The following is a 115,343-nucleotide window of genomic DNA, read 5'->3' as shown; positions in this document are numbered from 1 at the left end:
GGGGAGCATTTTGGTGCAGTTGGTATACAGCAGACCGCTGCTTACCGTTGCTTGTCTTTGGGTCATTGGAGGAGCGGCCGCCCTTCAGCTTGAGCATTTAGGCATTCCATTAATAGCCGCCTTGTTGGCGGCAGCGTTAACCGCAAGTTTGTGGCTGCTCAAAATACCGGCGCGCAGACCGCTTTCCCTGATCCTGGTGCTGTTTACTTCCTTCAGTTATATTCAGTGGTATGATGAGCGGAACCATTCTTCCTTAGGAGAAGAATGGGCAGATGCGGAAGTGAATATATCCGGCCAAATTATTTCTCCTGTGACCGTTGACGGTGACCGCGCCTCCTTCACGGTTAAGGTTCGGGAAATATCCGCTTTATCTCCGCTTAATTCGCAGGAGGCTTCGGATACGTTAAGTCCAATGCCGCACCTGCGGGAGAAAATGCAGGTATCGATTCGGCTCGTGAAGCCATCGGAGCAGGCCAAAGCCTCTCAATGGAACAGAGGGAATGAAATCAAGCTGGCCGGAAAGCTGCTTCTGCCGTCAGGAGCAAGAAATTTCGGCGGCTTTGATTACCGCAGTTATATGCGGTTTCAGCATGTTCATTGGCAGATAACGGAGAAGGGAACGGAACGGATAGTTGTAACGGAAAGCAAGCATTGGGACAGGATGACTGTTCTCCGCTGGAACGATCAGTTCCGGGCCCGTCTGGCCGGTGTATTGGACGGGCTGTTTCCGGATAACCAAGCCGGTTATATGAAAGGAATGCTGGTTGGGCTTCGCGAGGATCTGGACCCGGAACAATTCCAGCAATTTTCCCAGCTTGGGCTGACTCATATTTTGGCTATATCAGGACTGCATGTGGCTGTTTTTACGGGCGCAATACTAACGGTTCTTGGCTGGCTCGGACTGACCAGGGAGACGAAGCTGCTGATCGCGATTCTCCTGCTTCCCTTCTATATTGTTGTAACCGGTTCGGCCCCCTCCGTCGTTCGGGCAGGCATTATGGCTATGATGGCGCTATACGCTGCGAGAGCAAACAAACTTAAAGACGGACTCAGCTTGGTCAGTCTGGTCGGACTGCTGATGATCGTTTGGAACCCTTATTATTTGGTCAATGTCAGCTTTCAGCTTTCTTTTCTGGTGACGATCGGGCTTATTGTCGGCGTTCCTCGGTTAAATGCCTTTTTGCCTAACCGCTACCCTGCCTTGAGCGGAGCGCTCTCGGTGACTTTGGTGGCACAAGCGGCTTCCTTCCCGCTCTCGGTTTACTATTTTAACCAATTTTCGCTTTTATCCTGGTTGGCTAATTTTATTGTTGTTCCGGTTGTCAGCCTGGCGGTCATCCCTTTAGGCTTCGTCTCCCTCGTCATCGGTTCTTTGTGGAGCACGGTTGGCCAATGGCCGGCCTGGGTGGTGGTACGAATTAATGACCTGTGCTTTGGACTGGTCGATTGGCTGGACGGCTGGAGGTCGTTTCATCTTATTTGGCCTTCCCCATCTATTTGGTGGATGCTGGCGTATTATGGATTATGGGCTGCGATAATGATCCAGGCCAATCGGGTTCGGCAGAGGAGGAGGGAAGCGAACGGGCCGATGTTAACCGTCGAACCGGGGACCTCCGAAATATCTCATAGGCGCAGACTTTATGCGCTTAGCGCTGTTCTGCTTCTCCTCCTTTTATACGGTTATAGCCCCGATTTTTGGAAGAGGGAAGGGGTCATTCAATTTCTGGATGTTGGCCAGGGGGATTCGATCCTTATTCGTACACCGGAACACAGGCATATCCTGATCGATGGAGGGGGGACGATGCGATTTTCCAAGCCGGGAGAAGAATGGAAGCAAAGATCGCGGCCTTACGAGGTCGGGGAGAGGTTGGTTGTGCCGCTTCTTAAACAAAGAGGAGTTCATCGCCTGGATTGGCTGATCATTTCTCATGCGGATACGGATCATATCGGCGGGCTGCAGGCTGTCATTGAGCAAATCCCCGTGGACCGTCTGTTGTTTAACGGGAGCTTGAAGGATAATGAAGGCACCCGTAAATTATTCCAAACGGCATTGGATAAAAATATTCCCATGTATGCGGCGGAAGCCGGGCAGAACATTCCGCTGGACCGATATTCAGCGCTGTATCTTCTCTATCCTGACCATAAGAAGGATGAGGGGGTAAGTTATTCCGCAGAGCAAAATGAACATTCCGTCGTGTTTATGCTGGACATGTATCAAGCGAGGGTATTGTTTACCGGGGATGTTGAGAAGCTGGGGGAATATGACATTCTGCATTCGCTGAAGGAGATCCGTCTCGGCCCCCATAGCGGAATAGACGGGGCTGCCCTGGAGGAGAGATTGAGGCCTGTCGATGTGCTGAAGGTGGCGCACCACGGCAGCAAAACATCCACTACCGAGCAGTGGCTCGATTATTGGCAGCCTCGCCATGCGGTCATTTCCGCCGGGGTTAATAACCCGTATAGGCACCCTTCCCCGGTAGTGGTGGAGCGACTGGAGAGCCGCGGCGTAAATCTGTTTCGAACCGACCTGCAAGGGGAGGTGCAAATGATCATCCGCAAGCAAGGCTACCGTTTCCGGACGATGCTGCAGTAAACGAATGAGTGCAGATGGGAACGATGATACCCCATTGTTGAAAAGTCAGCAGTGGACAATGAATAAGAGGATGATTTTTAAAATAATTATAGCTTTTTCTAAACTATTATAGATATATTTAATAAAATAGTAAAAATTTCACAATAAATATGGACAAAAAACCAAATACAAGCTATAATTGGAATATAATGGTGATTATTGTTGAATGTTTTTTTATTCTACTTTTAACAATAATTAGCCAAGTAAACTATGAGGAGGAAGGAATATGTGGCTCTTCGCTATACTACATGGGAAAAACTACGTTTGAGAGGCATAATAGAGCGATTTGACATGGAGCCTCTGCGGGCATGAGTACTCGCGAAAGCCGCGAAGGGTAAGGAATTCGCGTTGCTAACCAGCTTATCATGCCCGCCTCTCCATATAAAATCGCTGTCTATTTACCCCACCCAGAGTAGCGAGGAAGCGAATATGTTAATTAAGAGAAAGTCATTGTCCGCCCTCGTTCTTAGTGTTGCACTACTCGTACCTTTGTTAAGCTACCAAGGATCAACAAGAGCAGAAAGCGCAGATCAGTTAGCAGAGTCTGAGGAATTTGAAAAAAACATTTCGTACAGAGCAATATTTGGGTTGAATCAGGAGCCGAATTATGTAAAGGAAGTAATGGAAACAAACAAGATTTCTTTAGGGCATGGCGTAGCATTAACTCCAAACGAAGAGAAGGAATTGAATGAAAGATTTCAGAGGCAACGAGAAAACAAACCCAAAATTCTAAATTATTTAAAGGAAGATAAGTCGTATGCTTGGCTTTATATTGATCAAGCAAATGGTGGAATTATCAATATTGGTTTTAAAGATTCACTATTAAACAAAGAAGAAGAGATACGTAAAGTTACTAATATCTATGGGGACTCATCTAAAATCAAATTTCACGAAGCAAAATATTCAGAAGATGAATTAAGAGATTTAGGTAGTAAAATTTTTGAACAAATGCACAATGAACTTGAGGCTAAAGGCATTCATTTGACTGTTCAAACAGATATTCCCTCACAAAAGGTAGAGGTACTAATTAATCCTTATGATCAATCAATTGTTGATGAATTAAAACAAAAATATTCCGAAGACATGTTAAGTTTTGGAAAATCGCAAGAGTTTAAACTTGATGCATCTAGAACTGACAAAATTCGTCCAATAAATGGAGGCGTCAGAATTTATAACTCTGATATGGACCAGAATTGTACAGCAGGTTTTAGTGCTACAAAAAATGGTCAGTCTTACCTTGTAACAGCTGGGCATTGTCTGAATACAAATGATTATATAACTCAGGGAGGCGAATTTATTGGCCTAGCATCCGGGACGCATCAAGGAGGAAATAATGATTCCGGGATAATTTCAATTCCTTCAAGTATCGCGAGCAAATATGTTTATAAATATCAACCTAATGATACTCTTCTAACATCTGCTCAGCCGAGCAATTCTGATAATGTTGGAGATAGGGTTTGTCTCTCTGGACAAGTTACTGGCTATAGTTGTGGAACAATTACAAACGTCGATGTATGGGATAGCATTGCTGGGAAAGTTTACCAACATGTCAGAAAAGCCAATTATGCTGTTGCGAGTGGGGACAGTGGTGGAACTATTTTTGATGGAAGCGTACTAAAGGGAATTCATTTCGCGAGCTCTGGTAGTTCTGGAAATTATTCGTCTTACTTCAGTCATGTGAGTGCTGTACTGTCTCAATGGAATTTATCATTCTGATTCTATAATGTTAGAACTTGAACTACTTTGAAATAAATTAAATAACAAGCCTATAGACAATAGTTCTAAAAAGAACATTCTATAGGCTTATTACTATTCATTTTGTTATTAGATTAATCATAACATTATCAAAATTTCTAAACAACAAAATTTTACTGAATTTATCCTATTTTAGGAATTGTATCAATGAGATTATTGAATGATTGAGCCAAATAATATATTGCTTTTTATTATTACTTTATCGTAATATCCAAAGAAGAAGTTATTGTTCTCTCTTCATTATCTGCCCTGAAGTTTGCTTTGACGCCAATCTCATAATTTCCAGGACTTAATAACTCGGGAGCTGGGAAGTTTTCCAAAAAGGCCCCGTAGTCTTTTAGCCCGCTTTTATCGTAGTTGAACGCCGAGACTAATCCGGAAGGAAAGCTCTTTTTATATTTTTGATTGGGTGTAATAGCTTCAGTAGTGTTCGAATCCAAGGTTGCCATTTCCCGGTAATTTCCAACTTCATCTTTGATATAGTAGACAATTAGAGGGTTGGCATGTTGAACTTCTATTGTTGTATTTCCCGAATAAGTAAGCTCTGCCCATATATTTATGGCTTCATTACGAGTGTATTCTTTTTTTTGAGAGGCAAGAGATAGAGAGAAAGATCCTTCCTGTTTAATCGAATTTAATTCAGAGAAGCGATTTTGATCTTCGGCATATTTTATGGATATTTGATTCAATTGCCCATCATAGCTTATTGCACCGCCCATGTTTTCTACGATGTACCGAACGGGGACATAAGCATGGCCGTTATAGTTCAATATGGTGTAATCATTACCGAGATCTTTGTCTTGGCCATTAAATTCGATCTTGACCGGAAATAAGAGCGCTTGAACATAATCAGAAGCATAAGCAACTGATGCTCCTAGAGAAACAACCCCAGCACAAGCGATTCCAATCAAAAATTTTTTCATAGAAAGTCCTCCTCGTAATAAAAGGCTCTTCGCTATACTACATGGGAAAAACTACGTTTGAGAGGCATAATAGAGCGATTTGACATGGAGCCTCTGCGGGCATGAGTACTCGCGAAAGCCGCGAAGGGTAAGGAATTCGCGTTGCTAACCAGCTTATCATGCCCGCCTCTCCATATAAAATCGCTGTCTATTTACCCCACCCAGAGTAGCGATGAAGCTAATAAAATTATTTTTTAATTATCAAAATTCTATCTAGGGCAAGCTGAACGGAAATATATTCGAAACGGGCAATATAAGCACAAAGCTTAGTAAAAGGTACTTTTTTTAGTCTCACGACCAACTTATGATATGTTCGATTGACTGAAAAATAAAGGTTCATTTAACCGCAGCGTGGCCCCTGGAATGCTAATTTTCTTCTAAAGATTACTTTAGTAAGGCGGATACATCATAACGCAATCCTTTTCCATATAGCTCTCCTCTACAGCCCGGTTCAGCAAGCCTCATTTATATAGACTCCATTAAACTTAATAATGTTTCGGTGATTTTTTTAATTATCTTTTTTTAACGTAAAAGATCTGCCTTGCTGGAACTATTTTTATAATTGAGGCATAGCTGATATTATTGCAAAGTTACAGTCTAGGGTGGAATTATGATGGCATCTTATTTGTAATAATCTTTTCTGAGAAACAAGTGTCCCTTTGAAGGAAATGTGGGCGCGAAAAATGAAGAAGAAATTTAACAGATGGCTTGATACCACAAATACATTAATATATGGTAAAAATGGCAAAAGTGAAAGGCAAATTGGAGGTAAGGAGTGAGTCAATCAAACGTAACATTCCCTTTATTCAAATCCCCTTGCCGGAATGGTTTGAGCCGGTAGTGCGGACCATTTGGGATAAAATGAAGCGCGATTCCACAGGACATGATTTTTTCCATGCGGTTCGGGTGATGGAACTGGCTGTGGACATGTCGGACGAGCTGGCTGTGGATCGTGAAATGACGATGACCGCAGGATTGCTGCATGATTATTATCGTGAGGAGGAGAAGGAAAGCGGCCTGCTATTCATGCGAAAATCCTGCACGGTTTTGGTTTTAACGGAACCAGATGACCTTAATCGCTCCAAAAGGGCCTTTCGGTCATTTTAACGGAACCAGATGACCTTATTCCCTAGAAATGCTCGCGAAAGTAGGATAATTCTATGAAATAAGCGCGTCTGGTTCCGTTAGTTTAAAAAAACGGCCTATTTTGACGAAATAGGGTCTCCCAGTTCCGTTACATTTTCGCTGTTGGACTTTTCACTAGTACAACATCCTGTTGTAATACCATTCCCACAATGAATCGACAGCCTTGGTTTTCCCGTTAGTTTTCGTTTTTCGCTCAAATAGGGCAAACTAGCTGCATGAAATCCAGTTAGCTATCCTGCTTCCTATCAGAAAGGCATCAGGCGGATGCTCCGGCAATAAAACTTCAACCGCCTAACGCATATAATCAGTTCAATCCATAGAGGACGCATCCAGGTCCTCCGAGAGCAAGGCTTGATTTTTCCGGAACTCCGTGGGGGAGGTTCCCGTCCATTTTTTGAACATCCGGTTGAAGGAAGTGACATTGCGATAGCCGATTTGCTGGCTGATTTCCGTTACGGTTAACGCCGTACTCGCCAGCAGCTCCTTGGCCTTCTGCATCCGGATGCCGTTCATATGATCAATGAAATTGATCCCGGTCTTCTCTTTAATATAAACCGATAGATAGGCGCTGGACATGTTCAGCTTGTCGGCGAGCATATCCAGGGAAATGTCTTCGCTGTACTTCGTGGACAGCCACTCCATAATATAGTCGATAATCGGATCTTGCTGCTCTTTCTTCGATTGGACAATCGAGGCTACCGCAGATATAAATTGGCGGAAATACTCCTTATATTCTTCGAGAGTATGGCAATCCCTCGGCTTGGATAAGAAATGGTCCAAATCCTCCGTCTTGTCGGAATCGAGATGATAGGTATCCAGGATCAGCAATGTCTTGGCCGCGATGCTTTCAGCCAATTGGCTGTACTGATGCACTGCCGCCTGTTTCTTGAACATCGTGTCGAGCATTCGGTTAATGATGGCCAGACAAGCGCTTTCGTTGCCTTCCTGCAGGTGATTGTACAGCTCCTGCTCCTGAGAGGGCGTCAGAACGAACGGTCGGCTCGGCGGCTTCGGTTCGTACAGCAATTGGGTTTCATCCAACAGCTCCGCTTGTCTGACCAAGGTCAGCACCTCTTGATAGGCCTCGTTGAACTGGGAGGTGCGGTCATAAGTGGAGCTGACGGCGATGAACGCGAAGCAGTAGGTTTTGTCCCTGTCGAGAATCTGCTTAAGCAGCTCCAGCATTTCCCTCAGTTCCTCGGGCTTGTGCTTCCCGCTTAACACGGTCAGGATCTGATCCTTCTCGATTTGGAACGTATGAGATCCCGGCAGGCGCTTGGACATCATTAACCGGATATGCTCCTGAATATAGTTGGCCGCTTTGTCCGGCTTCATATCGCTCTCCGCAAAAGATGCAGAACGGAAGACCAATTGATAGAGGACGATCGTAAATTCCTCTTCAGCGGCCATAAATTCCTTCCACTCATTTAAATCCGAATTAATCATTTTCAGCTTGTTGATATAGTTGTAACTCGTCAAGAAGGACTGGTTATGAACGAGTTCATTCTCGATTACTTCCTTCTCCTTGATCAAATCGTGCACCTTTTGATTAATGAATGCGAATTCCTGGATGCTGCTCTGCAGCTTGTCCGGATTCCGTTCCATAATGGACGATATGATTTGTTTGACCGGAGAATTGATCTTTTTGCTCAGGAAGAACGAGACGACCATTCCGATTGCGACCGATACAGCCAGCATCAAAGCCAGCACGAAGTTCAGCTTGCGCACCTGTGCCGCAATGTTCGAATAGGGGACGACGGACAGGAACGTCAGCTTGGTCCCCTCGTCCTGTTCTTTAAAATAATAATATTGGTCCGCCAGCTTGTAATCTGTGATGTCCGCCGCGGACGGCATTGATTCGGGCACCGTGCCGGACGAGCTGTAGATCACGTCCTCTTCTTCGTTCAATATAATGAAATGGGCGTTTTTATGCTCGCCATGGAACGCCTGAAGAAGTTTCTCTACTTCTATTAAAGCGACGATTTGATAATTGCTTCCCGGAATTAATAAAGAAAGCGGAATCATCTCACGGGTGCCGGAATCGTTCGAAGAGTGAATTCGGAATTCCGAAGCGGGATAGATTTTATAATTTTCCTGCCGGTCAAATTGCTGCAGCCAGAACGAATACGGATATCGGCTGCTGGCATAGAAGCTCGAGAAGAGCTCCTCGGCATCGCTGCTGCCTTCTTTCTCAATGGCGTACCCGTTGGAATGAAAGAAGATGATAATATTATCCAAATAATGAAGCGGATTATAGACATCGGACCGCAAGCTTTTCATAATATCGCCCGTGAGCAAATAATTGATCTCCAGTTCATTTTTGGTCAGTAGCTGGCGGTTGAAGGCAGCAAGCTTGTCATTATGATAAAGGTCAAATAAGAGCGTTTTCAAACGGGAGAAGTGAACTCCGTACCGTTCTGCCGCGTTTTGCAGAATCAACTGGTTGTATTGAATAATTTCCTTCTGGATGGTCGTTCTGAAAAAGGTGAAAGAAAGCAAGTTAAAAGAAGACAGCAGAATGATAACGATTAGAAAGCTGAAGAAGATTTTAACAAATAAAGAATTTTTTCTCTGTAACCACAACAACGGAATGGTCCCCCTTCATCGATAACCGAAACATACATTTAATCTGTTTTGCTATTCTTTCGGGTCGCGGTCAGCGCCCGTTTTTTTGTTTTTAAACTTTTTCAGTCCTTCCCGGCTCCCCGCAAGTACTATATTATCCTTTTTCGAAGCAAATCAAGAAGAGCGACGGAGATCAAAGGGTGGTTTACACGCTGCCCTGTTAATGGCCCGGTACTCGTCCAGGGTGAGCATGGAATAAGCTTCGAACGGTATGTGTCATTTGTGGGGTTATTTGCTGTTTTTTCGCGTAAAATGGCGGAGTTTAGCCGTTTTTTATAACCCTGCCTTTCCATTGGAATCTAAAAAAAATCAAGGAATCTAATAAAGTGTAAATTCAATTTTAACCCTGTTTCACTTATGATCGGGCTTATCGGCAGCTCCGCAAAACTACGAAAGCAGGTGAATCGCAATTTGGAACAAGCATCACTACGAATGAACACGACCAACCGTACCAAAAAATCATTCGCTTCACAAGTCCTAAAAAATTTAAGAAGAAACTGGAGCTTATATGTTTTATTTCTGCCCGTCGTCATTTATTTTGCCGTTTTCCAGTATTTCCCGATGTATGGTGTGCAGATTGCTTTCAAGGATTTTATTGCGACTAAAGGAATATGGGGGAGTCCTTGGGTAGGTTTCAAGCATTTTGAGCGTTTCTTTGACAGCTATTATTTCTGGCGGCTGATCAAGAACACCTTGGGAATCGGATTGTACGAGCTGGCAGTCGGTTTTCCCGTGCCGATCCTTCTGGCCTTGATGATTAATGAGGTTCGGTCGAAAACTTATCGGAGGTTCGTGCAAACGGTTACGTATGCTCCGCACTTTCTATCAACCGTCGTCATAGTCGGAATGGTTCTTATTTTCCTGTCTCCGCAAAGCGGGCTCGTTAACCAAATAATTAAAGCGTTCGGCGGAGATCCGATTTCCTTTATGACCCAGCCGGGCTGGTTTAAGACGATTTATGTGTTTTCCGGCGTGTGGCAGCATATGGGCTGGAGCTCGATTATTTATCTGGCCGCATTGTCGGGGATCGATCCGCAATTGCATGAAGCGGCCCGGGTGGACGGCGCCAGCCGGCTGCAGAGAATATGGCACATCAATATTCCGGGAATTATGCCCACCATCGTGATTTTGCTCATTCTGAACATGGGTTCCGTCCTCAGCGTCGGCTTCGAGAAGGTCTTCTTGATGCAGAACGACCTGAATATGCCGGCATCCGACGTTATATCGACGCATGTTTACCGCAGCGGTATTCTCGGAGCGCAGTACAGCTTCTCGGCAGCGGTCGGATTGTTCAATTCCGTTATCAATTTCATAATGCTGATTACAGTCAACTTCATTGCCCGGAAGGTCAATGAGACGAGTCTTTGGTAGGGAGGCAGCCAGATGGTAGAGACAACACAGGACCGGATATTTAACATCATCAATTATTCTCTTCTCATTATTATATCGATCATTGTCCTTTATCCTCTTTTCTTTGTCGTGATCGCTTCTATCAGCAGCCCGGGAGCCGTTATGCGGGGAGAAGTATGGCTATGGCCCAAGGATCTGACCTGGGTAGGCTATAAGCGCGTGTTCGCGAACAAGGAAATCCTGATGGGATATTGGAACACCATTCTCTACACCGTCATTGGAACCGCCATCAATTTGGTGATGACGGTCGCGGCGGCATATCCTTTGTCCCGCAAAGACTTTATGCTGCGCAATACGTTCACGGCCATGATCGTCTTCACGATGTTCTTCAGCGGAGGAATGATTCCTACTTACCTGCTGATCAAAAACCTGGGCATGCTCAACTCCTTCTGGGTTATGGTCATTCCCGGAGCCGTCTCGGTTTGGAACATTCTGATCATGAGAACGTTTTTCCAGAACGGGATTCCTTACGAGATGCAGGAGGCGGCCTCCATTGACGGATGCACAAACATGCAAATTCTGACGCGCATCGTTCTGCCCTTGTCTATGCCGATCATAGCGGTCATGATTCTATTCTACAGCGTCGGACACTGGAATTCGTATTTCACGGCTTTGATCTACTTGACCGATCGCGCCAAATATCCGCTGCAGCTCTTCCTCCGGGAGATTCTGGTACAGGGGCAGATGCAGGAAATGCTCGATATCAGTGCGGATTCGTTATCCAACAGCCTGATGGATGCGGAGGCGATCAAATACGCGATTGTTATTGTGGCCAATCTTCCGATTCTGCTGCTGTATCCTTTCTTGCAGAAGTATTTTGTCAAAGGAGTTATGATTGGGGCCATTAAAGGCTGACCCGGATTGGGCTTTCCGTAAAGTGCCGTATAAATCTTATTCGAAGCCAAGCCAAGAGGAGCGACCGCGCTTAGAGGAAAGCTGGACGCCGACCTTATCAGGATGCAGACGGATGCTCTTCGAAGGCCATACGTCACTTTGCGGGATTATTCATAGATCACTGGCGCTAGGGCTAGCAAGGATGCGAGGCTTTAATGCCGGGGATACAACCCAAGATTCAAACATAAAAAGGGAGGAAACTAACATGAACAAATGGAGTAAATGGACTTCAGTAGCGCTGACCGCGTCTCTCGGCGCCGGCTTATTGTCAGGCTGTGGAGGCAATGATAACGGCGGGAACGCCGGAAATAAAGGTGCAGAGGGAGGCGCGGAAGTCGCCAATCTGAACAAAACGGGCTTTCCCATTGTCAATGAGCCCATTGAGCTGACGTTCTTTACCGGTAAATCGGCCACTAACGGCAATAAGTTTGAAGAGACGCTCGTATGGAGCGAATATGAGAAAATGTCCAATATGAAAATCAAATTCGACCTGATCCCGTTTGACAGCCTGACGGAAAAGAGAAATCTGATCCTGGCCGGCGGAGATTATCCCGATGCTTTCTATTCCGCCCGGTTAGGCTCGGCCGATTTGATGAGGTACGGTCAGCAAGGGGTTTTCATTAAATTGAATGACCTGATCGACGAATATGCTCCGAATTTCAAGAAGCTGCTGGACACCTATCCGGATCTGAGGAAAGGACTGACGATGCCGGACGGCAACATTTATTCCTTCCCGTCCTTCTACGACCCGGATTTTCTGCCGATGCTGATTGGAACTCCGCTGTGGATCAAGCAGGAGTGGCTGGAAAAATTAAATATGTCCGAGCCGCAAACGACCGAGGAGTTCTATCAATACTTGAAGGCCGTTAAGGAAACGGATTTAAACGGTAACGGACAAGCGGATGAAATTCCATTCAGCGGTGCGGGTATCGGGCCTTTGCTCGATCATCTCAAAGGGGCCTGGGGCCTGGGGAATCGCGGTTTAGGCCATAAATTTGTGGATGTCGATCCGGAAACGAATGAGCTCCGGTTCATCAAGACGGATCCGAAGTACAAGGAATTGCTGGAATATGTGAATAAGCTTTATCAGGAAGGGCTGATTGACAGTGAAATTTTCACTATCAAGTCAAGCAATCTGTATGCCAAAGGGGGAGAAGGGACATTCGGCTCCACCATTATGCCCAATCCGAAAACATTAATGAACCAGGACGGTTATGTCGGACTGGGTGCTCTTAAAGGGCCGCATGGAGACCAGATGTACACTCATATTAAAGTCCCTATGGTTCATATCGGAGCTTTTGCCATTACCGATAAGAACAAGCATCCGGAAGCAACGGTCCGCTGGATGGATCATTTCTTCGGCGAAGAAGGAGCCCGATTCTACTTCATGGGACAGAAGGATGTCACTTATAAAGAGACGGCCGATGGCAAGCTGGAGTACGTTGACGAGATTACAAACAATCCGAATGGCCTGACCTATGACCAGGCGCTGGCGAAATATTTTACCTGGCTGGGCGGCAGCTATCCCGGATATGTCAAGGAGCAATATTTCAAAGGTTCGGAAACCCTTCCCGAATCCATAGCCACTGGCGAGAAAGCCGAGCCTCACAGAGTGCCGGAGATTTGGAACAACTTCAACTATACGGAGGAAGAAACCGAATTCATGTCTTCGATCGGTAAGGATATCACTTCCTACGTCAATGAAGCGGAAGCGAAATTCATCAACGGTTCCATGCCATTCAGTGAATGGGATAACTATGTCAAGACCGTTGAGAAGATGGGGCTGGAAGAATACATGCGAGTGTACAAACAAGCCTACGAAAGATACAATAAATAAACAGACATCCGTTGAAAGACAGCAATCGGGGAGGCCGAGATGGTATGACAAAACAAAGATATGCGGCGGGGCTGGCCATAACAGTTCTGCTGTCCGGAGTCCTTCTCTCGTGCGATAATGATTCGAAGCCGCGGGATAAGGCGGGTGACCGGTCGGGCATGACTGGAGCGGATCTGGTTAACCTTACAGGCATGCCTATTGTTAAAGAGCCGATTACTTTGCATATTTTTGCAGGTAAATCTCCTACCTCTCACCCCGATTGGAATCAGGTAAGAATCTGGCAAGAATATGAGAGAATGACGCAAATTCATACGCAATTTCAGATGGTTCCGTTCGACCAGTTATCTTCGAGGAGAAATCTGGTATTGGCGGACGGGGACTATCCGGATGCGTTCATGACGTCCCGTCTGAGCTCGGCCGATCTGCTCCGGTATGGTCAGCAAGGGGTTTTCATCCGCCTGAATGATCTGATTGACGAATATGCCCCCAATTTCAAGCGGCTGCTGGAGAAATATCCGGAAATTCGCAAAGGGCTGACGATGGCGGATGGAAATATATATTCGTTTCCTTCCTTCTATGATCCCGATTTTATGTCCATGCTGATCGGTTATCCATTGTGGGTCAAGGCGGATTGGCTGGACAAGCTGGGCATGGAACCGCCGGAAACGACGGAGGAGTTTTATCAGTATTTGAAGGCGGTTAAAGAGACGGACCTGAACGGCAATGGCAAGGCGGATGAAATTCCTTACGGATCTGTCGGCACGAGTGCTCTCCTCAATCACCTTAAGGGAGCCTGGGGGCTGGGAAACCGGGGGATGGGCCATTCCAGGGTGGATATGGATCCGGAAACGAACGAGCTTCGCTTTATCCCTGCCGATCCGCGTTATAAAGAATTGCTGCAGTATGTTCACAAGCTCTATGCGGAAGGGCTGTTGGAGAAAGATATTTTCACCGTCAAAAGCAGCGCGTTATATGCTAACGGTACAAGAGGGGTCTACGGTTCGCTGCTGGTTCCCTCTCCCTTCACCTTAATGAACCAGACCGGATACGTAGGGCTTCCCGTGCTGGAGGGCCCTCATGGCGACCGCCTGTACTCCCACGTCAAGACTCCTTTGATCCATGTGGGCGCGTTCGTCATCACAGATCGCAATCCCTATCCGGAAGCAACGGTTCGTTGGATCGATTATTTCTTCGGCGATGAGGGCAGCAAAATGTTCTTCATGGGCATAGAAGGAGAGTCCTACGTTGAAACTCCGGACGGTGAAGTGGTTTACACCGACTCGATTCTTAACAACAAGAGCGGCAGGACATTCGAGCAGGAGCTCAGCAAATATGTCGTTTGGCTGGGAGGCAGCTATCCGGGCTTTGTTACCAAAAAGTACTTTAAAGGCTCGGAAAGCCTGCCCGAGTCGATAGAGGCGGCAGAAAGAGTGAGGCCATACGTAGTCAAGGAAATATGGCCGCCATTCACCTATACCCAGGAGGAAACGGAGAGAATGTCGATTCTGAGTGCGGACATTCATCCCTATGTGGATGAAATGGTAGCCAGATTCATTAACGGCTCGGTTTCCTTCAACGAATGGGATAGTTATGTCAGCACTTTGAAGCAGATGGGGCTGGACGAATATATGAGGATCTACCGCTCGGGATACGAAAGGTATATGCAGGGCTCCAAGTGAACTTGTTTAAACGAAATCATAAAGTCCTATTCGGACAAAATCAGGCGAATCGGCTGTTCTTAACCGACAAAGCATCAAATGGATTCTAAAAAAGAGCGAGGCTAGCGGACAAATTTCCACTAACACTCGCTCTTACTCTTTCATCGTTACCCGCTTCGGTAATTGGCTTACGCTCGGTACAATTTGGAGAAGCTCTCCATTTTGCCTAAAATGACCGAAAACCGATGAGAATCAGTGCTTTTCGGCGACCATACGGTTGGTCAATTGACCCAGTTTCTCGATTTGAATAGTGACTGTATCGCCATCCTGCAGATAAACCTGCTTGTCTTCCGGATAACCGAGCACGACACCTTCCGGAGTTCCGGTCAGAATAATGTCTCCGGGCTCCAGCGTCATATATTGGGAGATATAGCTGACGATCTCGTCACAATGGAAAATCATATCTGCCGTATTGGAGCTTTGACGCACTTCTCCGTTAACATAGCATTCAATTTTCAAATCATTCGGATTTCCGACTTCATCGGAAGTGACCAGGTAAGGGCCGAGCGGACTGAAGTCGTCGCATGTTTTGCCCAGGAGCCACTGGGGGGTACGGAGCTGCAGATCGCGAGCCGACAAATCGTTGACATTGCAGTAGCCGAATACATGGGACAAAGCCTGCTCCTTGGAAACATCCTTCGTCTTCTTGCCGATGACGATGACAAGCTCGGCTTCGTAATCCACCTTCGTGCTTACCTTAGGCAGTGTGACATCATGACCATGTCCGGTCAGCGTATTATTAAACTTATTAAATAAGATAGGATATTTCGGGATAGGCGCATTCGTCTCTTCCGCATGCTTGCGGTAGTTCAAGCCTACACAAATAATTTTGTTAGGGTGAGTGACACAGGGACCAAATTCCAGCTTGCTCTCGTCCAGCAGGTAGGGCTGGTCTTCACCCTTGGAAGCGACGGTCTCGATTAGCTTCGATATAGCGCTGACCGCATCCTCGCCCCATGTAATCGCATCCATAATTGTGGCGGGAAGCTTGTTATCATTATAACCGCTATGAGCGGCTGCCGCCTGCACGTCGATGACCCCTGCCTCTGTCTTTACTCCTAAACGATACTCCCCATCAAGCCTGAAAGTTAACAGTTTCATTAAGTTGAACCTCCCACAGTTTGAGTAATGTTCAATGGGCTAAAACTATTTTCCCAAAATGGAACAACTTTACTAATCGTAACATGGCCGCCTATAGGGGTCAATCTTCCTTTCTTCCAAAATATCACTGCCAGATGGCCGAAGACTATAGGATGTCTCCCTTAAATCTGGTATTCTATATAGGTCCATAATGAATAAACTAGCATGCCGGATAATTAGTTTTCGTAGAATGCAACATTTTGCGGCGGCACGCCGTCTATATGTATGCAAGGGAGGGGGATCCCAGACTTGGTATCGCCAGAATTGATCCAAGCTGCTCAAGCGGGCGATCGCGACGCTCTGATAACTCTTTTGCGCGAAATAGAAACTCATGTTTACCGAACGGCCTACTATATTTTAGGCAACCAGGAGGACGCCTTGGATGCTTCGCAGGAAGCTCTAATTAGAATTTATACGAAAATTCACACATATGAGGAAAAGGCGCTTTTCAAAACATGGGTCCAGCGGATTGTAACCAATCTTTGCATGGATAAGTTCCGAAAAGCCAGGCCCGCGGTATCCATTGACGAGCACGAATTGGACTTCCATGCAGCGGATAACGTTGAAGATGAGGTTGTATCCCAATATGTAGCGAAGGATATCCAAGAAGCGATCAACAAGCTGCCGGAACATCATCGCACAGTCGTTGTGCTGCGTTATTTACAGCATTTTTCTTATAACGAAATAGCCGAATCCCTTGATTTGCCCATTAATACGGTTAAATCTTATTTGTTCAGGGCCAGAAAGCAGCTTCAAATTTACCTCCAAGAATATCAGAAAGGGGGTGTTCGAGGATGAAATGCCATGAGGTGGAAGAACTGCTGCAGAGACATCTGGATTCGGATTTGTCGCCGGAAGAAGAGATCAAGCTGTTTACCCATACCGAACAGTGTGAAAGCTGCGCGGCGCAATTGCAGATGCTCGAGAAATTGTCCGCCGGGCTGGAGTCTCTTCCGGAGGTTACGCCCCCGATTGGTATTGTCGATTCCATCCTGCCCAAGCTTATGGAGTTGGAGCCGGCAGCGAATCCCCAACAGGCGGAACCCGGGCTGCACGGCCGCCCCGAGATTTCAGCGAAGCCCCGTACAACAGGGAAGAGACCTCGAAGGCTGCTGTGGACCGCGGTCAGCGGAGTTGCCGCGGCGGGAATTGCCCTGGGAATTTATATCTTTGACCTGCCCGAGACCGGTACTCAGCGCGCCGATTTACCGCTTAGGGAGGAAGCGAGCCGCACGTATCATCTTCCTGCCCAATCTGAATCTGATGCCGGTACGAGTTCCTCATCACAACAACAAGAGAGCGAAGGTCACCAATCACCGGTTATGGGCGATCTATCGAAGGAGATCGGGCCTGCTCCGGCAGAGACGCCTTCTCCCGATACGGATACCAGTCAACAGAATAAGTTGGAGGAAGAACCCGAGATAGGGCTGCAGGAGCGGAGCATTACCGGGATGCGGAATCAGCAGCAGGAGAAGAATGATCCGGCTGCCAAGCTGCCGCGGGATAACCCGCCTGCGGAGCCTGAACCGAAGATGGATCAACAGGAAGGACCGGACTTTGCGGCCAGCCAACAAGTTCCGGATAACCTGACAAGTCAAGACGGAGTTCAGGAGATGAAGGAAAAGTCATCTTACGGTCAGGATACGCCTCCGGCGGAAGCGGAGCGGGATGAGCTGTCCGATTCTACGGAGCAGGCTCCCATCGTCGAGAAGTCATTAGCGGGTGAAGCGAGCGAAGCGGATGCCGGCCAATACGGCTTTGGCAGCATGTCTATGGGAGCGGAGGAGCTTCCTTCCCCCGATGGAAGCTCTGTTGCGGTGATTGAGGACCGGAGAGTAACAGTGAAGGATACGGAGGGCAATCTGCTGTTCAAATCGGTCCGTGAGTGGAAGCCGGAAGATCAATTGCGTCTGGTGAAATGGCTGGACGATCGCCAGTTGATTTACGAAGTCGAATCAGAGTCGGGAACGACCAGCTATACTGTAGATATCCTCGAACAAACCGAAGCAAAAAATTAGCCCATTTTGCGCACAAGGAGCGACCGGTGGACATATAGTATAGTAAAACGGTATCCGGAATGGACCTGATGCGGTTAGGCCGCCCGGGGGAAGGTTTCTAGAGCCTTCACCCAGGTGTTTATATACACAGCAGTCCATTGGGACAAAGGGAAGACGCAAAATCCATGGATTTTGACGTCTTCCCTTTGTTGCTGTTATGATGAACTTTGAGGTGGGAGCATGGATTACAGATCGATAGTCAAGGAGATTGAACAGGGCAAGCTGATGCCCGTTTATGTTTGCTACGGCCCCGAAGTGTTCCGTCGCCGCGAATTCATCCGGTTCATGCTGGGGAAGCTGGTGGAGCCCGAGCATGAAGAGTTTGCGGTGACCCGCTATGATCTTAACGAAACTCCGCTTGATGTAGTTCTCGACGATTCGGAGACGGTCCCTTTTCTCGTACCCAAGAAAGTGATCATCGCGGAGAATGCCCAATTTCTGACCGGGGCGAAAGAGAACTCCAAGGTGGAGCACCGATTGGAGCGGCTGATTGAATATTTGAAAAATCCTGTCGATTATACCGTCCTCATCCTGGTTGTCGACGCCGAGAAGCTGGACGAGAGGAAGAAGCTCGTCAAAGCTCTCAAGGAACGCAAATGCCTGCTGGCGTTCCAGACCTTGACGGCCGAGGAGCTGGCTGATTGGGCAGCACGCAGGGCCAATCGTCTCGGAATGACCTTCGGTTCCGGCGCCTTGGAGAAGTTCTTGCTGTACGGCGGCACGGATTTGCAGAGTCTCGCCATGGAGCTGGACAAGCTGTCGCTGTACGTGGGCAGCGGGGGAGAAGTGACGGCAGACCTGGTGGAACAGATGGTGGCCCGGACGACGGAGCAGAACGTCTTCATTCTGATTGACGAATTGGTCAAGATGAATACGGGGAAAGCTCTGGAGATTCTGCAGGATTTATATAAGCAGAAAGAAGAGCCGATCAAGATTGTCGCTTTAATGGCGCGGCAGTACAGATTGATCGCCCAGGTGAAGGAGCTGGTTCAGACCGGTTATTCTCATCAGCAGATTGCCGGAGCTGTCGGGGCTCATCCTTATGCGGTTAAACTGGCGGCGGAGCAAGCGAGGAAATATGATGTCAACCGGCTTAACCGGATCCTGTCCAGGCTTGCGGATCTGGATTATCAGATGAAGAGCGGTCAAATCGATAAGAGCTTCGGATTGGAGCTTCTGCTGCTGAATATGGCCGTCTAGCGGTCAACAAGGATATGGGCAGGGTGGGAGGATTGCTCAACGCGTGCCCCTGCAACGATCAGGGGCCTGCCGGCCGCCGGCTCATCTATTAAAAAAGTCCAAAGGGCTTCGATTAAGAAGTCTTTGGACTTTGCTCGTTTTATTAAGGGTAAGCTGCTTCTTGCGAAGCGGTTACGCATTAAGCTTGTGCACTGATTTCGTTAAACTTTTTCGCCAGGCGAGATTTCTTGCGGTTGGCTGCATTTTTATGAATCAGGCCTTTGGTTACTGCCTTGTCTAATTTTTTAATGGCAACCTTCAGGGTTTGTTGAGCGTTCTCCACGTTGTTGCTGTTAGCTGCTTGCTCAAAAGCTTTCACTGCCGTACGGAGTGCGGACTTTTGGGAAGCGTTCTGCAAACGACGCTTTTCGTTCGTTTTAACCCGTTTAATAGCGGATTTAATATTTGGCATTGCATTCACCTCCTAGTTCCAGAAAACCAGTTCGATCAAGTGGTTCACCCAAGTTTCTTGACAACTTTCAATATTTTATCACGGTGCCGGGCAAAAATCAATAGCGAACGTGCCGCTGCATAATAGAATCAAGTTTAAGACACAATAGGAAAAATTGGACAGCCAACAGATGCTTTGAAGGGAGATTCGAGAGAATGGATTTAAGCGCCTATTCGGTTAGAACCGATCTAGCGTTGGAAGCAAAGGAAATGGCCGCCAATGAGCTTGGCGATAATATTCCGGGCCTGGAGTCGGAAACGGATGAGCACGAAGGTATCCGCATTACTAAAATCAAGGTAGCATCTCCCGAAGCCGGCCAGGCCATCGGCAAGCTTCCCGGTCAATATATAACAATTGAAGTGCCTAAGCTGAGGGAGAAGGATAGTGACCTGCAAAACCGCGTTACAACGAAGCTTGCTCAGGAGTTTGCGGCTTTTCTCCAAGAAATCGGCGTGACAAAGGAGCATAAGGTGCTCATTATCGGGCTGGGCAACTGGAACGTAACGCCGGACTCTCTAGGGCCGCTTGTGGTTGAGAATTGTTTGGTGACGCGCCACTATTTCGAGCTGATTCCGGATCAAGTGAGTCCGGGTTACCGTCAGGTAAGCGCGGTGGCTCCGGGAGTGCTCGGGATAACCGGCATTGAGAGCAGCGAAATTGTTAAAGGGATTGTAGAGATGACTAAGCCGGACCTCGTAATCGCGATCGATGCGCTGGCTTCAAGGTCATTGGAGCGTGTAAATACGACCATCCAAATTGCCGACACCGGAATACATCCGGGATCGGGGATTGGAAACAAGCGGAAGGGTTTGACGGAGGAGATCCTCGGGGTTCCCGTTATCGCCATAGGCGTTCCGACTGTAGTGTATGCTTCAACGATAGTCAATAACAGCATTGATCTTATGGCCAGCCATTTCCACCGGTTGACGGATCAGACCGGGCAAATTCTCGGTATGCTTGACCAACTGCAGGAACAGGAGCGGCTGCAGCTGGTGAAGGAGGTTCTCGCTCCGCTCGGGCATGATCTGTTAGTCACTCCCAAGGAAATCGATCAATTTATCGAAGATATCGCCCATATCATCGCCAGCGGCCTCAATGCCGCCTTGCATGAGGCTGTCGATATGGAGAATGTTTCGGCCTATACCCATTGATGAATACGGAAGCTTAAGCAGAAACAGATGTAGAAGCGGAGCGGATTGAAGCTCTGCTTCTTTTTTTATCACATTAGAACTGCCGGATCTGAGGTTGGATTGGTCGGTTGATATCAATGAAACGGAACGCTATGCATACTACTGATATGGAAAATTTCTCATAAAAAATTTACACAAGCTTAACTTAATATGTCATTGAATGTGTCAGTGACATATAGTAAGTTCATGTTAGATCGAGCCGGATCATTAAAGATCATGCGCCGGTCTGCCAGTATGACAAAAAAGAGGAATGTCTCGAGATGAAACCCATTTCTTCGTCCAAAAGTACAAAACAACAATTGTATTTACAAGTAGCAGACAAGGTGCTGGCCATCATTGAAAGCCGCAAGCTTCAACCGCATGATCCCGTCCCTTCGGAAGGAGAGCTTGCGAAGCTGTTTGGTGTCAGCCGAATGACGAGCAAGCTGGCATTGGAACGGTTGGCGGAGCAAGGTCTGGTCTACCGACTGCCAAGAAGAGGTACGTTCCTTGCCGGAAATCGGGAAGGAGGAGTCAGCGTTGGCGAAGGCTCTAAGCAGCAGTCGCCGGCTAGCGCCGAGCGGAAATCAAGCAAACAGATCGCGCTCATCTTACCCCACATGTCCGACTACACTTCCAGAATTATTACGGCTGTCGAAAATGAGGTGCTGAAGCATGACTGCGACCTTATTCTGAAATTCAGCAAGGATAAGGACGACGAAGACCGTTATTTGCAGAGACTCGTCGACAGGGGTGTCGATGGCATGATTTTGTTCCCCCAGGGCCGCAAAACTTGCAGCGACCAGGTGCTCAAAATGAAGCTGGAGCGGATTCCGATCGTCATCATCGACCGCATCTTTCGCGAGGTGCAGATCGATTGCGTCTATCACGACCATTTTCGGGGCTCGTACGAGATGGCACAGTATCTGATCGCTAAAGGTCATCGGGAAATCGGGTATACCTCCAACGCGATAGAGAACATAACAAGCCGGGAGGAACGCTATCAGGGGTATATTCAGGCGCTGCTCGATCACGGGATACCGGTCAAAAACCAATATATCCATTTCCGCAGCGTGCCCTGCGACCCAAGCCGCGTCAACGAAATGGATCCGGAACAGGCACAGTTCATCGGCAGCAATCCGCTGATGACAGCGGTCATGTGCGGGGACGATCATGTGGCGATTTCCACTTTGTTTACAGCGCTTCACATGAGCGTCCCGGTGCCGGAGCGGCTATCGATCGTCGGATTTTCCGACATCAAGCTGTCGGCGTTGACGCCGGTTCCGTTGACTACGGTTCGGCAAGATACGGGACGGTTGGCCCGTTCGGCCGTTGAGCTGCTGATGAAGCGTGTGAACCGTTCGAAAGAGAAGCAGCTTACTATCAAAATCCAGACCGAAATTATAGAAAGAAAATCAGTGTCAGACAAAGGAGTTACTGTATGAAAGTTCATTTTCTCGGAAAGACGCCTCTCGGAGCCATCGTCTCCGGTACACTGGCCAAGAAGGAAGAGCAGTATAAAGTGAAGGCCGGCATCGTCAGTCCGGACATCGGCGTTCCGATGATCGTTGAACAGATCGCCATTGTGAACGGCACGAAGAAGCAGGCGACGGCAGAACGGTTCGTCGAGTGGATGGGCTCCGCCGAAGTGCAGGGCGAATTTGCCGCACAATTCGACGCAATGCCTGCGAATACGAAGGCAGTCGAGCGTGCCAACGAATCCGTTAAAGAGCTGTACGCCAATTTAAAGGCGCAGCCTCTCGATTGGGGCTTCATAGCGGACAATGTCGAGCTATGGGTCGAGAAAATTGAATTGCAGATCATGAAATAGACTAAGAAGCAGGGATAAAGATGATTACATTTCGAGATATACAAATTCATTTTGGGTCGTTCCATGCTGTGAAAAACCTCAATTTGAGCATTAACGAAGGCGAGTTCTTTACATTCCTCGGCCCGTCGGGCTGCGGCAAGACGACGATTCTCCGCAGCCTGGTCGGATTCATCGCGCCTTCCGGCGGAAGCATCCTGTTGAACGGCCGGGACATTACCCATGTTCCGATCGAGAAAAGGGGCATTGGCATGGTGTTTCAGAGCTACGCCCTGTTTCCGACCATGAATGTATACGAGAATATCGCTTTCGGCATGCGTGTCAAGAAAGCATCGAAAGACGAAATGGACAGGGATGTGCGGGAAATAGCCCGCAAGGTCGATCTTACGGACGATCAGTTGTTCAAGAAGGTATCCGAACTGTCCGGCGGTCAGCAGCAGCGCGTAGCGATCGCCAGAGCGCTTGTACTGAAGCCGGCCATCCTCGCGCTGGACGAACCGTTGTCTAACCTGGACGCCAAGCTGAGGGTGCAGTTGCGGAATGAACTGAAGCTGCTTCAGAAACAGTTCGGCATTACGACGATTTATGTCACGCACGATCAGGAAGAAGCACTGACCTTGTCCGACCGCATTGCGGTGTTCAACAACGGCAATGTCGAGCAGGTCGGAACTCCGCAAGAAGTATACGATCGTTCGCAGACGGAGTTCGTGTGCAATTTTATCGGTGACATCAACCGAATCGCGCCGGAACTTATTCTCGGCAGCAGCTTGCGGGAGAGGATCGCCCCGGGCAAAACGGCCTATATCCGGAATGAGAAGGTAAGCCTGCTCCCTCTGTCCGGCCCGGACGTCATCCATCTGCAGGGGACAGTGGCCGACCGCGAATTCTATGGACTATATAGCAAATATGTTTTGCAAGTGGCCGGAGGGGGCCTGCTCAAAACGATCGAGAAGGAAAGCGGGCTGGATCAGCGTAAGGTCGGCGACGCCGTTGATATTTTTATCCGATCAGGCGATATTTTGCAGTATTGAGGGACTGGGGGTAGGACTTTGAACGCGCAAACATGGAGGAACAGACTCGGGTCCATTCATCCGGCCGCGCTCATCATGTACGGTCTGATTGCTTGGTTCGTCGTGGCATTTCTGATTTACCCGAATTTGAACATTTATTATGAAATTTTTTTCAAGGGCGGCACCTTTTCGTTCGAGCCGGTGGAGAAGCTGCTGTCGTCCAAGCGGGCGATGACAAGTTTGTATAACAGCTTTCTGCTGGCTGTGTCGCTGGTCATTACGGTTAACATTGTCGGCATCACACTGGTGCTCATTTCAGAGTACTTCGCTATCAAAGGTGCGAAAATATTGCGGCTCGGCTACTTTACGACCTTGATCTACGGCGGCGTCGTGCTGGTATCGGGATATAAGTTCGTCTATGGAGAAAACGGTTTCATGACGAAGCTGCTGTCGAGCGTGTTTCCTTCCTTCGATACGACCTGGTTCCACGGTTACTGGGCGGTGCTCTTCGTCATGACGTTCGCCTGCACGTCAAACCATGTGTTGTTTTTGGGCAATGCAATTCGGAAAATTGATTATCAAACGATTGAAGCGGCAAGAAATATGGGGGCTTCCACATTCTATATTTTGTGGCGGGTCGTTCTCCCTGTACTAAAACCGACCTTGTTCGCGCTCACGATTTTGGTTTTCCTAACAGGTCTGGCCGCGACGTCCGCTCCTTTAATTCTGGGCGGTACCGAGTTCCAAACGATTACGCCGATGATTTTGACATTCTCCAAGAGCATGACCTCCAGAGATTTGGCCGCCTTGCTGGCGCTCATTCTCGGCTTGGCTACGCTCATTTTGCTGACGATTATGATTCGTCTCGAACGTAGGGGCAACTTTATGTCGGTTTCCAAAGTCAAGTCGGAGCTGGTCAAACAGAAAATCGAAAACAAGTTTGCCAATATCGCTGCTCATGCGCTTGCGTACTTTCTGTTTATTCTATACATCATACCTGTCGTGCTGATCGTTATTTTCTCGTTTAGCGATGCGCACAGCATCGCGACGGCTACACTGAGCCTGAGCAGCTTCTCCTTGGATAACTATGTGCTGGTGTTCTCGAATATGGCTGCGTTCAAGCCTTACCTGGTAAGCATCGCGTATGCCGCATCCGCGTCCATCGCCGTTGTCGTACTTACTTTGGCCGCTTCGCGTATTTTGCACAAGTATAAAAACAAGTGGGCAACAGCTTTGGAATATGCGCTGCTGATTCCGTGGATGCTGCCGTCTACGTTGATCGCCATCGGCCTGATCGTCACCTTCAATGAGCCGCGGCTTGTCATCGGGAATTCGGTGCTGGTAGGAACCGTCTGGATGCTGTTTCTCGGCTATGTGATCGTACACATCCCGTTCACGCTGCGGATGGTCAAAGCGTCTTTCTTCAGCCTGGACAGCAACCTGGAGGATGCGGCAAGAAATTTGGGGGCGAAGACGTTCTACACCTTCCGCAGAGTGCTGCTGCCGATTATCCTGCCGTCGACGCTCGCCGTTCTGGCGCTAAACTTCAACAACACGTTGGCCGATTACGATTTGACCGTATTCCTGTACCATCCGTTGTACCAGCCGCTCGGCATCGTCATCAAAAACAGCACGGACGCGCAGGCGCTGGCCGATACGAAGGCATTGACGCTCGTCTATTCCGTCATCTTGATGATTATGTCCGCCATAACGCTCTATTTTGTGTACGGAAGAAGGAAAAGTTCGTAAGAAGGGACAAAGAAGCAGAATAGTCTGCTTTTGATTTGGCCAAGTCAACCGTTTGAGGAGGACTGGAAGGTTGCGGGTTTTGCAATATTCATGGCTTAGGTTTCCAAGCACTCTACGGGTGGCTTGCGGCGGGTTTGCATAACTGTGCAGACACCGCCTTTTTTATTGTCTCCTGCCTCTGTATGGATTTCCCCGGTTTCCGGGTGCCGTCTCACTTTTCTCCGTTTGATCCTCCGAGTACTGTATAAACCACTATCGAAGCGAAGCAAGAAGATCGACCTCGTTTAGAGGAAGGTTTAGACGTCGACTCCAAGTAGAGTGCGGACGGAAGGAATACGCTTCTAAGGCCACACGTCTCTGTAGGGGGACTCAATCTGTGGCTTCGGATGACCGCAAAACAGGGCGGGACAAAATAATGGATTTTACATTGGAAGAGGAAATATTTTAGAATATGGTATATTCTAATCTTTTAGCCGGCCATTCAGATAGCAGATTAAGGAGATAGAATCATGACCAAGCAAACATTATTATTCGATCTGGACGATACATTGATCCATTGCAATAAATACTTTCAAGGGGTTATCGATCATTTTGCCGAGCAGCTGGCCCTGTGGTTTGCAGAATACCGGCTCGGCATAGACGAAATCAAGCAGAAGCAGCTGGATATCGACATTTCCGGAGTCACCCGGTTTGGGTTTACTCTGGAGCATTTTCCGCAATCGCTGGTGGACACTTATTTGCACTTCGCCGCGGTTTATGGGCGGCCGGTCTCGGAACGGGAAACCGCTTGGCTGAAGGAACTGGGATGGTCGGTTTACGATCAGGATGCCGAGCCTTATCCGTACATGGCGGAAACTCTGGAGGAGCTGCGGACCGACGGGCATCAGCTATGCTTGTATACCGGCGGGGTTCCGGCCGTCCAGCAGAAGAAGGTGAAGAAGGCGGGGCTGGAAGCTTTCTTCGAAAACCGCATGTTCGTCCGCCGGCACAAAAATACAGAGGCGCTAGACGAAATATTGAAATCCGGCCCCTTTGACCGCAAGCGGACCTGGATGATAGGCAACTCTATAAGAACCGATGTGCTTCCCGCCCTGGAAAACGGGATTCATTCCATCTATTTGCCTTCTCCCAACGATTGGGAGTTTAATCTGGTAGAGGTAAATGCCGAGCCGCAGGGAGCTTTCCTTACTCTATCCTCGTTAAAAGAAATCCGGTATGCCATCAGAGAGTATACAAGCTCCGGATAGGGGTATTCCCGAAAGCAGCCATTTGGTTAAACGCCGCTTTTTCTGCTGGTGCCGTGCAAGCGGAATGGCGCGTCTAACTGTATTTTGTACAGGTAGATTCAAGCGAATGGGCGAAAATGATCAAACTAACTGGATAAACTACAGTTAAAATGGGCAACTTTGGGCGAAACGGCTGTTTTGGCGCAAACTAGCTGTAGGTTTTCCAGTTAGTTTCCATATTTCTTCCGAATATAGAAATCTAACTGTATGGAATCCATTTAGTTTTCAAATTTCACACTATTGAAGCAATTCAACTCTATTCTACCTGGAAAATCCATCCATTTTCATCATCTGATGGTGTCGCGGTCAGCGGCATGGGGGTCTAGATGGAAAAAATGTACTTAGAATCGAGTTTTTTTACTGATATCGTCCTTTTAGCACAAACTAGCTGGAGGTTTTCCCGTTAGTTTTCTTTTTTTACCTGAAAGGAGCAAAACTAACTGGATGAAATCCAGTTAGCCCCCCCCAGGCCTCTTTATCTACTTAAACAGTGGATTTGGAGGTTTTTTTTGGCCTGTTAAGCTCGATTCCTGAAGTCTCATAATCTCTCAATAATTTGTCCGGGCCGGTTCTATCTTCCGTTTTCGTTTCATAGATTGCTTAGTAGACAAACAGCTGCAGCATTCTACGAGACTAACTAACGGGATCGGAGGAAGTAATATGAAATGGACAGCGTTCACGATGGATTTAAGCAAAATACGCAAAACCGCGCAAAATGTCCGGGTAATGAGCAAAAATCTGATGATTCTATCTCTCAGTACGCTGTTATTTTTTCTATTTCTGGGATTGGCGGGCTATGCTCAAACCTATTTGAAGAACTCTCCGCTCTCCTCTATGAAAGGATTGGCGGCGCAGGTTTCCAACGATTTCTTTATCGACATGATCGGACTGGAGATTCCGCAGCTTAACCGGGAGAGGGAATCTACCTTTTCGGGGGAGAATGTGTTCGGGTTTCTGTTTCGTTTGGTTACCGATATTAACCCGAAGGATCCCAAAACCTTGCTGGCGAGAGAAGTTCCCGGCTTAGGGAATGCGAGCGCAACACCCATCCGGGGAACCGGTACAGGAGCTCCGCCCCAGGATTATGGCCCGCCTCCGGCTGACGACAAACCGGGTTCGCAAGGTGAGAATCCCGCCGTTCAGCCCCCGGAAGAGTCGCCGAGCCCTGCTCCATCGCCGCAGCCTTCATCCCAGCCTCCGCAGGAGAAGCCGACGACCGGGGATAAGAAAGTGGTGCTCATCTATCACACTCATTATGAAGAGTCTTGGGTGCCGGAGTTAGGGATCGAAGAAGCGGATAAGGCTTACGACGAGAAGCTCAACATTACGCTAGTAGGCAAGAGATTGGCCGAGAAGCTCGAGGAGAAGGGGGTAGGGGCAGTCGATTACAGCCCCGAATACAAGAAAACACAGGCGGACTACAGCTGGTATAAATCCTACAAATATTCCCGAAATACCGTGAAGGAAGCTTTTGCCGCCCATCCGGAAATTAATTTCGTGTTCGATATTCACAGAGATTCCCTTCCCCGCGAGAAAACGACAGCCCGAATTGACGGCGTAGATTATGCCCAGGTCTATTTCATCATCGGACAGAAAAATCCGGATTGGGAAAAGAACGAACAGTTCGCCGCCCGCATTCACGACAAGCTGGAGCAGAAAATGCCCGGGCTGTCCCGGGGAATCTGGGGGAAATCGGCTCACCAGGGAGATGCCGAGTATAACCAGTCCTTGACCCCTAACAGTGTGCTCATTGAGATTGGCGGTCCCTTCAATACGTTGGAGGAAAGCTACCGCACTGCAGATATATTGGCCGACGTGATTTCCGAAATCTATTGGGATGCGGAGAAGGTGGATGCTCCCGCCGGCGCGTCCAACGGATGAGGTGGCAGGATGAAGCGCTTCTCGTACCGCTTGTTATTCGTAGCTTTAGTGTTCGCTGCAGGTATTTTCTACGGGATAGATGTGGTATCTACGGACCATGAACCGGCCGGAGCGGCGCGCTTGCTAGAACCCGACCGGCCGCCCGGCGGCTCTGCTACCTCGCCTTCGGATGCCGCAGCGGCTTCCTCCGTCCGTTCGGAGGGAACGAACTCCTCAAGCTCTCCCGGCGGTGTCCGTACCTCTGATACGGGCCGCCAGCCTCAAGACGGATCAGCCTCCTCATCCGCAGCCAAGAATGAATTCGGCAGGGAGGGGGCTTCCCCGGCCGGGCCGTTCCGCCCGGAGCCGGAGCTTAAGATTAGCGAATCCTTCTTGAACAAGCTGCTGAACAAAATCGGGGAAGCGGTCCGTTGGCTTTCCGAGTTGGGCATGAGAGCGGTTATCGGGTTAGTGGATTGGATATTTGGCTGAAGCTATTCGGCTAAAGCTATTCGGCCAATAGCCTCTTTTTTGCAATTTCATTGATGCGGGTTCCCCCGGCATGCTATAATGATTGTCATTGTATATTGCTCTTTTGGGGGTAAGCATGACGGACATTCGTGTAAGACAACAAAACATTAGAAATTTTTCAATCATTGCGCATATCGACCACGGGAAATCGACGCTGGCCGACCGGATTTTGGAATATACCGGAGCATTGACGACGAGGGAAATGCAGGATCAGGTGCTTGATCAGATGGATCTGGAACGGGAAAGAGGAATTACGATCAAGCTGCATGCCGTCCGCTTGAACTATAAGGCGGATGACGGCAATGTCTACATTCTCAACCTGATCGATACTCCCGGACACGTCGACTTTACTTATGAAGTGTCCCGAAGCCTGGCTGCCTGTGAAGGGGCTCTGCTGGTCGTCGATGCGGCGCAGGGAATCGAAGCCCAGACTTTGGCTAACGTGTATCTGGCGTTGGACAATGATCTGGAAATTCTGCCGGTCATTAACAAGATTGACCTGCCCAGCGCCGAACCGGAGCGGATTAAGCAGGAAATTGAGGATGTCATCGGCCTGGATGCCAGCGAAGCGGTGTTGGCTTCCGCCAAGGCCGGGATCGGGATCAAGGAAATTCTGGAGCAGATTGTAACCAAGGTTCCCGCTCCCCAGGGAGATCCGGATGAGCCGCTTAAAGCGCTTATCTTCGACTCCCATTACGACCCTTACAAAGGGGTTATAGTCTACGTCAGGGTTGTGAACGGATCGATCAAGGCCGGGTCCAAAATCAAATTCATGGCGACGAACAAAACGTTCGAAGTCATTGAGGTCGGAGCGTTTATGCCGAGGATGTCGATCGTGGACGAGCTATATGTCGGCGATGTCGGGTTCATTGTGGCCGGTATCAAGAATGTTAAGGATACGCGGGTAGGGGATACGGTCACCGATGCCAAGAATCCGACGGCCGAGCCGCTGCCCGGCTACCGCCGCATCAATCCGATGGTGTTCTGCGGAATGTATCCGATTGAAACATCCGATTACGATGATCTGCGCGAAGCCTTGGAGCGTCTGGAACTGAATGACGCCTCCCTCAGCTACGAGCCCGAAACCTCTTCAGCGCTCGGCTTCGGATTCCGGTGCGGATTCCTCGGTTTGCTTCATATGGAGATTATTCAGGAACGGATCGAGCGAGAGTTCAATATTCCGCTGATCACAACGGCCCCGAGCGTTGTCTTCAAGGTGACGCTGACCAGCGGGCAGACGGTCGAAATCGATAATCCTTCCAATTATCCCGAGCAAGGGAAGATCGAATACGTGGAAGAGCCGTTCGTTAAAGCTTCGATTATCGTTCCCAATGATTTTGTCGGTGCGATTATGGAGCTGTGCCAAGGCAAGCGCGGGGAATTCATCAATATGGAATACCTGGATACCAACCGGGTAACGCTGACCTATGACATCCCGCTGTCCGAAATCGTCTACGATTTCTTCGACCGGCTGAAATCGTCCACCAAAGGCTACGCTTCGTTCGACTATGATTTCTCCGGTTACAAGCGTTCCAATCTGGTGAAGATGGATATCTTACTAAATGGAGAGCAGGTAGACGCATTGTCGTTCATCGTGCACCGCGACCGGGCATACCATCGCGGGCGCCAAATCTGCGAGAAGCTGAAGGAACTGATCCCGCGCCAAATGTTCGAAGTGCCTATTCAGGCGGCGATCGGCCAGAAGGTGCTTGCCAGGGAGACGGTTAAGGCGATGAGGAAGAACGTATTGGCGAAATGTTACGGTGGGGATATTTCCCGTAAACGTAAATTGTTGGAGAAACAGAAAGAAGGAAAGAAGCGGATGAAACAGGTCGGAAGTGTAGAAGTGCCGCAGGAGGCGTTCATGGCGGTTCTCAGCCTGGACGACAATTGACGGTAGACACACCGGCTGCCGCTGCTGTTCCGGCAGGAGGCTTACAGCCTTCCTGCCTTTTTGTTAGTATGGATCCATTCAAGCAGGATTCCATCTAATCTATGCTTCCAGTCAGAAGCAATCCCGAGGAAAGTGAGGATGCCCTTATGAAGCCGTTCTTCACCCCCGCTTCGGCGGTATATATTCATATCCCATTCTGCACCAATAAATGTCACTATTGTGATTTCAACTCTTATGTGCTTAAAGGACAGCCTGTGACCGAATACCTGGATGCGCTGGAACGGGAAATGGCGATGACGGTAGAGCGTTTCCCCGCCGGGAGGGTGGAAACCGTATTTGTAGGCGGCGGTACTCCTACGGTATTGCTGCCTGATCAGATGGAGCGGTTTCTGGACCTGGTGCAGACGTACTTTCCGGATCGGACGGACCATTTCGAATTTACGATGGAGGCCAATCCCGGTACGACCGATGCGGAGAAGCTTGCGGTCATGAAAGCCGGCGGGGTTAACCGGATCAGCTTCGGGGTCCAATCCTTCGATCCTGAATTGCTGAAACGGATCGGTCGTATCCACTCGGTGGACGATGTATATGAAAGCATTGAGAATGCGAAACGGATCGGCTTCTCCAATCTGTCCATCGACTTGATGCTCTGTCTGCCGAAGCAAACGGTCGGGATGATGAGCGATTCCCTGGACAAGGCGCTTGAGCTGGATTTGCAGCATTATTCGATATATGCGCTCAAGGTGGAGGAGAATACCTTATTCCACAAGCTGTATCAGAGAAATGAGCTGCCGCTTCCCGAAGAAGAGGAAGAGCTGTCCATGTACTTGATGACGATGAACAAGCTGAAGCAGGCCGGATATGCCCAATATGAAATCAGCAACTTTGCCATTCCCGGATTCGAAAGTCGGCATAATTTAATGTACTGGCATAATCGCAGCTACTACGGATTAGGAGCCGGTGCGCACGGTTATATGGAAGGGGTGCGGCATATTAATGTCAAAGGCATCCAGCCCTATATCGACGCAACCCGGCAAGGGCTTCCGGTTCTGGAGGCCAATGAAGTCAGCCGCGGCGAAGCGATGGAGGATTTTATGATGGTCGGCTTGAGGGTGCTGAGCGGGGTCTCGGAAGACGATTTTGCCGATCAATTCGGCGAAAGCCTGATGGAAGTGTTCGGCCCGGTTATTAACCGTTTGACAGAGCAGGGGCTGCTGGAAGCAGGCGAAGGCAGAGTTCGGTTATCCGATAAAGGAATACTGCTTGGCAATGAAGTTTTCGCCGAATTCATCGGAATTTTATCTTGAATTGATTATTCATAGTGTTGTATATTTATACGTAACTCTTTTAAAAGTTCAGGAAAAGGATTTCAAATATTCAAGAGCAAATTCAAGAGAAAGCCAAGGGAAATCCAACGGATAACGGCCAAGACTTTCTCTTACTCGGATCTGGTCGAAGCAGTCTGATAATCCTCCGGACTTCTAAATAAGAACGTTGTAACAGTATTTGGATTTGGCGGTGATGACGATGGCTGTAATCTGTAGAAAAGCGGCGGAGCATGATTTGGATGCTTTATATCAGCTAATTGACGGCTATGCCCAACAAGGAATTATGCTGCCCCGTTCCAAGGAACTGCTTAAATATTCCCTAGACAGTTTTGTCATTGCGGAAGAGGAAGGCCGTTTGCTGGGCTGCGGCTCCCTGTGCCAGTTAGGACAGGAGTTGGTTGAAATCCGTTCTCTGGGAGTGGCCGAGGGCTGCAAGGGCCGGGGAATTGGCCGAAAGCTGGTCGATTATTTAATCCGGGAAGCGAGAGAGAAAAAAATTCCCAAGATTATGGCTTTAACCTACGAGGTCGCTTTTTTTGAAAAAATGGGCTTCACGGTTGTACCAAAGGATATTTTCCCGGAAAAGGTATGGACCGACTGCATTCATTGCAAAAAGCAGCATTGCTGTGACGAAATTGCCGTGCTCAAACGCTTGGATTAACTTGACAACTTGCGTTTGGGTCTGGTATTTTTGTAGTATCACTTAGCACTCGTTTGAGTGGAGTGCTAACGAAGGACGCGGCAGCTTATCCGCGCCTATAACGGCTAACCGCACTCGCAACTGCATGGGAGGGATTGACATGTTGTCCGAGCGCCAGAGAAAAATATTGAACGCCATCGTTGATGATTACATTCGATCCGCTGAGCCTGTCGGCTCCAGAAGCATTTCCAAGCGGGGAGATGTGGCTTTCAGCCCGGCAACGATCCGTAACGAGATGTCCGATTTGGAGGAAATGGGTTATTTGGAGCAGCCGCACACTTCTGCGGGCCGAATCCCATCCCATAAGGGATACCGTTATTATGTAGACCATCTAGTCAAGTATGGAACCTTATCCAGTCACGAGCTGAATGTGATGAAGGTTTTTTTTGCTGAGAAAATACAGGAGATGGAACAGATCTTCCAGCATGCGGCAACCATTCTTTCCGGATTGACCAATTATACGTCCATTGTTCTCGGACCCGAGGTGTTCAGCACTACGCTGAAGCATCTGCAAATCATTCCGCTGGATGAAAGGACCGGGGTGGCGATTTTTGTCACGAATACCGGGCATGTGGAGAACCGCATTGTCCAAATTCCGGATGGCATGTCGATCTCGGAAATCGAGAAGGCGGTTAACATCCTGAATGCCAAGCTGACCCAGGTCCCGCTCTTTCAGCTGAAATCCAAGCTGTATAACGAGATAGGCACCGAGCTGAGCAAGCATGTCACCCAATACGAAGAGCTCATCCGCACGGTCGAATCCGCTCTGGAACATAACGAGCAGGATCGAATCTATATGAGCGGGGCAACCAATATGCTGATCCAGCCGGAGTTTAAGGACGTCGATCAAGTCAAGCTCATTCTCGATACATTGGGAGAAACTCCGGCGATCATGAAGCTGCTGGACGACCTGCCGGAAGGGATTCAGGTCCGGATCGGAAGCGAGAACTCGCTGGAGGCGATGAGCAACTGCAGTCTGATCACAGCCACTTACTCCTTGGACGGACAATGTCTCGGAACGGTTGGAATTCTCGGCCCGACCCGAATGGAGTACGGCAAGGTAATCAGCTTGCTCGATTACGTCTCCAAGGATATGGCGCTGCTGCTGGCGCGTTGGTATAAATAATAGAGGAAGGATACCAGGCGAATGAGTCAAACGAAGCAAGGCCATTCCGAAGGAGAGGAACGGCATTCCGCACTGTTGAACAATGCGGGTGCCGTAAGGGCCATTTGTTCGGCCGTAGAGGGAACGCTCGGCCCCAAAGGGCTTGATACGATGCTCGTGGGCGGTCAGGGAGATGTCCTGATAACGAACGACGGAGCCACGATTCTCGAGCAGATGGATGTCTCCCATCCCGCCGCCCGGCTGATGGTGCAGGTCGCCCGATCGCAGCAGCTGTTGGTTGGCGATGGCACGACAACGGCTACCGTGCTGTCGGGAGCGTTGGTCGCCGAAGGAATCGCCGAGGTGCTGAAGGGGGTTCCCGTGGCGAAGGTGGTGGCCGGAATTCAGGAAGGAGTTCGGCTTGCCATCGGCTATTTGCGGGAGCGGACACGTCAAGTGTCCGGCACGGACGATCCGATTTTATATCGGATCGCGTATGTGGCGGGCCGTGAGCGCGAAGAGATCGCCGACCTGGTGATCCGGGCCGCCCAATATGCCGGCACCCGAAGATTGTGTGAGGAAACCTACCGGCTGGCGGATGCCGTCGTTCCATCCGCAGCCGAACACAGCGAAGTATGGCCGGGAATCCTGATCAACCGGCAGCCGTCCATGCTGCCATGGCTTGCAGAATTGCCGGAACAGCGAGTCCTGGTCCTTCAGGATGCGCTGGAGCCCGAACAAACCGAGGAAGAAGCTTTAAAGACCGAATCGGGATTTAAAGAATATATGCTCCGAAGGAACAGATTCCGAAGCCAGCTTGAACAATTGGCGAAGCTGGGGATCGGCGTCATCGCGGTCGACCGCGGTGCCGATCCGGAAGCGGAACAATTTTGCGCCGACCGCGGAATCTTCCTACTGACACGGGTTCCCCGCCGGGAGCTGCGGTTATTGTGCGAATTTACCGGAGCCAGGCCGGTCCGCCGCGCCGCTTTGGAGAAATCACCGGAAGAATTAGAGGTCTTTCTTGGCCGCGCCGGCAAAATCGGGTATGACGAGCGGCTGGAGAAGGTTAAAATAGCAGAAGGCGGAGGCCGTCCGGCCGTCTCGATTCTGGTGGGAGCCAGCACCCGCGAAGTCGGCGGCGAGCTGTCACGGATCGCGATGGACGCGGCCGCTGCAGTCCAGGCCGCACTTCGCGGGGGGTATGTACCCGGCGGAGGAACCATCGAGCTGGCAGCCGCAAGGGAAATCGAACGGCATCGCGAGACGGTTCACGGAATGGAGGCGTTCGGCTTGTCGGCCGTCGCCCGCGCTCTGCGCAAGCCTCTTGCACAAATAGTCGTTAACGCAGGCTACAACCCGCTGGAGAAGGTGGAGCTGGCCAAGGCTAGCCAAGCGGAGACGAATTCCGATGCCATCGGTATCGATTGCGATACCGGGGAGCTGATCGATTGTCTCGAGAGGGAGATTGTCGATCCGGCTTTGGTCAAGATCCATGCCATCCAAGCGGCGGGGGAAGTAGCTTCGGCCATTCTAAGAATTCATACCGTTGTTAAGATGAAGCCGGGTTACACGGAACGTGATTAAGTCAGAAATTCTGGAATGTGGAAGTCGGATTTATAGCGTTGGAAAAGCTCTATAAATCATCAATGCTTCCAGTGTAACGCTATTAAGGAGGTGAAACATTCGTGAGTGAACAAGAGAAAGATGCAGCCGTTATAGAAGAGGATAACAACCTGAAGAAGGATAACATAGAAGGTGAAGCCGGATCAGACAAGCCGGAGGACAGCCGGACGGAAGCCGCTTCGGACGGGTCGGCCCAGGCAAGCTCTGCCGGAGAGCAGGCAGATGCCGAGGAGGGCGCCGACGAACGTATGGAGGAGCTTCGCAGGCAGGCGGAGGAAAACTACCAGCGTTATCTGAGAGCCCAGGCCGATTTCGATAATTTCCGCAGAAGAACCCGTCAGGAGAAAGAGGAGTTTGCCAAATATGCTTCTTTGAATCTGATCGAGCAGCTTCTGCCGGTTGTCGATAATTTCGAACGGGCGATCGAATCCAGCAAGGGAACTAAAGATTTCGATGCGCTCGTCAAAGGACTGGAGATGACCTTCCGCCAATTGGATCAAGTGCTTCAACAGGAAGGACTGAAGCCGATTGAAGCGGTAGGCCAGCCTTTTAACCCGGAGTACCACCAGGCGGTTATGCAGGTGGAATCGGAAGAATATGAAGAAGGAATCGTTGTTGAAGAATTGCAGAAGGGCTACGTGCTGAAAGAAAAAGTTATTCGTCCTTCCATGGTCAAGGTCAGCATGTAAGCTTTTCGTGCACTAAGCGGCATTCAACGGCATATGACATATTTGAGGAGGTAGGAGTAGTATGAGTAAAGTAATCGGTATTGACTTGGGAACAACAAACTCATGCGTGGCTGTAATGGAGGGCGGCGAAGCGGTTGTTATTCCTAACCCGGAAGGAAACCGCACCACACCTTCGGTCGTCGGCTTCAAGAAGGACGGCGAACGACTGGTCGGAGAAAGCGCCAAGCGTCAGGCGATTACCAACCCTGATGGAACAGTCGCATCCATTAAGCGCTATATGGGGACTAACCATAAAGTGAGCATTGGCGGCAAAGACTACACAGCTCCGGAAATTTCCGCGATGATTCTGCAGAAGCTTAAGGCCGACGCAGAAGCTTATTTGGGAAGCACGGTATCGCAAGCGGTCATTACCGTACCTGCTTATTTTAACGACAGCCAGCGTCAGGCAACCAAGGATGCGGGCAAAATTGCAGGACTTGAAGTGCTGCGTATCGTCAACGAGCCGACAGCCGCAGCTCTGGCCTATGGTCTGGAGAAAGAAGAGGAGACCATCCTGGTTTATGACTTGGGCGGAGGAACGTTCGACGTGTCCATTCTCGAACTGGGCGATGGAACTTTCGAAGTGCTGGCCACCAGCGGTGACAACAGGCTGGGCGGAGACGATTTTGACCAAGCGATCATGGATTATATGGTTGCAGAATTCAAGAAAGAGCAGGGCGTTGATCTAAGCAAAGACAAAGCCGCTGTTCAACGGCTGAAGGATGCGGCGGAGAAAGCAAAGAAAGAGTTGTCCGGCGTGCTGACGACGACAATCTCTCTTCCGTTTATTACGATGGTGGACGGAGTGCCTCAGCACTTCGAGATGAATCTGTCCCGCGCCAAGTTCGAGGAATTGACAGCTCATTTGGTAGAGAGAACTCTCGGACCGACCCGCCAAGCGTTAAGCGATGCCGGCCTCAGCGCTAACGATATTCAGAAGGTCGTTCTGGTCGGAGGCTCAACGCGTATACCGGCCGTTCAGGAGGCAATTAAGAAATTGACCGGCAAAGAGCCTCACAAAGGCGTTAATCCGGACGAAGTGGTTGCACTGGGTGCAGCGATTCAAGCGGGCGTATTGACAGGTGATGTCAAAGATGTCGTTCTTCTCGACGTTACTCCGCTTTCCCTTGGAATCGAAACCGCAGGCGGCGTCTTCACCAAGATGATCGACCGCAATACGACGATTCCGACCAGCAAATCGCAAATTTTCAGCACCTACGCAGATAATCAGACGAGTGTGGAAATCCACGTTCTGCAAGGGGAAAGAGCAATGGCAGCGGACAATAAAACGCTGGGCCGATTCATGCTCGGAGATATCCCTCCTGCACCGCGCGGCATTCCGCAAATCGAAGTTACGTTCAATATCGATGCCAACGGTATTGTGAACGTATCTGCATTGGATAAAGGCACGGGTAAAAGCCAGAAGATTACCATTACATCCTCCAGCGGTTTGACGGATGAAGAAATCGACCGCATGATGAAGGAAGCTGAAGCGCATGAGGAGGAAGACCGCAAGCGCAAAGAAATGGTGGAAGCGCGCAACGAAGCGGATCAATTGGTATACACAGTCGACAAAACGATCAAAGATTTGGGAGATAAGGTAGACCAGTCTGAAATCGACAAAGCCAACCAAGCGAAGGATAAAGTAAAGCAGGCTCTGGAAGGCAATGATATAGATGCGATTAAGAAAGCGACCGAAGAGCTGACCCAGGTTGTTCAACAATTGTCGGTTAAGCTGTATGAACAGGCTCAACAGGCTCAAGCCGGACAGAATCCGGAGCAAGGGGCTAAAGAAGAGGCCAAAGGCAGAGAGAATGTAGTGGACGCCGATTACGAAGTGGTGGACGACAAGGATAAAAAGTAATATCCGAAATGTTCTTTGGTTGTGGATTTGACTGAAGGGGGTCAAAGTCGGGACCGGCCTGACTTTGACTTTCCTTGCTGTAGGGAGCTTTTTTGACATTCTGTCATCATTCTTAGGATAAGGCAGCCTCCAGAACACCGGCGGAAAGAGGTGAACAAGTGAGTAAACGCGACTATTATGAAGTGCTTGGGGTGGATCGTAACGCGACTCCCGAGGAGATCAAGAAATCGTTCCGAAAATTGGCGAGACAATACCACCCGGACGTGAATAAAGAAGCGGATGCGGAAGAGAAATTTAAAGAAGTTAAGGAAGCTTATGATGTTCTGAGTGATTCCCAGAAACGGGCCACTTACGACCAGTTCGGCCATGTAGATCCTAACCAGGGAATGGGCGGCGGCGGTTTCGAAGGAATGGATTTCGGAGGCTTCGGAGATATCTTCGATATGTTCTTCGGCGGAGGCGGCAGAAGGAATCCTAACGCCCCCCAACGAGGCAGCGACCTTCAATATTCCATGACGATCGAGTTCAAAGAGGCGGTATTCGGGAAAGAGACCGACATTGAAATCCCGCGGACGGAATCCTGCGATCATTGCCATGGCTCCGGGGCAAAGCCGGGAACGCGGCCGGACACCTGTCCGGGCTGTAAGGGAACCGGTCAGCAGGAAGTCATTCAGAATACGGCGTTCGGACGTATTGTCAACCGAAGGGTCTGCTCGCAGTGTAATGGACAAGGGCAGATCATTCGGGAAAAATGCGGCGAGTGCCACGGTACGGGCAAAGTGAAAAAACGGAGAAAAATTCACGTTAAAATCCCGGCCGGTGTGGATGAAGGTGCTCAGCTTCGGGTATCGGGCGAAGGGGAGCCCGGAACGCGCGGAGGCCCGCCTGGAGATTTGTACATCGTTATCCGTGTGAAGCCTCATGAATTTTTCGAGCGTGAGGGCGACGATATCTATTGTGAGGTTCCCCTCACCTTCACCCAGGCCGCGCTGGGCGATGAAATAGAAATTCCTACACTGACGGAGAAGGTTAAGCTGAAAATCCCGGCGGGAACTCAGACAGACACCTATTTCCGATTAAGAGGCAAAGGGGTTCCGAGATTGCGGGGCTACGGCCAGGGAGACCAGCATGTGAAGGTCGTTGTGGTCACTCCGACCCATCTGAACGAAGAACAGAAGGAATTGCTTCGCGCCTTCTCCAAGCTTAGCGGAGAGAAGACGCACGAGCAGAATCAATCGATTTTCGAGCGGATGAAGAAAGCATTCCTCGGGGATTAATAGCGGAATCATTAAAGGACCGGTCGTCTTGGACGATTCGGTCCTTTTTGAATCCCTAGCCGGGTTATGAGCCTTGTGTCTCGCCAAGGAAAACGAATCGGGCGGATCTTGTCAACGAACTAAATAAGCTGGTCCGCATTCCGACGAACAGGAATTTCACATCGTTCATTTGGCTTCCCTAAGTTATCCTTCAACAAGCACTTATAGAACAAGAGCCTGCTCACCGACAGCCATCCTTGTTAGTTGATTTTGCCTCAATTGGACAGATTATTGCATGAACCGGGGAAGGGAAGGTTAAACTATGCGGGATCAGGGAAATCCGCCCCGGCAGAGGCCATTGCAAACCCAGGGAAATCTAAATGTCATGACAAAGATAGTGAAAAGTCCAACAGCGAAAATGTAACGGAACCGGGAGACCCTATTTCGTCAAAATAGGCGTTTTTTTAGATTAAGGGACACAGCTGCGCTTATTGCTTGGAATTCTCCTACTTTCGTGTGAATTTCTTGGGAATAGGGTCATTCGAGTCCGTTAAAATTACCGAAAGACCATTCTGGAGCCATTAAGGTTTCTAGGGTCCGTTAAAACTCCTATACATCGTTATAAGCGATACCGGAAGGCGGCAGGCATAATGGAACAAAAGCGGCGCGAAGTTTTTAACTTAAGCAGGATGCCGCTGGTCTCAGAGATTTAGAGGAAACAGTGATAAGGGAGGATGGACAAAGTGATGAAGGAAAGAGAAAACCCGCAAGACCTGCAAACAATGAATGACAAGAACTTGCCGATAGCCAGAAATGAGGATGTTGAATTCTCGAGAGAGCTCGCCGATGAAGACGATCTGGAGGCTTTGGCAAGAGCGGAAGCGGCGGACGAAAGGGCGGAGTCCTGATGGCGGAGAAAAATATTTTGGCCTATTTCAAAAGCCCGGAGGAAGCCGAGGAAGTGGCGTCCAAACTAAAGGCGATGCGCGCGGTCGATGTGCAGATCGATCGGATCAGCCGGTTTCCCGGCGAGCCGGTGGAAGAAACGTTCAATCCTTTAACGGGGAATGTCAGCGGACTTGGAGCTCTGACCTCCGATGCCGATGTGTCCAATAAGGATGTGGGTGTACTGATTGCGGCCGATGTAACCGCAAGCGGAATGAGCGACGGCCGCCAGGAGGATGTGGTTACGGGCAGGGATATTTTGCTCACGGCCGTCGTTGAGGAAGATATTCACCAGCAAGCTTTAAAAGTAATCGAGGAAAGCGGCGGCCTTGTTTGAGAGCCGTAGGGGCCCTATATTGGAAAACAGAGAAACGGATGCTCGGCATTCTCCTTACCCAGATGCTCTAAATCATAAAGACGGACGAAGGCAGGCTTATCGAAGCGCATCCCCCTCATGCTGCAGGCATGTCAATCTGTCAAAACCGGGGTTTTTCCCCGGTTTTTCTTCTGCCGTAACAACCATTTAGCTCCTATATGCCATATTCATATTTATCTGCCAAAAAAGTTTTACTGGTGTATAGGATGTAGTACAATAGACCTTAATGTATTTCCCGGCGTAGTTGCCGAATGGATAGGAGGGTTTTCATGCGTTGGCATGAAGTTACGGTAGATACGACAGAAGAAGCCGTTGAAATGATTACTAATTTTTTGCATGAGCTTGGGGCGGGTGGAGTTTCGATTGAGGAATCCGGAACGCTCAACAAGCCTCGCGACACATCGTTGGGGCAATGGTATGAGCTTCCTTTGAACGATATTCCGGAGGGCCGGGCCATCATTAAAGGCTACTATCCCGAAGGAACGGACATGGATAGCCTGTTGGCGAAGCTGAAGCAATCGGTAGCGCAATTGGAAGAGTTCGATATTGACACAGGCTCGCCCGTATTCGGGCATACTCTTGTGGATGACGAGGATTGGGCCACTGCCTGGAAGCAGTACTATAAGCCTTTGCGGATTTCGGACCGATTGACGGTCAAGCCAACGTGGGAAGACTATACTCCGTCTCCCGGGGAAATTGTTCTGGAGCTGGATCCCGGTATGGCCTTCGGTACGGGAACGCATGCGACAACGGCTCTTTGTCTTAGAACATTGGACAAGGTCATTCGCGGCGGTGAGGATGTGATCGATGTCGGCACCGGCTCCGGAGTGCTTGCGATTGCCGCAGCCAAGCTGGGAGCGAGAGCAGTGCTCGCGCTTGATCTGGATCCTGTGGCCGTTTCCAGTGCGGCGGAGAATTCCAGATTGAACGGTCTGGAGGAGCAGATTCACGTCATGCAAAGCGATCTTCTCGGGGCTTTGAAAGGACAAGCCCCGGCTTCGGAGGCAGCGCAGGTCCGGCTCCCGGTGCAGGTGGTGGTAGCCAACATATTGGCGGAAATCATTTTGCAATTCGTAGGGGATGTTTACGAAGCCCTGCAGCCCGGAGGAGTCTATATCGCATCCGGGATCATAGCGCCCAAGCAGGCGGCAGTGGAACAAGCGCTGACAGAGCATGGCTTTGTTATAGAGGCAACTTACCAGGAACAAGATTGGGTCGCTCTTGTTGCGCGAAAATTGTAGAGGGCGGAGGGACCCGTTTTGGAAAATTTTTTGAGATTTCCGCTGGAGCAAATTCCGTTTGTTTTTCTCGTGCTCCTGATCGCTTTCACGCTGCACGAGTTCGCGCATGCTTACGCCGCCGACAGATTCGGCGATCCGACCCCGCGCTCGATGGGCCGGGTCACATTAAACCCAAAGGTTCATCTGGATCTTCTCGGGACCATCCTTATCTTTCTGGTCGGCTTCGGCTGGGCCAAGCCGGTGCTTGTCAGGCGAAGCAGCTTCCGCAAACCGCGTTTAATGAGCATCATTGTTTCCGCCGTCGGGCCGCTTGCCAATCTGGTCATAGCTTTTATCGGTATTCTATTAACATATCTATTGGCTTATTTCGGCTTGTTTGACCTGATGAGCCCCGGTGTATTCGAGGCGGTGCGAGTCTTTTTGAGCCTCTTGATCTTTATGAACCTGATTCTGTTTCTGTTCAATCTGCTGCCCTTGCCGCCTCTCGACGGATACCGGATCGTGCAGGAGTTCCTTCCGGTCCATACCCGGTTGAAGCTGCAGCAATTTGAGCAGTGGGCCTTCTTTCTCTTTTTGCTTATTGTTTTCATCCGACCGCTGTACAACGTCACCTTGGGGCCGTTTTTCTCTCTATGGGTGCCCCTGTTGTTCGGGATGGACTCTGTTTTTCAGGTCATCTTCGGCAAGGCCATCCATTGGGCCACTTTTCTTAAGATCGGTTGATTCGGGAGTAAGCTTGGCCCTCGTTCCGCAAGAGTAGAGAGGACCGGCCTTCGTTCGTCGGCTTCCAGCCCGTTTTCGACACGGCGCTGGGAAGCCCCCTTCCGGTTGAAATTGGTACGCGATACGGGACACTGGCAGTAGCATTTAAGGCTCAAAAGTTGTATGATGAAAGGTGATATTTGTTTAGAAAGCGAGCAAAGCTATGCAGCGATACTTCATACCGCCGGAACGGTTTACGGCCGATTCCGTGGAAATAACGGGAGACGATGCCCGACATCTGATCCGGGTCATGCGGGCCGGGATCGGTGATCAAATCATTTGCTGTGACGGCATCAGCCGGGAGTGGATTGCGGAGATTTCCGCCCTGGAGGAGCAGCGGGTGCAGGCGGTTCTGGTCCGGGAGCTGGGATCGGATAGCGAGCCGTCTGTCCGGGTTACGATTGCGCAAAGCTTGCCCAAGGGCGACAAGATGGAGATCGTCATTCAGAAAGGAACGGAGATCGGGGCAGCAGGCTTCCTTCCGTTCGTTTCGGAACGGACGATTGTTCAATATGACGGGAAGAAAGAAGCCAAGCGTTTGGAAAGATGGGCCAAAATTGCCAAGGAAGCCGCAGAGCAGGCGCATCGTACCCGGATTCCCGAGCTTAGCCTGCCGGCAACGTGGAAGCAGGTGCTTAAGAGGGCCCGGGAGGCGGATATGGCTCTCTTTTGTTACGAGAAAGAAGAAACCCGGCAGCTTCGTCCCCTGCTTCGGGACAGGCTGGCCCAAGCCCGCGATCACGGGCAAGAACTGCATGTAGTTATCCTGATCGGCCCCGAAGGGGGATTTACCGAACGGGAGGCTTCCGAGGCGGAGGCGGCAGGATGCATTCCGGTCAGCCTCGGCAAGCGAATTCTCCGTACCGAGACGGCCGCTATGGTGGCTTTGGCTTGCATATTATACGAAAGCGGAGAGATGGGAGGTTAATTATGCCAAGTGTTGCTTTTCATACTTTAGGCTGCAAGGTTAATTTCTATGAGACGGAAGGAATTTGGCAGCTATTCAAGAAAGAAGGCTACGAGCAGGTCGACTTCGAGACGAAGGCCGACGTTTATTTAATCAATACATGCACCGTAACCAATACCGGCGACAAAAAAAGCCGGCAGGTGATCCGCCGGGCCATCCGCCGCAATCCGGATGCGATCATTGCGGTCACCGGCTGCTATGCCCAAACTTCGCCCGCAGAGGTCGCGGCGATACCCGGGGTAGATATTGTGATAGGCACCCAGGATCGGGACAAAATCATCCCCCTGGTTGACCGTTTCCGCCAGGAGCGCCAGCCGATCAATGCGGTGCGCAACATTATGAAAACTCGGGAGTTCGAGGAGCTGGATGTTCCGGAATTTTCAGACCGTACCCGGGCATTCCTGAAAATACAGGAAGGCTGCAACAATTTCTGCACCTTCTGCATCATCCCCTGGTCGCGAGGTCTTCTTCGCAGCCGCAGACCGGAAAGCGTCTTGGCCCAAGCCAGACAATTGGTGGACGCCGGGTATAAAGAGGTCGTCCTGACCGGGATCCACACCGGAGGCTATGGCGAGGATCTGGAGGGCTACAGCCTGGCGAAGCTGCTATGGGATCTCGACAAGGTTGACGGGCTGAACCGGGTCCGGATCAGCTCGATAGAGGCGAGCCAAATCACGGACGAGGTACTCGAGGTGCTGCAGGGCTCGGATAAAATGTGCCGGCATTTTCATGTGCCGCTGCAGGCGGGAGATGACCGGGTGCTGAAGCGGATGCGCCGCAAATATACGACGGCTGAATTCGGCAGCAAGATCGAGAAGATTCACCGGATCATGCCGGACGCTGCGATTACGACCGATGTCATTGTCGGCTTCCCGGGTGAAACGGAAGAAATGTTCGCGAACGGATACCGGTTCATGGAGCAAATGCAGTTCGCGGAAATGCACGTATTCCCCTATTCCAAGAGGACTGGCACGCCGGCCGCCCGAATGGAGGATCAGGTGGATGAAGAAATCAAGAACCGGAGAGTCCATGAACTGATCGATTTGTCTGAAAGAATGCAGCTGGCTTATGCCAAGCCGTTCGTCGGGCAGGTGCTGGAGGTTATTCCGGAGCGCCCTTATAAAGAAGCGCCGGACAGCGGCCTTCTGATGGGCTATACAGATAATTATTTGCAGGTTGTGTTCCGGGGGAGCGAGGATTTGATCGGCCAGATCGTGCGTGTAAGGATCGATGAAGCAGGGGTTAACGAATGCCTCGGCTCTGATGTTACTGCGCTGGATTCGGCCCGGTCTGCGGTCGTTTAACTTGAGGAACGAGCCGCACCATAGCGCGCCAACCGTACCAGGATTTCGTTCTGTTCGCCAGAATGAAATCCTTCTTAATTTTCATAATGAAAGGGAGGAACGCCGGTGGAGGTATCAGCGGGCGGTGTTGTCTTTAAAGAAGAGGACGGAAGGTATTGGATTCAAATGATCCAGGACCGTTACGGTAAAATCACTCTGCCGAAGGGAAAGATGGAGCCGGGTGAGACGAAGGAGCAGACGGCGTTGAGGGAAATCGCCGAGGAGACCGGCATTGAAGGCGAGATCATCGAGCCGATCGAGACGATTTCCTATCAGTTCTCCCATCCGAAGCACGGCAATATGGATAAGGAGGTCCATTATTTTCTGGTTCGCGGCATCGGCGGGAATCTTCAGGCCCAGGTGGAGGAAATCCGCGGAGTGGAGTGGCTGGAGCCTGTGGAAGCTTGGCGTCAGCAGATCCAGTATGGCTACAGCAATAACGATTCCGTACTGTGCAAAGCGTTGAAGAAGCTGGGAATAGAGGTGAGCAGCGATGGAATGGAATAGAAGCACTCTGGCCCGGACGATCGATCATACACTGCTTAAGCCGGATGCACGGGCAGAAGCCATTCGGACCTTGTGCGAAGAGGCTGTTCGTCACCATTTCTACAGCGTATGCGTTCATTCGGGGTGGGTGGCTTATTGCCGGGAACAGCTCCTAGGCTCAGACGTTCGCATAAGCGCGGTTTGCGGTTTTCCGCATGGCGCCAACGGCAGCGAGGTCAAGGCGTATGAGGCTGCCCAGTCCGTGAAATGGGGTGCTGCTGAAATCGATATGGTGCTGCCCATCGGAATGCTGCTGGATCACCGTTTCACAGAGGTGGAAGCCGATATTCGACAGGTGGTTGCAGCGGTAGAGGGACAAGCCGTAGTCAAGGTCATTCTGGAGACGGGATATTTGAACAGCGAGCTGATAAGAGCGGGCTGCCGCCTGGCCGAGCAGGCCGGTGCAGGCTTTGTTAAGACAAGCACCGGATTCGGCCCGGGAGGAGCAACGGCAGAGGTTGTCCGGTTAATGAGGGAGTCTGTGTCTTCTTCCATGGGGGTCAAAGCATCCGGAGGCGTACGCGACGCCGCAACGGCGATAGCGATGCTGGAGGCGGGAGCCACTCGGATCGGCACCAGCTCCGGCATCGCTATCGTTAGCGGGCTGCAGGGAATGGAAGATTACTAGGCCGGGGCTCCCGCCGGCCGATCACTTCAGTCTTCTAATAAGCGGTGTATAACAGAGCGGAAGAGCGATCAACGAACAAGCGATATTGAAAATCGTCTGGGCCCGGGCGACCTGCAGGGAAGGAGAATCCGCCATCCAACTGACGATGGTGCCGAGGGAGCCTATCAGCGGGTAGAACAGAAGGGCCCCGCCGACGTTAAGCAAAATATGCGTCCAGGCTACATATCCGCCGTACCGGCTTCCGCCGATGCTGGCAATGAGGGCCGTTACGCAGGTTCCAACGTTGGCGCCGATGATGATGGCGATTCCGACGTCCAGGGAGATGACTTGGACGGAGGCCAGCGACATAGCCATTGTAATGGTCAGTACACCGCTGTGAATGATAGCGGTCAGGATGGCCCCGGCAATCATCGCCCACAGCAGACTGCTCTGGGATTGCTGCACGAACCAGGCGAACAAACCGCGCGAACGCAGATGGGGGATAATGGACTGCATCACTTCCAGACCTAGCAGAATGCAGGAGAAACCGACAACAGCCAACGCCCCGTTGCGGACATGCCTTTTCCATAATTGCGGATAAGCGGGAAGGTCGGGCAGGACGAATGTGGAAAGCCAGATCACAAGCGAGACCATGAATATGCTCAGGGAATGCTTGTGCAGATTCAGGCCGATCAGCTCCGTGGTCAGACACGTTCCGATATTCGTACCCAGTATGATGCCGAGCGTTTGCGGAAAGCGCATTAGCCCTGCATTGACGAGGCCGATCGTGATCACGGTAACGGCTGTGCTGCTCTGCATCGCCGCAGTAATGCCGGTGGAAGCGATCATTCCGCGAAGCGGTGTTTTTGTAAATCTCTCCAGCAAGGTTTTCAGATATTGACCGGCCCATTGATGGAGCGCGGCTTCCATCACTTTCATGCCGAGCAGAAAAACAGCCAGCCCCAGCGCCATAGGGATAAATATAGTCGTAAACATGACGGCCTGTCTCCTTTTTCATAGTTAGTCCATGTATATGTCTGAAAAAGGAGATCCATGATACAAGCCTGCCCTTAGCCGCTTAATCCCATTTATCCAATTGTGTCTTAACGGTCTCCAAGTATACTTTGTTGCGCTGCAAAAGAGGACTGGGAACCATTTGATTATATTTTCTGATGTTAAGGTTAATTTCCTCCAACTCCCGATTCAGTTCCGCATCCTCCTTCTCCCCCGCTTTAATCCGGTTGCAGATACGGAGCAGCCGGCCGCGTATTTCCATACGCAGCTCCACCCATGGAGGAAGGTAGTTGGCGTTCTTGAGAATGGAGCTCAGCACATCGCCATCCTCCAGCTTCAGAGGCTTGCCCTTGCCTGGCAGGTCGTCCATGCCGCCCCTCTCTTCAAAATCCCGGTAAATTTCCTCCATCCATGTGTGAGTCATCTTGTCGGACGACGGTACAGCATCCTCAGCGAGCTGCTGGGGCAGCGGTTGTTCCGAACCTTCGGCAGGATTGCGTTTTTTGCTCATCTGTTCATCCGTCCTTTCCTTTAATCGGATTTCTGATTAATAAATTCATTGACGTGATTCCGGTTCGTTTCCGAATTTCCTCAGAGGCAAAATAGCTCCCCGATCGTCCCGTATAACGAGAATGCTGACATTAGGCTGTGGAGGATTCGGGATGGATTTGTGGATAGCAGGGAGCCAGGAGCTAAAGGGGGCTTACAACAGGAGTATGACTGATGCAGGAAAGGTTCATGCAAAGATCAGTTGGAATTCGAAGAAGGTATTCGAAAGCGTAGAAGGCTTCTTGTATATTTTAGCACAGGAATTTACTGGATGATTTGGATACGGTGAATCAATTGTGAACGGATATTGAAAATTCATAAATTTTCATTTGATCCGGCCTGGATTGCAGGGCAGGGCTCTCTATCTCCAGTTTTTGGACCGGGTCTGATGGGAACGGATGATCTCCCTATCTGCAAGGAAATATGATAGAATAAATAGACAAAGCGAAGGGGGACGACGCATGGATATCAGGATGGTCATCGGTCGGGCGGGCAGCGGCAAGAGCGAGCTGTGTCTGACGGAAATCCGCGAACGGCTGGAGAAGGAACCGGACGGCAGACCGCTTATTCTCCTTGTCCCGGAGCAGGCAACCTATCAGGCGGAGCAGGCGCTGGTGTCCGCACCCGGTTTATCCGGAACGATACGTGCTCAAGTATATAGCTTTCCAAGACTGGCTTGGCGCATCATGCAGGAAACAGGAGGAACCGCGGGGATTCCGATTGACGAAACCGGGAAGACCATGCTGCTGCAGCGGATTCTTAACAAGCATAAGGATAATCTCCGGCTATTCCGGCATTCTGTCGCACAGGTCGGATTTGCCAAAGAGGTGCTGTCGCTGTTCAGCGAACTGAAGAGACAGTGCATCACTCCCGATGAACTCGCGCAGCAGCATGAGCGGCTGACCCCGTTGTTGGCGGAGCAGCCCGGGACTCTGGAGCAGAAGCTGGAAGATTTGCTGAAAGTATACATAGATTACGAGAAGGAATTAACTAAACAATATTTGGATGCGGACGCCTTCGTGGAGCGGATGGCGGCTCAGCTTAGGAATTGTCCCTGGATCCGGGAGGCGGATATTTGGGTGGACGGCTTCTTCGGATTCACTCCGTTGGAGCACGCCGCTCTGGTCCAATGCATGCTTCATTGCCGCAGCGTTACGGTCACCCTCTGTCTGGACAAGCCTTATGATGCGGGGGAACAGCCGAATGAGCTGGATTTATTTTATCCAACGGCGATGACGATGATACGGCTTCGGGAGCGTATGGAAGCCGTTGGTCTGCCGAATCCGCGGATTATCCGGCTGGCGCAGGAAACGCCTCCGCGTTATGCCGCGAATGCGATGCTGGCTCATTTGGAACGCCATTATGAGCATCGATTGTCCGTGGCCAAGCGGGCTTACCGGGAACGGCAGCTTGACGGGACCGAGCCGCAAGGTTTGTCGATCCGGTCGGCGGTTCATCGCAAGGCGGAGGTAGAAGGGGTGGCCAGACAGATGCTTCGGCTGGCCGCGGACCGCGGGCTCCGCTGGCGGGACATGACCATTATGGTAAGAGATATGGACGGGTACGGGGATTTGCTGACCACCGTTCTTCAGCAGTTCGGTATCCCTCATTTTATAGATCAGAAGCGCCCGATTCTTCACCATCCGCTGGCGGAGTTCATCCGTTCCGCATTGGAAGTCGTCATCCGGAATTGGCGTTATGATGCGGTATTCCGCTGTGTGAAGACGGATTTCTTCCTGCCGCTGACGGAATCCGGGGAGAACCCCGTTACGAGACACGCTATGGACGAGCTCGAAAATTACGTTCTAGCGGCCGGAATTCAAGGATCGCGCTGGCTGGATGACAGGGCATGGGAGTTCAGGGTGCAGGCCGCCCTTGAGGAGGAAGACGGGATAACCGGATATCGCCCCGATCCCGAGTATGTTGCACGAATTCAAGCCTGCCGCAGATTGGTGACGGAGCCGCTGTCCGCTTTCCAGAGAAGCTTCTCGCAGGCGGAGAACGTCCGGCAAATGGCAGAAGCGCTGTATGCGCTGCTGATAGATTTACAGGTCCCCGAACGATTGGAGCGATGGAGCGAGGAATGCATCCGGAATGGCAACCCGGAGAAAGCCCGCGAGCATTCCCAGGTATGGGACAGGATAGTTGAACTGCTCGACCAGCTGGTGGAGATGCTGGGCGAGGAGAGTATCGGGCGTGAGATGTTTGCGGAGATGGTCGATTCCGGACTGGACAGCATAAGGATGGGGCTTGTTCCTCCTTCGCTGGATCAGGTGCTGATCGGAACCATTGACCGGACCCGTTCCACACGCGTGAAGTATTGTTTCGTACTGGGAGTTAATGACGGTGTGCTGCCGGCCAAGATCAACATGGACGGAATACTGTCCGAGAATGAACGCGAGTTTCTGCGGGAAGCCGGAGTGAAGCTTGCAGACGGAGGCCGGCGCAGGCAATTGGATGAGCAATTGCTCATCTATTCGGTTCTATGTGCACCTTCCGAGCACCTGTGGCTGAGCTACCCGCTTGCGGACGAAGAAGGAAGGGCGCTGCTGCCTTCAGAAATCATCCAGCAGATTCAGGCTCTGTTTCCATCCGTCAAGGAGAAGCTGCTGCTGGCCGAACCGGACTCCTCCTTGTCCGAGGAGGAGCAAATGCAGTTTATTTCCCCTCCGGGACAAGCCGTCTCCCACTTATTCATCCGGATGAAGCAGTGGATGAAGGGGGAGGAGATGGCCGAATTTTGGTGGGAGGTCTACAACTGGCTGCAGCAACGGCCCCAATGGCGGGACAAGCTGGAGATGATGGTCCGGGCACTTGACTTTAGCAATGCCGAAGCCGCACTGTCCGCAAGCTCCAGCCGGCTTCTCTACGGCGACCAGCTGAAAGCCAGCGTATCGCGCATGGAGCGGTTTGTCGCCTGCCCGTTTTCCCAGTTTGCCTCGCATGGGCTGAGGCTGGCGGAGCGCAGGGTCTACCGGCTGGAGGCGCCTGATATCGGCCAGCTGTTCCATGCGGCTCTCAGCGGGCTGATCGGCTCCCTGCAGCAGGAGCAGGCCGACTGGGCGCTGCTCAGCAGAGAGCAGCTGGAGCATCGGGCCTCCGAAATGGTGGACAGGCTCGCCCCGCGGCTGCAGAGCGAAATTTTGCTCAGCTCCCCCCGCTACCGCTACATAGCCAGGAAGCTTAAAGGAATCGTCGGGAAGGCTTCCGTCATTCTGGCCGAACACGCGAAGCGAAGCGGATTCGTACCGGTCGGGCTTGAACTCGGATTTGGGCCCGGGGAGACGCTGCCCCCGCTTACCTTCCGGCTGAACAACGGCTGCACGATGGAGATTGTGGGCCGAATTGACCGGGTAGACCGGGCGGAGAGCGAGCGCGGACTGCTACTCAGGGTCATCGATTACAAATCGAGCCGAACCTCGCTGCATCTGGCCGAGCTTTATTATGGATTGTCCCTGCAGATGCTTACCTATCTGGATGTCGTTCTAAGCCACTCCGAGGTTTGGCTCGGACAGAAGGCGCGCCCGGCCGGGGTGCTCTATTTCCACGTGCATAACCCGCTGGTCCGCACCAAATATCCGATTTCCCGGGAAGACGCCGAAGCGGAGACACGCAAGCAATTTAAGATGAAGGGGCTCGTTCTGGCCGACGAGGAAGCGGTGAGGCTGATGGACAGAGACCTGCAGAGCGGCTATTCCCAGTTGATCCCCGTTGCCTTGAAAACGGACGGGAGCTTCTATTCCTCCGCATCGGTGGCCACTCCCGAGCAATGGGACCGGCTGCGGGGGTATGTCCGCAGCAAAATCCGCAGCATCGGCACGGAAATTACAGAGGGGAATGTCAGCATCACCCCGTTTCGCCTGGGGGGGAAATCCGCCTGCACCTTCTGCCCCTTCAAGCCGGTCTGCCAGTTCGACCCGCTGCTTAAGGGCAATGATTTCCGCATTCTCGAGAGAAAGGACAGCGTGGACATCTGGACAAGTCTGGAGGACGCTGCTTCGATGGACAGCTTAAGTAAAGGAGGGAAGGCCGACAATGAACCGCAATGAAGAGCAGGAAAATAACTTGTCGGATGTGATTGAGGCCAAGGCCCCGCCTGTCAAGCCGGCTCAATCGGCCTGGACGGATGAGCAGTGGGAGGCCATTACCCGGACGGGACAGAACATTCTCGTTGCCGCAGCCGCAGGATCGGGTAAGACGGCGGTGCTCGTAGAGCGGATCATTCGCCGGATATCCGACGAAAACCATCCGGTCGATGTCGACCGTCTGCTGGTTGCCACCTTTACGAAAGCGGCCGCTTCCGAAATGAGGCAGAGAATTCGCGACGCCTTGGAGAAGGCTCTGTACGACAAGCCGGATTCCGCCTATTTGAAGAAACAGCTGGCTCTCATTCACCGCGCTTCGATTACGACGCTGCATTCCTTTTGTCTGGAAGTCATCCAGCGGCATTTTCAACGAATTCCGCTTGATCCCGGCTTTCGGATAGCCAACGAGACGGAAGCGGCACTGCTGCGCCAGGATGTGCTGGAGGAGCTGTTCGAGCATTATTACAGCCATGAGGACGAAACCAGCGAATTCTGGAACATGCTGGAATGGTTTGGAGGGGACCGAAGTGACGAGGCGGTGTTTGCGCTGGTCCTCCAGCTTTATGATGCCTCGCGCAGCCATCCTTTGCCAGACCGGTGGCTGGACCAAATGTGCGAGTTTTTCAATACGGATACGATGGAGCCTTCGCTCTGGTTTGACAGCCTCATACGCGATGTCCGGCTGGAGCTGGAAGGAATAGCCGGATTGCTGCAGGAGGCGTCCCGTCTGGCTGAACAGCCGGGAGGCCCGGCACCGTATTTGGCCAATCTGGCGGATGAAACGGCGATGATATCTCAGTTAATGGGATTATGTGGAGAAAGCTGGGAATCGCTCTATGAACGGTTCCAGACCGCTTCGTTCGGACGGTTGAAGCCATGCCGGGGGGAAGGTCTGGATAAGTCGCTGCAGGAGAAGGTCAAGGCCATCCGGGATACGGCCAAGGAGCGGTTCAACGCCCTGCGCGAAGAGCTGTTCACCCGCTCGCCCGAACAGTATAAAGCGGAGCTGAAGGCGATGCATCCGGTCATGGGCATGCTCGTGGAGCTTGTGCGCCAGTTCGCCGTCCGGTTCTCGGAGGCGAAACGGGGCAAAGGCTTGATCGACTTTGCCGATTTGGAGCACTATTGCTTGCAGGTGCTGAGCGATCCGGATGCGGGAGGCGGATTGAAGCCGTCGGAGGCCGCGCTGGAGTACAGGGAACAGTATGTGGAAATATTGCTGGATGAATATCAGGATACCAACCGGGTGCAGGAGGCGATAGTCGAATTGCTGTCCCGCGAGGATCGGGGTAACCGGTTTATGGTGGGCGATGTCAAGCAGAGCATCTATCGCTTCCGGCTGGCGGAGCCCAGCTTGTTTCTGGAGAAATACCGCTCCTTCCGGCAGGATGGAAGCGGGAAAGGGCGACGCATAGATCTTGCCCGGAATTTCCGCAGCCGAAGACAAGTGGTGGACGGAGTCAATTTTGTGTTCAAGCAGGTCATGAACGAGACGGTAGGGGAGATCTCCTATGACCGGGATGCCGAGCTTGTGTACGGGGCTGAATATTATGAGCAGGCCCCCGGAAAGCGGGAGCTTCCGGTGGAATGGATGCTGATCGACCGTGCCGGCGGGGATCGTGCGGTGGAGCCGGAGGACGGCCCGGATGAGGCGGAGGAAGCGGCGGGGCAGGGCAAGGAGAGCTCCTCGTTCGCCGAGGAAATCCGTGAGATGGAAACGGCTCAGTTGGAAGCCAGGTCCATCGCCCTGCAAATTCGCAAACTGATGGGCGGAACCGGGGAGGAGCCGTTCCAGGTATATGACAAAAGAGAAAACGGCCTGCGGCCTGTACAGTACCGGGATATCGTCATTTTGCTGCGGGCAACGCACAGTTGGGCGCCGGTTTTCATGGAAGAACTGAGGCAGCAGGGCATTCCCGGCTATGCGGATTTGAATACGGGATATTTTATGGCGACAGAAGTGGATATTATCCTTTCTCTGCTCAAGATCATTGACAATCCATATCAGGATATTCCTCTTGCTGGGGTGCTTCGCTCCCCGATTGTCGGACTCCGGGCGGATGATCTGGCCATCGTTAGAACGGCTGACCGCAAAGGGGATTTCTATAAAGCATTGCTGCAGTTTATCGAAGATCCGGACGACGGGCATCGGGAGCTTCGCCATAAGCTTCGGGTATTTATTGAACGTCTGGAGAGGTGGCGGACCGCCGCACGCCAGAGCTCCCTGGCCGATTTGATCTGGTCGCTGTATCAGGAGACCGGGTATTACGATTTCGTCGGGGGGATGCCGGGAGGGGTTCAGCGCCAGGCCAACCTGCGCGCTCTGCATGATCGCGCCCGGCAATATGAAGCGACCTCGTTTCGCGGGCTGTTCCGTTTCCTGCGGTTTGTCGAGCGGATGCAGGAGAGCGGCGGAGATTTGGGAACTGCCAGGGCATTGGGCGAGCAGGAGGATGTCGTCCGCATCATGTCCATTCACAAGAGCAAAGGGCTGGAGTTCCCGGTCGTATTCGTGGCGGGCATGGGCAAGGCGTTCAACCGTCAGGACCTGAATTCGCATTTTCTCATTCACAAGGAATTGGGGCTGGGCCCTTATTATGTCGATTTGGACAAAAGGATCAGCTATCCTTCGCTGCCTACTCTGGCCATACGCCGGAGAATGCGGCTGGAGATGCTGGCCGAGGAGATGCGGGTGCTCTATGTCGCGCTGACGAGAGCGAGAGAGAAATTATTTCTGCTCGGCACGGTGCGTTCGCTGTCGAGACAATTGGAATTATGGGCGCGCAGCGATTTGCAGTCGCCGGTACTCCCGGATTACGAGCTGGCCCAGGCGAAATGCTACCTGGATTGGATCGGGCCGGCCTTGATCAAGCACGAGCATTGTCAGCCGCTGAGAGAGATGGGGCATATGCTGAATCCGACACCGGATTGGGCGGCAAGGGACCGTTCGGAGTGGAAGGTGTCCGTTATTTATCCGGCAATGCTCGTTCAGGAGGCGGCGGCCGCGGAAGAAGCTTCCGCTCTGCAGGCGGAGAGAATGGAGGCGGTCCGGCACCTGCAGCCGGTCGAATCGGCAGAATCCGCGGATAGGGAAGAAGTGAACCGGCGGCTTTCCTGGTCTTATCCGTTCGCGGATGCCGTGAAGCTGCTGTCCAAAACGTCCGTATCCGAAATCAAACGAATGCATGAAGAGAAAGTATGGAGCCTGTCGGACGATATCGCCGCTCCTGCGGCAGCCCCCTCTTCGCTGCAGGCGCATCTGTTTCGCCGTCCGCGATTTATAGAGCAGTGGCAGCTCAGTGCGGCGGAGAAGGGAACGGTCTACCATGCAGTTATGCAAAGACTGCGGCTTCATCCGGAACTGGACGAGAAGGATATTCTCGAGGAAATGGAGCGGATGGTGGAGCTTCGCCTGCTGACCGAAGAGCAGCGCCAAGCGGTGGATCCGTCGGTCATTTCCGGATTCTATCAAACGGTTGCAGGCAAAAGGATGCTGCGGGCGGGAAGGGTTCAGCGCGAGGTGCCGTTCAGCTATGGACTTCCCGCCGGCGAAGTGTATCCGAATACGTCTTCGGGTGCCAAGGATGAGACGATACTCATTCAAGGGGTGGTCGACTGTCTGTTTGAGGATGAGGAAGGGCTTGTGCTGCTGGATTACAAAACCGATGCGATGAAAGGGCGCCCGCCGGAAGAGCATGCCGAACGGTATAAGGTTCAGCTCGGCTTATATGCGCGGGCTGTCGAGCAGATTTGGAAACGGCCGCTGTCGGACATTTATCTGTACTTCTTCGATGGCTCCCATCTCGTGGAGATGGGCGGGAAGGTAAAGCGGCGACTGGAGGTGGACTAATGCGAATATTACATACCGCCGATTGGCATCTCGGGCGGACGCTGGAAGGAAGAAGCCGGCTGGAGGAGCAGGAAGCCTTCCTGGACGAGCTGGTCGGGATTGTGCGGGATCAGCAGATCGATCTCGTGCTGATGGCGGGAGACGTCTATGATACGGTAAATCCTCCGGCCCAGGCGGAGAAGCTGTTCTATGAGAGCATATCCCGTCTGGCCGACGGGGGAGCGCGGCAGATTGTCGCCATCGCCGGGAATCACGACAATCCCGAGCGTCTTGCGGCATCCGCACCTCTGGCTGACCGTCAAGGGATTACACTGCTTGGCCTGCCGGGCACCGAAGCGATGCCGCTGGATATCCGCCGGACCGGAGAGCGGGCGATGCTCTACGCCCTGCCGTATCCATCGGAATCCCGTCTGAAGGAGCTGCTGTCCGAGGACGCGGATGAGGAAAGTCTGCAGGTCGTTTATTCGGACCGGATCGGGGCCATGATCCGCCAGGCTTCGCAAAGCTTCTCCAAGGATACGGTCAATTTGATCATGAGCCATATTTATGTGCTCGGCGGGGCGGAGTCCGATTCAGAACGGCCGATCCAGGTAGGCGGAGCTTATACCGTTAACGCGAAGGCCTTTGGCACGGCGGCGGATTACGTCGCTCTCGGCCATCTTCACCGCCCGCAATCGGTGAAGGCGGACGTGCCGGTCAAATATTCGGGCTCTCCGCTTGCCTACAGCTTCTCGGAAGCGGGGCAAGCCAAATCAGTCACGGTACTCGATATATCCCCCGGTGGAACACTGAGGACGGAGGAGATTTATCTGTCCAGCGGGCGTCCGCTCGTTCGTTGGAAAGCGGCGGAAGGAATCGCTCAAGTATACCGCTGGTTCGAGGAGAACAGGGATGCTTCCGCGTGGATCGATTTGGAAATCCATCTGGAGGAAGCTCTGACTATGGAACAAATTCAGGGCTTGCGCAAGCAGCGAGGCGGGATTGTGCAGATCCGCCCGATTTTCACCCAAGCTTCCGAGCAGCTTCCGGAGGAGCAGGAGAGGCTGCCCATCGACGAAATGTTCAGCCGCTTTTATTCGCGGCAAACCGGTGGAGCCCAACCTGAACCGGAATTAATTCGTCTGTTTATGGAGCTGCTTAATGCCGAAGAGGATTCCGATTCAGAATCAGCAGGGGAGGCGAGAGGATGAGGCCGGTCTATTTATCGCTATCCGGATTGCAGAGCTATCGCGAGAAGCAGGAGGTAGATTTCACCCGTCTGTGCGACGCGGGCGTGTTCGGGATTTTCGGGCCGACGGGAAGCGGAAAATCGACGATCCTCGATGCCATCACATTAGCCCTCTATGGCAAAGTGGAGCGCGCCAGCAACGGGACGCAAGGTATTCTGAACCATGCGGAGAAGGTGCTGTCCGTTTCCTTCGTGTTCGAATTGTCCTATTCGGGAGGGGTCAAGAAATACCGGGTAGAAAGGCAGTTCAAGCGCGGTAATGAATTGTCCGTGAACAATACGATCAGCCGTCTGATCGAAGAAGCGAATGGGGAAGGGGTCGTCCTGGCGGATAAAGCATCCGAGGTAAACCAGCGGATTCAGCAAATTCTGGGCTTATCCATGCAGGATTTTACGAGGGCCGTCGTGCTTCCGCAAGGGAAATTCGCCGAGTTCCTGTCTCTCAAAGGAAGCGAGCGAAGGCAGATGCTGCAGCGGTTGTTTCACCTGGAGCAGTACGGCGATTTGTTGAATGCGAGAGTCAGCCGCAAGCTGAAGGATACGGAGGCTGCCGTCAAGGAACTGGCGGCGGAGCAGCAGGGGCTCGGGGACGCCTCCCGGGAGGCGGTTGCGGCAGCGGAGCAGCGCTTCCAGTCGGCGGCGGAACAAGCCAAGGAGAAGCGGGAACTGCGATTGCTGGCAGACATGAGATGGGAAGAGAGCCGCAAAATATATATGCTGAAGCAGGAGGCAGCGGCACTCCGCCAGGAATGGCAGGCGCTGGCCGGGAGGGAGCCGGAAATCCGGGCCATGGAGGAAGGAATACAGCGGGCCGGACAGGCCGAGCTCCTGTATCCGCTCTTTCGGGAATGGGAGGAAGCCCGGCGATGGTCTGCCGAGAAGCTAAGGTTACATAATGAAATTAAATCCGGCTTCGAACGGATGTCGCGAATGCATGACGAGACGGCGGCACAGTATACGGAAGCCAGACAGCGGCTGGCCGAGCATGAAGCTCCACTGCGCATTCGCATGGAAGAGCTGCAGCAAGCTCTTCGGCTGGCGGAGGAAGCGGGGCGGAGCGAGGCTGCCCTTCATGCGTTGGATTCTCGTAAACAGGAGGCTCTTCTGCATAAGCAGAAGACGGAGGAGGAGCTGCTGAAGGAGCGGCAAATCCATGCCAAGGCCCTTCGTTTGCAAACGGAGCTGAAGGAGCGGAAACAGCTTGTCGAGGTCCCTTCCGAGGAGCGGCAGCGTCTTCAGGATGCTTCCAAGGCACAGCAGAAGTGGGAAACGCTGGCCCGTCAGCGCGCCGAAGGAGAGCGGGAGGCACAGGAGGCGGAGGAGCGTCTGGCCCTTGTGGAGAAGGAGGAGCGGGAAGTCCGATCCGGACAGGAGCGTCTGGCGAACCGCCTGCAGCTTCACTGGTCCGAGACGGTCAGGCAAGCGGCTTCCGCAGCACAATTGGAGCGGTCGGCCGCGGCACTTCTGCGGGAAGCCAATGACTGGCTGCGGCGGATTGAGGAGGAGGAGCGGGAGCAGGAGCTTGGCCGGCTGGCGTCGATGCTGGCCTCCTCCTTAAGCCCGGGCGACGCATGCCCGGTGTGCGGCTCGCTCCATCATCCGGCACCCGCTCAGGCCCACACGGCGCACGAATACGCAGGGGAGATCAAGGTGCTGAAGCAGGTGGCCGAGGAAGCCAAAGACCTGCAGGTACAGGCCATGCAGCTGAAGCTGTCCGTCGGCCATTTGGCGGAGAAGCTGGCGGACCGGATAGGCGGCGCTTCTCTGCAGGAGGCTGCGGCGGCTGCCGCCGAGGCGGCAACGCCACCGGAGGGCGGAGCGTCCATGGCTGCCCGGTATGCGGAATCGGCAGAGGCCTTTATCGGTCAGACCGCCAAGGACGGCAAAGAATCTGTTCCGGGACCGAACGTATCGGGTGATGAGGCCGAACAGGTGCACTTGCATAAGCTTGCGAAGGTGGAGGAGCAGGCCGACAAGCTGCTTGAACATGGACGAGCTCTGCGGGAGCGGCTGGAAGGCGAGAAGAACGCATTAGCCCGTATGGAAGGGCAGATGCGGGACTTGTTCGCAGAGTGGACGCTTCTGGAGCAGCGGCGTGGAGAGCTGGCAGCGCGGAAGGATGCTTTACGCACCGTGAAGGACGGCGGCGTCCGCAAGCTGGAGGCCGTCCGTGCGGAAATGGATCTTCAGGAACGGGAATGGCAGCGAAGGTTTCCCGATCTGAACAGGGACACTCTGGAGGAGCAGCTTGCCGCTCTGCATCACAAGGATAAAGAACGGGAGGAACTGAACGAACGGCTGGACAAGAGCGTTGTTTTCCTGGAAAACTCGTTAGCGAAGCTTAACGAGCTGCAAGCGGAGATGGTCGAACGGGACAAAGAATTGCTGCAATTGGATACGGAGCGCAAGGGGCTGGAGCAGCTGCTCTCGATGCAGAAGCAGCAGTTAGCGGAGAAGGCGGGCCATGAGCCGGTCGATCGTCAACTCTCGGAGGTTAAGAGCCGTCTGGAACGGCTTGTTGCCGAGGAGAAGGAGCAAGCTGCCAGACTCGAGAAGGTCCGGGCCGAGCTGCAGGAGCTGAACCGGCAATTCATTGCTTCCGGCCAAGATTGCAGCGCCGCCGATCAGCAGCTGGCCAAGACCGAGGCCCATTGGCGCAAGGCACTGGAGCCGTCCCCGTTTGCCGGGGAAGAGGAGGTTCGCAGGGCGCTGCTTACGCCCGAACGGCTGCAGCAGTGGTCCTCCGAAGTCGCCGAATATCGGGACAGGAAGTCTCGCCTGGAAGCCAGGTTGGAGCATATCGACGGCCAGTTGTCCGGGGCCGACATTACGGAAGCGCAATGGCAGGAAATCCAGAGAGCGAAGGAAGAGGCGCATCTGCTTGATGAACAGGCGCTGAGCGAGCGTGCCAAAGCGGAGCGGGATCTGGAAGACCTGAAGAACAAGCACGCCCACTGGACCGAGCTGGAAGCCAAGCGTGCCCGGAACGAAGAGGAATACGGGCGGCTGCATAAATTGCAATCCGTGTTAAGAGGGAATGCTTTCGTTGAGTTCATAGCCGAGGAACAATTGATGCAGGTGAGCCGTTCCGCCTCGCACAAGCTGGGTCAGCTTACCCGTCAGCGCTATGCGATTGAGATCGATTCCAGCGGGGGATTCGTTATCCGGGACGACGCCAACGGCGGAATCCGGCGCCCGGTCAGCTCCTTGTCGGGAGGGGAGACGTTCTTGACCTCCCTTGCGCTCGCCCTTGCGCTGTCTGCCCAGATTCAGCTTAGTGGCCAGTATCCGCTCGAATTTTTCTTCCTGGACGAAGGCTTCGGGACATTGGACCCCGACCTGCTGGATACGGTGATCGGCGCTTTGGAGAAGCTGCATACCGACCGTTTAACGGTTGGCATTATCAGCCATGTGCCTGAGCTGAAGGCACGCCTTCCCCGCCGCTTGATCGTGCAGCCCGCCGAGCCCTCGGGACAGGGCAGCCGGCTTTATGTGGAGAGCTTGTAGCTATAACTAATAAGGCTTCCGCTTCCCGAATAAATCGTGATTCTTTCTCCATGAGTTGAACACGTATCCTATAATTGGTTAAACTATGTTTATCGGGGACGCTTTAGCTGTTAAGAATCCGGCTTCTACAGCCGGTTTATGATTAGACGGGCCAGTCTCCATTTGATTTTACCGATGCCCGGCATCGCTGAACAAGCTTACTATGCATTTAAACGAAGGGATGATTATGGTCATGGATTGCATCTTTTGTAAAATTATCGAAGGTTCCATTCCTTCGAAGAAAATCTATGAGAACGACAAGGTGCTTGCTTTTCACGATATCCAGCCGGCCGCACCCGTTCATGCTCTTATAATTCCCAAGAAGCACATCGCCACCATGAATGATGTCCAGGAGGAAGATGTGGAGGTTATTGGAGAGATTCATCTCGCCGCACAAGAGGTTGCGAAACAGCTTGGAGTTCATGAGAGCGGATATCGGCTGCTTAATAACTGCGGCAAGAATGCCGGGCAAGTCGTGTTTCATCTTCATTATCATCTGTTGGGCGGCGAGAAGCTGGGTCCTTTAAACGGTTAATTCTGCGGAACTGTCAACATAGATTTTCATCCGAACTCCTCTCATGCGGGAAGCAAACCGCTCGAAAAATAGTTTCTTAATAAATAGGAGAGGCGAAGCTAGGTATAAGAAAAACCGCTCGTTTAACCAACTGAAGGAACCGGAAGAACGCCGTGAGGGCAAGGAGCCGCAGCATAGTTTGGGTTATGTTGGGAGGTAGGTTGACACCCGCTTTCCTTATAACATATAATGAAGTTTGATACCCGTGTTAGTCGTTTTGGACGGTCTGTTCGGAGGGAGGGAAATCTGGTGTCAGAAACAAAAGTTCGTAAGAATGAAACAATAGATGCTGCTCTTCGCCGCTTTAAACGTTCCATCGCTAAAGATGGAGTGCTGGCTGAGGTAAAAAAGCGTAAGCATTACGAAAAGCCCAGCGTTAGACGTAAGAAGAAGTCGGAGGCCGCTCGGAAGCGGAAGTTCTAGGAGGACTTATTGATGAGCTTAAGTGATCGATTGAACGAAGATATGAAGCAGGCGATGAAGAGCCAGGATAAATTCAGACTCTCCGTAATCCGAATGATCCGCTCCGCGATCAAGAATATTGAAATCGATCAGCGTAGATCGTTGGATGACAACGAAGTGCTTGATATAATAAGTCGTGAAATCAAACAGCGAAAAGATTCCCTCCAGGAATTCGAAAAAGCAGGCCGAGAGGATTTGGCGCAAGCTGCTAAAGCAGAAATTGCCGTCATTGCCGAGTACCTTCCGCAGCAATTGACGGAGGAAGAGGTTAGAGTTCTTGTACAGCAGACCATCCAGGAAACGGGCGCTTCTTCCAAAGCGGAAATGGGCAAGGTGATGGGTGCTCTTATGCCGAAGGTAAAAGGGCGCGCAGACGGCAAGCTCGTCAATCAGTTGGTACAACAACTGCTGAATTAAACCGACAACTGGTGAAACACCCCGTTCAGGGGTGTTTTTTACTATCTTACGGAATACGCAGACAGGTTTCTGATCCGCAGCTTAGGCTGCGGATCAAAAACCGCTACTAGGCATGTTTTACTGGTTCCTATGGAGCGGTTGCAGTACATAATTTTCCAGTCGGGAGTAATCATATTTACAAGGCAGACGACTTTTGCAAAAATTTGTTTAAGCTTTGAAACATATGCCAAAACTTTACGTAGTACTTTGTAAAAGGCTGCGAGAAAACCAAGAAAGGAGGGGGAACTATGCTCAAAAAAAGAATTATGCAGGTGGTCTGGTTATTGCCTTTGTTGTTAATGCTGCTGCCCTTTGCAGGAATCCATGCGGAGAGCCAGCCCGCTTCATCCCGTGCCGTATATATCATCCCGGTGCATCAAACGATTGAAAGCGGTCTGCAGAGCTTCCTGGAGAGAGCCTTTAAAGAGGCGCACGAAGCTTCTGCCCAACTTATCGTCCTGGATATCAATACGCTAGGCGGCGAGATTACCGCAGCTATGGAGATTGGGAACCTCGTAAGAGACAGCAAAATTCCTACGGTCGCTTTCGTTCATGGAGACGCAGCATCTGCGGGTACCTTCATTGCCTTGAATGCCAATGAAATCGTAATGTCTCCGGGGAGCGTCATTGGCGCGGCGGCTATCGTGGATGCGAGCGGCAGGGAAGTGGATAATGCCAAGCACATCTCCTACTGGGTAGAATCGATGGAATCGGCTGCCAAGATGAGAGGGCGCAACCCGGTTATCGCTGCGGGAATGGTCGATAAAAATATCGTGGTCGAAATTCCCGAAGCCGGCCGAACATTTGCTAAGGGACAACTGGTCTCGCTCTCCTATGATGACGCCCTGAAAGCCGGTTATTCCGAGCATACCGCAGCAACTCTCGAAGAAGTGCTGAGCTTCAAAAATGTACAGGAGGCTCCGCGCATATTTGTAGAACCGAGCACAGCGGAGAACCTGAGCCGGATTCTTACAAGCCCCGTAGCCAAAACCTTGTTATTGCTGATCGGTATCGCCGGCGTAGCGATTGAACTGTTCGTTCCGGGCTTCGGCTTGCCGGGCATCCTGGGGGCTCTCGGGTTCGGCTTATACTTTTTTAGCCATTATATTGCCGGTTTTGCCGGGATTGAGGAGATTGTTTTATTTGTTCTCGGCATCATTTTGCTCATTATAGAAGTTGTCGTTCCGGGCTTTGGATTGTTTGCCGCGGCCGGTACCATTTCCCTGATCAGCGGGGTTGTGATGGCTTCCTATAATACGGCGAGCGGTTTGAAATCGTTGGGGATTGCCGTGATTCCCGCTATTATCCTGATCGCCATCTTTATTAAGATCTTTAAGCGTAAAGGAGTATGGAAGAAATTCATTCTGAGTGAAGAGCAGAAGAATGAGGAAGGGTATACAAGCAGTTCCGTCAAAGACCATCTGTTAGGAAAAAACGGAGTGGCTTTAACGGTCCTTCGCCCATCCGGCACCGCATTGATCGGTGAAGAACGCATTGATGTGGTCACCTTTGGGGATTACATTGATAAAGGCCGGAAAATTAAAGTAACCCAAATAGAAGGAACACGGGTAGTCGTCCGCGAACTTAATGAGGATGAGATCGGCTAGAGCCGGATCCAGGCTGAGCCCCGAGGCTCATTAAGACAGATAACAATAAAATGAATCAGGAGGTTGTTACATTTGGCTGATCTAGATATTTTTACTTTGTTGATCGCAGCGCTGGTTATTATTGTGCTGGCCGTATTTTTCAGCTTTTTCCCGGTGATGCTGTGGATTTCCGCACAAGCCTCCGGCGTACGCGTCGGGATTTTCACCCTGGTGGCCATGCGCTTGCGTCGTGTCATTCCCAGCCGGATTGTCAATCCGCAAATCAAGGCTACCAAAGCGGGACTTGGGCTGTCCATTAACCAATTGGAAAGCCATTTTCTCGCCGGGGGGAATGTTGACCGGGTAGTCAATGCTTTAATCGCGGCACAGCGTGCGAACATAGCGCTTGGCTTCGAACGTGCGGCTGCCATTGACCTGGCCGGACGGGATGTGCTGCAGGCCGTACAAATGAGCGTTAACCCGCGAGTGATCGAAACTCCGATGGTTGCCGCCGTAGCCAAGGATGGAATTGAAGTAAAAGTTAAAGCGCGCGTTACGGTACGCGCGAACATCGACCGCCTGGTCGGGGGTGCGGGAGAAGAAACGATCATTGCCCGCGTCGGAGAAGGAATAGTCACGACAGTAGGTTCCTCCAACACTCACAAGGACGTGTTGGAAAATCCGGATTCGATCTCCAGAACCGTACTTGGCAAAGGCTTGGACGCCGGAACTGCGTTCGAAATTTTGTCTATCGATATTGCAGATGTAGATGTAGGTAAAAATATCGGAGCCCACCTCCAAACCGAGCAAGCGGAAGCGGACAAGCGGATTGCCCAAGCGAAAGCGGAAGAACGCCGCGCCATGGCCGTTGCACAGGAGCAAGAAATGAAGGCCAAGGTAGTGGAGATGAAAGCGAAGGTCGTCGAAGCCGAATCCCAGGTTCCGCTGGCTATGTCGGATGCTCTGCGCCAAGGCAAGCTTGGAGTCATGGATTATATGAACTTGAAAAATATAGAATCCGATACCCAAATGCGTTCCAGCTTCGGACGCATGCAGGGAATGGATGACAAGAATGACAAGGAATAACCCTGGCTTCCTCACCATAAACCGAAGCAAAGGGGGGGACTAAGTGGGAATTATCGAGTATTTGTTGGATAACATCCATATCGTTATTATTGTGCTTGCCATTATATCTACTTTGGTGTCGAAGTCCAAACCCGGCAAGCCGAAAAATACGAGAAGCATGCCTCCTTTCGGAGGGGGGCCGGTCCAACCGGCCTCATCATCGGATCGTTCCCCGGAGACCGTTCCAAGAGCGGACCGGCCGGACAGAGAGGCTATGGATCGGCGATCGGTCATAGAGGATAAGCCGCTCTACAGTCATGATGATGAAGAAGAAGAGAGATACCGGGAAGTCTTCCGCTATGAAGAACCGGAATCCGGGCAACCGGCTGCCAACGCCTCGGCTACCGGTTCCCGCCGGACCTTCGATCATCGCTCTGAAGCGGATAGGCTGAAAGAGAAGGAAAGGGCTGACCAACTGCAGCGCAAAGCGATCCAAGGTATTATCTGGTCCGAGATTCTCGGGCCGCCCCGCTCCAGAAGACCTTACCGCAAGTAATTACACACCCCTGCCGGGTTCAGCCGGCAGGGGCATTTCCATATTCACTCATAGTAAAGGAGTGGCCCAAATGATAAAGAGTATCGGGATCTTCTTGATCCTCCTGCTTACAGCAGCCTGTTCCCCGGACAAGGCTGTGGACAGGCCAGAGGCGACGGGTCCGGTCATGGGGCAGGAGGAAGAAGGACGTTTACCGCATGAAGCGGAGATAATAGCCGAGCAATTAAATGTTCCCTGGGAAATGGTATTTACCCCCGAGGGAGATATTTTATTTACGGAAAGACCCGGACAAATCCGGCTTATTAGGCAGGGAAAGTTAGTGGAGGACCCGGTATTCCGGTTTGAAGAACCGTTCATAAGCAAAGGGGAAGGAGGGCTGCTGGGTCTTGAAATCGACCCCGATTACTCTAATAACGGTTATTTGTATGCCTATCATACCTATGAGGAGAATGGCCGGGTTATGAACCGGGTGCTTCGTCTGCAGCAGAGGGAAAGCCGGATCGAAGTGGACAAGATATTGATAGCTGATATTCCCGGGGATACGAATCATAATGGAGGGCGTATTAAATTCGGGCCGGACGGGCTGTTATACATCACGACCGGAGAGCGGTATGAACCTCAGCTTGCCCAAGATTTGCAGAGTCTGGGCGGGAAGATCCTGCGCATCCATCCGGACGGGACGATTCCGGAGTCCAATCCTTTTTCGGGTTCGCCGGTCTATAGCTGGGGACATCGCAATGCCCAAGGATTAGCCTGGCATCCGGATACCGGCAAGCTGTACAGCTCCGAGCACGGCCAGACAGCGCGGGATGAGATCAATCTCATTGAGCCGGGGAAAAATTACGGCTGGCCGGTGATTAGCGGCGACCAGGAGCAGGACGGAATGGTCCGACCGCTGCTGCACAGCGGGGATGATACCTGGGCGCCCTCGGGTATGACCTTCATAAGCCAGGGCCCTTGGAAAGGCAGGCTGCTTGTGGCTAATTTGCGCGGGATGCAGATTCTCGCGGTTACCTGGGGAGCGGATCATACTTCAATCGAGCATACCTCTGCACTATTTCACCATGAGCTGGGGAGAATTCGCAATGTTACAGAAGGTCCGGACGGCTCCCTGTATGTAATGACCAATAATCGCGACGGGCGGGGTACACCCGGACCAGGGGACGACAAGTTAATTCGGCTCAAGCCGTTGTTTTAATCCCCATCTCTCTCATTTCTCCTTGAAATCCTCGTCTTTCAGCTTTCATATCGTTATGAAGAAGAGCCGGCCAGGCTCTTTTTTGCCACATAGGAATCTTTAAGTTCTTTACAGTGTTAATATGGTGCTGAATAAAGATTCCAATTGGCATAAAAAGCACCTCTTTAGCCACCGCTCAGTTCCGTAGACTCCCGTTTTATGCGACTCTTTGAGACAGTCCCGGTCATCCGCCTAATTATGTAGAAAGACAATCAAAACTGCAGGTCTTTTTGGGAAAAAGCCGCGCAGTGCCTTATTCTAAAGCGATAGTGCAGGTCTTTGGAGCGATTTTTGCGAAATGGCCCCATTTTGTCAAAAAAGACCTGCACATTTGAGCGTCATTCCCTTTCTTTTTGGAAAAAGGCAGAATTCTAATGTACTTTTGTTCGTCTTTACGATGTCCTTACGGACCCAGATGCGACCTTCATGCATGAACAATGGGTGGCTTTCTCTTGCCTATCATTTTGCTACAATGGGCAGCGATGAAAGAGAAGAGTAGGTGGGTGCGGAAAATTGACCGCCAGCCTCGCTCTTTTTTTGGAAAGCATTCACGATTTAGTCGGTTCAGGCCGTTTCTCAGCAGTTTGGAAGCTGCTTGGGACGGCTTCTTGTTTTTTTGCATGACATTTGCGCGGCACCACGAATGCCCCAAGATGATTGGCGAGGCGGGATTTGCAAGAGTCACTATGGGTTTTCATTAAGTCACAATTGGTTAAGTTGGAGCGTCGCGAAGGCGGTTTTTCTGAACAATCTGTTACCAGCGGAGAGTCCTTTTTTCATAAATGGCGAAGCATCGGCATAATTTGTAAAAAAGCCTATCAGTTCGGGGGGATGAGCGAGGCATGCGCTCCATTAAAAAGAAGCTCAACATGATGACCGCGAAGCTGCTCGAAGTGCCTCAGGATGTCATCCTTGATCTGCCCAGATTGACGATGATCGGTAATATGCAGCTCTACATCGAAAACCACAGAGGGGTCCTGCATTTTTCCAGTGAATTGCTTAAGCTGGCGCTCGGGCAGGGGGCGCTGGAGGTCCGCGGGGAAAATTTGGTCATGAGGGGCATACAGACGGAGGAAGTCTTCATCGAGGGCAAGATCCACGATATTAAATACATCAATTCATAATAAAGGGTGAATGCGGGTGCGACCAAATATCATTTCCAGGCTCAAGGGATATGTGACTATTGAATTGCGCGGGGAAAGGCTGGAGGAATTCATCAATCTGGCTGCCTCTTCCCGTCTCGTTCTGTGGGACATGCAGATTAAACAGCCGAATCTGGCCGAGGTGAATTTGCATATCGAAGATTTTTACAAGCTTCGTCCGCTTTTAAAAAAGACAGGCTGCCGCATACATCTTCTTAAAAGATACGGGTTTCCTTTTTTCCTGGACAAGCTGTGGAAACGAAAGTTTTTCATTGCCGGTCTATGCTTCTTCATCGTCGGTCTCTTCCTGCTATCCTCCATCGTCTGGAAGGTAGAAGTGGAAGGAAACGAGAAGCTGATGAAGATGGAAATTTTGGAGAAGGCGAAGCAGCTCGGGATCTATGAATATCAATGGAAGTTTCGTCTGGGCAACCAGGAGGATTTGGCCAGGGAGCTTCACAAACAGCTTCCCGGGGTGGCCTGGGTGGGGGTGAAGGTAGAAGGCACCCACATTAAGATACAAGTGGTGGAGAGCGCCAGTCCCGAGCAGAAGGAGCTTAAAAGTCCGCGTCATCTGATCGCCTCCAAAAATGCGGTCGTTACTAAAATTTTAGCGGAGAAAGGAAAGCCGGTCGTCCAACCTGATCAGTATGTGCGGAAAGGGGACTTGCTTATTTCCGGACTGATCGGCAACGAGCAGTATCAGCAGACGGTAGTTTCGCAGGGACAGGTCAAAGGATTGGTCTGGTACACAAGCAAAATCGAAGTTCCGATGGTTCGCAAATATAAAACTTATACCGGAGAGTCCTACCGCCGCTTCTATCTTGTCTTCGGAAACCGGGCGCTGCAGCTAACCGGCTATGGCACTTCATATGAACAATCCGAGCAGGAAGCTTCGCGCAAAACGCTCCAATGGAGGAACTACGGCCTGCCGGTCGGCTGGATGAATGAGAAGGTGCGAGAGGTTCGTTACCTGGAAGAGCCGTTGGAACGGGAAGCGGCGCGTCAGATCGGTCTGGAGCGGGCTCGGGCGGATATTCTCCACGGAGCGGGTGAGGATTCGAGAATCACCTCGGAGAAGGTGTTGAAGGAGCAGGAGGAGAACGGAGTGCTGGTGATGGAGGTTCATTTCGAAGTGGAGGAGAACATTGCCGTCGAGCAGCCGATCGTAAACTTGCCTCCGGAAGCGGACCCGGCCCCGGGAGAGAGCCCCGTCAGCTAGCACCTGCCGATAACGTCCCGACCCATGGAGCTTGAGAGAGGCCGCTATTGGGAGAGGGTATACGCTTTTGGTTCGCAGCGAATAAACAGCGTAAAGCAGCCTTCACAAGCTTATGCAGAAGTCTATATCAAACTAGCAAAAACCGGTTACGATAACAGCCGCTTCTTTCCGAAATAGAAAGCTGTGGCTCTTTTCTTTGCATTAATATTTGCTTCCGGGAGCACATATACGATAATATCTTACGTATAATATAGTTACTGATGATTAAGGAGATTGAGGCCTTTTGACCGATCGCGAACACATTGTCAAAATACCGCTAACCAACATAGCCGAGGGGCTATCGTTGTTTGGACCGCAGGACAAGTTTCTGTCTATCGTAGAGAAGCAGACCGATGCGAAAATTTTTTCCCGGGAAGAAGAGATTGTCATTCAGGGACAAGCCCGCGAGACCCAGCGGCTGCAGCAGCTGTTCGAGGTACTGCTGGAATTGGTCCGGAACAACTATCCGTTGTCGGAACGGGACATCCATTATGCCCTGGAATTATCCAAACAGATGATGGCGGATCAACTGCTTGATTTATTCAAAGGGGAAATTACACATACGTACAGAGGCAAGCCGATCCGTATCAAGACGATCGGACAGAAGCAGTATGTCGGGAAAATTCGCAAACAGGACATTGTCTTCGGCATCGGCCCGGCCGGTACCGGCAAGACCTACCTGGCTGTCGTGCTCGCCGTGGCTGCCTTGAAGGAGGGCAAGGTCAAGAGAATCATATTGACCCGACCTGCCGTGGAGGCGGGAGAAAGTCTCGGCTTCCTGCCGGGAGATCTTCAGGAAAAGGTTGACCCGTATCTGCGCCCATTGTATGATGCTCTTAACGATGTGCTGGGGGCAGAGCAGGTTGCCAAGTCCATGGAAAGAGGCTTGATTGAAATTGCTCCTCTCGCTTATATGAGGGGCAGAACTCTCGATGATTCGTTTATCATACTGGACGAAGCCCAGAACACGACCCCGGAGCAGATGAAGATGTTTCTGACCCGGCTGGGGTTTGGCTCGAAGATGGTCATCACCGGGGACATCACGCAGATCGATTTGCCCAGGGGCAAACGATCCGGATTGGTGGAGGCTGAGCGCATACTGGAGAACATCGACGAAATCGGATTCGTATATTTCTCCGAACAGGATGTGGTCCGTCACTCTCTGGTTCAGAAAATCATCACCGCCTACAACCTGGATCAAGAAAAGCATGGATAGAGAGGACTGAAAGTTTCATGACAAGAAACGAACCGTCCGCTACCGGGAATTCACCCTCCCGGTTCAGTCAATGGAAAACAAGCCCGGTTATCCGTTATTTGTTATTGCTGGGTTTTGCCCTTCTGTTTTATTTTTCTCTTCTAAATGAAGTCGTTCCGGAAACCTATGATATTCAGCCGAATAAAGTCAGTGAGAAGACGATCTATGCTCCTTATCAGGAGGAGAATTCGCTGGCTACGGAGAAAGCCAAGGAAGAGGCCGCTTCGCGGATTCAGCCGGTTTATAAGATCGTATCGATCAAGAATGAACAAATTGTCGAGACGATCTTCGACAAGCTTGAGCAGAATAATACCGATCCGGAAATGACCTTCGATGTCAGAGTCGATCTGTATCGAAATTTGCTTCCGGCTATCTATACGGATTATGTAGAGAGATTTATGAAGACATTGAGGGCGGCCGGTAATTATAACGACACTCTCATGAATGAGATTGAGAAGCAGCTGCTGGAGCAGCAGTACAAGTTTTCGGAGGAAAGCTACTATAAATTTCCGCGGCTGACCAAGGACGATTTGACGGCCATGGAAACGGTAGCGAAGGACATCGTCAATCGGCTGATGAATGACCCGCTTGTGGAGGCGCAGTCTGCCCGGGCCAAAGTGACCGAGATGGTCAACTCTTCGACATTGACGAAGAATACGGCGCGGGAACTGGTGCAGGAAATTGTTCGCTTTGCCCTGACACCCAACAAGTTTTATGATGCCAAGGAGACCGATCAGGCCAGGGCTCAGGCAAGAGAGAATACGAAGCCGGTTCTGTTCGGAAAGAATGACGTTCTTGTCTATAAAGGCGAGATGATAACGGAAGAGACGTACCAGCGGCTCAAAACCTTCAACCTGCTCAAGGATAAAACCGATTTTCGTCCGCATTTGGGCCTGGCTCTGCTGGTAGCGCTGTTCGTTCTGGTCATTTTCATGTTCATCCGCCAGAGCAAATTGAGCATCCGGAATAACAATTCCCAGCTTGTCATGCTTCTGCTGATCTTCTTCTTGAATATTATCGGAATGAAGATTGTCTCCCTGGGACAAAATTTGGAGTATCCGCATATCGGTTACCTTGCCCCCGTTGCTATGGGAACGATGCTCGTAATCGTACTGCTGGATGCGCCTCTTGCCTACGTCTCGTCGATTATTTTCAGTTTGATGTCGGGGATTATCTTCAGCGTGGACCAGGATCGGCTGATGGATTACCGTTACCTGTTCGTTTCGCTGATTGTAAGCTTTGCCGCTATCTTTTCCTTGCACAAGGCCAGTCAGCGGATTACGATCTTGAAGGCCGGGATTATGATATCGGTCTTCGGCTGTCTCGGTATCGTCACTCAGGCTCTGCTGGATAACCGGTTTACGATGACGGATCTGTCTTACGGATTGTCGTTCGCGGCTGTCGGAGGCATTATTAGTGCCATTCTGGTGATCGGAATTATGCCGTTCTTCGAGATGGCCTTCGGGATTCTGTCTCCACTCAAGCTGGTCGAGCTGTCTAATCCGAACCTGCCGCTGCTTCGCAAGCTGCTGACCGAAGCCCCGGGCACCTACCATCATAGTGTTATGGTCGGTAACCTGTCAGAAGCCGCAGCAGAGGCGGTGGGAGCTAACGGCTTGCTCTGCCGGGTGGGCTCTTATTATCACGATATGGGCAAGACCAAGCGCCCAAGTTATTATATAGAAAATCAGATGAATATGGATAACCCGCATGACAGCATTGAACCGAGCCTGAGCAAGGCGATTATTACCGCACATCCCCGGGACGGTGTAGAGATGCTGAAGGAGCATAACCTGCCCAAGGCGATCCGCGATATTGCCGAACAGCACCACGGGACGACGCTGCTCAAGTATTTTTACTACAAGGCGGTTAAGCAGGCGGAGGAAAGCGGGGAAGGCAAGGTCGTTGAGGAAAGCGAATACCGTTATCCCGGTCCTAAAGCGCAGTCCAAAGAAGCGGCTATCGTGGGAATTTCGGACTGTGTGGAGGCGGCCGTGCGTTCCTTGCGGAGCCCGACGATTGAACAGATCGATTCCATGGTACGTAAAATTATTAAAGACCGTCTGGATGACGGGCAATTCGACGAGTGCGACCTGACGATCAAGGATTTGGATACCATTGCCAAAGCGCTCAAAGAAACATTGCTTGGCATCTTCCATGCCCGTATTGAATACCCGGGCGATTTGCCTAAAAATAACGATAGCAAAGGAGAGTCTTAAACGATGGCCTTATTGCTGGAATGGAGCAATGAACAGGATCAGTTAGAAATTACTCCCGAGCTGATCTCCATGATTGAAGAATTGCTGCAAATCGCCGGTAAGCGGGAAGATATTCCCCTCGGGGAAGTCGCGCTGAGCTTTGTTACCGACGAAGAAATCCGCAAGCTGAACAAGGAATACCGGGGACTGGATAAGCCGACGGATGTCCTCTCCTTTCCGATGATGGAGTTCGGTGCCGGGGAGCTGGAAATCAACTACGGCGAGCTGGAGGAGATTGCTTCCGACGAGGATACGCTTGGCGGAAGCTTGTTCGGCGCCGATCAGTTGGGGGATATTATCATATCCGTGCCGAGAGCGATAGAACAAGCAGGCGAATACGGCCATTCCATTAACCGGGAAATCGGATTTTTGTTCGTACACGGTTTTCTCCATCTGATCGGTTATGACCATCAGACAGAGGACGAAGAGAAGCGGATGTTTCGCAAGCAGGAAGAAATATTGCAGGAGGCCGGTTTGATCAGGTGAACGGGATTGCAAAATGGCTGAAAAGCTTCCGCTTCGCTTACCAAGGAATTAAATATGCTTTAACTACCCAGCGGAATATGAAATTTCATTTTTCCGCTTCTTTTGTCGCTCTTCTCTCCGCCCTCTTCTTCCGATTGGGCAAGTGGGATATTTTATTCATTCTGCTCGCAGTCACTCTTGTCATTGTTACGGAGCTGATTAATACCGCAGTCGAGAAAGCGGTTGATCTGGCTATGCCGGAGGTCCATCCGTTGGCCAAAATCGCGAAAGATGTCGCCGCAGCCTCTGTTCTGGTGTCTGCGGTTTTTGCCGTTGCCGTCGGGATGATCGTGTTCTTCGAACCGCTGGAGAGATGGATAAGCGGGATTAGGGAGGAACCGGCCAAGCTGTCTTCCTCGGCGGTTTGGCTTTATCTGGGATTGGTCGCCTTTACGCTGATCGTGACAGAAACCCGGTTTTCGGCCAAATCTTATGTTCGCCCGAGCTTGTGGATGGCCGTCTCCTTTTCCATATCGACGCTGATTGTTCTGATGACTTTCCATCCGTTGGTATCCGTACTGGCTTACAGCTTGTCTGTCCTGTTTATGCTCATACTGTATCAGAGAAGGACCCGCACGCTTCCGGCACTGGTTTTTGGAGGAGCTATTGGGGTCACCGTCACGATTATGGCTTTCTGGCTGCATACGTTATTATAGGAGTAATAGTAAAAATTTGAGGAGGGGACAGCATAATGAACGATGTATCCGCATGGATTCAAGAGGCTGCATTGGCCCGCGACAAAGCATATGTTCCTTATTCGGGCTTTAAAGTGGGCTGTGCGTTGATCGGCGCGGACGGGACGATCTTCCACGGCTGCAATGTGGAGAACGGAGCTTATGGGCCGACCAATTGCGCGGAGCGGACAGCCCTGTTCCGGGCGATTGCAGACGGACAAGCCCCGAGGTCGTTTCGGGCGTTGGCGGTGATCGGCGATACTCCCGCTCCGATTACCCCGTGTGGGGTTTGCCGCCAGGTCATGATCGAATTATGCGCGCCGGATATGCCGGTGTATATGGCCAATTTAGCGGGTGATGTCAGCGAAACGACGGTTTCCGCCTTGCTTCCCGGCGCCTTTACACTGCCAACCTGAAATCGGTCCTTTGCGGAAAATCGCACAACGGGTATCAGGTCATTTTATTTACCGTCGTCAACATTGTATAATACCAGCAGGAGGGATGGAATGAATCAGAAATTTCACTCAGGATTCGTCGCCATTATCGGCCGGCCGAATGTCGGGAAATCAACCTTGCTCAACCAGGTGATCGGCCAGAAGATAGCGATTATGTCCGACAAGCCGCAAACGACACGAAATAAAATTCACGGCGTCTATTCGACCGACAGCAGTCAAATTGTTTTTCTGGATACGCCCGGAATTCATAAGCCCCAGTCCAAGCTGGGCGACTATATGATGAAAGTGGCGGAAGGGACGCTTAACGAAGTAGATGCGATCCTGTTTTTGGTCGATGTGGCGGAAGGGATTGGCGGCGGGGACCGGTTTATTATAGAAAGGCTTAAGCAGGTAAATACTCCGGTACTGCTGGTGCTTAACAAAATCGACCGTGTGCATCCGGAAGAGCTGCTGCCGATAATCGCTCAATATAAAGACCTGTATTCTTTCGCCGAGATTGTTCCGGTATCGGCTCTGCAGGGAAATAATGTTGCCAACTTACTGGACATTATTGTCCGCTATTTGCCGGAAGGACCTCAATACTATCCGGCGGATCAGGTGACAGACCACCCGGAGCAATTCGTCTGCGCGGAGCTTATTCGTGAGAAAATACTGCATCTGACAAGGGAGGAAATCCCCCATTCCATCGCGGTCACGATAGAGGATATGAGGCAGGAAGAGAACGGTGTCGTTCATATTTCGGCCGTCATCTTCGTCGAACGCGATTCGCAGAAAGGGATTATCATAGGCAAGCAGGGAGCGATGCTGAAGGAAGTCGGCAGGCAGGCGCGGGTCGATATAGAGCGGCTGCTCGGTTCCAAGACTTTTCTCGAGCTCTGGGTCAAGGTGAAGAAGGATTGGCGCAATCAGGAGCGCATTTTGAAGGATCTCGGTTTCCGGCACGATTGATTGTAAGCAACTGTTAATAATTGCTTCGCATAGGAGCTTAAGCAATAAAGCATTCTAATGAGTAAGCATCGATACTTTTCTTTGGAAGGGTGTTGCTTATGAGAGAGTTCTATTGGGATTATTTTACCCGAACGGGAAATATAGACGCTTATTTGCTTTATAAAGACAAGGATGATTGGCCGGAAGACGAATGGAATCTGACGGAAGAGGAGCCGGACCGCGAGGAATGGATCGACTGAAGAAACGGTGCCCGGGTTGTTAAGCTTGGAGCACCGCATACAATAAATCGCCATACCTCTAAAGCGATTCGGCTTATACGGAGAGGAACGAAGCCTATGCTTAACCGGACGGAAGGTATCGTTATCCGCACGATGGATTATGGGGAAGGCCACAAAATTATATCCCTCTTCACGCGGTCTATGGGGAAGATAAGCGTGATGGTGCGGGGAGCGAAGAAGGTCAAGAGCAGATATTCCGCCATTGCGCAGTTATTTACGCATGGCGATTTTGTTATTTATAAAGGCAGTCAGATGGGGACCCTGAATCACGGGGAACCGATTCATTCTTATCAAGAGATAAGAGAAGATCTGCATAAGGCTGCCTATGCCGCCTATTTGGTCGAGCTGGTCGAGCGGATGATGCCGGAGGCCGAACCCGATCTCGTCATGTTCGAGCAGCTGCTGGCCGGTCTGTCCGCGATTGCGGAAGGCAAGGATGCTATGATTGTAATTCATATCATGGAGATGAAAATATTAGCTTTGTCCGGATACCTTCCTCAATTGGAGCAATGCGTCTCTTGCGGCCGGACTTCGGGCGATATGGTATTAAGTCCTTCCAACGGGGGGATATTGTGCTCCGCATGCAAGGCCAAGGATCATCATGCCATGCCTGTGTCCGCCAAGATTCTGCGCCTGCTTCGCTTGTTTCAGAGAGTCGATTTGCGCATGCTGGGAACGGCGGAGGTTAAGGACGAGACGAAAGCAGTTCTGAAAGCGGCCATGAGAGGCTTTATGGATACTTATCTGGATGTCCGGTGGAAATCAAGAAGCTTCTTGGACCAGATGGAAAAGTACAAGCTTTAGCTTTAGCAAGCAGTATGCACTACGATTACTCCCGTCCCGAATCGGTCAGAAAAGGGGCGGGAGTGTTATTTACCAGATGGGTCGACGATTTAACTGTATTTTATGTAGTTAAATTCAAGTGAACGGTATAAATTGATTTAAATAAATGGAAAAACTACATTTAGAATCAAGGTTTTCGCTGAAATCGTCTTTTTTGCACAAACTAGCTGCAGTTTGTCCACTTAGTTTCCGTCTTTCGCTCCGGAGGAAAAAACTAGCTGTATAAAATCCAGTTAAACGTCCAATAAGTTATTACGTCCTGAACATCCTTTAAACGGGGTCGTTCATCCATGAAATAGTCCGACAGGAGCTTTTTGATCACCGGATTCAAATAAAATGATGAAAATGAAACAATTTTTGCAATCATGCGTATATAATATAATGCACTACTATGAAAAACAGAGATTTCATTAGCTTTTATAAGGTTAATGTATTGAAAAAGGGGGGTTGCACTTGACGGAGCCTATTTCTTCACCTGTCGTCTTTGTAGTTTCCGATTCCGCCGGCGAAACGGGAGAATCGGTTGTAAAAGCGGCTGCAGTCCAATTTTCACCTATAAAAATAGATATTCGAAGAGCGACCTATATTCATGACCGGCAAGGAATCGATCGCATTGTGCAAACCGCTAAGCAAGCTAATGGAGTGATCGTCTTTACATTGGTTATTCCGGAGCTGCGGGACTACTTGCTGGAGCAGGCCGTTATTCAACAGGTCATTACCATTGATCTGCTGGGCCCGATCATTTCCAATCTGGAGAAAGTGCTTCATCGTCCGGCCAGGCATGAGCCGGGTATGATTCATCAATTGGATGAAGCTTATTTCAAGAAGGTAGAGGCCATTGAATTTGCCGTCAAATACGATGATGGGCGAGATCCCCGGGGAATTCTCAAGGCGGATATCGTTCTTGTCGGCGTCTCCCGGACTTCCAAAACGCCTCTGGCTATGTATCTGGCGCTGCATAAACGCTTTAAGGTGGCGAACGTGCCGCTTGTGCCCGAAATGAAGCTTCCCGATGAGCTGTTCACTATTTCGAGCAAGAAAATTGTTGGGTTGACGATCCGGTCGGACAAGCTGAATGTCATACGGAAAGAACGACTGAGAGCATTGGGATTGGCCGGGAACGCCAATTATGCGAAGGTGGAGCGGATCAATGAGGAATTGGACTATTCCGCCTCCGTTATGTCGCGGCTCGGATGCGTCGTGATCGATGTCTCCAATAAGGCCGTCGAAGAAACCGCCAGCCTGATCGAAGATATTATGCGGACAAGGAAATAGGTTTTTGCGAAGATTGGAAGGATTTCTTCTGTTCGAAGCGTATATATAAATGACGAATAAACCACCGGGGCGCGAAAGGAAGACGGTATAATGCAGGGACCCAAAGTAATAGTCGATGCCGACGCGTGTCCGGTGAAGGCCGAAATCATCAAGGCGGCGGGCATTTATGGCGTTAGTGTGTGGATGGTCGCTTCCTTCGACCATCAGTTGTCCCCCTGCGATGGAGTTCGGGTGATCCAGGTGGACCGTTCGGATCAATCCGTCGACATGTATATCGCCAATCAACTCTCCCCTCAGGATGTGTTGGTGACTCAGGATTTCGGCCTGGCTACGATCGGCCTGGCCAAAAGAGCGCACGTGCTGTCGAACCGGGGGCAGATTTATACCGACCGGACCATTGATTTCTTGTTGGAAAGAAGGCACGAGCAGTCCAAAAAGCGCCGTTCCGGGAAGCATACGAAGGGACCGAAACCCTTTACCGATGAGGATCGGGAGCGATTTCTACAAACTTTGACAAAACTTTTGGGGAATTTGCAGGAAAACGGCCCAATGTAGCGAATAGTATACGTGTTAACGAATGAAGGTGATGAGGAATGAGCTACGGACGAATTCCTGAAGAGGTCATAGAAGCCGTCTTAAAGCACCATGATATTGCCGATGTAGTGGGCAAGTACGTAAAACTGACGAAGCAGGGCCACTATTTGAAAGGATTATGTCCCTTCCATTCCGAGAAAACTCCTTCCTTTACGGTGACACCGGAAAGGCAAACCTATTACTGCTTCGGGTGTCATGCGGGCGGAAACAGCATTAACTTCCTGATGGAGATGGAAAGCTATTCCTTCGTCGAGGCCGTACGCCATATGGCTGAAGAGGCCAATATTCCGATTACGTGGGATACTCCTACCGGAGAAGAAACGGAGAAGCAGAAGGAAGCATCGGCTATGCTGACCGCTCACGAATTGGCCGCTAAGTGGTACCACTATATTCTTCTAAATACGGAGCAGGGAAAGCATGCGCTTGAATATTTGCGTTCCCGGGGATTGAGCGATAAATGGCTCGATTTTTTCCAAATTGGTTACGCTCCGGCCATGAAGGATAAGTTGTTTCAGTTTCTGCTCAAACGGGAGCTGCCTCAGACATTGCTTGAGAAGGCAGGTCTTATCGTGGAGCGATCGGATGGAAGCGGCTTTGTTGATCGGTTTAGGGACCGGATCATCTTTCCGATTCATGATTATAAGGGGAGGGTCATAGCTTTTGCAGGACGTGCGCTCGGGGATTTGCAGCCCAAATATTTAAACAGTCCCGAGACGCCGCTATTTAACAAAAGCCGTCAATTGTTCAATTTGCACCATGCCCGGCCAGCGATACGAAAATCGGGGCATGCCGTTCTTTTTGAAGGATATATGGATGTCATTAAAGCGTGGGAAGCGGGCGTGGTGAACGGGATGGCGACGATGGGGACGGCTTTAACCCAGGAACATGCGCTGGCGCTGCGCAGATTGGCCGATCGGGTCGTTATATGTTATGACGGAGATCGGGCCGGTCAAACGGCCGCGTACAAAAGCCTGCCTATCCTGGAGAAGGCAGGGCTGCAGGTTAGAGTGGCTTATATTCCCGACGGCGCGGATCCCGATGAATATATTACGGCTAGAGGAGCGGATAAATTTCGATCGGAAGTGCTGGATTATGCCATGTCGGCGGTCCAGTTCAGATTGACCTATATCCGCAGCAACTTTAATTTTAAGGACAAGAACGATACGGTCCGCTATTTGAAGGCAGCCGCAAGGATAATAGCGGAGATCTCATCGCCTATAGAGCGGGAGCACCATGTCAAGGCTTTGTCCGATGAATTTTCTTATCCGGTGGAAGCGATCAAGCAGGAAATGAACGAATTTCGCCAGCAATTTCTAAAAATGCAGGAAAACGGGGATAATAACGAAAATCCGTGGAATAATGTAATAGATAATAATAGAGCTAAGGATGAAGCCCCCTCCCTATTACCTGCTTATCATATTGCGGAAATCAAACTGCTTGCTGCCATGATGCTGGACCGGGATATTGCGGAAGAGGTCAGTATAAGGATCGGGGACCAATTCAATATAGAAGATCACGCAGCCCTGGCTGCCTATTTGTACGCTTTTTATAATGAAGGGAACCGGCCAGATATCAGCCGTTTTTTGGCTTTCCTGCAAGACGAGGAACTAAGCCGGCTGGCCAGCTCTATCGCAATCCGGGAAAGCGGGCAAGGAATCAATCCTCAAGTGATAGAAGATTACATTCAAGAAATTAAGAAAGTGCCTTGCCTGAACGCTATCAAGCAAAAGAAACAAGAGATGATCCAGGCGGAGCGTGCGGGAAATATCGTCCAGGCGGCACAAATTGCTAGTGAAATCATCATTCTAGAGAAACAAATGAAATCATTGTAGGTTCTACCTTTTGATGATTCTAGGTAGGAGGGAGCAGACATTATGGCGAACGAACATCATACGGAGCTGGAAACAGAATTGACTTTGGAACAGGTTAAGGATCAATTAATCGAATTGGGTAAAAAACGATCCACACTTACTTATAAAGATATTATGGAGAAATTGGCCCCGTTCGATCAGGATCCGGAGCAGATCGATGAATTTTTCGAACAATTGTCCGAGCTTGGAATCGATGTCGGCAACGATTCGGAAGAAGATGTTCTTCCTATCGGAGATGATGAGCAGGAGCACGACGAGTTTAATTTCGACGACGATTTATCTCTGCCCCCGGGAATTAAAATTAATGATCCGGTCCGTATGTACTTGAAAGAAATTGGCCGCGTTCCGCTTTTATCTGCAGAAGATGAAGTCGACCTTGCCAAGAGAATAGAGAATGGGGACGAAGAAGCGAAGCGCAGACTGGCCGAAGCCAACCTGAGGCTGGTGGTCAGCATTGCCAAACGATATGTAGGTCGCGGAATGCTGTTCCTTGATTTGATTCAGGAAGGGAATATGGGCTTAATTAAAGCGGTCGAGAAGTTTGATTTTACGAAGGGCTTTAAATTCAGCACTTACGCTACATGGTGGATTCGTCAAGCGATAACAAGGGCTATTGCCGATCAGGCGAGAACGATTCGTATTCCTGTTCATATGGTGGAGACCATTAACAAGTTAATTCGTGTCTCCCGTCAGCTGCTGCAGGAATTGGGAAGAGAGCCTACGCCGGAAGAAATCGCCAAGGAAATGGATTTAAGCACGGATAAAGTGCGTGAAATTATGAAAATTGCCCAAGAACCGGTTTCTTTGGAAACCCCAATCGGTGAGGAAGATGATTCTCATCTTGGAGATTTTATAGAGGATCAGGAAGCGCTGGCTCCGGCAGACGCGGCAGCCTACGAGCTGCTTAAGGAACAGCTGGAGGATGTGCTGGATACATTGACCGAGCGGGAAGAGAATGTACTCCGGCTTCGGTTCGGACTGGATGACGGCCGTACCCGGACTTTGGAGGAAGTGGGTAAAGTCTTCGGAGTCACCCGGGAAAGAATCCGGCAGATCGAAGCGAAAGCTCTGCGCAAGCTTCGTCACCCTAGCCGTTCCAAACGGTTAAAGGATTTTCTAGAATAATTCCGTTTGGCCTTTCTGCTTGCAGTAAGGCCAATTTTTTTCGGATAAACGGGTTGAAGCTGAGCACTGTATGACAGGCTCCCGGCTTGTCTCATCCCGTTGGAATGAGGTGAACGGTTTGGAACCGGAGAGAAGAAAGCTGATTATCCGGGAAATTAGGGAATGGCGCAGCAGCCGGTTGCTTCCCGAGCAGTACTGCGATTTCCTGCTCAATCTGTATCAAGACGATCCGGAGGACAGGAATGATCGGGGCTGGCATGGGCTGTCTCCGGCCGCTATTCGTAAAGGAAGCCTTCGCAGTTGGTTATCATTTTTTGGAACTGTTGGGATAATTTGTTTGATTGCTTTTAATTTTAACTCTTTTCCCCTCCCATTGCAAATAGCCGCCGTTTCCTTTTTCGTTATTGTATGCTACGGCTTTGGGATACGTTTGCGGAACCGGCTTCCGGTTCTTTCCTGCATTTGCATGGGGGCTGCTTCCTTGCTGCTTTTGGCAGGAGGGGTGAATCTGTTAGGCAGCGCGGGTGCTGCGGAGACAGTACTGTCTGCCTATGCCGCAGCCTGTGCAGTCATCTGGATGGTAGCGGGCCTGTCAGCCAGGCTGCCCTTGTTTCATTTCGCCGGATGGATTCTGCTTCTGGTCATATATGCATCCATGCTAAATCGCTACCTGCTTCATCCGGATTGGATAGAGCTGGAGATGGCATGGATTCCTGGCGGAATTTTGCTAATATGGGTTGGATGGCTGCTGCACAGGCATCATCGATCGGCCGCTTCGGTATTATTGGCGGTTGGAGCCCTGATTTGGTTCATCCCCGAGGTTTACGGTTATGTGAACAGTGATTTTCCTAAAGAGGCATTGCAGCTTCTCTGGCTGGGCAAATGGGCCGCAGCAGCAATCATTTTATATATGTTCAGAAAAAAATGGACCGATTGGATTGTTTAGAATGATAACTATATCAAAAAGATTGAAGCAAATTGCATTATTGGTTCCGCAAGGAAGCCGTCTGGCCGATATCGGCTCCGACCATGCCTTACTGCCGGTTTACTTGGTGCAGCAGGGGACGATAGAATCTGCTATAGCCGGTGAACTGAATCCCGGACCTTATGCCGCTGCCGCCAAGCAAGTCCGTGAAGCCGGCCTGTCGCGCCAGATTGATGTGCGTAACGGGGACGGACTGTCCGTGTTGAAGGACGGGGAAGCGGATGTGGCGGTCATAGCCGGCATGGGAGGGCATCTGATCGCGCGTATTCTAGGCGAAGGGATTGCAGCCCTTCCTTCCATTCGAAGGCTTATTCTGCAGCCCAATGTAGGAGAAGAAGCGGTTCGCCAGTGGCTGCTGGATAACGGATGGTTCCTGGAGCAGGAGCACATTATGGAAGAAGACGGCAAAATCTACGAAATCATGGCGGCGATCCGGTCGGAGGAAGCGGAAGAGGCTAATCAGGCGCTTTATTGCGTCCGGCCTGTGGAAGGCACGGAGGGAATCATGCTGGAACGAGCCGATTTGATAAGCATGGGACCTTATTTGGTCCAAGAGGTGTCTCCCGTATTCGTTGCCAAATGGGAACGGGAAATCGACAAGCTGGTCAAAGTTTCCGATCAATTGGCCAACTCCCGGCTGGAAGCATCGGAAGCCAAGCAGGAGCAAATAAATAAGAGGATTGACCGAATTAAGGAGGTATTGCAATGTTTGCAAAAGGCCAAACGGTTATCCAGCTAATGGAGAAGCTCGCTCCGAGGCATTATGCGGTTCCGGATGACCGGATCGGGCTACAATTGGGTACCCTGAACAAAGAAATCAGGAAAGTGATGGTGACTCTGGATGTGGTCGAGGAGGTCGTGGACGAGGCGATTTCCGAGCAAGTGGATCTGATCATCGCCCACCATGCGATTATTTTCCGGCCTCTCAAGCATTTGCAGACGGATACTCCTGCGGGCCGTGTATATGCCAAGCTTATCAAGCATGACATTGCGGTTTATATCGCGCATACCAACCTGGATGTAGCGGATGGAGGCATCAATGATATGATGGCGGATGCCCTGAAGCTTGAGAATACCAAGCCTTTGGACACCGTTTTTACGGAGAAGCTGAAGAAATTGGTCGTTTTCGTTCCGCAAGATCATCATGAGCGAGTGCTGATGGCGATGCTTGATAACGGGGCGGGAGCAATTGGCGATTACAGCCATTGCAGCTTCAATCTGTCGGGAGTCGGAACGTTCAAGCCAGGTGAAGGGACTAACCCCTATATAGGTGCAACCGGGAAGTTCGAGGAGGTTCTGGAAATCCGGATCGAAACGATTGTGCCGGAAAGCCTTCAGGGTAAGGTCATTCAAGCCATGCTCAAAGCCCATCCTTACGAGGAGCCTGCGTACGACCTTTATCCGCTGGATCTTTCCGGCCGAAAGCTTGGTCTGGGCCGGGTGGGCCGCTTGCCTCAGTCGATAAGTTTGGCTGAACTGGCCGAGCAGGTCAAGAAGGCATTCGACGTTCCGGCCGTTAGAATTGTCGGCGAGCCCGGGACAATGCTGAATAAGGCAGCCGTATTAGGAGGATCGGGCAGCCGGTATATCGGTTCTGCGTTATTCGCCGGCGCCGATGTGCTCATCACGGGAGACGTGGATTATCATTCGGCACAGGATGCCTTAGCCGCCGGGCTATGTATTATCGATCCCGGGCATAATTCCGAGAAGATCATGAAGGCCGGGGTGGCCGCTTATTTAACCAAGGCGCTGGCGGATGGCCGTTATGATACGGAAGTAACAACTTCGCAAATCAATACGGAGGTTTTCCGATTCCTGTAATTGATGGTGCCAGCTTTTGGCGGTTGTAATTGAACATGAACCATTGTATAATTTTATAGATTGGGAAGTTTGACAGACAATCGCCGGCTGCGGTGACGCAGCGGGAGGAAAGTCCGGGCTCCATAGGGCAGGATGCTGGATAACGTCCAGTCAGCGCGAGCTGAAGGATAGTGCCACAGAAATGGACCGCCGATGGCTATAAGATGCTGGATCTATTCCATATCGAATAGCACAGGCAAGGGTGGAACCGTGGTGTAAGAGACCACGAGGAAATATGGCGACTTATTTCCTGGTAAACCCCATCCGGAGCAAGACCTAAGAGGAACGCCGTAAGATTCGTCTTACAGCCTTAGCCCGAGGTGCGTTCGGGTTGGTCGCATGAGTCGTGCAGTAATGTACGGCCTAGATAGATGATTGTCACTTCAATGGTGGGAGGGTCTGATCCCGTTCGGACCACTGGAAGTACAGAACCCGGCTTATGGCAAACTTTCCACATAATCTAATCAATGCATTAACCCGCCCTTGGGGGCGGGTTTTTCTATATGCTTTACTTAAAAAACTATAAGCTATTCCTTCAGCCCGTAACGGGATTCCAACCGATCTATGTCACGCTGCAGCCATTCATCCCAATTGGCTGCCGACTCTCTTCCGCGGGCGGCCATCTGCAAAGCCCGGTTGACATTGATCTGCCCGTAACCGAAATATTTATCCTTCCCGGGCGTTCCCAGATCATCGGCCGATTTCCGCATAATATCCATTACTTCCGTATTTTTGAGCAGCGGATTGACGGAGCGGATCAAACCGGCCAGGGCGGCCACGTGAGGGCTGGCCATGGATGTGCCGGATAATGCCGCATACTGGTTGTTCATATAGGTGCTGGCTATGCTTACGCCCGGCGCAGCTACATCGATATAATCCCCGTAGTTGGAGAAGGGGGCCTTTTTCTTATCCGCATCCGTAGCGGCAACGGCGAAGACTTCGGGGTAAGCGGCAGGATATCCCGGCTGCTCAGTATTATCATTTCCGCTTGCGGCAATTAGCACGACGTCTCTTTCGAAGGCATAACGAACCGCATCATGAAGGAAATTGGCGTCGGCATAGTTCCCCAAGCTCAGATTGATGACTTTCGCCCCGTTATCGGTTGCCCAAATAATTCCTTGAGCGACCGCATAGGTGCTGCCGGCTCCCGTATGATCCAGCACCTTGACGGGCAGCACCGGATTATACCAGGTCATTCCGGCTACCCCGAGATTGTTGTTCGTTGCGGCAGCCACCACCCCGGCGACATGAGTGCCATGACCGACGTCATCCGCCGGAGAATTGTTCTGGGCGATCACGTTCCAGCCTTTCAGAAGCCTGTCCTTAAGGTCGGGATGATTCAAGTCCACGCCTGTATCGACAACCCCGACAATGACCTCTCTGTTCCCGCGGTCCAGCTCCCAGGCGCGGTCCGTGGCAATGATCGGGAAATTCCACTGATACTTCGTGTACAAAGCATCGTTAGGAACGACTCCGGGAGCGGGCTCTGTCGGTACACGCACAGTATCTTCGTTAGTTAGATACAAGAAATGGGGTTCGGCATATTCGACATCCCACTTTTCAAAATAGCTCAGCAGCTGCTTCGCATCCATCGACCCGGATTGAAACACATAGGTGTTTCCAAGCTTCTGGGCATCTGCAGGAGCGTGAATTTCCTGCTTGATCTGGTTTAATTGAGTATCGGTCGGAGGCTTCTTGAACTTGACCACGATTTCGTTGACGTTGTAGTGGCTGGATCGCCCATTTTCTTCAGGGTGATCGATTTTTTTGTCCTTAAGCGTTCCTGCCTCAACCGATTCAATCTTCCAGTTTCCTTCCGCAGGGTAAGGGATAGTGCGTAAATTTTGCCGCTGCTTGGCATCTACATCATTTAAAATATCTTGACGTACTGCGGCAACGAGTGACGAATTTTCATTCACGGGAACTCCGAGAACGAAATACGTATGTGCCCCCACTTTGATCGCTTCCGATTCGTAAGAACGGCCCGCCTTGGCGGCTTCCTTCGCTTCGTTCAATTTCGGCTGCAGCGTCTGTTCCGCAGCGGCATCGATTTGTCCTGCGGTCTTGGCTTGCTCCAGCGGCTGGTCATTAGGGGACCAAAGCAAGCGGGTCATGTGAGGATGACTGGCATGCAGCGAATGAAGCCGGTTCACAATCGCATCCGGATCACTGGCTTTCAATTCATTGGCTGTTTGCTTAAGAATGGAGGCACATTGAGTCCGGCATAATTGCTCGGTAATTTGCACGTCCTGAGCGACAAGCTTATGTTTGTGTTCAAGCTCCTGCTCACCCGACATCTGCTCGGGGGGACGGTTCAGGCATCCGGCCGGGACAAGAGTCAATGAAGTAAGCAAACATAACAACGCTATGCGTTTTCCCAAATTTTCCTGCACCTCCTTTAGGGTAAAAGGTAACCGCTCTTGGCGGTTTATTTCGGAAGCCCGTTATAAGCCTCCTCTTGTTAGATTTCGATTTGTGATAGCGAATTATGCGGAGCAGCATTTGCAAATTACGGGCAGGAGGGAGGGGAAATTTGGGTTTTTTACTTTGACAGTCATCTCATTTTGGATACAGTATTCAGATGCGCTTCCCGGAATTCTTTCGGCGAGACGCCTTTAAACTTCTTAAACACCCTTGAAAGCGTTTGCGAACTATTGAAGCCTACTTCCAGAGCGATGTCCAGGATGCTCATTGATGTTGATGCCAGAAGAGATGCCGCTCTTTCAACTCTTAAGAAGTGGAGATAGTCAATGAAGCTCTGGCCGACATGCTGCTTAAAAAGGCGGCTGATGTAGGAGGCGTTCCAATTAAACTGTTTGGCTAGCCCATGCAGTGTAAGATCATTGTGAAAATGAAGATGCAAATAATAAAGCAAATCAAGTACATTCCGCTGCGAATCGGTTGACAGTGAAATATTGGCTTCTTCCGGATGGATGGTTCGGAACAAAAAAACGAAAGCTTCAAGCAGCTTGGAATGCAGAACGGCATCTTTGCCGAATTTTTCGCTATTGTATTCTACCTCCATCGATTTAAAAATCTGTTCCATGAAGGCAGTCTGTTCTTCATCCAAATCGTAGTGAGAGGGAAGGATTGTCCCGGTCTTTAGCAAGAAATTGACGAGGATATCGCTCGACCTGTTTGTAAGCAAAAGCTGGATATCGAACATGCAATTGTATTTATGTACAATAGGCTGATGCAGTTGAACTTCATGAATATGATGCGGCAGCAGAAACGATACGGTTCCGCGTTTAAAGCGGTGCGGCTTTCCATTCAATATCTCCACGCCGGTTCCATCAATGACGAGACTTAATTCTGCGAAATTATGATGGTGGAGCGGGTAATCCCTCTTCATGAATTTCTCCATAATAAATATCGGAAGCCGGCTCTTCCCGTAAAGCTTATGGGTCAAAGAATCCTCATACAATAATGTTGAGATCATGTACAACACCCATCCATTCCATTCATTATTTTCCCATTCCATTATAACAAAAAACGGGACGCCTTCGGTTTAGAAGTGTCCCGTTAATTGTGTTTGGAAAATTAGAAGGAATACCGCCACAGTTCCGTATCGTTATGTTTAAAATACAGATTTCCAAGCGAATCATTCGTCAGAAAGTCGGCTCCGTCCGATCTTAAGATAGTTATTTCTTTATCCTCTTTGTTAATTTTAAACAAATATTTGCTGCCAATCGTACCGTATACATAATTCGGATCCTTGTCTATCGCCACCAGATCGGCATCCCGATATGTTCCTCCGGGATAACGGACGTCGGGGAATTTTTCGTCGAAGTATTCAAATGTGCGATTTTCCGGATTGAATACGAACAGGTAGCCTTCGGCAAATCCCCATATTTTATCGTCAATCACTTTTAATTCCGTAATCGAGGTCAGCTTCTTGCCGTCGTAAGCCGCAGGTAAACTGTATTCGGCCGTCTTGGTTTGTGTTTCAGGGTCATACACGAACAGCTTCGCTTCTTCCTGCGACGGCGTGCTTGAATATCCTACCCGAATAGATGAACCGCCGTACAACAATCCGTCATAGTAAGCAAGTGCTATAATACTCTGCTCCTGAACGATGTTCTTATGGACAGTGACTGTTCCTGTTTCGTAATCATAAACGGATAAAGCCCCTTCTCTCTGCCCGGTTTCGCCAACCGTGCCCATGAACACTTTATTATTCCCGTAAGCGATGGCTTTCGGACGATCCTGATCGTATGGGGCAGTGTGGATCAATAGCTTCGGATTGACACCGGGGTTCCATGGCAGCTTGGGATCATATTCATATAACTTTCCGCCCGGGTAAACCCCTAAGTATAGTTTGTCATTATATGACCACATACGATCTATTTGCTCGATCGGTGCATAAACATGCTCCGGCTGCCGGTCATTGGAGTCGCCGTTAAAGGGTTCATATACCCCCAGACCGCCATATAAAAATGCGCTTGTATAAATATTTCCGTCCGGCCCTTGTCCGATGCTGTTGATTGCCCCGGGTATACGCGGAGTATTTTCAACACGAACCATGCGGAAATTCTCATTCTGAGGGTTAAATTTCATAAGATAAGTCTCATTGTTTGTAGAAGCAATCGCTACTAACGTTTCCCCGGGGTAATTCTCCTGATCCTGCAGCTTAACCCAACCGAAGCGCTGAACACGTCCGGGAACCGCATGACCGACAGGCGTCACTTCTCGGGAGGAAATATCATAACGGGCAAGGCCGCCTTTTTGTATCAAGTATACTTTCCCATTCCGTTCCGGCGATACCCGCGGAGTCGTGCTGGCGATCGCCGCATCCTCTGTAGCAGTAACGGTTCCGTTCGAATCAACCGTGACGTCCAATACAACGATATAACCTCCCAGTGAAACGAATACACGTTCTCCTTCATAGTCGACAGCACCTGCCAAGGGGGTTGTTTTATATCGAGCCGGCAATATGTCCGTCATATTCCCGGTTTCATGATCATAATGGACAACGGACGCGTTTGAACCGACGGCAAGGTAAGAAACATTGTTTCCAGGATCATGGACCAATGCCCTGAGGTATTTGTAATCCTCTCCGGGCGGCTCATAGATTGGCATGTTCCCAATCCGGGTGAAGCCTTTAACCGGATCATATTCAAAGAATCCTGCGCGGTCGAATGTACCTCCGTATACCTTACCGTCCTTGCCTGGAGTAAGGTCCCAAACAAATGCCTCATTCGGCAGAGGCGTTCCGAGATCGGTTATCGTCGTCTCACCCGGTACATATTTATACATTCTGCCATTCTGATACGCACCTAGATAGATCATTCCATCCGTTGAGGTTGTTGCGGCCCAGACTCCGGTCGGGTTGACGCCGGCACTCGGCAAAGTAATCGCGTCTATGACCCTTTCATTATCCGCGTCAATGATTTGCATGATGGGCCGATCATTCGCGTTGCCTGTCACAACCGAGTAAATTTTATTCTGATTTTCCCCTATTCCGAAAGTAGATCCGAGAGGGGCCGAAGTGCCGACCTGCACTCCGAGATTGGTATAATCTTTTGTAAACCGCACATGATCCCAGTAAGCCGTTCCTTCGTTTTTCTTATCGGAGTTAAGAAGAATCGTGGCGTAGGAGGCTTCTTCGGGAGCCGTCCTGCTTACTTGAACGGTCTTCCAGGTATCGGTTGGCTCGACGGATGTATTAGCTTCCTCCAGCAATTCACCATGCTGGTTATAATAACGAATGATTAAATCCGCTTTTCCGCTTTCGACCAGGACATCCGCGAATACAATATAGACAGCCCCCGCTTCTATCGAAATTTTCTCGCTTTCCAACCCGAAGCTTCTTGATTTTTTGGCATCGTAAATGCGGACACTGAATTCGCCGTGACTGGCTTGTTCCGACGTAACCAGTATATCGCTTCCTTTTAAGCTGTTATCATTTCCATTGTCCTTGTCCATAATTTTGGTCCAGCCTGCCAGACCTTGTTCGAAACTAAAGTTGTTTACTTGAAGATCGGCAGCCAAAGCCCGATTTCCAATGCCTGAGCAAGTCAAGAGGAGAACGAGTGCAGCCATTAACCAAATTCGTGCGGGATAAAAGATAAGTTTGTTCCTGGATATCATTATAATCCTCCATTTCAGATTAGATTCTACACCGTATTATCCTATAAAAGCGTTTTCTTTTCGTTGCTTATTTTTACTTTCACCGATCAAATTTTTACTTAAATTGAATGAAAACCATGGGTTGTCCAATGTCGATGAGTAGGTTTTGGAAAGAATGCCGGGATCCGCGAAAGGGAAGAATGAAGGTGGGAGGTGAAGACGATGCCGGATGTAAAATGCAGCGTAGCTAACTGCAGCTACTGGTCCGAAGGCAATAATTGCGTTGCGGATCTCATCATGATTGAAGTGGACAAACATGCGAATGCCAAATTCAATGAAGAATTTGCAGGGGAATCCTTCGACAGCGATCATAAGGATGCAGCCCACAAAAGTCGCGAAACGTGCTGTCACACCTTCAAGCCCAAGAAATAACGGAAAAGAGGTGACGCATGAAGTGAGTAAAAAGAAGTCCAACAAAGCAAACAAGCCGGATTGGAACCGAAAGGACGAGGAACGCCGCCGTCAAGGCTTGGATGATGATGCGGAATTTGCTTCCGAGGTAGCCCCTTTTCCGGCGGCCCCGGTTAAAACGGAAGACGATGCGGGTCAAGTCGGTAATGAACTGGAAACGACCCGTGTCCTGGGCTGGGTTGCTTTGATCGCGGCCATCGTCTCTTTATTCTTCCTGCCGACCGTTCTGGGTCCTGCCGCAGCTGTTCTGGGATTTATAACATTTTTACAGGGAAACCGTACCATGGGGGCATGGTCAATCGTTCTTGGTTTGGCAAGTTTGTTCGTCGCTTTGTTTTTGGGTCCCTATTATTAATAATCGGGTAGACAACGGGCAAGCGGCAGAAAACTCAGGCAAGCTTCAAGCTATGCCTGAGTTTTTTGCTTTTTCAAGCTATAACCAATCACCAAACTTTTTGAAAAAATTTATAATAAGCCGCGAAGAGGACGGAGGCCAATACGCAAATGATTAAAGCGGGTGACTGGTAAAGAAGCCACTGCATGAGCGCAAGAGTCATTAATAACGAAGAAATGGGGGAGAAAAACCAGACGGCAAATATTTTTTTGATGACCGGTTTCCGGAAAAGATGCCAGCCGGCCTTCTCGGTGCCGACACCGATAATCGCCATGGTCGTCGCTTGCGTCAGCGGAGCCGGTATCCCCAATACGGATGCGCCGATGATGAGAGAGCCGCTCGTAAAGGATACAATGCTGCCTTGAAGAAGAGTCATCTTCGTAATTTTCTTGCCGTTAGTTTCCAACACCTTACCGCCCATCGTAATAGCCCCGGCGGCCAGGAACAAGGAACCGATCCAAATTCCCGAAGTCGTATCAATAACCCCTGCCCCGATCAGCGGGCCAATGGCATTCGCCACATTGTTCATTCCCGCGGAGAAAGCTTCGTAGCAGCCTGCGATAATGAGCAGAATAGTAAGCAGTCTGGGGATGAGTCTAGGCCATCTCCGCCTCCACATATCCTCCTTACCGGAAAGTAAACGGCCGATCACAAAAGCGATAGCAAAAGCAAGAAAAGGTATGACCAGCCAGGTAGAGACGATAAAAAGCACCTTCTGCCAGTAAACCCCGCTGCCGGCCAGGCCGGCCCCGACGATGCTGCCGACGGTCACTTCACTTGTAGACAGAGGGATGCCCATCCGGTTAGCAATAAAAAGCGTAGTACAGGCAGAGAGCAGGATGATTACGGTAACCTGCACCGTTATCGATGAGGAGGAAATGATGCCCTTACTGATCGTGGTGACAACCTCCCCGCCGCCAAGAATGGCTCCGGCAACGGCAAAGACAGCCGCCAGAATGACGGCCAGTCTGCGGCTGTTCAGAGCTCCGCTGCCGTATACGGAGCCCATGGCGGCGGCGGTTCCGCTAGCTCCGATATTGGCAGCGAAGAAGAAAGCAATGGAAAAAGCAATAATAATTAAAAGCAATAAATTCACTCCCTTGGCCATTCGCAAAACAGCGCTAAACTAATCCCCTGATAACCTATTGGTAACATATGTCATTAGCCCTCCTATAGGTGCATTACCTATCAGCCCAAATTTAGAGACCCATAAGCTTTGGTTATAAGTCGTTTAATATGCCTGCATTTAATAGTGGATGCTCGCCGGGAAAAAGTGTACAATAAAGGAAGTATGCTCGGAGAAGGGAAAGAAGGCTGGTTATATGTCAATGAAGATCGATCCGCGCACTGTGCAGCAAATGCTGCAGCTGCAGTTATACGAACAGACGAATATTTTTTCATCCGTTAGTCCTTATGCTTTAGGCAGATCCGCGTCCACTTTCGCAGGGCTTCTCGAGGAGATTGTCAGGCTGGAAACGGTCACGGAACCCGATCCCGCACCCAAGAGCAGCGGCTCAGGGCTTGTCGGACAAGCCGTTCCTCATCCTTCCTTAAGCAAACCGACCACTTACGATCCGTTAATTCATGAAGCGGCGCTGAAATACGGTGTGGATGCAGCTTTGATTAAAGCGGTGATCCATGCGGAATCCTCGTTTAATCCGACCGCTCAATCGCATGCCGGGGCCAAAGGATTGATGCAGCTGATGGACGGTACGGCGAAGGCTCTCGGGGTTGCGGATTCCATGGACCCGGAGCAGAACATTAACGGAGGCACCCGTTATTTGGCCGCCTTATTGGCTAAATATAACGGGCAGGAAGCTGTAGCTTTGGCGGCATATAATGCCGGTCCCGGAAGGGTAGACCGATTGGGAATAGCAACCGAACGCGATTTGCGGGCTCATTTCGACCGACTGCCTGCCGAAACGCGAAATTATATAACGAAAGTTCTGGATCTGAAGGAAACTTATAAGGTCTGATCATCAACGGAAGAAAAGATCGCAAGACGGTCTTTTCTTCCTTTTCCGTTATTTACACCGCCCCCTCTAAATCAAGGACAAAAGGAGCGCGAAACATGCTTTATTTGGATTATTGCGCCACTACACCAATGAGTAAGGAAGTTACGGAATCGATCGTTAAAGTAATGGAGAGACATTACGGCAACCCCTCCTCTATTCACCGGATCGGTATGGAGGCGGAGCGGCTGTTGAACAGGGCGAAGGAAGTCATCGCGGAGGCGATCGAATGCCGGCCGGAGGAAATCTGTTTCACCTCGGGGGGCACGGAGAGCAATAACTTGGCGGTCAAAGGTACAGCCAGAGCCTATCGGAGCAGGGGAAACCATCTGATCACATCGGCGGTTGAGCATTCGTCCGTTTACGAATCGTTCCGCCGGCTGGAGAGGGAAGGCTTCCGCGTCACCTATTTGCCTGTGGATTCCAGCGGCGCCATCCGGATAGAGCAACTGAAGGAGGCTATTTCGGAAGATACCATTCTGGTCAGCCTCATGCATGTCAATAATGAAACGGGTAGAATCCAGCCTGTGGAGCAAGCAGGCAAGCTGCTGGCCGGTTATCCTAAAATTGTGTATCACGTCGATGCCGTCCAGAGCGTCGGCAAGCTGCCGGTTAGCCCAGCCCGGTTAGGAGCGGATTTGATCAGTATTTCCGCTCACAAGATAGAAGGGCCCAAAGGCGCAGGCTTACTCTATATCCGTGACGGGTTAATCCTTGAGCCACAATTGGACGGAGGAGGCCAGGAACGGGGATTGCGCTCGGGCACGGAGAACGTCCCGCTGCTGGTTGGAATGGCCAAGGCCGTCCGCCTGGCGGTAGATAAGCAGGCGAATAATAGCCGCCGGCTTTACCGGATGCGTGAAGGGCTGGCAGAGAGAATACGGAAAATTCCGGGGCTGTTTCTAACCGGTTCGGAGAACGGCGACGGAATGGCTCCGCATATCGTACATTTTACTTATCCGGGCATGAAAGCCGAAGTGGTAGTGCATGCGCTGGAGGAAGAAGAAGTCTATATTTCGACCCGTTCGGCCTGCTCCTCGGGAGAAACTAAACCAAGCCGGGTTCTGCTGGCTATGGGTATGGATGAAGAACGGGCGGCCAGCGGACTCAGGGTCAGCTTCTCTGCGAACGAGACGAGCGAAGATCTTGAGAGGTTCGCTGATCTGTTGGAAAGAACGATTCAGCGTTTTAACGGAACGAATGCAAGGATGAAAGGATGAGCGGCAAGATGGAACAGAACAGGCAGCAGGAGGCCGGGACGGATTGGAAGACGCCTCCGGATGTAGTGATTGTGCGCTTCGGTGAATTAATGCTGAAGGGCAGAAACCGGCATCGGTTTATCCGCTCCGTCAACGATCAAATACGGAACGCAATGATTCCTTATCCGGACGTGACCATTCAGGAAGAACACGGACGGCTGTATCTGGTCTTAAACGGGACAGCGTTCTCTAAAGTGGCGGAAGGACTGGACAAAGTGTTCGGAATCGCCAATTATAGTCCCGCCTGGATAACGGAGCTCGATCTCAAGGCGATACAAGAGTCGGCGGTGCGGCTGATCGAAGCGTCCGATCCGCGTCCGTCCACTTTTAAAGTTACCGTCCGCAGAGCGAATAAACGGTTCCCGTATGATTCCCAGGAGGTGGGAAGGGAAGTTGGCGGATATGTGCTGCAATCGGTAGAAGGGCTTAAGGTGGATGTTCACTCACCGGAGATGGACGTCAGAGTCGAGATCCGGGACCGGCATGCTTACGTTTTTACAACCGTGATCGAGGGAAACCGGGGATACCCGCTGGGAAGCAACGGCAAAGCCCTTCTTATGCTTTCGGGAGGAATAGACAGCCCGGTAGCTGGCTGGCTTGGAATGAGAAGGGGGCTGGAAATTGAAGCGGTCCACTTTCACAGCTATCCCTACACCAGTGAGCGGGCTAAGCAGAAGGTAATAGAGCTCAGCAGAATATTATCGCAGTATGCCAACCCGTTTACACTTCATTTGGTCTCCTTCACTGAAATTCAGACGAAGCTGAAGGAGCAGTGTCCCGAAAGCATCCTGATTACCGTGATGAGGAGAATTATGCTGCGTATTTGCAGCAAGCTTGCGGAGCGCAGGCACGCCTCAGCCATTGTCACCGGCGAGAATTTGGGCCAGGTAGCCAGTCAGACCTTGGCCAGCCTGAATGTTATCGGACGGGCGACGGAGCTCCCTCTGCTTCGTCCCCTGATTACAATGGACAAGCTGGAAATTATACGGCATGCGGAACAGATCGGCACCTATTCCACCTCTATTCTTCCGTATGAGGATTGCTGTACAATCTTTCTCCCCAAATCGCCAACCACCAATCCTTCGCTGTCCCGAGTGGAGCAAGCGGAGCGGAAAATGGAGGAGTGGCTGGAGGAAGAAATGGAGAAAGCCGTCTCATCCGTCGAAACCATGCGCGTTAGCTGGCAGGATAAAGACAAGTTGGACGAATATTTTTAAAAGCAGGACTGTACAATGTAGAGAGCAGAGAGTTCTCTTCCCGATAGAAAAGCTATATTTCCTTTAGGAGCGCTCCGGTTCAGAGCGCTTCTATTTGTTAGATGAGCTCAAGAAAGCGAAGGAAACTCTTCTCAGCCGCAGGCGGTCATACAGACGAATCCATGGTTAACCCGAATTAATAGGGGGTCAACACATGCTGGAAACCTTCTCTCTATTTGTGCAAATTCTGCTGATTAATATTGTGCTGAGCGGCGATAATGCGGTCGTGATCGCTCTTGCCAGCAAAAATCTGCCGGAAGCCCAAAGGAAAAAGGCCGTTCGCTGGGGGGCCTTCGGGGCGGTAGCCTTGAGGGTAGCCTTGACGCTGGTGGCGCTGGCCATTCTGCAGGTAGCCTATCTTCAGGCGATCGGAGCCCTGCTGCTGCTGTGGATAGCGGTTAAGCTGCTGGCGGATGACGGAGAAGCTTCTCATGTGAAAGAAGCCTCCACCTTGGGCAATGCCATCACGACGATTATTATGGCCGACATCGTTATGAGCCTGGATAATGTGCTGGCGATAGCCGCCAAGGCGAACGGACAGATCGGCATCGTCATGATCGGAATTGCAATCAGCATTCCCATTATTATTTGGGGAAGCACATTGGTCATGAAGATGCTCCATAAATATCCCGTTCTGGTATTCCTGGGAGCGGGGATTCTCGGATATACCGCAGGCGAAATGATTTTGAAAGATCATAAGCTTGGGCGGTACTTGGACCATGAGCCGCTTCATTGGCTGATACCCGTGGCGGCCGGGCTGTTCGTCATTATCGTCGGACTGGTTAAGAAAAGACTGGGCAGGCCGCGCTCCGTGTAAGGCTTCCATACCTTAACCGGCATCGTTGCAAGCCCCCCTTATTGATGCCGTTTCCGGCGAACCTCGGAAGCAGTCTTCCGGAGCCGAATCTATTTGATATGATTTTTCCGACATGGATAATTATAGTCCCTGTCTTTTTTTGTGCCCCATTCTGTTAATTAAAAAAATGAATCAGGCGCTTCATACGCAGGAAATCCGCGCCTTCACCGCAAAATAAATAAAAAATATCGGCCTCACCGGCAAACCTTTTCCCCGGAAAATCGTCTATAATGGATGAAAGCTGCCGTCGAAAAAGCGAGAGTAGAAATGAACGAGAGGGGCTTGTTTGTGGCTATAACCAAATCTATCAAAATGATTAGAGATATTGTATTATGGATCGTCCTAGCGTCAATAGTTGGCAGTCTTATGATTCTGCCGGGAATGGCATCGGCGGAATCCGGACCGCTTCAAGTGCAAATCCAGATTGGAATGGATGGCAAGATCAAACCAGATCACTGGTTCCCGGTTAAATTTACGATAACCAATTCAGGCGAAGATGTAAGCGGAGAGCTCGCCGTTCATTTAGCCGGAGGGAATGGGGACAAGGATACCACCTATGTGCAGAAAGTCGACCTGCCCGCGCAAAGCACGAAAGAAATTATAATGTCACTGCCCGGGGGGAATTGGCACAAAAGGAACAGCGAAGTCAAGTTTTATAAGGACTCCGCAGAGAGCGGAAAGGTTATAGAATGGTCGTCGGGCCCGGCCTATCTTGAAACGAGTCCCGTTTCGTCGGCGACCATTCAGGTTGGAATCATTGCCCGGGACCCCGATACGATGAATTTCTTGAATTTGCTCAGCCAACGAGGATACGAGCTGCGGACGTTCCCGATTCCGGTTAGTGATTTGCCTCAAGAATCCTTCATGTTGGACAGCTTGGATGTGCTTGTGCTGAATGATATCGCATCCGACCAATTCCAACCGGAGCAAATAGATGCCATCACTAGCTGGGTTCAACGGGGCGGGAAGCTGTTCCTGGCGGGAGGAGCGGGATATCCGAAAACAGCGCAGCGCTTCGAAGAGCTGTCTCCGGTCCGATTCGAAGGGACGGAGCAAGTAACGGATTTAAGCTCGTTGGCCGCCGCTTCCGGCAGAGAATTGGCACTGACCGAGCCATTTACCTTGTCCAAAGCGGCCGTCAAGGAGGGAGCGAATGCCACTATTCATTATTCTCATAATGGGCTGCCGCTTTTTGCCTCCGCCCCTGTGGGCAAAGGAGAGGTCTGGTACGTGGCGTATGATACGTCGCTGAATCCGCTCGCTTCCTGGAATGGTAATCCCGACATTTGGGAGAGAGTCTTGTCCGATTTGCTGCAGCAGTCTGTTGGCGGTCAGTTTATAGGAAACATCAGGTACACCTCTTGGGAAATGAACGAGGCGCTGGAGTATTTTCCTTCTTTGGCCCCCCCTTCGATTGGTCTTCTGGTGCTGGCTATTATTTTTTATGCGATCATTATCGGACCGATTCTGTACTTCACCCTTCGCAAGCTGGACAGAAGAGAATGGCTCTGGTTCGCAATCCCATTGGTAGCAGTCGTATTCAGTGTAGGGATTTACGGGGTGGGAGCCTCCGGGCGGGGCTCGGTCATGGCCCAGTCGTTAAGAACCGTTGAACTGGACGGCACAGGCAAAGGATTGGAAGAAACAGCGGCAGCGGTCTTCATCCCGAAGGGCGGCAAATTCAATATGCAATTGACCGGCTCCACTTATGTCATCCCTTTTTCGCCTCATGGTTTGGGGAATGGGGATTTACGGGGCAGCTCCGAGATGATTGTCGAAAAAAATCCGGAGAACACGAATGTTCTCTTCCAGGGAGTTTCCTATTGGTCGGTGCGTAAAATCCTGCTGCAGACCGATAAGCTTGAAGCTGTAGGGAAAATGGATTACACCGCCCAGGCCAATTCGACCGGAATAACAGGGGAATTGACCAACCGTCTCGGCCAGCGATTGACTCATGTCGGTTTGTTTATGAACGGCCAATTGCAAAATCTCGGGGAGCTGGGCATAGACGAAACGGTTTCCTTTCAACTCGCAAGCAGCACCGGCAATATGTATCTCTCCCCTTATGACGTGGCCCAGATGATGTTCCCCTATGGAGGAAGGGTAGACGAGAACAAGCATAAGCGCTCGTTATTATTGGATTATGTTCAAAAAAATATGGCGATCCTCTCGGACGGCAAACCCTACTTGTTCGGCTTCACCGAGTCCCGGGAAGAGGCGGACTATCAGGTAGGGGGCAAGCGGATCAACGCGAATGAAGTTACGTTATGGGTTCAGCCTATTCCTCTGAGCTACGTGAACGGCTCCAAAGTGCATTTGCCTCCGGGCACCGTACTGCCGACACCTGACTTCGGGGCCGTAAGCGTGAACGGCAAAGATCCGAACGGACGCTATTATTTAGGCCAGGGAGAAGTGATTCTCAATTACGTTCTGCCGGATATGGCGAACGTCACTTATGAAGCTCTGACCGCATTCCAGCCTTATATGGAGAACCCGGGTGTAGTCTACGAAATATGGAATGAAGCGAAGCAGGTATGGGAGCCGATAGATAAGAATACAACCATTTCCGCAGGGCTGGCGGACTATTATGTCAAGCCGAACATGCTTAAATTGAAGGCCGTCCTCCATCAGGAAATGGATTTGAAATTCCCGGACATTGCTGTGGAAGGAGCGGTGAATCCATGATAGAAATTCGTGATCTGACTAAACAATACGGAAGCTTCACCGCGGTGGACTCGCTGAACATGGATATTGCTCAAGGAACGGTTTTCGGCTTTGTCGGCCCCAATGGCGCCGGAAAATCGACAACGATGTCCATACTCGCCACTTTGCTCAGTCCGACCTCAGGCACCGCCAGAGTCGGGGGCTATGAGGTGACGAGAAATCCGAAGGAAGTTCGCAAGCTGATCGGATATATGCCCGATTTCTTCGGGGTATATGATCATTTCAAGACTACGGAATATCTGGATTTCTACGGCGCGAGCTACGGAATTCCGAGAGTGGACCGCCAGAAGATGATTCCCCAGCTGCTGGAGCTGGTCAATTTGACGGATAAAGCCGATTTCTACGTAGATTCCTTATCCAGAGGAATGAAGCAGCGCCTGTGTCTGGCGCGCTGTCTTGTACATGAGCCGGAGCTGCTTATTCTCGACGAACCCGCCTCCGGAATGGATCCCCGCGCCCGGATCGAAATGAGGGAAATTCTGAAGGAATTGAAGCAGATGGGAAAAACGATCATTATTTCCTCTCATATCCTTCCCGAGCTGGCAGAAATGGTGGATGAAATCGGAGTGATTGAGCACGGCAGGCTGATTGCCAAAGGCCGGGTTGCCGATATCCAGAACCGGATGCGGGCCAAACGGGTGCTTCATCTGAGACTGCTGGATAGGGAGGAGGAAGCGGTCCATCTGCTTAAAGACGAGGCCTTCGTCTCGATGGTGCTTCACGACGAGAAAGGCATCCATCTTCATTTCAGCGGGAAGGATGCCGAGCAGTCCGAGCTGCTGGCCAAATTGATCGCACTGGGCTTCCGGGTGGTTGCCTTCAATGAAGCCCAGACGAATCTGGAAGATGTCTTCCTGGAAATTACGAAGGGGGTGCAGCCATGAACTGGAGCCGCAGATGGATCAATCCGGTGCTGGAGAAAGAGTTCAGGCTCCGCATGCGCACCATAAGATCGCCGCTGGCCGTCCTGTTTTATTTGGCGGCGATGTCGCTGTTGGCGCTTGGGTTTATGTATATGACCATGAATAATTACGGTTATTCGGCTTTTAACCCGCGGCGGAGCCAGGAGCTGTTTTATTTTATTAGCGGAGCCCAATTGGTACTGATCTGTTTCATGGTTCCCGGACTGACGGCGGGAGTCATCAGCGGCGAACGGGAGAAACAGACGCTTAATATACTGCTTACGACCCAGCAAAGCTCGACCACGATCATTCTCAGCAAGCTTTTCTCATCGCTAAGCTTTATGGTGGTCATTATCGTTGCGACGCTTCCGATTTACAGCATCGTGTTCTTGTACGGAGGAATTTCTCCCGTGCAGCTCATCTCGGTATTTATGTTCTATCTATTTATGATGATTATGCTCGGCTCGATCGGCGTGCTCTTCTCGACGCTGTTCAAGAAAACGATGGTAGCCGTTATTATGACTTACGGATTTACCGTGTTTATTTCGGGTTTTACCGGATTGTTCGCTATATTTCTGCACTCGATTATGTCAAGCGGTACCCTCGCCGGCTACGTTCTCGGACTTAATCCGATGGGAGCGCTGGTCAGCATTCTTAACCGGGATTTTACCCAGGATGTATTCGGGCGCCACATCGATCTTCAGATTTGGCAAATATTCGTCCTGTTCTATACGGTCGTTACCGTCTTGGCGATATGGCTAAGTATCCGCTACTTGCGTCCCATTCTGAAGAAGAAGTAATAAGCCAAAGGAGCGTAAACGCCATGAAAACCCCTGATCTGAACGATGTGATCCGGCCCGTTCGCAACCGGTTGTGGAAACAGAATATTGTGCGGATGGCGCTGATCGGCCTGCTGATCGGTCTGTGTGCCGCCTGTTTGTGGGGAGTCGCGGGTTGGCTGGCTCCAGTGGCCGGGTACCGCTGGGGGAGTTTGTTCTGGATCGGGATGGCGGTAACAGGCTCGGTTACCTATGCATTGTGGAGAAGAACGGAGCTGAAGGAAGCGGCGCAGGTTATGGACCAGGGCGGCTTGGAGGAACGGATGACGACGGCTCTGGCCTTCGAGCAGCAAGACTCGCCGATTGCCGCCATGCAGCGCGAGGATGCCTTGCGGTATGGGGAGGAATATATCAAGCAGCTTCGCTCCAAGCTTCCCTATCGCTGGGAGATAAGGTGGCTGATCGCCAATGGGACGGCTCTTGTCGTCCTGGCCGCCCTGCTTCTTCTGCCCAACCCGATGGATGAAGTCGTCGAGGCCCGGAGCAAGGAGAAGGCCTGGACCGAGGCCAGGCTGGAAGAGGCCCGGCAGCAGTTGGAGGAATGGAAGAAGGCGGATCCATCCAGTGAAATCACAAGAGGGATGGAGCAAACGCTGGAGCGTCTGGAGACAGGTCTTAAAGAGACCGCTAACGGTATAGAGGCTCTGGAGAAGCTGGAGCAGGCGCTGAAGGAAACGCAAAAGCTGGCCCAGACGGAGCAGAAGAAGCTGGAGGAGGCCGCTGACTGGGCGGAAAGAATGGAGAAGCAGGAAGCGCTTCGGCAGCTTGGAGAAGCGCTCCGCAATCAGGATTCGCAAGAGCTGGAAGAGGCGGTGCGGCAGCTGCATGAGCAGGTCAAGCAAATGAGCGAGGCGGAGCGCAAGCAGCTGGCTGAACAGCTGGAGGCACTGGCCGAATCGGCCCCGGCTCATTCCGCCGAGGCGGAGCAGGCACAGGAAGCGCTGAGGCAGCTAGCCTCGCAGCTGCAGAGCGGCCCGAACGGCGAAGGTGCCGGAGCCGGGCTGGACGAGGAGCAGCTGGCTCAGCTGCAGGAAGCGCTGGCGAAGCTTATGCAGCAGCAGCTGCAGGCCCAGCAGCTTCTTGCTCAGCTGCAGCAATCCGCGTCGCAGCTCGCGCAGCCGGGCCTGGCCCTGGCGCAGCAGCTAGCCGCGCAAGGCATCGCGCTGCCGACGACGTGGGGCGCGAACGGCCTGGCCTCGTCGCTGGCTTCCGGCAACGGCCAAGGGGCGTTGCCGGGCAGCAGCGGAGCGGGCCAGGGCAGCGGCAGCCAGGGCAGTGGTGGCCAGGGCAGCGGCGGCCAGGGCAGTGGTGGCCAGGGCAGCGGCAGCCAGGGCAGTGGTGGCCAGGGCAGCGGCGGCCAGGGTGGAGGCGGCCAAGGTAGCGGTGGCCAGGGCAGCGGCGGCCAGGGCGGAGGTGGCCAAGGCGGAGGCGGCCAAGGCGGCCTTGCCGGGGGAACCGGCAGCGGTTCGCGCAGTATGATCTCTACCCCGCGTACTCCTGATGGCGGAGGAACGCCCACCTCGGACCAGGGACCGCTGAACGGCCGCGGCGGGGAGATCGAGAAAGGCGGCCAGGCCCCGGTGTTGGACGGAGCGTCCCGCCCTTACGAGGAAGTGTATTCGGAGTATGCGGCTGAGGCAACGCAATCATTGAACCGCTCCCAGCTTCCGCAAAGCATGCAGAACCTGGTGCGGGATTATTTTACGGAAATTCAACCTAACCGCTAACAACAAATTCAATGATGCTCAGACACACGTATATTTGTATGACTGCCAATGAACTTAGCTATTCCAGCGGAAGAATGATGCGTCCTAACCGGAGTGCGTTGATGTTTAATTGGAATATTTGGGGCTGTTGGAAAAATCGTTTGACGGAACTGGTCTGTTCATCTGTACGATATTTCATACAAAGCAGGATCTTCGCTGCACGTACACAGCTGTTTGTACGATTATTCATACAAAAATCGAAATCTTCGCGGCATACGCATGTCTGACTGAATGATTTTTCGTACAAATCGCACTCGTTCGCATCCATGTATCGCGCATTTGTATCATTATCGAGTTACGTAGGCGATTTCTCAACAGCCTGAATATTTACTGCCGAGTGTAGAAGAAACAACTTTTCCTAACATCTCCAATCCCCAAATAGTCCCTTCCTTCCGTGAACTACATTAAATCAAAAAGCGGTCCCCAGCCGCTGGTCAAGCCCAGGGGGAATTCATAATACGAGCAGAGGAGGACCTGTCATGATTGAAACGAAGCAGCAGCTGGAACAATGGATGGAAACGATCAACGCCATACGTGAGCAGGTGGCTGGCGTCATCGTCGGCCAACGGGATGTGGTCGAGCAAATGCTGTGGTGTATTTTTGCCGGAGGGCATGCGCTAGTGGAGGGGATTCCCGGCTTGGGGAAGACGATGCTCGTTCGTACGATCGCCGACGCGATCGACCTGTCCTTTTCCCGTATTCAGTTTACACCGGATTTGATGCCGGCGGACATTACAGGAACGAATATCATTCAATTCGGGTTAAAAGGTGAAACGTCCTATCAATTCCAGAAGGGCCCGGTCTTCGGCAATTTGGTGCTCGCCGATGAAATTAACCGGGCCACTCCCAAAACACAAAGCGCCCTCCTGGAGGCGATGCAGGAGAAGACCGTCACGGTCGGCTCCGAAACCTACCCGCTTCCCCGCCCCTTCTTCGTTCTTGCTACACAAAACCCGCTGGAAAACGAAGGCACCTACCCGCTTCCGGAAGCCCAGTTGGACCGTTTTATGCTGAAGATCCAGGTATCCTACCCCTCCAGAGAAGAGCTTAAGGAAATTGTCGCGAGAACCACATCGGCGGCGGAGCTGCGGGCTCATAAAGTAGCCGACGGCCCGAGAGTGACCGAGATCCAGAATGGCGTCAAGGAGCTGTTGGTGGCTGACGATGTGCTCGATTATGCGGTCCGCCTCATTATGCTGACCCACCCGCAGGAGGCGGAGGCTCCCGATGCCGTCAAAAAATACGTCAGATTCGGCTCGGGTCCGCGGGGAATCCAGTCTATTATTTCAGTGTCAAAGGTCAGGGCATTGTTTGCCGGCCGGCTGCATGTTTCCCGCAACGACATTGTTCAAGTGGCCATTCCGGCTCTTCGCCATCGGCTGTTTTTGAATTTTGAAGGCCAGGCGATGGGCAAGACGACCGATGAAATTCTGGAGGCCGTTATAGAGGAAGCGGAGCGGGGACAATGAGCGAAGGATTGATCGTGTCGTTACTCGGGACGGACAGGAAGCGGAGGGAAGAACATGAATGAGGCCGGGGCAGGGAACAGTGAAGGCACGAAGAACACAGCGGCCGGTTTGGTTCCCCAGGAGGTGCTTCTTCGGCTGGAGCGTTCCTCCTTATGGGCTAAAGATCGCATACGCGGGACGATGCAGGGCAAACGCCGTTCCAAGCAGATGGGCAGTTCGCTCGATTTTGCCGATTACCGGCTGTATACTCCCGGAGACGATATCCGGCAATTGGACTGGAATGCCTACGGGAGGACAGGCAAGCCTTTCATTAAGCTGTATATGGATGAACAGGAGCTGCAGGTCAGCTTGTATGTGGACGGCTCGGCCTCGATGAAATTCGGCGCTTCCTCCAGAGGAGTCAATAAGTATCTATTTGCGCGTCAACTGGCTGCCTGTATCGGATACACGGCTTTGTGCGGCTACGACCGGGTCGGAATCGGTGTATTCAGCGACCGCTTGTACGCCCGGCTGCCGATGATGCGCGGCAAAGCATCCGCTCAGCGAATATTTGATTTTCTGGCACGGACCGAATCCCGGGAAGCGGGGGATATTGCCGCTGCCTTAAGCCATCCTTCGTCGCTGCCTGTCCGGCCCGGAATGAGCTGGGTCTTCTCCGATTTCCTGTATGAATCCGGAGTGGAGCAGGCGCTTTCCTCTCTGCTGGCCGCCGGTCAGGAGATCGCTGTCGTTCAGGTATTATCGCCGGAGGAGGTAGACCCGGAGCTGTTCGGGGATCTTCGGCTGATCGACGTGGAGTCGGGAAGCGGCAAGGAAGTGGCCATATCCGGTAAAATTATTAAGGAATATAAAGCCGCGGTCCATCAATATACGGAAGCGCTGCGCAAATATTGCTTTGAACGGGGCATTGCCTACCAGCTTGCAATAACGGATTCGCCGCTGTCTGTAACGATTACGGAGTTCAGGCGCAGCGGTTTATTGAAATAATTTGTTCGCGGACAGGGGCTGCCCTTCTGCAAATCGCTGCAGGATCAGGCTCCCTTGGTTTTGATCTGCAGATGAGGAACGATCCGTTGTAAATCGTATTGAAGCTCGAGGTGAGCCCTTATGTTCTTTGAATCGTTGGCCGGCTTGTGGTTTGCGTTGTCTTTGCCGGCCATCATCGTCATGTATTTGTTCAAAAGAAAATATATCGATACTCCTGTGTCCAGCCATCTGCTATGGAGCCGCGTCCTCAAGGATATCGAAGCGAATCGGCCGTGGCAAAAGCTGAGAAACCGACTGCTGATGCTCATCCAGCTATTGGCGGCGGCGCTTCTTGTGCTTGCATTGATGAAACCGTTCGTCTGGTCGGAACAGGAGGCCCGCGATCATGTCGTCCTCGTTGTCGACAACTCGGCCAGCATGCAGTCGCTCATCCGGAAGCCTTCGCAGGAAGGGGGTCCATATACCCGCTTGCAAGAGGCGAAGGACCGGATAAGGGAATGGGCGAAGCAAGAGGCTCGGGGAAGCCGGTTTACCGTCATTTCCGTTGGCGGCGTTCCTGAAGTGCGGCTTTCCTCGGACGACTCTTTCGCTGCTCTCGATCAAGCCCTTGCCGGAATTGACCCGTTCTATGGCACAGCCGCTTACGAAGAGGCGCTCTCGCTGGCTGCCGCCTTGACCCGTGAGGATCCCGAAGCGGAAATTCGCCTGGTAACCGACGGACAGTGGCCGGAATCGGCTGCGGCCGTTCGTCTGGACGTTCCGTGGACGGTGGATCAGCCAACCCGGTTGGATACGGACAATATTCAGGTTGTGCAATTCGGGGTCCGGGAGGACGGTACGGGGCAACGGACCGTTACTGCGGTGGCCACGGTTAAAAATTGGGGCGCACAGGAAGCCGTATTCGACGTATCCCTGTATGCCGCCGACAGGCTCGCGGAGACGAAGCAACTGCAGCTTGCCGCAGGGGAACAAAGAACCGTCTATTTCCAAGGGCTTCCCTCGGCGGATTACTATCGGTTGGATGCCGAAGCGGATGATGTGCTGCAAGAAGACAACACCGCTTACGCCTTCCTCTCCGGCGGCCGGCATTTAACCGCGGTTCTGGCCGGCGAAGGGAACCTGTTTTTGGAAAAGGCGCTTTCGCTGGCCGGTGTGGATTTGCTCAAGGTGCAGCGGAGCGGAGCGACGTTCGCCATTCCGGAGAGCCCGTTCGACTTCGTAGTCGTTGATGCGGTCGAGAACTCCGCTATTGCGGGGGCGGAATGGCAGGAACTGCTGGCCGACAAGCCGGTCTGGTATGTTCGTACCGGCCTGGAAGGAGCGGAAACCGCGGTCGGGGTTAACGATTATTCCGTGGCCGATCATCCGGTAACTCAATACATCTCTCTTCTCGATACGCATATTGCTTCCGCTCTGGCCGGGGAGCCGCCGGTATGGGCCAAGCCCATTATCACGGCCGGCCAGCTTCCTCTCGTCTATGCCGGGGAGGAGAATGGGCAGGAACGGCTGCTGTTTGCCTTCGACCTGCATGACTCCGATCTGCCGCTGCGTTCGGAATTTCCGATTCTGGTTCAGAATGCGGTAGAGTGGCTGGGCAAATCGCGGACGTCCAGCCTTGGTCTCGCCGCCGCTTCGGAGACGAGGGAGATTCCGGTCTCCCTGAAGGCGGCTCGCGCCCAATGGATAGCCGCGGACGGCGGGCAGGGATGGGACGCAGATATAGTGGATGGCCGGGTCTCCAGCCTGCAGACGGTTCCTCCTGTTCCGGGGCTGTACCGCTTCGTGGAATGGGATGAGAACGGAACGGAGCTGCAATCGAGATGGCTGGCGTCAGTGATGGATTCGCGCGAATCCAATCTGGCGATGCAGCCCGGGCTAACCTTCGGTTCCGGCAGCCAAGAGGAGGCCGGTCCGAAGGAGAGCGGGGCGGATGCCGGTGAATCTCCGGCTGTCCGGCAGGCGGAAGGAAAAGCACCGGTACCAGTCACCTCATGGCTGATCGTTCTGGTTATAATAGTTGTTTTATTGGAATGGGGGGTGTATCAGCGTGGGAATTCAGTTTAGCACCCCTTGGCTGCTGCTGCTCCTGCTTCCGGCCGTGTACTTGTTATACCGTTTCGGACGGGGAACCGTTCGGTTGAGCGGGAACAGGAAGCGACTTGCCATTGCCCTGAGAAGCGCCGTATTGCTGCTGCTCATCCTCGCTTTGGCCGGGATGCAGATCTATTCTGTTCTGGAGCGTAAAGCGGTCGTCTTCGTCCACGACCGTTCGGACAGCATGCCGGAATCCGCGGCTCCACTGCTCGACTGGATGAAACTGGCGGCTGATGCCAAAGGCACGGAGGATGCGGTAGGGGTTGTCGCCGCCGGGCTGGAACCTGCTGTGGAGCGCAAGCCCGATTCGCGGAATCTGGAGGGCTTCCAGTGGACAAGCCAGATTAATCGGCAATTCAGCAATCTGGAAGCGGGCTTGCGAGCGGCAGGCGGATTGCTGTCCGATGAGTATACATCGAGAATCGTTCTCGTCAGCGACGGGGAGGAGAACGCCGGCGATCTCCTGCGGCAAGCAAGGCTGCTTGGCGACAAAAACGTGCCGGTTGACGTCCTGTATGTTCCCAGGGAGAACGGACTGGATGTAGCGGTAGAGAGCATCAAAGTTCCGGAAAAGCTGTATCAGGCCGAGCAGTATACGCTGGAGGTCGTTCTGTCCAGTACGGAGGCCGTACAAGGTGAATTGCGCATCTATGAGGACAACCGGGAAATTTCGATCCAGCAGGTATCGCTGGAGCGGGGAGAGAACCGGTTCGCCCTGCAGAGTCTGGCCAAGGAACCCGGCTTTCACCGTTACCGGGCGGAAATCTATGTTCCCGGGGATACCCAAGCAGCGAACAATTCGGGGGCTGCCTTCAGCAGGGTGACGGGACCGCCGAAGGTGCTGATCGTTGAAGGCGAGCCCGGAACCTCCCAGAACTTGGCCTCGGTATTGGATTCGGGCCTTATCCCCTACGACATCCTCCCGCCGGAGATGCTATCCCGGGAGTTGGCCGGATACACTTCCTATGAGAGTATTCTGTTAAATAATGTTCCTGCCACCCGGATGTCCGAGCTTCAGATGAGCATGATAGAACAGGCGGTTCGTGACTACGGCGTAGGGCTGATCATGTTTGGCGGGGAGAACAGCTTCGGCTTGGGCGGTTATTTTCATACTCCGATCGAGAAAGCCCTGCCGGTTTATATGGATTTGCAAGGGAAGCGGGAGATCCCTTCCCTGGGACTTATTCTGGTGATTGATAAATCCGGCAGCATGTCCGGCGATAAAATAACATTGGCCCAGGAAGCGGCCACCCGAACGGTCGAGCTGCTTCGGGAGAAGGATACGCTCGGCATTCTGGCGTTCGATTCGAGCAACTGGTGGGTCTCCGAGCCGGATAAACTGACGGATAAAGAGAAGGTCATCGGGGAAATCAATTCGATCCCGGCCGATGGCGGAACGGAGATTTATCCTGCGTTGGAAGAGGCCTATGCCAAGCTTAAGCAGGTGGAAGCCCAGCGTAAGCATATCATCCTGCTTACCGACGGGCAATCGGCTACGAGTCAAAGCTACGAGCAGCTCACCGCCGGGATGACGGAAGACAATATTACATTATCCACCGTAGCGATCGGCGACGGGGCGGATACCCAGTTGTTAGAGCGGCTGGCCAACCTGGCCAAGGGAAGATACTACTTTACCAATGACCAGAGCACCGTCCCCGCAATATTCAGCCGCGAAGCGGTCATGGTTTCCCGCACGTATATTGTAGACCAACCCTTCGCACCGATCGTCGGGCAAGCGGCGGACTGGAGCAGTCTGTTCCGCAATGGAGTTCCGATGGTTCAGGCCTACATTGCCGCTACTCCCAAGGAGACGGCGGAAGTGGCCCTCATGAGTCCGGAACCCGATCCGCTGCTTGCCAGATGGCAGTATGGCTCCGGCAGGACGGTTGCCTGGACGAGCGATGTGACGGGCCGTTGGGCGAAGGATTGGATAGCCTGGGAAGGCTTCCCGGAAGCAATGAGTCAAATCATTAAATGGACGTTTCCGCAGTTTAACTCCTCTCCGCTCGAGATATCCACACAATTGAGAGGCAGTCAGCTTGCGTTGGATGTGAAAAGCCTCATGCCGGATTTTCAAGGAGAGCTTAAAGCGACGATAACTGACGAGGCTCTTGAGGCGCAGGAGGTGTCCCTTCATCCGGTTATACCGGGCCAATATACCGGGCAATTTCCGGTGACCCGGCCGGGGGCGTACTTGACTAAAATTGATGTCCTTCAATCGAAGGACGGAGAAGAAGATTCCGAAGTGATCGGAAGCATAACATCGGGCTTCGTCATTCCTTATTCGCCGGAGTACCGGATAACCGCTGGGGACGGCGAACAGAAGCTGCGCCGCCTGGCCGAGCTGACCGGAGGAAGAGTGCTCTCCGTGGATCGCCCGGAGGAGGTATTTGCCGTAGAGGCGGCAAGCAAGAAGCAGTATCGCGATTTGACCTGGCCGTTACTGGCGGCGGCGCTGCTGCTGTGGCTTGCGGATATCGCCGTACGCCGTCTGTCGATTCCGTGGAGTCGTTTGGTTGGTTCCCTGGTGTTCTGGAGAGGAAGCGGCACAGGAAACACAGATCCGTCCGAATCGTCGGAAGGATCGGAGCTATTCCGCCGATTGCAGCAATCGAAGAATAAGGGCGCCGACTCCGGGAAGGAAAGGGCGGACGGCGCTGCAGCTTCCGGAGGAATGATTCGCTCCGCATTAGCTGAAGAGAAGCCGGTACCGGAGCAGCGATCGACCCCGGGGAACACTTTCGGGCATGGAACGAAGGACTCCGGAGAACCCCCGGGTCTTGCGGATTCCGGGAGGGATTCTGCGGCAGCCCGTAAGGAAGAAGCCAAGCACTCGAAGGATGACACCATGAACCGGCTGCTTGCCGCCAAAAAACGCAGAAAATTATAAATGAGTCAGAAAAAAGAATAAAGTCGGAGAAAAAGGCGGTTTCTGGAAAAATATCGCGAGTATTGGCGTGATGACTGGAAATTTTACTCTATTTCCGCTACACTGTTTGTAAGACTTGTCGCATTCTGTCAAGCGGGAGGAAGGCCATGCAAAGAAACAATTTTTCCATCGGTGTATTGTTAATAGGAATTGCCGTTGTTCTGATTTTGGGCAAACTGGGCGTTTTCAGCTTCCTGGGTTACATCTTCTGGCCGTTGATCGTACTTGCGGTCGGCCTCGGGCTGCACTTTCTGTTCTTCAGCAAAGTTTTGCCTTCCGGGGTGCTGGTTCCCGGCGGAATGCTGGTCACCTATTCGGTATTGTTTTTCCTGTGTAATTTGTTCGGCTGGCACTGGATGAAATATTTATGGCCATTCTTTATTTTCGGTGTCGCCGTCGGACTGTACGAGCTGTATCTGTTTGACCGCAACAGTCCGAGGCAGCTGTGGTTGGTTTCCATTGTGCTGGCAGTTATATCGGCTGTGTTCTTTGCGTTAATGTTTATCTTTACCGGGGGTATCTATGTTGTAGCGGCTATTTTGCTTGCAGCGGGATTGTTCATGGTGCTGCGCAGACCCAAGACCTGGTAACCGTTACCGGCATACAGCTCAGCCTTGATTTTTGCAGGGCATAAGCGTATAATAGGTATGATAATGAGGCGTCGGCGCTTAAAGGTCCGACGCTTCTTTCGTGGACGGGACGAACAACGGATTCATCCGGAACAAGCTCGGTGAATTTTTGCTTTCGTTACTCTATTCGTCAGAGAGGACAGACATTTTATGCACGCAAGAGATAAAATTAAGAACATAGCGATTATTGCACACGTAGACCACGGCAAAACAACATTAGTGGACCAATTGCTGAGGCAGTCCGGCACGTTCCGCGAGAACGAAGCGCTGCAGGAACGCGCTATGGATTCCAATGATCTGGAGCGGGAGCGGGGCATTACTATTCTTGCTAAGAATACATCCATCCATTACAAAGATTATCTAATTAATATTGTTGACACTCCGGGCCACGCCGATTTCGGCGGAGAGGTAGAGCGGATCATGAAGATGGTAGACGGAGTGCTTCTGGTTGTCGATTCGTTCGAGGGCTGTATGCCGCAGACCAAATTCGTACTTCGCAAAGCATTGGAGCATCAGCTTCAGCCGATTGTTGTCGTCAACAAAATCGATCGTCCGAACGCACGGCCGACCGAGGTGATCGACGAGGTTCTGGAGCTGTTCATTGAGCTGGAAGCGAATGACGAACAACTGGATTTCCCCGTTGTCTATGCTTCCGGGCTGCAGGGCAAATCGAGCCTGGACCCCGATGTTCAAGGCGACACGATGGAAGCTCTTTACGAAGCTATCGTCCGGCATATCCCATCGCCTACAGAAAGCGTAGAGAAGCCTCTTCAGTTCCAGGTTACATTGATGGACTATAATGAATATCTGGGCCGTATCGCCATCGGCCGCGTGAACCGGGGACAGATCCGGCAAGGCCAGCCGGTGGCGGTTATAACCCGCGAAGGCGGAACCAAGCACGCAAGGGTGGAGAAGCTGTTCGGGTTCCAGGGATTGAAGCGGATTGAAGTCCCGGAAGCGGGAGCCGGGGATATTGTAGCCATTGCCGGGATTAAAGATATCAACATCGGCGAGACGATCGCAGACCCGGCCAACCCGGAGGCGCTGCCCGTTCTGAAAATAGACGAGCCTACCTTGCAGATGACTTTCCTGGTCAACAACAGCCCGTTTGCCGGAAGAGAAGGGAAATGGGTCACCTCCCGTAAGCTTCGCGAACGACTGGACAAGGAACTGGAGACGGATGTCAGCCTGCGGGTGGAAGAAACCGACAGCCCGGATGCGTTCATCGTTTCCGGAAGGGGAGAGCTGCACCTGGGCATTCTGATCGAAAATATGCGCCGGGAAGGATTCGAGATGCAGGTATCCAAGCCCGAAGTCATTATTAAAACGATCGACGGCCAGAAGATGGAGCCGATTGAGCGGCTCATTATCGATATCCCCGAGGAAAGCATGGGGGCGGTCATGGAAAGTCTCGGCACGCGCAAAGCAGAAATGGTGAATATGACAAATAACGGCGGGCAGGTCCGGTTGGAATTTCTTATTCCGGCACGCGGTCTGATCGGATACCGTACCCATTTTCTTACACTGACCCGCGGATATGGGATTATGAATCACGCCTTTGACAGCTATGGCCCCTACCAAGGAAGCGGGGTCGGCGGAAGACATCAGGGCGTTCTCGTGTCCAGCGAAACCGGTGTAGCGACCTTGTATGGGATTCTATCTATTGAGGACCGTGGAACTCTCTTCCTTGAACCCGGAGCGGAGGTCTACGAAGGAATGATCGTAGGTGAGCATAACCGGGATAATGACATTATAGTCAACATCTGTAAGGAAAAGCAGTTGACCAACGTTCGTTCCGCAACGAAGGAAGATACGGTCAAAATGAAAACGCCGCGGTTATACAGTCTGGAACAGGCTCTGGAGTATTTGAACGATGATGAATATTGCGAAATCACTCCTAAATCGATCCGGCTGCGCAAGAAAATACTAAACAAAAGTGAGAGGGAGCGGGCAGAAAAGCATCGCAAATTGTCCGAAGCCAACAGTTAAGGAGGTCGATCGGCCGTGGGAGGGCTGAACGAATGGTTTTTTAACCATCCGTGGATAACTTATTTCATTATTTATGTTGCTCTTGCCTATGTTTATAATAAAGTGTTCAAGGTGCAGAAGAGGCTTCCGATTCTGAAGGAGATTCTCATTTATATTATTTTGGCCATCGGTTCGTTCATTCTCCTGCTGTTTCAGCTCGATCTGCAGCTCCCGATCATTCCCAGCCTCGCTGTCGCGGTCGGACTCATGTTTATCGTCCGAATCCGCTACTGGATAACGGATCGGCAGAAGAAACAGGAATAAGGCAGGATTAAGCTTTCCGCCGGTTGAAGAAAGCAAGCTTGCGGCAGTGCCTAGGCAACATTTATCTGATTCGAAAGGGCTGACGTTAATGAATTTGCGGGATGCGCTTTTCAATTGGCTGCAGATCAAAATTGTATCGGACGCCCGTCCTGAAGACGGTGCGGCTAGGAACAGTCTGGAGTTTTTCGAGAAGATCTTAACGGAAGACCATCATTTGACCCGGGTTGAAATGTCGTTGCTGAATGACCATACTTATCGGATACAATATACCGTTAACGGAGTGCAAGAGGAGCAGTTGGCGGAACGGGAAATGGCCGAGCAGCTGCTGGAAGATATTCAATCCAACCCTCAGTATGGCCGGCCCGAGACGTCCCGGCGCTGCGATTCTCCATAGTTGTCAGGTAGTACTTCTTCGTATGCATATGCTATAATAAGAATATGACATTATCGGAGGTAGGGAGGGCGAGTATATGGCTGATGCCATAACCGCTTTGCCGGAGACACAGTATGAGCAGTTTCGGAAGGACAAATTCGTGCTGCCCGAAAATTATGTTCCAAGAGCTGCAGATAAATCGAACGGACAAGATGCAGAAAGCCTAGCTGTGAGTATATAGCTAGGCTTTCTTGCATTTATACTGCCTCGGGTAGTGGAGCCGCTTGAAAAGGGTTGTATAAATCTCCTCATTCCTCCATATATTGCTTTACTAAATAATTTGAGTCGCTACTGTTGATTTTTCTGTTGAGGAGGAGGACTATCGGCCGGAGTTATATCTTGCGGCACCTGCGGCATAATTCTCCCGATAATATCGCCAAGCTCTTCAGCGAAACCGGCCATCGGGCGGCCTTTCTGGATATCTTCGCGCATTTCCCGGATTCGTTGTCCCATATCGAGATCTGCCGTAACCAGTGCATTCACACCGTACTTATCCTTTCTCAACGCTTCGGCGGCCGAATATTTGATGGAGTCGACACGCGCGCGGTCCAGATCTGGCTTAACGTTAATTCCGACGATCGCCGTATTTCCCATAACGACGCATGTGGCATCCTCGACTTGTGGAATAGATTTAACGATGGTTTCCAGATGAGTAGCTATCGCATCATTGTTCATTGGCTGTTGGTCCGGGTTCGTTTGTTGGCTTTGAACCTGGTTGCCGGATGGTGCTCCTCCTCCCGAAGACGCCCCCGGTTGGCCGGCAGTCTGACAGCCCGACAGCATAACGATAACTAATGCAATAACCAAAAGCATTCTCATGACATGATCGTCCTTTCTTCTAAAATCAAGCTACCGATAGTTTGTCCTTACAGTTTTTTTCTTATGTATTCCGCTCGATTAACCGATAACGTGGAGGGATTCCTTATGAAAAAAATTTATGTACTGGACACCAATGTGCTGTTACAGGATCCTAACGCCGTATTTGCCTTCCAGGATAATGAAGTGATCATTCCCGCAACCGTGTTGGAAGAAATTGACTCTAAGAAGAGGCTTGCGGATGAGATCGGTCGGAATGCCCGCTACGTATCCCGTTTGCTCGATGGATTCCGAAGCCAGGGCAGACTTCACGATGGGGTCACATTGGAGAACGGTGGAAGCTTGAAGGTAGAATTGAACCATCGAAGCTTCCTCAAGATGCAGGATGTCTTTGGAGAAATGACGAACGATAACCGGATTCTCGCCGTGGCCATGAATTATTGGACGGAAGAGCAAAGCAAGCCCAATCCCAGACCGGTTATCCTTGTCAGCAAAGATTCGCTTGTCCGAATCAAGGCGGATGTTCTCGGGTTAATGGCGGAAGATTATTTATCGGATCGGGTAGTCAGCTTATCGGAAATGTATACCGGATGGGTCACCCTGAAGGTTCACCCGTCTATAATCGATGAGTTTTATTCTTTCAGAAAGATAAATTTAAGCAGTTTGCCGGCATCCTTGACTCTGCTACCTAATGAATTTGTTATTCTCAAGGATGAGATGGGCACGGCGAAATCGGCCCTTCTGAAGGTGAGTGCGGACGGCAGAAGGCTGGAGTCGCTGCATTTGAGCAATGACCCGGTATGGGGAATTACGGCCCGCAATGCCCAGCAGAGAATGGCTCTGGAATTGCTGCTGAATGACGATATCCCGCTAGTTACGTTAACCGGTAGAGCGGGGACGGGGAAGACTCTTCTGACTTTGGCGGCGGGACTGCTTAAAACAGAAGACGAGAACCAATATAAGAAGCTGTTAATTGCCAGACCGGTCGTCCCGATGGGGAAA

General features: G+C 51.4%; 94 protein-coding genes, 1 other RNA gene and 1 pseudogene (1 of these 96 only partly in view). 84 read left to right on the top strand and 12 right to left on the bottom strand.

Annotation, left to right across the window (positions count from 1 at the left end; genetic code table 11):
- The first annotated feature begins 13 nt into the window (after positions 1–13).
- Both ACTHRH_RS00745 and ACTHRH_RS00740 read left to right on the top strand, forming a co-directional pair.
- Positions 14–2,593 carry a DNA internalization-related competence protein ComEC/Rec2 gene (locus ACTHRH_RS00745; RefSeq protein WP_440413836.1) on the top strand — a complete coding sequence of 860 codons (2,580 nt, stop codon included), beginning with the start codon at positions 14–16 and terminating at the stop codon, positions 2,591–2,593.
- Positions 2,594–3,061: 468 nt separating this feature from the next.
- Entirely contained in the window at positions 3,062–4,348 is a 1,287-nt protein-coding gene (locus tag ACTHRH_RS00740) for a S1 family peptidase (RefSeq protein WP_440413593.1), read from the top strand.
- A 233-nt stretch (positions 4,349–4,581) separates the two neighbouring features.
- Here the strand turns inward: ACTHRH_RS00740 and ACTHRH_RS00735 are convergent, their stop codons facing one another.
- On the bottom strand, positions 4,582–5,310 hold the full coding sequence (locus ACTHRH_RS00735) for a stalk domain-containing protein (protein WP_440413591.1): 729 nt from the start codon (positions 5,308–5,310) through the stop codon (positions 4,582–4,584).
- A gap of 780 nt (positions 5,311–6,090) precedes the next feature.
- On the opposite strand from ACTHRH_RS00735, the gene ACTHRH_RS00730 reads away from it, so the two are divergent.
- A complete protein-coding gene (locus ACTHRH_RS00730) occupies positions 6,091–6,456 on the top strand; it encodes an HD domain-containing protein (protein ID WP_440413589.1) in 366 nt (121 codons plus the stop codon).
- A gap of 348 nt (positions 6,457–6,804) precedes the next feature.
- On the opposite strand, the gene ACTHRH_RS00725 is transcribed toward ACTHRH_RS00730, so the two are convergent.
- The gene (locus ACTHRH_RS00725) at positions 6,805–9,081 is read right to left on the bottom strand and encodes a helix-turn-helix domain-containing protein (protein WP_144934042.1); all 2,277 of its coding nucleotides are present in this window, start codon (positions 9,079–9,081) and stop codon (positions 6,805–6,807) included.
- A 471-nt stretch (positions 9,082–9,552) separates the two neighbouring features.
- Here ACTHRH_RS00725 and ACTHRH_RS00720 point away from each other — a divergent pair, with 471 nt between their 5' ends.
- The 4 genes from ACTHRH_RS00720 (at position 9,553) to ACTHRH_RS00705 (ending at position 14,940) form a co-directional block, all read left to right on the top strand.
- Positions 9,553–10,491 carry an ABC transporter permease gene (locus ACTHRH_RS00720; protein WP_379290578.1) on the top strand — a complete coding sequence of 313 codons (939 nt, stop codon included), beginning with the start codon at positions 9,553–9,555 and terminating at the stop codon, positions 10,489–10,491.
- A gap of 12 nt (positions 10,492–10,503) precedes the next feature.
- Positions 10,504–11,385 carry a carbohydrate ABC transporter permease gene (locus tag ACTHRH_RS00715; protein WP_144934044.1) on the top strand — a complete coding sequence of 294 codons (882 nt, stop codon included), beginning with the start codon at positions 10,504–10,506 and terminating at the stop codon, positions 11,383–11,385.
- Between the two features lie 244 nt (positions 11,386–11,629).
- The gene (locus tag ACTHRH_RS00710; RefSeq protein WP_144934046.1) at positions 11,630–13,261 is read left to right on the top strand and encodes an extracellular solute-binding protein; all 1,632 of its coding nucleotides are present in this window, start codon (positions 11,630–11,632) and stop codon (positions 13,259–13,261) included.
- 44 nt (positions 13,262–13,305) lie between these two features.
- Complete coding sequence (locus tag ACTHRH_RS00705) at positions 13,306–14,940, top strand: ABC transporter substrate-binding protein (protein WP_379290534.1); 1,635 nt, start codon at positions 13,306–13,308, stop codon at positions 14,938–14,940.
- A gap of 231 nt (positions 14,941–15,171) precedes the next feature.
- On the opposite strand, the gene ACTHRH_RS00700 is transcribed toward ACTHRH_RS00705, so the two are convergent.
- Complete coding sequence (locus ACTHRH_RS00700) at positions 15,172–16,080, bottom strand: fumarylacetoacetate hydrolase family protein (protein WP_379290536.1); 909 nt, start codon at positions 16,078–16,080, stop codon at positions 15,172–15,174.
- Positions 16,081–16,368: 288 nt separating this feature from the next.
- Between ACTHRH_RS00700 and ACTHRH_RS00695 the strand changes: the two genes are divergently transcribed.
- The 3 genes from ACTHRH_RS00695 (at position 16,369) to holA (ending at position 19,376) form a co-directional block, all read left to right on the top strand.
- Entirely contained in the window at positions 16,369–16,917 is a 549-nt protein-coding gene (locus tag ACTHRH_RS00695) for an RNA polymerase sigma factor (protein ID WP_144934052.1), read from the top strand.
- The gene (locus tag ACTHRH_RS00690) at positions 16,914–18,137 is read left to right on the top strand and encodes an anti-sigma factor family protein (RefSeq protein ID WP_379290538.1); all 1,224 of its coding nucleotides are present in this window, start codon (positions 16,914–16,916) and stop codon (positions 18,135–18,137) included. Before ACTHRH_RS00695 ends, ACTHRH_RS00690 begins: the two co-directional genes overlap by 4 nt.
- A 219-nt stretch (positions 18,138–18,356) precedes the next feature.
- Positions 18,357–19,376, top strand: coding sequence for a DNA polymerase III subunit delta (gene holA, locus ACTHRH_RS00685; RefSeq protein WP_150960054.1), 1,020 nt, complete (start codon positions 18,357–18,359; stop codon positions 19,374–19,376).
- A 178-nt stretch (positions 19,377–19,554) separates the two neighbouring features.
- On the opposite strand, the gene rpsT is transcribed toward holA, so the two are convergent.
- Complete coding sequence (gene rpsT / locus ACTHRH_RS00680; protein WP_144934058.1) at positions 19,555–19,827, bottom strand: 30S ribosomal protein S20; 273 nt, start codon at positions 19,825–19,827, stop codon at positions 19,555–19,557.
- 194 nt (positions 19,828–20,021) lie between these two features.
- On the opposite strand from rpsT, the gene gpr reads away from it, so the two are divergent.
- The 24 genes and pseudogenes from gpr to deoC all read left to right on the top strand — a co-directional run bounded on the left by gpr (position 20,022) and on the right by deoC (position 46,608).
- Positions 20,022–21,017: a GPR endopeptidase gene (gene gpr / locus ACTHRH_RS00675; protein WP_144934060.1), complete on the top strand. Its 996-nt coding sequence runs from the start codon at positions 20,022–20,024 to the stop codon at positions 21,015–21,017.
- Between the two features lie 299 nt (positions 21,018–21,316).
- The gene (locus ACTHRH_RS00670) at positions 21,317–22,480 is read left to right on the top strand and encodes a GntR family transcriptional regulator (RefSeq protein WP_144934062.1); all 1,164 of its coding nucleotides are present in this window, start codon (positions 21,317–21,319) and stop codon (positions 22,478–22,480) included.
- A gap of 14 nt (positions 22,481–22,494) precedes the next feature.
- Positions 22,495–22,866, top strand: a pseudogene (locus tag ACTHRH_RS00665) (extracellular solute-binding protein); the annotation flags it as partial.
- A gap of 20 nt (positions 22,867–22,886) precedes the next feature.
- Positions 22,887–23,894: an ABC transporter ATP-binding protein gene (locus ACTHRH_RS00660; RefSeq protein ID WP_144934064.1), complete on the top strand. Its 1,008-nt coding sequence runs from the start codon at positions 22,887–22,889 to the stop codon at positions 23,892–23,894.
- Positions 23,895–23,969: 75 nt separating this feature from the next.
- Positions 23,970–25,622, top strand: a complete 1,653-nt coding sequence (locus ACTHRH_RS00655; protein WP_186328261.1) for an ABC transporter permease — start codon at positions 23,970–23,972, stop codon at positions 25,620–25,622.
- A gap of 509 nt (positions 25,623–26,131) precedes the next feature.
- A complete protein-coding gene (locus tag ACTHRH_RS00650; RefSeq protein WP_144934068.1) occupies positions 26,132–26,869 on the top strand; it encodes an HAD family hydrolase in 738 nt (245 codons plus the stop codon).
- Between the two features lie 699 nt (positions 26,870–27,568).
- On the top strand, positions 27,569–28,789 hold the full coding sequence (spoIIP, locus tag ACTHRH_RS00645; protein ID WP_379289251.1) for a stage II sporulation protein P: 1,221 nt from the start codon (positions 27,569–27,571) through the stop codon (positions 28,787–28,789).
- 9 nt (positions 28,790–28,798) lie between these two features.
- Positions 28,799–29,260, top strand: a complete 462-nt coding sequence (locus ACTHRH_RS00640; protein WP_144934072.1) for a hypothetical protein — start codon at positions 28,799–28,801, stop codon at positions 29,258–29,260.
- A gap of 115 nt (positions 29,261–29,375) precedes the next feature.
- Complete coding sequence (gene lepA / locus ACTHRH_RS00635; RefSeq protein ID WP_144934074.1) at positions 29,376–31,193, top strand: translation elongation factor 4; 1,818 nt, start codon at positions 29,376–29,378, stop codon at positions 31,191–31,193.
- Between the two features lie 146 nt (positions 31,194–31,339).
- The gene (gene hemW / locus ACTHRH_RS00630) at positions 31,340–32,500 is read left to right on the top strand and encodes a radical SAM family heme chaperone HemW (protein WP_440413833.1); all 1,161 of its coding nucleotides are present in this window, start codon (positions 31,340–31,342) and stop codon (positions 32,498–32,500) included.
- A gap of 220 nt (positions 32,501–32,720) precedes the next feature.
- Positions 32,721–33,182, top strand: coding sequence for an N-acetyltransferase (locus ACTHRH_RS00625; protein WP_440413581.1), 462 nt, complete (start codon positions 32,721–32,723; stop codon positions 33,180–33,182).
- A gap of 139 nt (positions 33,183–33,321) precedes the next feature.
- Entirely contained in the window at positions 33,322–34,347 is a 1,026-nt protein-coding gene (gene hrcA / locus ACTHRH_RS00620) for a heat-inducible transcriptional repressor HrcA (protein WP_150960041.1), read from the top strand.
- Positions 34,348–34,368: 21 nt separating this feature from the next.
- Positions 34,369–35,913, top strand: coding sequence for a TCP-1/cpn60 chaperonin family protein (locus ACTHRH_RS00615; RefSeq protein WP_440413578.1), 1,545 nt, complete (start codon positions 34,369–34,371; stop codon positions 35,911–35,913).
- A gap of 101 nt (positions 35,914–36,014) precedes the next feature.
- Positions 36,015–36,641 carry a nucleotide exchange factor GrpE gene (gene grpE, locus ACTHRH_RS00610; protein ID WP_225312721.1) on the top strand — a complete coding sequence of 209 codons (627 nt, stop codon included), beginning with the start codon at positions 36,015–36,017 and terminating at the stop codon, positions 36,639–36,641.
- A 61-nt stretch (positions 36,642–36,702) separates the two neighbouring features.
- The gene (gene dnaK, locus ACTHRH_RS00605) at positions 36,703–38,544 is read left to right on the top strand and encodes a molecular chaperone DnaK (RefSeq protein ID WP_440413576.1); all 1,842 of its coding nucleotides are present in this window, start codon (positions 36,703–36,705) and stop codon (positions 38,542–38,544) included.
- Positions 38,545–38,702: 158 nt separating this feature from the next.
- Positions 38,703–39,821, top strand: a complete 1,119-nt coding sequence (gene dnaJ, locus ACTHRH_RS00600; RefSeq protein WP_144934084.1) for a molecular chaperone DnaJ — start codon at positions 38,703–38,705, stop codon at positions 39,819–39,821.
- A gap of 725 nt (positions 39,822–40,546) precedes the next feature.
- The gene (locus ACTHRH_RS00595) at positions 40,547–40,708 is read left to right on the top strand and encodes a YfhD family protein (RefSeq protein ID WP_144934189.1); all 162 of its coding nucleotides are present in this window, start codon (positions 40,547–40,549) and stop codon (positions 40,706–40,708) included.
- Positions 40,708–41,082 (top strand): hypothetical protein, encoded by a 375-nt coding sequence (locus tag ACTHRH_RS00590; protein ID WP_144934086.1) that lies wholly within the window; start codon positions 40,708–40,710, stop codon positions 41,080–41,082. Before ACTHRH_RS00595 ends, ACTHRH_RS00590 begins: the two co-directional genes overlap by 1 nt.
- 308 nt (positions 41,083–41,390) lie before the next feature.
- Positions 41,391–42,362, top strand: a complete 972-nt coding sequence (gene prmA, locus ACTHRH_RS00585; RefSeq protein ID WP_379289259.1) for a 50S ribosomal protein L11 methyltransferase — start codon at positions 41,391–41,393, stop codon at positions 42,360–42,362.
- Positions 42,363–42,380: 18 nt separating this feature from the next.
- On the top strand, positions 42,381–43,085 hold the full coding sequence (locus ACTHRH_RS00580; protein ID WP_144934089.1) for a site-2 protease family protein: 705 nt from the start codon (positions 42,381–42,383) through the stop codon (positions 43,083–43,085).
- Positions 43,086–43,287: 202 nt separating this feature from the next.
- Positions 43,288–44,052, top strand: a complete 765-nt coding sequence (locus ACTHRH_RS00575) for a 16S rRNA (uracil(1498)-N(3))-methyltransferase (protein WP_440413572.1) — start codon at positions 43,288–43,290, stop codon at positions 44,050–44,052.
- Positions 44,053–44,054: 2 nt separating this feature from the next.
- Entirely contained in the window at positions 44,055–45,395 is a 1,341-nt protein-coding gene (gene mtaB, locus ACTHRH_RS00570; RefSeq protein ID WP_440413570.1) for a tRNA (N(6)-L-threonylcarbamoyladenosine(37)-C(2))-methylthiotransferase MtaB, read from the top strand.
- A gap of 165 nt (positions 45,396–45,560) precedes the next feature.
- Positions 45,561–45,941 (top strand): NUDIX domain-containing protein, encoded by a 381-nt coding sequence (locus ACTHRH_RS00565; RefSeq protein WP_255453008.1) that lies wholly within the window; start codon positions 45,561–45,563, stop codon positions 45,939–45,941.
- Positions 45,928–46,608 (top strand): deoxyribose-phosphate aldolase, encoded by a 681-nt coding sequence (gene deoC / locus ACTHRH_RS00560; protein ID WP_440413568.1) that lies wholly within the window; start codon positions 45,928–45,930, stop codon positions 46,606–46,608. The genes ACTHRH_RS00565 and deoC overlap by 14 nt, the downstream gene beginning before the upstream one ends.
- Positions 46,609–46,629: 21 nt before the next feature.
- On the opposite strand, the gene ACTHRH_RS00555 is transcribed toward deoC, so the two are convergent.
- Complete coding sequence (locus tag ACTHRH_RS00555; protein ID WP_144934099.1) at positions 46,630–47,583, bottom strand: Na/Pi cotransporter family protein; 954 nt, start codon at positions 47,581–47,583, stop codon at positions 46,630–46,632.
- An 82-nt stretch (positions 47,584–47,665) separates the two neighbouring features.
- On the bottom strand, positions 47,666–48,112 hold the full coding sequence (locus tag ACTHRH_RS00550) for a DUF1992 domain-containing protein (RefSeq protein WP_150960036.1): 447 nt from the start codon (positions 48,110–48,112) through the stop codon (positions 47,666–47,668).
- Positions 48,113–48,263: 151 nt separating this feature from the next.
- Between ACTHRH_RS00550 and ACTHRH_RS00545 the strand changes: the two genes are divergently transcribed.
- The 12 genes from ACTHRH_RS00545 to ACTHRH_RS00490 all read left to right on the top strand — a co-directional run bounded on the left by ACTHRH_RS00545 (position 48,264) and on the right by ACTHRH_RS00490 (position 66,756).
- Entirely contained in the window at positions 48,264–48,425 is a 162-nt protein-coding gene (locus ACTHRH_RS00545) for a hypothetical protein (protein ID WP_191964367.1), read from the top strand.
- Positions 48,426–48,611: 186 nt separating this feature from the next.
- Positions 48,612–52,199: a helicase-exonuclease AddAB subunit AddB gene (addB, locus tag ACTHRH_RS00540; protein WP_225312719.1), complete on the top strand. Its 3,588-nt coding sequence runs from the start codon at positions 48,612–48,614 to the stop codon at positions 52,197–52,199.
- Entirely contained in the window at positions 52,186–56,085 is a 3,900-nt protein-coding gene (gene addA / locus ACTHRH_RS00535; protein WP_150960034.1) for a helicase-exonuclease AddAB subunit AddA, read from the top strand. Before addB ends, addA begins: the two co-directional genes overlap by 14 nt.
- On the top strand, positions 56,085–57,275 hold the full coding sequence (locus ACTHRH_RS00530; RefSeq protein WP_144934105.1) for an exonuclease SbcCD subunit D: 1,191 nt from the start codon (positions 56,085–56,087) through the stop codon (positions 57,273–57,275). The genes addA and ACTHRH_RS00530 overlap by 1 nt, the downstream gene beginning before the upstream one ends.
- The gene (locus ACTHRH_RS00525; protein WP_379289271.1) at positions 57,272–60,820 is read left to right on the top strand and encodes an AAA family ATPase; all 3,549 of its coding nucleotides are present in this window, start codon (positions 57,272–57,274) and stop codon (positions 60,818–60,820) included. Before ACTHRH_RS00530 ends, ACTHRH_RS00525 begins: the two co-directional genes overlap by 4 nt.
- A gap of 232 nt (positions 60,821–61,052) precedes the next feature.
- Entirely contained in the window at positions 61,053–61,394 is a 342-nt protein-coding gene (locus tag ACTHRH_RS00520; protein WP_144934109.1) for a histidine triad nucleotide-binding protein, read from the top strand.
- Between the two features lie 288 nt (positions 61,395–61,682).
- On the top strand, positions 61,683–61,856 hold the full coding sequence (gene rpsU / locus ACTHRH_RS00515; protein WP_144934111.1) for a 30S ribosomal protein S21: 174 nt from the start codon (positions 61,683–61,685) through the stop codon (positions 61,854–61,856).
- Positions 61,857–61,868: 12 nt separating this feature from the next.
- Positions 61,869–62,312: a GatB/YqeY domain-containing protein gene (locus tag ACTHRH_RS00510; RefSeq protein WP_144934113.1), complete on the top strand. Its 444-nt coding sequence runs from the start codon at positions 61,869–61,871 to the stop codon at positions 62,310–62,312.
- Positions 62,313–62,599: 287 nt separating this feature from the next.
- Positions 62,600–63,958 (top strand): NfeD family protein, encoded by a 1,359-nt coding sequence (locus ACTHRH_RS00505; protein WP_150960033.1) that lies wholly within the window; start codon positions 62,600–62,602, stop codon positions 63,956–63,958.
- 72 nt (positions 63,959–64,030) lie between these two features.
- A complete protein-coding gene (gene floA, locus ACTHRH_RS00500; protein WP_144934117.1) occupies positions 64,031–65,023 on the top strand; it encodes a flotillin-like protein FloA in 993 nt (330 codons plus the stop codon).
- Positions 65,024–65,066: 43 nt separating this feature from the next.
- A complete protein-coding gene (locus ACTHRH_RS00495) occupies positions 65,067–65,558 on the top strand; it encodes a hypothetical protein (RefSeq protein WP_144934119.1) in 492 nt (163 codons plus the stop codon).
- Between the two features lie 70 nt (positions 65,559–65,628).
- On the top strand, positions 65,629–66,756 hold the full coding sequence (locus ACTHRH_RS00490; RefSeq protein ID WP_150960031.1) for a PQQ-dependent sugar dehydrogenase: 1,128 nt from the start codon (positions 65,629–65,631) through the stop codon (positions 66,754–66,756).
- Here the strand turns inward: ACTHRH_RS00490 and ACTHRH_RS00485 are convergent.
- Positions 66,740–66,907: a hypothetical protein gene (locus tag ACTHRH_RS00485; RefSeq protein WP_186328258.1), complete on the bottom strand. Its 168-nt coding sequence runs from the start codon at positions 66,905–66,907 to the stop codon at positions 66,740–66,742. The genes ACTHRH_RS00490 and ACTHRH_RS00485 overlap by 17 nt on opposite strands.
- 730 nt (positions 66,908–67,637) lie before the next feature.
- Here ACTHRH_RS00485 and yqfC point away from each other — a divergent pair.
- The 18 genes from yqfC (at position 67,638) to rnpB (ending at position 84,599) form a co-directional block, all read left to right on the top strand.
- Positions 67,638–67,919 (top strand): sporulation protein YqfC, encoded by a 282-nt coding sequence (gene yqfC, locus ACTHRH_RS00480; protein WP_144934123.1) that lies wholly within the window; start codon positions 67,638–67,640, stop codon positions 67,917–67,919.
- Positions 67,920–67,935: 16 nt separating this feature from the next.
- Positions 67,936–69,159, top strand: coding sequence for a sporulation protein YqfD (gene yqfD, locus ACTHRH_RS00475; protein WP_144934125.1), 1,224 nt, complete (start codon positions 67,936–67,938; stop codon positions 69,157–69,159).
- 283 nt (positions 69,160–69,442) lie between these two features.
- The gene (locus ACTHRH_RS00470) at positions 69,443–70,414 is read left to right on the top strand and encodes a PhoH family protein (RefSeq protein WP_150960030.1); all 972 of its coding nucleotides are present in this window, start codon (positions 69,443–69,445) and stop codon (positions 70,412–70,414) included.
- Positions 70,415–70,431: 17 nt separating this feature from the next.
- Positions 70,432–72,672 (top strand): HD family phosphohydrolase, encoded by a 2,241-nt coding sequence (locus tag ACTHRH_RS00465; RefSeq protein WP_440413560.1) that lies wholly within the window; start codon positions 70,432–70,434, stop codon positions 72,670–72,672.
- Between the two features lie 3 nt (positions 72,673–72,675).
- Entirely contained in the window at positions 72,676–73,197 is a 522-nt protein-coding gene (gene ybeY, locus ACTHRH_RS00460; RefSeq protein ID WP_144934131.1) for an rRNA maturation RNase YbeY, read from the top strand.
- Positions 73,194–73,892: a diacylglycerol kinase family protein gene (locus ACTHRH_RS00455; RefSeq protein WP_440413557.1), complete on the top strand. Its 699-nt coding sequence runs from the start codon at positions 73,194–73,196 to the stop codon at positions 73,890–73,892. Before ybeY ends, ACTHRH_RS00455 begins: the two co-directional genes overlap by 4 nt.
- Positions 73,893–73,927: 35 nt before the next feature.
- Complete coding sequence (cdd, locus tag ACTHRH_RS00450; RefSeq protein WP_144934135.1) at positions 73,928–74,326, top strand: cytidine deaminase; 399 nt, start codon at positions 73,928–73,930, stop codon at positions 74,324–74,326.
- A 90-nt stretch (positions 74,327–74,416) separates the two neighbouring features.
- Positions 74,417–75,313: a GTPase Era gene (gene era, locus ACTHRH_RS00445; protein ID WP_144934137.1), complete on the top strand. Its 897-nt coding sequence runs from the start codon at positions 74,417–74,419 to the stop codon at positions 75,311–75,313.
- Positions 75,314–75,411: 98 nt separating this feature from the next.
- The gene (locus ACTHRH_RS00440) at positions 75,412–75,552 is read left to right on the top strand and encodes a YqzL family protein (RefSeq protein WP_144934139.1); all 141 of its coding nucleotides are present in this window, start codon (positions 75,412–75,414) and stop codon (positions 75,550–75,552) included.
- A 96-nt stretch (positions 75,553–75,648) separates the two neighbouring features.
- Positions 75,649–76,395 carry a DNA repair protein RecO gene (recO, locus tag ACTHRH_RS00435; protein WP_379289284.1) on the top strand — a complete coding sequence of 249 codons (747 nt, stop codon included), beginning with the start codon at positions 75,649–75,651 and terminating at the stop codon, positions 76,393–76,395.
- 492 nt (positions 76,396–76,887) lie between these two features.
- Positions 76,888–77,709 (top strand): pyruvate, water dikinase regulatory protein, encoded by an 822-nt coding sequence (locus ACTHRH_RS00430; RefSeq protein ID WP_144934143.1) that lies wholly within the window; start codon positions 76,888–76,890, stop codon positions 77,707–77,709.
- A 90-nt stretch (positions 77,710–77,799) separates the two neighbouring features.
- Positions 77,800–78,264 (top strand): YaiI/YqxD family protein, encoded by a 465-nt coding sequence (locus ACTHRH_RS00425; protein WP_144934145.1) that lies wholly within the window; start codon positions 77,800–77,802, stop codon positions 78,262–78,264.
- 38 nt (positions 78,265–78,302) lie between these two features.
- Positions 78,303–80,135 (top strand): DNA primase, encoded by a 1,833-nt coding sequence (dnaG, locus tag ACTHRH_RS00420; RefSeq protein WP_144934147.1) that lies wholly within the window; start codon positions 78,303–78,305, stop codon positions 80,133–80,135.
- 42 nt (positions 80,136–80,177) lie between these two features.
- Entirely contained in the window at positions 80,178–81,299 is a 1,122-nt protein-coding gene (rpoD, locus tag ACTHRH_RS00415; protein WP_144934149.1) for an RNA polymerase sigma factor RpoD, read from the top strand.
- Between the two features lie 70 nt (positions 81,300–81,369).
- Positions 81,370–82,245, top strand: coding sequence for a hypothetical protein (locus tag ACTHRH_RS00410; RefSeq protein WP_379289286.1), 876 nt, complete (start codon positions 81,370–81,372; stop codon positions 82,243–82,245).
- 1 nt (position 82,246) lies between these two features.
- On the top strand, positions 82,247–83,023 hold the full coding sequence (locus ACTHRH_RS00405; protein ID WP_144934153.1) for a tRNA (adenine(22)-N(1))-methyltransferase: 777 nt from the start codon (positions 82,247–82,249) through the stop codon (positions 83,021–83,023).
- Positions 82,990–84,105: a Nif3-like dinuclear metal center hexameric protein gene (locus ACTHRH_RS00400; protein ID WP_379289289.1), complete on the top strand. Its 1,116-nt coding sequence runs from the start codon at positions 82,990–82,992 to the stop codon at positions 84,103–84,105. The genes ACTHRH_RS00405 and ACTHRH_RS00400 overlap by 34 nt, the downstream gene beginning before the upstream one ends.
- A 64-nt stretch (positions 84,106–84,169) precedes the next feature.
- Positions 84,170–84,599, top strand: an RNA gene (rnpB, locus tag ACTHRH_RS00395) — RNase P RNA component class A.
- A 72-nt stretch (positions 84,600–84,671) separates the two neighbouring features.
- Here the strand turns inward: rnpB and ACTHRH_RS00390 are convergent.
- The 3 genes from ACTHRH_RS00390 to ACTHRH_RS00380 all read right to left on the bottom strand — a co-directional run bounded on the left by ACTHRH_RS00390 (position 84,672) and on the right by ACTHRH_RS00380 (position 90,234).
- Positions 84,672–86,525: a S8 family peptidase gene (locus tag ACTHRH_RS00390; RefSeq protein WP_379289291.1), complete on the bottom strand. Its 1,854-nt coding sequence runs from the start codon at positions 86,523–86,525 to the stop codon at positions 84,672–84,674.
- A gap of 173 nt (positions 86,526–86,698) precedes the next feature.
- A complete protein-coding gene (locus ACTHRH_RS00385) occupies positions 86,699–87,583 on the bottom strand; it encodes an AraC family transcriptional regulator (RefSeq protein ID WP_186328259.1) in 885 nt (294 codons plus the stop codon).
- A 101-nt stretch (positions 87,584–87,684) separates the two neighbouring features.
- Positions 87,685–90,234: a carbohydrate binding domain-containing protein gene (locus tag ACTHRH_RS00380; RefSeq protein WP_144934159.1), complete on the bottom strand. Its 2,550-nt coding sequence runs from the start codon at positions 90,232–90,234 to the stop codon at positions 87,685–87,687.
- Between the two features lie 201 nt (positions 90,235–90,435).
- Here ACTHRH_RS00380 and ACTHRH_RS00375 point away from each other — a divergent pair, with 201 nt between their 5' ends.
- Positions 90,436–90,645 carry a DUF1540 domain-containing protein gene (locus ACTHRH_RS00375; RefSeq protein ID WP_144934161.1) on the top strand — a complete coding sequence of 70 codons (210 nt, stop codon included), beginning with the start codon at positions 90,436–90,438 and terminating at the stop codon, positions 90,643–90,645.
- A 22-nt stretch (positions 90,646–90,667) separates the two neighbouring features.
- Positions 90,668–91,039 carry a hypothetical protein gene (locus ACTHRH_RS00370; RefSeq protein WP_379289295.1) on the top strand — a complete coding sequence of 124 codons (372 nt, stop codon included), beginning with the start codon at positions 90,668–90,670 and terminating at the stop codon, positions 91,037–91,039.
- 88 nt (positions 91,040–91,127) lie between these two features.
- Here ACTHRH_RS00370 and ACTHRH_RS00365 read toward each other — a convergent pair whose 3' ends face one another.
- On the bottom strand, positions 91,128–92,165 hold the full coding sequence (locus ACTHRH_RS00365; RefSeq protein WP_191964366.1) for an inorganic phosphate transporter: 1,038 nt from the start codon (positions 92,163–92,165) through the stop codon (positions 91,128–91,130).
- A 235-nt stretch (positions 92,166–92,400) separates the two neighbouring features.
- On the opposite strand from ACTHRH_RS00365, the gene ACTHRH_RS00360 reads away from it, so the two are divergent.
- The 17 genes from ACTHRH_RS00360 to ACTHRH_RS00280 all read left to right on the top strand — a co-directional run bounded on the left by ACTHRH_RS00360 (position 92,401) and on the right by ACTHRH_RS00280 (position 113,706).
- Positions 92,401–93,054 carry a lytic transglycosylase domain-containing protein gene (locus ACTHRH_RS00360; protein WP_440413550.1) on the top strand — a complete coding sequence of 218 codons (654 nt, stop codon included), beginning with the start codon at positions 92,401–92,403 and terminating at the stop codon, positions 93,052–93,054.
- A 95-nt stretch (positions 93,055–93,149) separates the two neighbouring features.
- Positions 93,150–94,310 (top strand): cysteine desulfurase family protein, encoded by a 1,161-nt coding sequence (locus ACTHRH_RS00355; RefSeq protein ID WP_440413548.1) that lies wholly within the window; start codon positions 93,150–93,152, stop codon positions 94,308–94,310.
- Positions 94,307–95,566, top strand: a complete 1,260-nt coding sequence (gene thiI, locus ACTHRH_RS00350; protein ID WP_225312716.1) for a tRNA uracil 4-sulfurtransferase ThiI — start codon at positions 94,307–94,309, stop codon at positions 95,564–95,566. Before ACTHRH_RS00355 ends, thiI begins: the two co-directional genes overlap by 4 nt.
- A 193-nt stretch (positions 95,567–95,759) precedes the next feature.
- The gene (locus ACTHRH_RS00345) at positions 95,760–96,422 is read left to right on the top strand and encodes a TerC family protein (protein WP_150960020.1); all 663 of its coding nucleotides are present in this window, start codon (positions 95,760–95,762) and stop codon (positions 96,420–96,422) included.
- A gap of 327 nt (positions 96,423–96,749) precedes the next feature.
- The gene (locus ACTHRH_RS00340; protein WP_379289300.1) at positions 96,750–99,146 is read left to right on the top strand and encodes a DUF7408 domain-containing protein; all 2,397 of its coding nucleotides are present in this window, start codon (positions 96,750–96,752) and stop codon (positions 99,144–99,146) included.
- Entirely contained in the window at positions 99,143–100,069 is a 927-nt protein-coding gene (locus ACTHRH_RS00335) for an ABC transporter ATP-binding protein (RefSeq protein WP_379289302.1), read from the top strand. Before ACTHRH_RS00340 ends, ACTHRH_RS00335 begins: the two co-directional genes overlap by 4 nt.
- A complete protein-coding gene (locus ACTHRH_RS00330) occupies positions 100,066–100,887 on the top strand; it encodes an ABC transporter permease (RefSeq protein ID WP_144934179.1) in 822 nt (273 codons plus the stop codon). Before ACTHRH_RS00335 ends, ACTHRH_RS00330 begins: the two co-directional genes overlap by 4 nt.
- A 23-nt stretch (positions 100,888–100,910) precedes the next feature.
- On the top strand, positions 100,911–102,653 hold the full coding sequence (locus tag ACTHRH_RS00325; RefSeq protein ID WP_440413544.1) for an ATP-binding protein: 1,743 nt from the start codon (positions 100,911–100,913) through the stop codon (positions 102,651–102,653).
- 518 nt (positions 102,654–103,171) lie between these two features.
- Positions 103,172–104,161 (top strand): AAA family ATPase, encoded by a 990-nt coding sequence (locus tag ACTHRH_RS00320; RefSeq protein WP_150960015.1) that lies wholly within the window; start codon positions 103,172–103,174, stop codon positions 104,159–104,161.
- A gap of 54 nt (positions 104,162–104,215) precedes the next feature.
- Positions 104,216–105,148 (top strand): DUF58 domain-containing protein, encoded by a 933-nt coding sequence (locus ACTHRH_RS00315; RefSeq protein WP_150960014.1) that lies wholly within the window; start codon positions 104,216–104,218, stop codon positions 105,146–105,148.
- Between the two features lie 120 nt (positions 105,149–105,268).
- Positions 105,269–107,212, top strand: coding sequence for a vWA domain-containing protein (locus ACTHRH_RS00310; RefSeq protein ID WP_379288328.1), 1,944 nt, complete (start codon positions 105,269–105,271; stop codon positions 107,210–107,212).
- The gene (locus ACTHRH_RS00305; protein ID WP_379288326.1) at positions 107,196–110,132 is read left to right on the top strand and encodes a VWA domain-containing protein; all 2,937 of its coding nucleotides are present in this window, start codon (positions 107,196–107,198) and stop codon (positions 110,130–110,132) included. The genes ACTHRH_RS00310 and ACTHRH_RS00305 overlap by 17 nt, the downstream gene beginning before the upstream one ends.
- Before the next feature lie 146 nt (positions 110,133–110,278).
- Entirely contained in the window at positions 110,279–110,761 is a 483-nt protein-coding gene (locus ACTHRH_RS00300; RefSeq protein WP_144935779.1) for a hypothetical protein, read from the top strand.
- 189 nt (positions 110,762–110,950) lie between these two features.
- On the top strand, positions 110,951–112,789 hold the full coding sequence (gene typA / locus ACTHRH_RS00295) for a translational GTPase TypA (RefSeq protein WP_379288324.1): 1,839 nt from the start codon (positions 110,951–110,953) through the stop codon (positions 112,787–112,789).
- 24 nt (positions 112,790–112,813) lie between these two features.
- Positions 112,814–113,092, top strand: coding sequence for a YlaH-like family protein (locus ACTHRH_RS00290; RefSeq protein WP_144935917.1), 279 nt, complete (start codon positions 112,814–112,816; stop codon positions 113,090–113,092).
- An 88-nt stretch (positions 113,093–113,180) separates the two neighbouring features.
- Entirely contained in the window at positions 113,181–113,486 is a 306-nt protein-coding gene (locus ACTHRH_RS00285) for a hypothetical protein (RefSeq protein ID WP_379288322.1), read from the top strand.
- A 76-nt stretch (positions 113,487–113,562) separates the two neighbouring features.
- Positions 113,563–113,706 (top strand): hypothetical protein, encoded by a 144-nt coding sequence (locus tag ACTHRH_RS00280; RefSeq protein WP_186328316.1) that lies wholly within the window; start codon positions 113,563–113,565, stop codon positions 113,704–113,706.
- A 107-nt stretch (positions 113,707–113,813) separates the two neighbouring features.
- Here ACTHRH_RS00280 and ACTHRH_RS00275 read toward each other — a convergent pair whose 3' ends face one another.
- Positions 113,814–114,344 (bottom strand): YhcN/YlaJ family sporulation lipoprotein, encoded by a 531-nt coding sequence (locus ACTHRH_RS00275; RefSeq protein WP_144935788.1) that lies wholly within the window; start codon positions 114,342–114,344, stop codon positions 113,814–113,816.
- A 105-nt stretch (positions 114,345–114,449) separates the two neighbouring features.
- Here ACTHRH_RS00275 and ACTHRH_RS00270 point away from each other — a divergent pair, with 105 nt between their 5' ends.
- Positions 114,450–115,343, top strand: partial view of a PhoH family protein gene (locus tag ACTHRH_RS00270; protein ID WP_440413538.1) — the 5' portion only. 438 nt of this gene lie beyond the right edge of the window; 894 of the gene's 1,332 nt are visible here — the first part of the coding sequence; it begins with the start codon at positions 114,450–114,452; its stop codon lies beyond the right edge, outside the window.

Source organism: Paenibacillus sp. SAFN-117 (assembly GCF_051966115.1).
GTDB lineage: Bacteria > Bacillota > Bacilli > Paenibacillales > NBRC-103111 > Paenibacillus_L > Paenibacillus_L residui.
Note: the sequence above shows the minus strand (reverse complement) of the source record. Positions and strands in the feature narration are given on the sequence as shown.

Coding starts and splice junctions, on each gene's coding strand:
- ACTHRH_RS00740 (WP_440413593.1), top strand. CDS start 3,062: ATGTTAATTAAGAGAAAGTCATTGTCCGCCCTCGTTCTTAGTGTTGCA.
- ACTHRH_RS00735 (WP_440413591.1), bottom strand. CDS start 5,310: ATGAAAAAATTTTTGATTGGAATCGCTTGTGCTGGGGTTGTTTCTCTA.
- ACTHRH_RS00730 (WP_440413589.1), top strand. CDS start 6,091: ATGGCAAAAGTGAAAGGCAAATTGGAGGTAAGGAGTGAGTCAATCAAA.
- ACTHRH_RS00720 (WP_379290578.1), top strand. CDS start 9,553: ATGAACACGACCAACCGTACCAAAAAATCATTCGCTTCACAAGTCCTA.
- ACTHRH_RS00715 (WP_144934044.1), top strand. CDS start 10,504: ATGGTAGAGACAACACAGGACCGGATATTTAACATCATCAATTATTCT.
- ACTHRH_RS00710 (WP_144934046.1), top strand. CDS start 11,630: ATGAACAAATGGAGTAAATGGACTTCAGTAGCGCTGACCGCGTCTCTC.
- ACTHRH_RS00705 (WP_379290534.1), top strand. CDS start 13,306: ATGACAAAACAAAGATATGCGGCGGGGCTGGCCATAACAGTTCTGCTG.
- ACTHRH_RS00700 (WP_379290536.1), bottom strand. CDS start 16,080: ATGAAACTGTTAACTTTCAGGCTTGATGGGGAGTATCGTTTAGGAGTA.
- ACTHRH_RS00690 (WP_379290538.1), top strand. CDS start 16,914: ATGAAATGCCATGAGGTGGAAGAACTGCTGCAGAGACATCTGGATTCG.
- holA (WP_150960054.1), top strand. CDS start 18,357: ATGGATTACAGATCGATAGTCAAGGAGATTGAACAGGGCAAGCTGATG.
- rpsT (WP_144934058.1), bottom strand. CDS start 19,827: ATGCCAAATATTAAATCCGCTATTAAACGGGTTAAAACGAACGAAAAG.
- gpr (WP_144934060.1), top strand. CDS start 20,022: ATGGATTTAAGCGCCTATTCGGTTAGAACCGATCTAGCGTTGGAAGCA.
- ACTHRH_RS00670 (WP_144934062.1), top strand. CDS start 21,317: ATGAAACCCATTTCTTCGTCCAAAAGTACAAAACAACAATTGTATTTA.
- ACTHRH_RS00660 (WP_144934064.1), top strand. CDS start 22,887: ATGATTACATTTCGAGATATACAAATTCATTTTGGGTCGTTCCATGCT.
- ACTHRH_RS00655 (WP_186328261.1), top strand. CDS start 23,970: ATGTACGGTCTGATTGCTTGGTTCGTCGTGGCATTTCTGATTTACCCG.
- ACTHRH_RS00650 (WP_144934068.1), top strand. CDS start 26,132: ATGACCAAGCAAACATTATTATTCGATCTGGACGATACATTGATCCAT.
- spoIIP (WP_379289251.1), top strand. CDS start 27,569: ATGAAATGGACAGCGTTCACGATGGATTTAAGCAAAATACGCAAAACC.
- ACTHRH_RS00640 (WP_144934072.1), top strand. CDS start 28,799: ATGAAGCGCTTCTCGTACCGCTTGTTATTCGTAGCTTTAGTGTTCGCT.
- lepA (WP_144934074.1), top strand. CDS start 29,376: ATGACGGACATTCGTGTAAGACAACAAAACATTAGAAATTTTTCAATC.
- hemW (WP_440413833.1), top strand. CDS start 31,340: ATGAAGCCGTTCTTCACCCCCGCTTCGGCGGTATATATTCATATCCCA.
- ACTHRH_RS00625 (WP_440413581.1), top strand. CDS start 32,721: ATGGCTGTAATCTGTAGAAAAGCGGCGGAGCATGATTTGGATGCTTTA.
- hrcA (WP_150960041.1), top strand. CDS start 33,322: ATGTTGTCCGAGCGCCAGAGAAAAATATTGAACGCCATCGTTGATGAT.
- ACTHRH_RS00615 (WP_440413578.1), top strand. CDS start 34,369: ATGAGTCAAACGAAGCAAGGCCATTCCGAAGGAGAGGAACGGCATTCC.
- dnaK (WP_440413576.1), top strand. CDS start 36,703: ATGAGTAAAGTAATCGGTATTGACTTGGGAACAACAAACTCATGCGTG.
- ACTHRH_RS00595 (WP_144934189.1), top strand. CDS start 40,547: ATGAAGGAAAGAGAAAACCCGCAAGACCTGCAAACAATGAATGACAAG.
- ACTHRH_RS00590 (WP_144934086.1), top strand. CDS start 40,708: ATGGCGGAGAAAAATATTTTGGCCTATTTCAAAAGCCCGGAGGAAGCC.
- prmA (WP_379289259.1), top strand. CDS start 41,391: ATGCGTTGGCATGAAGTTACGGTAGATACGACAGAAGAAGCCGTTGAA.
- ACTHRH_RS00575 (WP_440413572.1), top strand. CDS start 43,288: ATGCAGCGATACTTCATACCGCCGGAACGGTTTACGGCCGATTCCGTG.
- mtaB (WP_440413570.1), top strand. CDS start 44,055: ATGCCAAGTGTTGCTTTTCATACTTTAGGCTGCAAGGTTAATTTCTAT.
- ACTHRH_RS00565 (WP_255453008.1), top strand. CDS start 45,561: ATGATCCAGGACCGTTACGGTAAAATCACTCTGCCGAAGGGAAAGATG.
- deoC (WP_440413568.1), top strand. CDS start 45,928: ATGGAATGGAATAGAAGCACTCTGGCCCGGACGATCGATCATACACTG.
- ACTHRH_RS00555 (WP_144934099.1), bottom strand. CDS start 47,583: ATGTTTACGACTATATTTATCCCTATGGCGCTGGGGCTGGCTGTTTTT.
- ACTHRH_RS00550 (WP_150960036.1), bottom strand. CDS start 48,112: ATGAGCAAAAAACGCAATCCTGCCGAAGGTTCGGAACAACCGCTGCCC.
- ACTHRH_RS00545 (WP_191964367.1), top strand. CDS start 48,264: ATGGATTTGTGGATAGCAGGGAGCCAGGAGCTAAAGGGGGCTTACAAC.
- addB (WP_225312719.1), top strand. CDS start 48,612: ATGGATATCAGGATGGTCATCGGTCGGGCGGGCAGCGGCAAGAGCGAG.
- addA (WP_150960034.1), top strand. CDS start 52,186: ATGAACCGCAATGAAGAGCAGGAAAATAACTTGTCGGATGTGATTGAG.
- ACTHRH_RS00530 (WP_144934105.1), top strand. CDS start 56,085: ATGCGAATATTACATACCGCCGATTGGCATCTCGGGCGGACGCTGGAA.
- ACTHRH_RS00525 (WP_379289271.1), top strand. CDS start 57,272: ATGAGGCCGGTCTATTTATCGCTATCCGGATTGCAGAGCTATCGCGAG.
- ACTHRH_RS00520 (WP_144934109.1), top strand. CDS start 61,053: ATGGATTGCATCTTTTGTAAAATTATCGAAGGTTCCATTCCTTCGAAG.
- ACTHRH_RS00510 (WP_144934113.1), top strand. CDS start 61,869: ATGAGCTTAAGTGATCGATTGAACGAAGATATGAAGCAGGCGATGAAG.
- ACTHRH_RS00505 (WP_150960033.1), top strand. CDS start 62,600: ATGCTCAAAAAAAGAATTATGCAGGTGGTCTGGTTATTGCCTTTGTTG.
- ACTHRH_RS00490 (WP_150960031.1), top strand. CDS start 65,629: ATGATAAAGAGTATCGGGATCTTCTTGATCCTCCTGCTTACAGCAGCC.
- ACTHRH_RS00485 (WP_186328258.1), bottom strand. CDS start 66,907: ATGCCAATTGGAATCTTTATTCAGCACCATATTAACACTGTAAAGAAC.
- yqfC (WP_144934123.1), top strand. CDS start 67,638: ATGCGCTCCATTAAAAAGAAGCTCAACATGATGACCGCGAAGCTGCTC.
- ACTHRH_RS00465 (WP_440413560.1), top strand. CDS start 70,432: ATGACAAGAAACGAACCGTCCGCTACCGGGAATTCACCCTCCCGGTTC.
- ybeY (WP_144934131.1), top strand. CDS start 72,676: ATGGCCTTATTGCTGGAATGGAGCAATGAACAGGATCAGTTAGAAATT.
- cdd (WP_144934135.1), top strand. CDS start 73,928: ATGAACGATGTATCCGCATGGATTCAAGAGGCTGCATTGGCCCGCGAC.
- era (WP_144934137.1), top strand. CDS start 74,417: ATGAATCAGAAATTTCACTCAGGATTCGTCGCCATTATCGGCCGGCCG.
- ACTHRH_RS00440 (WP_144934139.1), top strand. CDS start 75,412: ATGAGAGAGTTCTATTGGGATTATTTTACCCGAACGGGAAATATAGAC.
- recO (WP_379289284.1), top strand. CDS start 75,649: ATGCTTAACCGGACGGAAGGTATCGTTATCCGCACGATGGATTATGGG.
- ACTHRH_RS00425 (WP_144934145.1), top strand. CDS start 77,800: ATGCAGGGACCCAAAGTAATAGTCGATGCCGACGCGTGTCCGGTGAAG.
- dnaG (WP_144934147.1), top strand. CDS start 78,303: ATGAGCTACGGACGAATTCCTGAAGAGGTCATAGAAGCCGTCTTAAAG.
- rpoD (WP_144934149.1), top strand. CDS start 80,178: ATGGCGAACGAACATCATACGGAGCTGGAAACAGAATTGACTTTGGAA.
- ACTHRH_RS00410 (WP_379289286.1), top strand. CDS start 81,370: ATGACAGGCTCCCGGCTTGTCTCATCCCGTTGGAATGAGGTGAACGGT.
- ACTHRH_RS00405 (WP_144934153.1), top strand. CDS start 82,247: ATGATAACTATATCAAAAAGATTGAAGCAAATTGCATTATTGGTTCCG.
- ACTHRH_RS00400 (WP_379289289.1), top strand. CDS start 82,990: ATGTTTGCAAAAGGCCAAACGGTTATCCAGCTAATGGAGAAGCTCGCT.
- ACTHRH_RS00385 (WP_186328259.1), bottom strand. CDS start 87,583: ATGATCTCAACATTATTGTATGAGGATTCTTTGACCCATAAGCTTTAC.
- ACTHRH_RS00380 (WP_144934159.1), bottom strand. CDS start 90,234: ATGATATCCAGGAACAAACTTATCTTTTATCCCGCACGAATTTGGTTA.
- ACTHRH_RS00375 (WP_144934161.1), top strand. CDS start 90,436: ATGCCGGATGTAAAATGCAGCGTAGCTAACTGCAGCTACTGGTCCGAA.
- ACTHRH_RS00360 (WP_440413550.1), top strand. CDS start 92,401: ATGTCAATGAAGATCGATCCGCGCACTGTGCAGCAAATGCTGCAGCTG.
- ACTHRH_RS00355 (WP_440413548.1), top strand. CDS start 93,150: ATGCTTTATTTGGATTATTGCGCCACTACACCAATGAGTAAGGAAGTT.
- thiI (WP_225312716.1), top strand. CDS start 94,307: ATGAGCGGCAAGATGGAACAGAACAGGCAGCAGGAGGCCGGGACGGAT.
- ACTHRH_RS00345 (WP_150960020.1), top strand. CDS start 95,760: ATGCTGGAAACCTTCTCTCTATTTGTGCAAATTCTGCTGATTAATATT.
- ACTHRH_RS00335 (WP_379289302.1), top strand. CDS start 99,143: ATGATAGAAATTCGTGATCTGACTAAACAATACGGAAGCTTCACCGCG.
- ACTHRH_RS00330 (WP_144934179.1), top strand. CDS start 100,066: ATGAACTGGAGCCGCAGATGGATCAATCCGGTGCTGGAGAAAGAGTTC.
- ACTHRH_RS00325 (WP_440413544.1), top strand. CDS start 100,911: ATGAAAACCCCTGATCTGAACGATGTGATCCGGCCCGTTCGCAACCGG.
- ACTHRH_RS00320 (WP_150960015.1), top strand. CDS start 103,172: ATGATTGAAACGAAGCAGCAGCTGGAACAATGGATGGAAACGATCAAC.
- ACTHRH_RS00315 (WP_150960014.1), top strand. CDS start 104,216: ATGAATGAGGCCGGGGCAGGGAACAGTGAAGGCACGAAGAACACAGCG.
- ACTHRH_RS00310 (WP_379288328.1), top strand. CDS start 105,269: ATGTTCTTTGAATCGTTGGCCGGCTTGTGGTTTGCGTTGTCTTTGCCG.
- ACTHRH_RS00300 (WP_144935779.1), top strand. CDS start 110,279: ATGCAAAGAAACAATTTTTCCATCGGTGTATTGTTAATAGGAATTGCC.
- typA (WP_379288324.1), top strand. CDS start 110,951: ATGCACGCAAGAGATAAAATTAAGAACATAGCGATTATTGCACACGTA.
- ACTHRH_RS00285 (WP_379288322.1), top strand. CDS start 113,181: ATGAATTTGCGGGATGCGCTTTTCAATTGGCTGCAGATCAAAATTGTA.
- ACTHRH_RS00280 (WP_186328316.1), top strand. CDS start 113,563: ATGGCTGATGCCATAACCGCTTTGCCGGAGACACAGTATGAGCAGTTT.
- ACTHRH_RS00275 (WP_144935788.1), bottom strand. CDS start 114,344: ATGAGAATGCTTTTGGTTATTGCATTAGTTATCGTTATGCTGTCGGGC.